Origin of the sequence: Variovorax sp. W1I1 (assembly GCF_030815625.1) — a bacterium.
Classification (GTDB): Bacteria; Pseudomonadota; Gammaproteobacteria; order Burkholderiales; family Burkholderiaceae_C; genus Variovorax; species Variovorax paradoxus_C.
Genome location: NZ_JAUSWZ010000001.1, coordinates 1576495 through 1688557 on the forward strand (window position 1 = coordinate 1576495; position 112063 = coordinate 1688557).

At 66.7% G+C, this 112063-nt stretch carries 107 protein-coding genes, 1 tRNA gene, 1 pseudogene and 1 riboswitch (2 of these 110 running past the window's edge); of the genes and pseudogenes, 55 read left to right on the forward strand and 54 right to left on the reverse strand.

From position 1 onward, the window contains the following. The 5 genes from QFZ83_RS07395 to QFZ83_RS07415 all read left to right on the forward strand — a co-directional run. Positions 1–32, forward strand: the end of a protein-coding gene (locus QFZ83_RS07395; RefSeq protein WP_013542390.1) for an ABC transporter ATP-binding protein. 676 nt of this gene lie to the left of the window's left edge; 32 of the gene's 708 nt are visible here — the last part of the coding sequence; its start codon lies beyond the left edge, outside the window; the stop codon is at positions 30–32. Positions 33–127: 95 nt separating this feature from the next. Then, the gene (locus QFZ83_RS07400) at positions 128–1276 is read left to right on the forward strand and encodes an ABC transporter substrate-binding protein (RefSeq protein WP_306879042.1); all 1149 of its coding nucleotides are present in this window, start codon (positions 128–130) and stop codon (positions 1274–1276) included. Positions 1277–1335: 59 nt separating this feature from the next. Beyond that, positions 1336–2532, forward strand: a complete 1197-nt coding sequence (locus QFZ83_RS07405) for an ABC transporter substrate-binding protein (RefSeq protein ID WP_307504441.1) — start codon at positions 1336–1338, stop codon at positions 2530–2532. 45 nt (positions 2533–2577) lie between these two features. Next, positions 2578–3453, forward strand: a complete 876-nt coding sequence (locus QFZ83_RS07410; RefSeq protein ID WP_042581796.1) for a branched-chain amino acid ABC transporter permease — start codon at positions 2578–2580, stop codon at positions 3451–3453. 10 nt (positions 3454–3463) lie between these two features. Continuing rightward, a complete protein-coding gene (locus tag QFZ83_RS07415) occupies positions 3464–4450 on the forward strand; it encodes a branched-chain amino acid ABC transporter permease (protein WP_306878818.1) in 987 nt (328 codons plus the stop codon). Between the two features lie 54 nt (positions 4451–4504). Here QFZ83_RS07415 and QFZ83_RS07420 read toward each other — a convergent pair. The 4 genes from QFZ83_RS07420 to QFZ83_RS07435 all read right to left on the reverse strand — a co-directional run bounded on the left by QFZ83_RS07420 (position 4505) and on the right by QFZ83_RS07435 (position 8567). After that, positions 4505–5730 (reverse strand): IS3 family transposase gene (locus tag QFZ83_RS07420; RefSeq protein ID WP_373457494.1). Its coding sequence is split into 2 segments (ribosomal slippage): positions 4505–5388 and positions 5388–5730, totalling 1227 coding nucleotides; the frame shifts between segments, so codons are not numbered across the junction. 103 nt (positions 5731–5833) lie between these two features. After that, the gene (locus QFZ83_RS07425) at positions 5834–6301 is read right to left on the reverse strand and encodes a hypothetical protein (protein WP_307504450.1); all 468 of its coding nucleotides are present in this window, start codon (positions 6299–6301) and stop codon (positions 5834–5836) included. A gap of 110 nt (positions 6302–6411) precedes the next feature. After that, positions 6412–7491 carry a carotenoid 1,2-hydratase gene (locus QFZ83_RS07430; protein ID WP_307504453.1) on the reverse strand — a complete coding sequence of 360 codons (1080 nt, stop codon included), beginning with the start codon at positions 7489–7491 and terminating at the stop codon, positions 6412–6414. After that, positions 7491–8567 carry a PLP-dependent cysteine synthase family protein gene (locus tag QFZ83_RS07435; RefSeq protein ID WP_307504456.1) on the reverse strand — a complete coding sequence of 359 codons (1077 nt, stop codon included), beginning with the start codon at positions 8565–8567 and terminating at the stop codon, positions 7491–7493. Before QFZ83_RS07435 ends, QFZ83_RS07430 begins: the two co-directional genes overlap by 1 nt. 94 nt (positions 8568–8661) lie before the next feature. On the opposite strand from QFZ83_RS07435, the gene QFZ83_RS07440 reads away from it, so the two are divergent. Further along, a complete protein-coding gene (locus tag QFZ83_RS07440) occupies positions 8662–11208 on the forward strand; it encodes a penicillin acylase family protein (protein WP_307504459.1) in 2547 nt (848 codons plus the stop codon). Between the two features lie 5 nt (positions 11209–11213). Further along, positions 11214–11933, forward strand: a complete 720-nt coding sequence (locus tag QFZ83_RS07445; RefSeq protein ID WP_307504462.1) for an O-methyltransferase — start codon at positions 11214–11216, stop codon at positions 11931–11933. 18 nt (positions 11934–11951) lie between these two features. On the opposite strand, the gene QFZ83_RS07450 is transcribed toward QFZ83_RS07445, so the two are convergent. After that, entirely contained in the window at positions 11952–14561 is a 2610-nt protein-coding gene (locus QFZ83_RS07450) for an FtsX-like permease family protein (protein ID WP_307504465.1), read from the reverse strand. Between the two features lie 85 nt (positions 14562–14646). Here QFZ83_RS07450 and QFZ83_RS07455 point away from each other — a divergent pair, with 85 nt between their 5' ends. From QFZ83_RS07455 to QFZ83_RS07470, 4 genes are all read left to right on the forward strand, one after another. Continuing rightward, positions 14647–16116 (forward strand): serine hydrolase, encoded by a 1470-nt coding sequence (locus QFZ83_RS07455; protein ID WP_307504467.1) that lies wholly within the window; start codon positions 14647–14649, stop codon positions 16114–16116. 344 nt (positions 16117–16460) lie between these two features. Beyond that, on the forward strand, positions 16461–17267 hold the full coding sequence (locus QFZ83_RS07460; RefSeq protein ID WP_307504469.1) for an AraC family transcriptional regulator: 807 nt from the start codon (positions 16461–16463) through the stop codon (positions 17265–17267). 147 nt (positions 17268–17414) lie between these two features. Then, a complete protein-coding gene (locus tag QFZ83_RS07465) occupies positions 17415–18161 on the forward strand; it encodes a hypothetical protein (protein WP_307504472.1) in 747 nt (248 codons plus the stop codon). 47 nt (positions 18162–18208) lie between these two features. Then, positions 18209–19912: a hypothetical protein gene (locus QFZ83_RS07470; protein ID WP_307504475.1), complete on the forward strand. Its 1704-nt coding sequence runs from the start codon at positions 18209–18211 to the stop codon at positions 19910–19912. A gap of 36 nt (positions 19913–19948) precedes the next feature. Here the strand turns inward: QFZ83_RS07470 and QFZ83_RS07475 are convergent, their stop codons facing one another. The 5 genes from QFZ83_RS07475 to QFZ83_RS07495 form a co-directional block, all read right to left on the reverse strand. Then, positions 19949–21181 (reverse strand): RNA polymerase sigma factor, encoded by a 1233-nt coding sequence (locus tag QFZ83_RS07475; RefSeq protein WP_307504477.1) that lies wholly within the window; start codon positions 21179–21181, stop codon positions 19949–19951. Further along, positions 21178–21540, reverse strand: coding sequence for a YciI family protein (locus QFZ83_RS07480; RefSeq protein WP_206174314.1), 363 nt, complete (start codon positions 21538–21540; stop codon positions 21178–21180). Before QFZ83_RS07480 ends, QFZ83_RS07475 begins: the two co-directional genes overlap by 4 nt. 167 nt (positions 21541–21707) lie before the next feature. Next, on the reverse strand, positions 21708–23069 hold the full coding sequence (locus QFZ83_RS07485; RefSeq protein ID WP_307504480.1) for an NAD(P)H-dependent oxidoreductase: 1362 nt from the start codon (positions 23067–23069) through the stop codon (positions 21708–21710). A 4-nt stretch (positions 23070–23073) separates the two neighbouring features. Beyond that, positions 23074–23949 (reverse strand): phytanoyl-CoA dioxygenase family protein, encoded by an 876-nt coding sequence (locus tag QFZ83_RS07490; protein ID WP_307504483.1) that lies wholly within the window; start codon positions 23947–23949, stop codon positions 23074–23076. After that, positions 23946–24659: a GntR family transcriptional regulator gene (locus QFZ83_RS07495; protein WP_307504486.1), complete on the reverse strand. Its 714-nt coding sequence runs from the start codon at positions 24657–24659 to the stop codon at positions 23946–23948. The genes QFZ83_RS07490 and QFZ83_RS07495 overlap by 4 nt, the downstream gene beginning before the upstream one ends. Before the next feature lie 115 nt (positions 24660–24774). On the opposite strand from QFZ83_RS07495, the gene QFZ83_RS07500 reads away from it, so the two are divergent. Beyond that, positions 24775–25731 (forward strand): threo-3-hydroxy-L-aspartate ammonia-lyase, encoded by a 957-nt coding sequence (locus QFZ83_RS07500; RefSeq protein ID WP_307504488.1) that lies wholly within the window; start codon positions 24775–24777, stop codon positions 25729–25731. Positions 25732–25737: 6 nt separating this feature from the next. On the opposite strand, the gene QFZ83_RS07505 is transcribed toward QFZ83_RS07500, so the two are convergent. The 3 genes from QFZ83_RS07505 to QFZ83_RS07515 are packed head-to-tail and all read right to left on the reverse strand — an operon-like array spanning position 25738 to position 28388. After that, positions 25738–26391: an ABC transporter ATP-binding protein gene (locus tag QFZ83_RS07505; protein WP_307504491.1), complete on the reverse strand. Its 654-nt coding sequence runs from the start codon at positions 26389–26391 to the stop codon at positions 25738–25740. Then, a complete protein-coding gene (gene miaA / locus QFZ83_RS07510; RefSeq protein WP_307504494.1) occupies positions 26388–27413 on the reverse strand; it encodes a tRNA (adenosine(37)-N6)-dimethylallyltransferase MiaA in 1026 nt (341 codons plus the stop codon). The genes QFZ83_RS07505 and miaA overlap by 4 nt, the downstream gene beginning before the upstream one ends. Before the next feature lie 57 nt (positions 27414–27470). Next, on the reverse strand, positions 27471–28388 hold the full coding sequence (locus tag QFZ83_RS07515; protein WP_307504497.1) for an AraC family transcriptional regulator: 918 nt from the start codon (positions 28386–28388) through the stop codon (positions 27471–27473). A gap of 225 nt (positions 28389–28613) precedes the next feature. Here QFZ83_RS07515 and QFZ83_RS07520 point away from each other — a divergent pair, with 225 nt between their 5' ends. The 3 genes from QFZ83_RS07520 to QFZ83_RS07530 are packed head-to-tail and all read left to right on the forward strand — an operon-like array spanning position 28614 to position 31749. Continuing rightward, positions 28614–28976, forward strand: a complete 363-nt coding sequence (locus QFZ83_RS07520; protein ID WP_307504500.1) for a c-type cytochrome — start codon at positions 28614–28616, stop codon at positions 28974–28976. A gap of 40 nt (positions 28977–29016) precedes the next feature. Next, positions 29017–29490 carry a (2Fe-2S)-binding protein gene (locus tag QFZ83_RS07525; RefSeq protein ID WP_307504502.1) on the forward strand — a complete coding sequence of 158 codons (474 nt, stop codon included), beginning with the start codon at positions 29017–29019 and terminating at the stop codon, positions 29488–29490. Positions 29491–29502: 12 nt separating this feature from the next. Further along, positions 29503–31749, forward strand: coding sequence for a xanthine dehydrogenase family protein molybdopterin-binding subunit (locus QFZ83_RS07530; protein WP_307504505.1), 2247 nt, complete (start codon positions 29503–29505; stop codon positions 31747–31749). A gap of 173 nt (positions 31750–31922) precedes the next feature. Here the strand turns inward: QFZ83_RS07530 and QFZ83_RS07535 are convergent, their stop codons facing one another. The 3 genes from QFZ83_RS07535 to QFZ83_RS07545 form a co-directional block, all read right to left on the reverse strand. Then, on the reverse strand, positions 31923–32900 hold the full coding sequence (locus QFZ83_RS07535) for an alpha/beta hydrolase (protein WP_307504508.1): 978 nt from the start codon (positions 32898–32900) through the stop codon (positions 31923–31925). Positions 32901–33087: 187 nt separating this feature from the next. Beyond that, on the reverse strand, positions 33088–34983 hold the full coding sequence (mutL, locus tag QFZ83_RS07540; RefSeq protein WP_307504511.1) for a DNA mismatch repair endonuclease MutL: 1896 nt from the start codon (positions 34981–34983) through the stop codon (positions 33088–33090). A gap of 113 nt (positions 34984–35096) precedes the next feature. After that, positions 35097–35588 carry a GNAT family N-acetyltransferase gene (locus QFZ83_RS07545; protein WP_307504514.1) on the reverse strand — a complete coding sequence of 164 codons (492 nt, stop codon included), beginning with the start codon at positions 35586–35588 and terminating at the stop codon, positions 35097–35099. Positions 35589–35637: 49 nt separating this feature from the next. On the opposite strand from QFZ83_RS07545, the gene QFZ83_RS07550 reads away from it, so the two are divergent. Continuing rightward, complete coding sequence (locus QFZ83_RS07550) at positions 35638–36300, forward strand: DedA family protein (protein ID WP_307504517.1); 663 nt, start codon at positions 35638–35640, stop codon at positions 36298–36300. A gap of 125 nt (positions 36301–36425) precedes the next feature. On the opposite strand, the gene QFZ83_RS07555 is transcribed toward QFZ83_RS07550, so the two are convergent. The 4 genes from QFZ83_RS07555 to tsaE form a co-directional block, all read right to left on the reverse strand. Next, positions 36426–37871 carry an IS1182 family transposase gene (locus QFZ83_RS07555; RefSeq protein WP_307503597.1) on the reverse strand — a complete coding sequence of 482 codons (1446 nt, stop codon included), beginning with the start codon at positions 37869–37871 and terminating at the stop codon, positions 36426–36428. A 127-nt stretch (positions 37872–37998) separates the two neighbouring features. Beyond that, on the reverse strand, positions 37999–38283 hold the full coding sequence (locus tag QFZ83_RS07560) for a glycine zipper domain-containing protein (protein WP_306878786.1): 285 nt from the start codon (positions 38281–38283) through the stop codon (positions 37999–38001). 155 nt (positions 38284–38438) lie between these two features. Beyond that, positions 38439–39944 (reverse strand): N-acetylmuramoyl-L-alanine amidase, encoded by a 1506-nt coding sequence (locus tag QFZ83_RS07565; RefSeq protein WP_307504519.1) that lies wholly within the window; start codon positions 39942–39944, stop codon positions 38439–38441. After that, complete coding sequence (gene tsaE, locus QFZ83_RS07570) at positions 39941–40456, reverse strand: tRNA (adenosine(37)-N6)-threonylcarbamoyltransferase complex ATPase subunit type 1 TsaE (RefSeq protein WP_041942966.1); 516 nt, start codon at positions 40454–40456, stop codon at positions 39941–39943. Before tsaE ends, QFZ83_RS07565 begins: the two co-directional genes overlap by 4 nt. Positions 40457–40471: 15 nt before the next feature. Here tsaE and queG point away from each other — a divergent pair, with 15 nt between their 5' ends. Continuing rightward, entirely contained in the window at positions 40472–41524 is a 1053-nt protein-coding gene (gene queG / locus QFZ83_RS07575; protein ID WP_373457527.1) for a tRNA epoxyqueuosine(34) reductase QueG, read from the forward strand. Here queG and arsC read toward each other — a convergent pair. The 14 genes from arsC to QFZ83_RS07645 all read right to left on the reverse strand — a co-directional run bounded on the left by arsC (position 41521) and on the right by QFZ83_RS07645 (position 56377). Next, the gene (arsC, locus tag QFZ83_RS07580; RefSeq protein ID WP_307504526.1) at positions 41521–41901 is read right to left on the reverse strand and encodes an arsenate reductase (glutaredoxin); all 381 of its coding nucleotides are present in this window, start codon (positions 41899–41901) and stop codon (positions 41521–41523) included. The two genes, queG and arsC, sit on opposite strands and share 4 nt — an antisense overlap. A 26-nt stretch (positions 41902–41927) precedes the next feature. Next, positions 41928–42614: a glutathione S-transferase family protein gene (locus tag QFZ83_RS07585; protein ID WP_307504530.1), complete on the reverse strand. Its 687-nt coding sequence runs from the start codon at positions 42612–42614 to the stop codon at positions 41928–41930. Positions 42615–42646: 32 nt separating this feature from the next. Continuing rightward, positions 42647–43159 carry a 6,7-dimethyl-8-ribityllumazine synthase gene (locus QFZ83_RS07590; RefSeq protein ID WP_307504532.1) on the reverse strand — a complete coding sequence of 171 codons (513 nt, stop codon included), beginning with the start codon at positions 43157–43159 and terminating at the stop codon, positions 42647–42649. Positions 43160–43259: 100 nt separating this feature from the next. Beyond that, positions 43260–43423: riboswitch (FMN riboswitch) on the reverse strand. A gap of 99 nt (positions 43424–43522) precedes the next feature. Then, entirely contained in the window at positions 43523–45721 is a 2199-nt protein-coding gene (locus QFZ83_RS07595; RefSeq protein ID WP_307504535.1) for a TonB-dependent siderophore receptor, read from the reverse strand. A gap of 310 nt (positions 45722–46031) precedes the next feature. Beyond that, positions 46032–47123: a DNA glycosylase AlkZ-like family protein gene (locus QFZ83_RS07600; RefSeq protein ID WP_307504538.1), complete on the reverse strand. Its 1092-nt coding sequence runs from the start codon at positions 47121–47123 to the stop codon at positions 46032–46034. Positions 47124–47171: 48 nt separating this feature from the next. Next, entirely contained in the window at positions 47172–48050 is an 879-nt protein-coding gene (locus tag QFZ83_RS07605; protein ID WP_307512653.1) for a sugar phosphate isomerase/epimerase, read from the reverse strand. An 8-nt stretch (positions 48051–48058) separates the two neighbouring features. Continuing rightward, positions 48059–49246 (reverse strand): dihydrodipicolinate synthase family protein, encoded by a 1188-nt coding sequence (locus QFZ83_RS07610; RefSeq protein WP_307504541.1) that lies wholly within the window; start codon positions 49244–49246, stop codon positions 48059–48061. A 13-nt stretch (positions 49247–49259) separates the two neighbouring features. Next, complete coding sequence (locus tag QFZ83_RS07615) at positions 49260–50423, reverse strand: Gfo/Idh/MocA family protein (protein ID WP_206174280.1); 1164 nt, start codon at positions 50421–50423, stop codon at positions 49260–49262. Positions 50424–50454: 31 nt separating this feature from the next. Then, complete coding sequence (locus QFZ83_RS07620; RefSeq protein WP_307504544.1) at positions 50455–51885, reverse strand: enolase C-terminal domain-like protein; 1431 nt, start codon at positions 51883–51885, stop codon at positions 50455–50457. 9 nt (positions 51886–51894) lie between these two features. Further along, positions 51895–52674 carry an ABC transporter ATP-binding protein gene (locus QFZ83_RS07625; protein ID WP_153283118.1) on the reverse strand — a complete coding sequence of 260 codons (780 nt, stop codon included), beginning with the start codon at positions 52672–52674 and terminating at the stop codon, positions 51895–51897. A 41-nt stretch (positions 52675–52715) separates the two neighbouring features. Then, positions 52716–53726 carry an ABC transporter substrate-binding protein gene (locus QFZ83_RS07630; protein WP_307504548.1) on the reverse strand — a complete coding sequence of 337 codons (1011 nt, stop codon included), beginning with the start codon at positions 53724–53726 and terminating at the stop codon, positions 52716–52718. Between the two features lie 40 nt (positions 53727–53766). Further along, on the reverse strand, positions 53767–54540 hold the full coding sequence (locus tag QFZ83_RS07635; protein ID WP_307504550.1) for an ABC transporter permease: 774 nt from the start codon (positions 54538–54540) through the stop codon (positions 53767–53769). A gap of 37 nt (positions 54541–54577) precedes the next feature. Further along, positions 54578–55573, reverse strand: a complete 996-nt coding sequence (locus tag QFZ83_RS07640; protein WP_307504552.1) for a tripartite tricarboxylate transporter substrate binding protein — start codon at positions 55571–55573, stop codon at positions 54578–54580. Positions 55574–55720: 147 nt separating this feature from the next. Further along, on the reverse strand, positions 55721–56377 hold the full coding sequence (locus QFZ83_RS07645; RefSeq protein WP_307504555.1) for a TetR/AcrR family transcriptional regulator: 657 nt from the start codon (positions 56375–56377) through the stop codon (positions 55721–55723). Between the two features lie 93 nt (positions 56378–56470). On the opposite strand from QFZ83_RS07645, the gene QFZ83_RS07650 reads away from it, so the two are divergent. Continuing rightward, complete coding sequence (locus QFZ83_RS07650) at positions 56471–58195, forward strand: thiamine pyrophosphate-binding protein (protein ID WP_307504558.1); 1725 nt, start codon at positions 56471–56473, stop codon at positions 58193–58195. Here the strand turns inward: QFZ83_RS07650 and QFZ83_RS07655 are convergent. After that, on the reverse strand, positions 58161–58457 hold the full coding sequence (locus QFZ83_RS07655; RefSeq protein WP_307504562.1) for a hypothetical protein: 297 nt from the start codon (positions 58455–58457) through the stop codon (positions 58161–58163). The two genes, QFZ83_RS07650 and QFZ83_RS07655, sit on opposite strands and share 35 nt — an antisense overlap. Positions 58458–58560: 103 nt before the next feature. Here QFZ83_RS07655 and QFZ83_RS07660 point away from each other — a divergent pair, with 103 nt between their 5' ends. Then, positions 58561–59340 carry a helix-turn-helix domain-containing protein gene (locus QFZ83_RS07660; RefSeq protein WP_307504564.1) on the forward strand — a complete coding sequence of 260 codons (780 nt, stop codon included), beginning with the start codon at positions 58561–58563 and terminating at the stop codon, positions 59338–59340. A 39-nt stretch (positions 59341–59379) separates the two neighbouring features. On the opposite strand, the gene QFZ83_RS07665 is transcribed toward QFZ83_RS07660, so the two are convergent. Further along, positions 59380–59826 carry an SWIB/MDM2 domain-containing protein gene (locus QFZ83_RS07665; RefSeq protein WP_013542341.1) on the reverse strand — a complete coding sequence of 149 codons (447 nt, stop codon included), beginning with the start codon at positions 59824–59826 and terminating at the stop codon, positions 59380–59382. A 155-nt stretch (positions 59827–59981) separates the two neighbouring features. Continuing rightward, positions 59982–60905, reverse strand: coding sequence for a DMT family transporter (locus tag QFZ83_RS07670; protein ID WP_307504567.1), 924 nt, complete (start codon positions 60903–60905; stop codon positions 59982–59984). 39 nt (positions 60906–60944) lie between these two features. Between QFZ83_RS07670 and QFZ83_RS07675 the strand changes: the two genes are divergently transcribed. From QFZ83_RS07675 to QFZ83_RS07725, 11 genes are all read left to right on the forward strand, one after another. Further along, positions 60945–61358: a gamma-glutamylcyclotransferase gene (locus tag QFZ83_RS07675; RefSeq protein ID WP_307504570.1), complete on the forward strand. Its 414-nt coding sequence runs from the start codon at positions 60945–60947 to the stop codon at positions 61356–61358. Positions 61359–61574: 216 nt separating this feature from the next. Next, positions 61575–62894, forward strand: a complete 1320-nt coding sequence (aceA, locus tag QFZ83_RS07680) for an isocitrate lyase (RefSeq protein WP_307504573.1) — start codon at positions 61575–61577, stop codon at positions 62892–62894. 334 nt (positions 62895–63228) lie between these two features. Then, a complete protein-coding gene (gene thrS, locus QFZ83_RS07685; protein WP_307504576.1) occupies positions 63229–65136 on the forward strand; it encodes a threonine--tRNA ligase in 1908 nt (635 codons plus the stop codon). Positions 65137–65237: 101 nt separating this feature from the next. Next, on the forward strand, positions 65238–65861 hold the full coding sequence (infC, locus tag QFZ83_RS07690) for a translation initiation factor IF-3 (protein ID WP_080559403.1): 624 nt from the start codon (positions 65238–65240) through the stop codon (positions 65859–65861). A gap of 154 nt (positions 65862–66015) precedes the next feature. Further along, positions 66016–66219 (forward strand): 50S ribosomal protein L35, encoded by a 204-nt coding sequence (gene rpmI, locus QFZ83_RS07695; RefSeq protein WP_007832497.1) that lies wholly within the window; start codon positions 66016–66018, stop codon positions 66217–66219. A gap of 24 nt (positions 66220–66243) precedes the next feature. Then, a complete protein-coding gene (rplT, locus tag QFZ83_RS07700) occupies positions 66244–66603 on the forward strand; it encodes a 50S ribosomal protein L20 (protein WP_007832499.1) in 360 nt (119 codons plus the stop codon). Between the two features lie 114 nt (positions 66604–66717). Next, positions 66718–67794, forward strand: a complete 1077-nt coding sequence (pheS, locus tag QFZ83_RS07705; protein WP_307504579.1) for a phenylalanine--tRNA ligase subunit alpha — start codon at positions 66718–66720, stop codon at positions 67792–67794. Positions 67795–67831: 37 nt separating this feature from the next. Beyond that, entirely contained in the window at positions 67832–70273 is a 2442-nt protein-coding gene (gene pheT / locus QFZ83_RS07710; protein ID WP_307504582.1) for a phenylalanine--tRNA ligase subunit beta, read from the forward strand. A 2-nt stretch (positions 70274–70275) separates the two neighbouring features. Next, positions 70276–70647 (forward strand): integration host factor subunit alpha, encoded by a 372-nt coding sequence (locus QFZ83_RS07715; RefSeq protein ID WP_013542333.1) that lies wholly within the window; start codon positions 70276–70278, stop codon positions 70645–70647. 64 nt (positions 70648–70711) lie between these two features. Further along, a complete protein-coding gene (locus tag QFZ83_RS07720; RefSeq protein ID WP_013542332.1) occupies positions 70712–71170 on the forward strand; it encodes a MerR family transcriptional regulator in 459 nt (152 codons plus the stop codon). A gap of 26 nt (positions 71171–71196) precedes the next feature. Next, positions 71197–71273 (forward strand) — tRNA-Pro (locus tag QFZ83_RS07725). A gap of 171 nt (positions 71274–71444) precedes the next feature. Here QFZ83_RS07725 and QFZ83_RS07730 read toward each other — a convergent pair. After that, the gene (locus tag QFZ83_RS07730) at positions 71445–71663 is read right to left on the reverse strand and encodes a hypothetical protein (RefSeq protein ID WP_307504585.1); all 219 of its coding nucleotides are present in this window, start codon (positions 71661–71663) and stop codon (positions 71445–71447) included. Between the two features lie 135 nt (positions 71664–71798). After that, complete coding sequence (locus tag QFZ83_RS07735) at positions 71799–72155, reverse strand: STN domain-containing protein (protein WP_307504589.1); 357 nt, start codon at positions 72153–72155, stop codon at positions 71799–71801. 322 nt (positions 72156–72477) lie between these two features. Between QFZ83_RS07735 and QFZ83_RS07740 the strand changes: the two genes are divergently transcribed. The 11 genes from QFZ83_RS07740 to QFZ83_RS07790 all read left to right on the forward strand — a co-directional run bounded on the left by QFZ83_RS07740 (position 72478) and on the right by QFZ83_RS07790 (position 85787). Beyond that, on the forward strand, positions 72478–73050 hold the full coding sequence (locus tag QFZ83_RS07740; protein ID WP_307504592.1) for an RNA polymerase sigma factor: 573 nt from the start codon (positions 72478–72480) through the stop codon (positions 73048–73050). Then, the gene (locus tag QFZ83_RS07745; protein ID WP_307504595.1) at positions 73047–74048 is read left to right on the forward strand and encodes a FecR domain-containing protein; all 1002 of its coding nucleotides are present in this window, start codon (positions 73047–73049) and stop codon (positions 74046–74048) included. The genes QFZ83_RS07740 and QFZ83_RS07745 overlap by 4 nt, the downstream gene beginning before the upstream one ends. A 75-nt stretch (positions 74049–74123) precedes the next feature. Beyond that, positions 74124–76640, forward strand: a complete 2517-nt coding sequence (locus tag QFZ83_RS07750; RefSeq protein ID WP_307504598.1) for a TonB-dependent receptor — start codon at positions 74124–74126, stop codon at positions 76638–76640. Between the two features lies 1 nt (position 76641). After that, positions 76642–78027: an MFS transporter gene (locus tag QFZ83_RS07755; protein WP_307504602.1), complete on the forward strand. Its 1386-nt coding sequence runs from the start codon at positions 76642–76644 to the stop codon at positions 78025–78027. Positions 78028–78117: 90 nt separating this feature from the next. After that, entirely contained in the window at positions 78118–79743 is a 1626-nt protein-coding gene (locus tag QFZ83_RS07760; protein WP_307504605.1) for a serine hydrolase, read from the forward strand. Then, the gene (locus QFZ83_RS07765; protein ID WP_307504608.1) at positions 79740–82106 is read left to right on the forward strand and encodes an alpha/beta fold hydrolase; all 2367 of its coding nucleotides are present in this window, start codon (positions 79740–79742) and stop codon (positions 82104–82106) included. The genes QFZ83_RS07760 and QFZ83_RS07765 overlap by 4 nt, the downstream gene beginning before the upstream one ends. Next, entirely contained in the window at positions 82103–83269 is a 1167-nt protein-coding gene (locus QFZ83_RS07770) for an alanine racemase (RefSeq protein ID WP_307504612.1), read from the forward strand. The genes QFZ83_RS07765 and QFZ83_RS07770 overlap by 4 nt, the downstream gene beginning before the upstream one ends. Before the next feature lie 30 nt (positions 83270–83299). After that, complete coding sequence (locus QFZ83_RS07775; RefSeq protein ID WP_307504615.1) at positions 83300–84184, forward strand: MotA/TolQ/ExbB proton channel family protein; 885 nt, start codon at positions 83300–83302, stop codon at positions 84182–84184. A 46-nt stretch (positions 84185–84230) separates the two neighbouring features. Next, on the forward strand, positions 84231–84659 hold the full coding sequence (locus QFZ83_RS07780) for a biopolymer transporter ExbD (protein ID WP_307504618.1): 429 nt from the start codon (positions 84231–84233) through the stop codon (positions 84657–84659). A 25-nt stretch (positions 84660–84684) separates the two neighbouring features. After that, the gene (locus QFZ83_RS07785) at positions 84685–85122 is read left to right on the forward strand and encodes a biopolymer transporter ExbD (protein WP_307504621.1); all 438 of its coding nucleotides are present in this window, start codon (positions 84685–84687) and stop codon (positions 85120–85122) included. Further along, the gene (locus QFZ83_RS07790) at positions 85119–85787 is read left to right on the forward strand and encodes an energy transducer TonB (protein ID WP_307504624.1); all 669 of its coding nucleotides are present in this window, start codon (positions 85119–85121) and stop codon (positions 85785–85787) included. Before QFZ83_RS07785 ends, QFZ83_RS07790 begins: the two co-directional genes overlap by 4 nt. A 46-nt stretch (positions 85788–85833) precedes the next feature. On the opposite strand, the gene QFZ83_RS07795 is transcribed toward QFZ83_RS07790, so the two are convergent. Continuing rightward, the gene (locus tag QFZ83_RS07795) at positions 85834–86544 is read right to left on the reverse strand and encodes an HD domain-containing protein (RefSeq protein WP_307504627.1); all 711 of its coding nucleotides are present in this window, start codon (positions 86542–86544) and stop codon (positions 85834–85836) included. Between the two features lie 394 nt (positions 86545–86938). Between QFZ83_RS07795 and QFZ83_RS07800 the strand changes: the two genes are divergently transcribed. The 5 genes and pseudogenes from QFZ83_RS07800 (at position 86939) to QFZ83_RS07820 (ending at position 90590) form a co-directional block, all read left to right on the forward strand. Next, the gene (locus QFZ83_RS07800) at positions 86939–87658 is read left to right on the forward strand and encodes a hypothetical protein (RefSeq protein ID WP_307504630.1); all 720 of its coding nucleotides are present in this window, start codon (positions 86939–86941) and stop codon (positions 87656–87658) included. Positions 87659–87715: 57 nt separating this feature from the next. Further along, entirely contained in the window at positions 87716–88189 is a 474-nt protein-coding gene (locus QFZ83_RS07805) for a hypothetical protein (RefSeq protein ID WP_306882269.1), read from the forward strand. 71 nt (positions 88190–88260) lie between these two features. Next, positions 88261–88905 (forward strand): SMI1/KNR4 family protein, encoded by a 645-nt coding sequence (locus QFZ83_RS07810; protein ID WP_307512655.1) that lies wholly within the window; start codon positions 88261–88263, stop codon positions 88903–88905. Between the two features lie 526 nt (positions 88906–89431). Next, positions 89432–89800: pseudogene (locus tag QFZ83_RS07815) on the forward strand (DUF1579 family protein); the annotation flags it as partial. 112 nt (positions 89801–89912) lie between these two features. Next, complete coding sequence (locus QFZ83_RS07820; protein WP_307504632.1) at positions 89913–90590, forward strand: glutathione S-transferase family protein; 678 nt, start codon at positions 89913–89915, stop codon at positions 90588–90590. A gap of 408 nt (positions 90591–90998) precedes the next feature. Here QFZ83_RS07820 and QFZ83_RS07825 read toward each other — a convergent pair whose 3' ends face one another. The 6 genes from QFZ83_RS07825 to QFZ83_RS07850 all read right to left on the reverse strand — a co-directional run bounded on the left by QFZ83_RS07825 (position 90999) and on the right by QFZ83_RS07850 (position 95594). Next, entirely contained in the window at positions 90999–92003 is a 1005-nt protein-coding gene (locus tag QFZ83_RS07825; RefSeq protein WP_307504636.1) for a lipopolysaccharide assembly protein LapB, read from the reverse strand. Next, positions 91988–92338: a hypothetical protein gene (locus tag QFZ83_RS07830; protein ID WP_307504639.1), complete on the reverse strand. Its 351-nt coding sequence runs from the start codon at positions 92336–92338 to the stop codon at positions 91988–91990. Before QFZ83_RS07830 ends, QFZ83_RS07825 begins: the two co-directional genes overlap by 16 nt. Continuing rightward, a complete protein-coding gene (locus tag QFZ83_RS07835; protein WP_307504642.1) occupies positions 92335–92736 on the reverse strand; it encodes a cyclophilin-like fold protein in 402 nt (133 codons plus the stop codon). The genes QFZ83_RS07830 and QFZ83_RS07835 overlap by 4 nt, the downstream gene beginning before the upstream one ends. Before the next feature lie 82 nt (positions 92737–92818). Continuing rightward, positions 92819–93268 (reverse strand): cyclophilin-like fold protein, encoded by a 450-nt coding sequence (locus tag QFZ83_RS07840; RefSeq protein WP_307504646.1) that lies wholly within the window; start codon positions 93266–93268, stop codon positions 92819–92821. Next, a complete protein-coding gene (locus QFZ83_RS07845) occupies positions 93265–94488 on the reverse strand; it encodes an MFS transporter (RefSeq protein WP_373457495.1) in 1224 nt (407 codons plus the stop codon). Before QFZ83_RS07845 ends, QFZ83_RS07840 begins: the two co-directional genes overlap by 4 nt. Further along, on the reverse strand, positions 94488–95594 hold the full coding sequence (locus tag QFZ83_RS07850) for an alpha/beta hydrolase (protein WP_307504648.1): 1107 nt from the start codon (positions 95592–95594) through the stop codon (positions 94488–94490). Before QFZ83_RS07850 ends, QFZ83_RS07845 begins: the two co-directional genes overlap by 1 nt. A 114-nt stretch (positions 95595–95708) precedes the next feature. Between QFZ83_RS07850 and QFZ83_RS07855 the strand changes: the two genes are divergently transcribed. The 4 genes from QFZ83_RS07855 (at position 95709) to QFZ83_RS07870 (ending at position 100328) form a co-directional block, all read left to right on the forward strand. Further along, positions 95709–96608, forward strand: coding sequence for a LysR family transcriptional regulator (locus tag QFZ83_RS07855; protein ID WP_307504651.1), 900 nt, complete (start codon positions 95709–95711; stop codon positions 96606–96608). A gap of 128 nt (positions 96609–96736) precedes the next feature. Then, complete coding sequence (locus QFZ83_RS07860; protein WP_307504655.1) at positions 96737–99157, forward strand: catalase; 2421 nt, start codon at positions 96737–96739, stop codon at positions 99155–99157. 210 nt (positions 99158–99367) lie between these two features. Further along, positions 99368–99691 carry a proteophosphoglycan ppg4 gene (locus QFZ83_RS07865; protein WP_307504659.1) on the forward strand — a complete coding sequence of 108 codons (324 nt, stop codon included), beginning with the start codon at positions 99368–99370 and terminating at the stop codon, positions 99689–99691. A 4-nt stretch (positions 99692–99695) separates the two neighbouring features. Further along, positions 99696–100328, forward strand: a complete 633-nt coding sequence (locus QFZ83_RS07870) for a L,D-transpeptidase (protein WP_373457496.1) — start codon at positions 99696–99698, stop codon at positions 100326–100328. Here the strand turns inward: QFZ83_RS07870 and QFZ83_RS07875 are convergent. Further along, positions 100312–101517, reverse strand: coding sequence for a zinc-dependent alcohol dehydrogenase (locus QFZ83_RS07875; protein WP_307504663.1), 1206 nt, complete (start codon positions 101515–101517; stop codon positions 100312–100314). The two genes, QFZ83_RS07870 and QFZ83_RS07875, sit on opposite strands and share 17 nt — an antisense overlap. 266 nt (positions 101518–101783) lie before the next feature. On the opposite strand from QFZ83_RS07875, the gene QFZ83_RS07880 reads away from it, so the two are divergent. The 3 genes from QFZ83_RS07880 to QFZ83_RS07890 are packed head-to-tail and all read left to right on the forward strand — an operon-like array spanning position 101784 to position 103047. Then, positions 101784–102119, forward strand: coding sequence for a hypothetical protein (locus QFZ83_RS07880; RefSeq protein WP_013541441.1), 336 nt, complete (start codon positions 101784–101786; stop codon positions 102117–102119). 51 nt (positions 102120–102170) lie between these two features. Further along, a complete protein-coding gene (locus tag QFZ83_RS07885) occupies positions 102171–102608 on the forward strand; it encodes an Hsp20/alpha crystallin family protein (protein ID WP_306878669.1) in 438 nt (145 codons plus the stop codon). Between the two features lie 19 nt (positions 102609–102627). Then, a complete protein-coding gene (locus tag QFZ83_RS07890; RefSeq protein WP_013541443.1) occupies positions 102628–103047 on the forward strand; it encodes an Hsp20/alpha crystallin family protein in 420 nt (139 codons plus the stop codon). Positions 103048–103145: 98 nt separating this feature from the next. Here the strand turns inward: QFZ83_RS07890 and QFZ83_RS07895 are convergent, their stop codons facing one another. From QFZ83_RS07895 to rpoN, 7 genes are all read right to left on the reverse strand, one after another. Continuing rightward, positions 103146–103304 (reverse strand): DUF2474 family protein, encoded by a 159-nt coding sequence (locus tag QFZ83_RS07895; RefSeq protein ID WP_307504670.1) that lies wholly within the window; start codon positions 103302–103304, stop codon positions 103146–103148. Beyond that, a complete protein-coding gene (gene cydB / locus QFZ83_RS07900) occupies positions 103285–104292 on the reverse strand; it encodes a cytochrome d ubiquinol oxidase subunit II (protein ID WP_307504673.1) in 1008 nt (335 codons plus the stop codon). The genes QFZ83_RS07895 and cydB overlap by 20 nt, the downstream gene beginning before the upstream one ends. After that, complete coding sequence (locus QFZ83_RS07905) at positions 104282–105736, reverse strand: cytochrome ubiquinol oxidase subunit I (protein ID WP_306878667.1); 1455 nt, start codon at positions 105734–105736, stop codon at positions 104282–104284. Before QFZ83_RS07905 ends, cydB begins: the two co-directional genes overlap by 11 nt. Positions 105737–105881: 145 nt before the next feature. Next, on the reverse strand, positions 105882–106583 hold the full coding sequence (locus QFZ83_RS07910; RefSeq protein WP_307504676.1) for an alpha/beta hydrolase: 702 nt from the start codon (positions 106581–106583) through the stop codon (positions 105882–105884). Positions 106584–106590: 7 nt separating this feature from the next. Beyond that, complete coding sequence (locus QFZ83_RS07915; RefSeq protein ID WP_307504679.1) at positions 106591–106779, reverse strand: hypothetical protein; 189 nt, start codon at positions 106777–106779, stop codon at positions 106591–106593. Positions 106780–106914: 135 nt separating this feature from the next. Next, the gene (locus QFZ83_RS07920) at positions 106915–109035 is read right to left on the reverse strand and encodes an ATP-binding protein (protein ID WP_307504682.1); all 2121 of its coding nucleotides are present in this window, start codon (positions 109033–109035) and stop codon (positions 106915–106917) included. 223 nt (positions 109036–109258) lie between these two features. Beyond that, positions 109259–110683, reverse strand: a complete 1425-nt coding sequence (gene rpoN / locus QFZ83_RS07925) for an RNA polymerase factor sigma-54 (protein WP_307504684.1) — start codon at positions 110681–110683, stop codon at positions 109259–109261. 171 nt (positions 110684–110854) lie between these two features. On the opposite strand from rpoN, the gene QFZ83_RS07930 reads away from it, so the two are divergent. Next, on the forward strand, positions 110855–111235 hold the full coding sequence (locus tag QFZ83_RS07930; protein ID WP_307504687.1) for a histidine kinase dimerization/phospho-acceptor domain-containing protein: 381 nt from the start codon (positions 110855–110857) through the stop codon (positions 111233–111235). Positions 111236–111353: 118 nt separating this feature from the next. Further along, positions 111354–112063, forward strand: partial view of a sigma-54 dependent transcriptional regulator gene (locus QFZ83_RS07935; RefSeq protein ID WP_307504689.1) — the 5' end (the start) only. 745 nt of this gene lie beyond the right edge of the window; 710 of the gene's 1455 nt are visible here — the first part of the coding sequence; its start codon is at positions 111354–111356; its stop codon lies beyond the right edge, outside the window.

Below are 112063 nucleotides of genomic sequence, written 5' to 3' on the forward strand. Positions count from 1 at the left end.
TGCCGGTGCTCACCGAGCTGCTCGGCGTCTGACCCCCATTCGAACAAACACCCCCCAGATTTTTCAGGAGACAAACATCATGAACAAGAAACTCGGCCTCATCGCCACCGCCGTCGCTGTACTCGCCATGGGCGCGGGCGCCGCACAAGCTCAAGAAAAAGTGAAGATCGGTTTCGTCACCGACCTGTCGAGCCTGTACGCCGACCTCGAAGGCAAGGGCGGCGCCACCGCCATCCAGATGGCCATCGACGACTTCGGCGGCAAGGTGCTGGGCCAACCCATCGAACTGCTGGTTGCAGACCACCAGAACAAGGCCGACATCGCCGCCTCCAAGGCCCGCGAGTGGGTCGACACGGCCGGCGTGACCATGATCTTCGGCGGCACCAACTCGGGCACCGCGCTCGCGACCGCCAAGGTGGCCGAAGAGAAGAAGCGCGTGTACTTCAACAACGGCGCCGGCAGCTCGGTGCTCACCAACGAGCAGTGCTCGCCCTACACCGTGCACTACGCCTACGACACCGTGGCGCTGGCCAAGGGCACCGGCGCGGCGGTCGTGGACCGTGGCGGCAAGAGCTGGTTCTTCCTGACGGCCGACTACGCCTTCGGCCACGCGCTGGAAGCTGACACCACCAAGGTGGTGAAGGAAAAGGGCGGCACGGTGGTGGGCGCGGTGCGCCATCCGCTGAACGCATCGGACTTCTCCTCTTTCCTGCTGCAGGCGCAGAACTCCAAGGCGCAGATCCTGGGCCTGGCGAACGCGGGCGGCGACACCATCAACGCGATCAAGGCGTCGAAGGAATTCGGCATCAACAAGACCATGAAGACCGCGGGCCTGCTGGTCTTTTTGAGCGACATCCACAGCCTGGGCCTGAAGAACACCGAGGGCCTGCTGCACACCACCAGCTGGTACTGGGACCTGAACGACGACACGCGCAAGTTCGCCAACCGCTTCTTCGAGAAGACCAAGCGCATGCCCACCGACGTGCAGGCCGCCGACTACTCGGCCACGACCACCTACCTGAAGGCCGTGGCCGCCGCCAAGACCACCGATTCCGACAAGGTCATGGCGCAGCTCAAGAGCATGAAGATCGACGACTTCTACGGCAAGGGCCAGATCCGCGCCGACGGCAGCTTCATCCACGACATGTACCTGGTCGAAGCGAAGTCGCCCGCTGAATCGAAGAAGCCGTGGGACTACCTGAAGGTGCTGAAGGTGCTGCCGGGTGACCAGGTCTTCACCACGAAGGCCGAAACGAAATGCGCCGCCTGGAAATAACGCAGTAGCGCGCTGACGCCTTTCGCGATTCACCCACCGAAGTCAACGAGGACCCTCCCATGAAACGCACGCTCATCGCTTCCGCCTGCCTGCTGGCCACCTGTCTCGTGGCCGCGGGCGCTGCCCAGGCGCAGGACAAGGTCAAGATCGGTTTCATCACCGACATGTCGAGCCTCTATGCGGACGTGGAGGGCAAGAACGGCGCGCTCGCGATCCAGATGGCCATCGACGACTTCGGCGGCAAGGTCAACGGCATGCCGATCGAGCTCTTGTCGGCCGACCACCAGAACAAGGCCGACATCGCCGCATCGAAGGCGCGCGAGTGGATCGACACGCAGGGCCTGACGATGCTGTTCGGCGGCACGAGTTCGGGCACCGGTCTCGCGATGGCGAAGGTGGCGCAGGAGAAGAAGCGCGTCTTCATCGTGAACGGCGCGGGCAGCTCGGCGCTCACCAACGAGCAGTGCTCGCCCTACACCGTGCACTACGCCTACGACACCGTGGCGCTCGCCAAGGGCACCGGCAGCGCGGTGATCGCGCGCGGCGACAAGAGCTGGTATTTTCTCACCGCCGACTACGCCTTCGGCCAGGCCCTGGAAGCCGATGCCTCCAAGGTCGTGAAGGAAAAGGGCGGCACCGTGGTGGGCAGCGTGAAGCATCCGCTCAACACATCGGACTTCTCTTCGTTCCTGCTGCAGGCGCAGAACTCCAAGGCGCAGGTGCTCGCGCTCGCCAATGCCGGCGGCGACACCATCAATTCGATCAAGGCGGCCAAGGAATTCGGCATCACCAAGTCGATGAAGATGGTGGGCCTGCTGGTGTTCGTGACCGACGTGCACAGCCTGGGCCTGAAGAACACCGAAGGCCTCCTGCTCACCACCAGCTGGGACTGGAATCTCGACGACAAGACGCGCGCCTTCGGCAAGCGCTTCTTCGAGAAGACCAAGCGCATGCCCACCGACATCCAGGCGGCCGACTACTCGGCCACCATGACGTATCTCAAGGCCGTGCAGGCCGCCAAGACGGTCGATGCCGACAAGGTGATGGAGACGCTCAAGTCCACGCCCATCGACGACTTCTATGCCAAGGGCAACATCCGCGCCGACGGCCGCTTCGTGCACGACATGTACCTGGTGCAGGTGAAGTCGCCGGCCGAATCCAAGCAGCCTTGGGATTACTACAAGGTGGTCCAGAAGCTCAAGGGCGAAGAAGTCTTCACGACCAAGGCCGAGAGCAAGTGCGCCCTCTGGAAGTGATCTCCCGCGGGCGCCTTTGCGGCGCCCGGGTTCGTTGAAACGCTTATGAACATTTCCCTCCCCGCCTTGTTGAGCCAGCTCCTTCTGGGGCTGGTCAACGGCTCGTTCTACGCCATCCTGAGTCTCGGGCTGGCGGTGATCTTCGGTTTGCTCAACGTCATCAACTTCGCGCACGGCGCGCTGTTCATGCTGGGGGCCGTCCTGACCTGGATGGCCATGGAGTATTTCGGCATCAACTACTGGGTGATGCTGATCGCGGCGCCCATCCTCATCGGCCTCTTCGGCGTGGTGATCGAGCGGTTGCTGCTGCGCTGGATCTACAAGCTCGACCATCTCTACGGCCTGCTGCTCACGCTGGGCCTCACGCTCTTGATCGAAGGCGTGTTCCGCTCGGTCTACGGCGTCTCGGGCCTGCCGTACGACGCACCCGACGCGCTCTCGAGCGCCACCGACCTCGGCTTCATGGTGCTGCCCAACTACCGCGCCTGGGTGGTCGTCGCCTCGCTGGTGATCTGCTTTGCGACCTGGTACGTGATCGAGAAGACGCGCCTGGGTGCGTATCTGCGCGCCGGCACCGAGAACCCGCGCCTGGTGGAAGCCTTCGGCGTCAACGTGCCGCTGATGATCACGCTGACCTACGCCTTCGGCTGCGCGCTCGCGGCCTTCGCGGGCGTGCTGGCCGCACCGGTGATGCAGGTCTCACCGCTGATGGGGCAGAACCTCATCATCGTGGTGTTCGCGGTGGTCGTGATCGGCGGCATGGGCTCGATCATGGGCGCCATCCTCACGGGCCTGGGCCTCGGCGTGATCGAAGGGCTCACCAAGGTTTTCTATCCGGAAGCATCGTCTACGGTTGTGTTCGTGATCATGGTCATCGTGCTGCTCATCCGCCCCGCCGGCCTGTTCGGCAAAGAGAAATAAGGCGGACGGCATGAACATGAAAAAGATATCCACCGTCGTCTACGCGCTGCTGCTGGTTGCGCTCATCGCCGCGCCGTTCTTCGGCGCCTACCCGGTGTTCGTGATGAAGCTCATGTGCTTCGCGCTGTTCGCCGCGGCCTTCAACCTGCTCCTGGGTTTCACGGGTCTGCTGTCCTTCGGGCATGCGGCCTTCCTGGGCGGCTCCGCGTATGTGGCGGGCCATGCGATCAAGGTCTGGGGGCTCACCCCGGAACTCGGCCTCATCGCCGGCACCTTGAGCGGCGCCTTCCTCGGCTGGATCTTCGGCATCCTGGCCATCCGCCGGCAGGGCATCTACTTCGCGATGATCACGCTGGCGCTCGCGCAGATGATGTTCTTCGTTGCGCTGCAGGCCAAGTTCACCGGCGGCGAGGACGGCCTGCAGGGTGTGCCGCGCGGCAAGCTCTTCGGCGTCATCGATCTGTCGAACGACCTCACGATGTACTACGTCGCGCTGGTTGTGGTGGTGCTGGCCTTCCTCTTGATCGTGCGCACCATCCACTCGCCATTCGGGCAGGTGCTGAAGGGCATCAAGGAGAACGAGCCGCGCGCGCTCTCGCTGGGCTACGACGTGAGCCGCTTCAAGCTGCTGGCGTTCGTGATCTCGGCCGCGCTCTCGGGTTTGGCCGGCTCGCTCAAGACACTGGTGCTGGGCTTCGCCACGCTGTCGGACGTGCACTGGACCGCGTCGGGCCAGGTCATCCTGATGACGCTCGTCGGCGGCCTGGGCACGCTCTCGGGTCCGCTGGTCGGCTCGGCCGTGGTGGTGCTGCTGGAGAACAAGATCGGCGAACTCGGCAACTTCCTCGCACGCATCACGACGGTGGACTGGTTCAACACGCTGGGCGAGTCGGTGACCATGGTCACGGGCCTGATCTTCGTGATCTGCGTGCTGGCGTTCCGCAAGGGGATCATGGGCGAGATCATTGCGTTCATCGACCGGCGACGCGCGAAGTAGCGGCACCGGGCAACTGACCCGTCCTGAATTGCGTTGACACCCAAATAGCCGGCCTCAGCCGACCACGGACGCCCGATGCACAGCATCGGGCGTTTGCATTTTGAGCGACAGATGGGGCCGCTCGTGGTTGTAGATATGCACGGACTCGGCCACCAGTCGTCTGGCCTGAGCCAGGTCAGCTGGCTGGCTCAGCAGGAATTCGGTCTTGAGGATGCCATTGATGCGCTCGGCCAGTGCGTTCTGGTAGCAGTCGTAGCCGTCGGTCATCGAGCACTTCAGGCCATGGCGGCGATGCAGCGCCTGATAGTAGTTCGAGCAGTATTGGATGCCGCGATCAGAGTGATGCACGAGTTGCTCGCGCGTCTTTCGCTCGCGCAGCGCCATCTTCAGGGCCCGCGCCACCTCCTCCGTCTGCAGGCTGGCATGGACGTGCCAGCCCACGATCTTGCGGGAATGCGCGTCGGTGACCAAGCTGAGGTAGACCACCTTGTCGACCGTGGGCAGGTACGTGATGTCGGCCACCCACAGCTGCTCGCTGCGCGTGACGCGAATCTGCGTAGGCCCCGCTTTGACCAGGTTCGGGTGGCGGCGAAAGCGATGATGGCTGTCCGTCGTCTTGTGGTACGCCCGGCGGTTCGCCACAAGCAGGCGCGCGTTGCGCAGCACGTCGAACATCGCATCACGCCCCAATTCGATGCCTTGGCGCTGCAACGGCTCACGCAGCAGGTAGTGCAGCTTGCGCGTACCCAGTCTCGGCTGGCGCATGCGCTGTTCCTTGACCAACTGCACCACCGCTTCGGCGCGTTCGTGGCGCCGGGTGGCCCTGTGCTGGCCCTGGTAGTACGCCTGACGGCTGATGCCCATGTGGTGGCAGGCCCGCGTCACGCTCAGCCCTTGGACGAGGCCTTGCGCGAGGACTTGCCCGAAGGCTTTTTTACGACACGCACGCCGTGATCCTTCTTCAGGACCTCCAGCACCGCTTCGAACAACCGGGCCTTCTCCTGCGCCATGGCCAGTTGCGTTTCCAATTCCTTGATCCGCTGTTCTGGCGTCCGTGCAATGGCTGTCTTGTCGATCGGCATAGCCGCCGATGATGCCGCACGACCCCACCCCTGGCGACCGTGCTTGCGCAGCCAGTTCAACACTGTCGAGTTGCCCTGGATCCCATAGCGACTCTGCGCTTGGCCCCAGGTCAGCTCCCCTTTTTCCACTTGCTCGACGACAGCCAATTTGAAGGCCATCGTGTAGTCACGCTGAGTTCTCTTGACGCCTGTGCCCATTGCGCTTTTTCCTTTCACTGATGAAAGGTGTCAACGCTGGGCAGGACGGGTCAAACGCCAAAAAAAGGGAGCTTTTCGAAGCTCCCTTTTTTATTGCCATTGATCAGCAGTTGCCTTTTTTCGCCTGGCCGGGCGGGCAGAAATCGCCCCGGTCGCGGTCATGCCCGCGATGGCCATGGCCGCGGTCGTCGCGATCGTGCCGCCGAGGGCCGTCGTCCCAGTCGCGGCGGGCCTCGCGACGGGCCTCGCGGCGCCGCCAATCGCCTTCGGTCCAGCGCCAGCCGCCACGGTCTTCGACCCAGCGGCCCGGGGCGTAGGCATAGCCTGCCCGCGCGGGCCGCCAGTCGCCGCGTCGCCACGCATACGCGCGGCCGTCCCAGGCCCAGCGGCCCGGCACCCAGACATAGCCGCCGCGCGGTGGCGGTGGTGCCTCGTAGCGTGGAGGTGGCGGCGCCACCATGACCAACCCGGGAACGTTGATGTTCACCGAGACCTGTGCGTTCGCGCCAAGAGGCGCGGCCAGCAATGCAAAAGCGCTGGCCAGGCCGAGCGCGGCGAATCGAATCTTCATGGATCCTCCAGTTTTCGTGGGTGTGCAAACCGCCAACGCATGCGGGGCACCGCCGGTTGTCAGGCCTTGTGCCAGTACCCGGTGGCCTGCGCATGCACATGGAACAGAAACTACAGTCGCAGCGGCGCAGCGTATCCCGTCATCTCCAGATAGCCCCGACCCACGCGCTTCCCCTGTGCATCGAGCAGATCGCTGAGCCCTTCCCAGTACACGCCGCCGGTCGAACCCCGGCTGTCCAGCTCCTGGTCGTCGAGCAGGGCGCGCACCTCGAAGTTGCCAGAGGGCGTCTGCACGCGCCATTGCGTCGGGTACTTCGCCTGCGTGCGCGGACTGCTCCAGGCGTTGAGGCTCTCGAAACGCACTTCGTCGTTCCTGAAGACGCGCAGCGCTCCGTCGCGCGTGCGGAACGAGCCGCCACCCCACAGAGCGCTGCCGTCCTTCCGTCGCAAATGAAAGGCGGTGAGCGCGCTGCCGTCGTCGAGGTTCATGCCGATCCAGTCCCAGCCCACGGCCTCGGGGTGCATCAGCGCCTCGCTCCATTCGTGGTCGAGCCATGCAGTCCCGGCAACTTCGAAGGCCTGGCCCTTGAGCGTGAGCTTGCCTTGCGTTTGGAGCTGCGGCTCGCTGTAGTAGTAGCTCGCCTGGGCTTCGTCGGGCCCCTTGCGCGAGAGACCTGCGTTGCCTTGCAGCAGCACCGGCTGCGTCGGCACGAAGCGCAGGTCGAGTGCGAACTCGCCGGCCGGAATGCGCGCCGAATAACCGCCGTCCTTGCGCACCAGCGACCAGTCGCGCAGCCGCACCTCGGTGTCGGCCTCGCTGGCCGATGCGACGCCGAAGCCCGCGCGGGCGATGCGCTGGTCATGCAGCAGCACGCGGCCTTCGAGGTCGGTGACGGCCGCATGCGCGAACACCAGGTTCTTCGCGGCAAAGGCCGAGCGCATGTTCTGCGTCGCGTCGATGCGCGAGCGGAAGAAGGTCACCTGAAAGCCGAACTCGCGCCCCGCTGCGTTCTTCGCGTGGCCGGTGATGTACCACCACTCGGTTTGCAGGTCGGGATGGCTGCCGAAGTCGCGCGGGAACTCCAGCGTGCGCAGAGGCAATGCCCAGCTCGCAGCAGGCGCCGCGGCCAGCACGGCAAGCAGCAGGCTGCGCCGCGAGAGCCCGAAAGAACCGAAGGAAGAGGGAGGCATCACCCCGCCACCAGCGCATCGATGCGCTGCTGCGCAGGCCCGATGTCGCCGAACGCGTTCTTCACCCAGGCCGCATCGTGGTAGCTGGGCAGGTAGCGCTCGCCCGAATCGCACAGCAGCGACAGGATCGAGCCTTGCCGCCCGGCCGCGCGCATTTCATCGGCCACGGCCAGCATGCCGATGAAGTTGGTGCCCGTCGACGGACCCACCTTGCGCCCGAGCAGCGCCGAGAGCGCATGCATCGCCGCCACCGAATCGAGATTGCGCACTTCGATCATGCGATCGACCAGCGTGCGGATGAAGCTCGGCTCCACGCGCGGCCGCCCGATGCCTTCGATGCGCGAGCCGACAGCCGTCAGCGTGGCGTCGCCCGTGCGGTGATAGGCCGAGAACACCGAGCCCTCGGGGTCGGGCACGCACACCTGCGTGTCGTGGCAGCGGTAGCGCAGGTACCGGCCGATGGTGGCGCTGGTGCCGCCGGTGCCCGCGCCCACCACGATCCATTCCGGTATCGGATGCCGCTCGCGCGCCATCTGCTGGAACATGCTCTCGGCGATGTTGTTGTTGCCGCGCCAGTCGGTCGCGCGCTCGGCGTAGGTGAACTGGTCCATGTAGTGGCCGCCGGTGCGCTCGGCCAGCGCGCGGGCTTCCTCGTACACCTGTGCCGCATGGTCGACGAAGTGGCAGCTTGCGCCGTAGAAGGCGATCTGCGCGACCTTCTCGGGCGAGGTGCTGCGCGGCATCACCGCAATGAAGGGCAGGCCCAGCAGCCGCGCGAAGTAGGCCTCGCTCACCGCCGTCGAACCGCTGGAAGCCTCCACGATGGTCGTGCCCTCGCGCACCCAGCCGTTGCACAGCGCGTAGAGAAAGAGCGAACGCGCGAGCCGGTGTTTCAGGCTGCCGGTCGGGTGGGTGGATTCGTCCTTCAGGTACAGGTCGATGCCCGCTGCCGCGAGGGCGGGCAGGGGGAGCGGGATGAGGTGCGTGTCGGCGCTGCGCTGGTAGTCGGCTTCGATGCGGCGGATGGCACTGCCGAGCCAGCCGCTGCAGGAAGGAGATGTGGGGGTGGGCTGCATAGCGCGCCAGTCTACAAGTCATGCCTTGTAACCGGGCCACCGGTGGAAATCGGGATACTGTGCGTTGCCATCCACAAGGCAGGAGACGAGACACATGAAAAGAACGAGCCCGCGCCTCGCCGCGCGACGCATGCCCAACCATCGGCTTTCCCTCATCGGCGCACTTGCCGCCATCGCACTCGCAGGTTGTGCGTCCGGTCCTTCGGTCAGCGACACACCAGACCGCCCCTCTTCATCCTTCGCCGTCCCCGGCCTCGAGAAACCCGCCGAGGTGCTGGTCGACCGCTGGGGCGTGCCACACCTGTACGCCGGCACGCTCTACGACGCCTTCGTGGCGCAGGGCTTCATCGCCGCGCGCGACCGGCTCTGGCAGATGGACCTGTGGCGCAAGCGCGGCCTCGGTGAAATGGCGAAAGACTTTGGCCCCGCCTGGGTCGAGAGCGACCGCGCCGCGCGCGCCGTGCTCTACCGCGGCGACATGTACCGAGAGTGGCTTGCCTACGGATCGGATGCCAAGCGCGTGGCCGAAGCCTTCACCGCCGGCGTCAACGCCTACGTCGCGCAGGTGCGCGCACAGCCCGCGCTGCTGCCGACCGAGTTCGCGCTGCTGGGCTACCAGCCGGCGACGTGGTCGCCCGAGGACGTGGTGCGCATCCGCCACCACGGGCTCACGCTCAATTTCACTTCCGAGGTCGACCGCGCACGCGCCTTCTGCGCCGGCGGCCCGGGCGTCAAGGCCGACTGGCTGCGCCGCGAACTCGATCCGCCGGTCACGCCCAAGGTGCCCGTGGGGTTCGATCCCTGCACGATCCCCGCAGCGGAACTGCGCGCGGCGTACCTGCGGGCGACCGATTCGCCGCGCTTCACCAAGGAGAACACGCGGGTCGGCTTGAACACGGGCGCGGCCGCCGCGCCGGTGGCGCTGTTGCCCGGCAGCGCCGAGTCCATCGCCGCAAAGGCCGAGCAGGACGAGGCGCAACAACAAGCCCTGCAGGGCGACCCCACGGGCGCCTACGGCAGCAACAACTGGGTCATCTCGCCGAAGCTCACGTCCACGGGCCGGCCGATCCTCGCGAACGATCCGCACCGCTCGCACGGCGCGCCGAGCCTGCGCTACATGACGCACCTGAGCGCGCCCGGCATGGACGCCATCGGCGCGGGCGAGCCCTTTCTGCCGGGCCTGTCGATCGGCCACAACGGCACCATCGCCTTCGGCCTCACGCGCTTCTACATGGACCAGGAAGACCTGTACGTGTACCAGCTCAACCCGAAGAACCCCAACGAGTACCGCTACCAGGGCCGATGGGAGCCGATGATGCGCGTGACCGAGCGCATCGCGGTACGCGGCGAGAGTTCGCCGCGCGAGGTGGTCAACACCTTCACGCGCCACGGGCCTGTGCTGCTTTCCGAGCCCGGCAAGCGGCGCGCGTATGCATTGCGCGCTGCCTGGCTGGAGCCCGGCATGGCGCCGTACTTCGGTTCGATGGACTACATGCGCGCGCGCAACTGGGACCAGTTCCGCGCCGCGATGAACCGCTGGGGCGCGCCGGGCGAAAACCAGGTGTACGCCGACAGCAGCGGCAACGTCGGCTGGATTCCGGGCGGGCTCACGCCGATCAGGCCCAACTGGGATGGCCTCATGCCCGTGCCGGGCGACGGCCGCTACGAGTGGTCGGGCTTTCGCAATGGCGACGAACTGCCTTCGGAGTTCAACCCCGCGCGCGGCTACGTGGTGACCGCGAACGAGAACAACATCCCGCCCGATCATCCGGCCGCGAAGAAAGGCATCGGCTACGAGTGGAGCGATGCGGCCCGCGCGCTTCGTTTGAAAGAGCTGTTCGCCGCGAAGGTGGCGGCGGGTTCGCGCTTCACCATCGAGGACTCCGAGCGCATGCAGAACGACATCGTCGCGACGCCCGCGCAGCGCCTCTTGAAGCTGCTGGCGGGCCTGCGCAGCGACGACGCGCAAACGGCCGCCGGCCTGCGCCTGCTGCAAAACTGGGACGGCACGATGGACCGCGACAGCGCCGCGGCCGCGCTCTACGAGGTGTGGAGCGGCAAGACCCTGCGCGCGGCCGTGCTCAAGGCCGGCGCGGGCGAGGTGGGGGCCACGTTGGCTGCGCCCGGTGACAACACGCGCATGGTGCTGCTGCTCGAAAACCCGTTCGGCTGGGTCTCCGATGCGCAGCGCGACGCCTTGCTGCTGCAGACGCTGCCGCCCGCGATGCAGGAGCTCACCGCCAAGCTCGGACCCGACATGACGGCCTGGAAGTGGGGCACGCTGCACCGCGCGGAGTTCCGCCATCCGCTGGCCGGCGTGGTCGATGCCGCCACGCGCAAGAAGCTCGACGTGGGTGACTGGCCGATGTCGGGCTCCAGCTTCACGCCGATGGCCGCGACCTACCGGACCAGCGACTACAAGCTGACCTCGGGCGCGTCGTTCCGCATGGTGCTCGACGTCGGCAATTGGGACGCCTCGCGCGTCATCAACACGCCGGGCCAGTCGGGCAACCCGGACAGCCCGAACTACCGCGACCTTGCGCCGCTGTGGCTCGAAGGCAAGTACGTGCCGCTGGTCTACAGCCGCGGGGCGGTGGAGAAGGAAACGGTCGAACGCATCCAGCTCACGCCCGCAAAATAAGCGGCATGACCCTCGACGAACTCAACCGGAAATTTGCCGAAGTCCCCGCGCGCCACAAGGAGGTCTCGATCATCGCGAGCATGGATGACGAGCCCGCCCGGCCCAGCCGGCGTCTGATGGACATCGCTCTCAAGGCGGTTTCGGTGGCGATCGATGTGGCACTGCCCATCTACGAAGGTCGCGCGTCGAGGGAGCCGCATTGGTTCGACACCTGGCCTGGCGAGCACTACCGCCTACTCGCCGCGCTGGTGCGCACGCTGAAGCCGAAGACGGTGATCGAGATCGGCACCTTCACCGGCATGGGCACGCTGGCGCTCGCACAGGAACTGCAGCCGTCGGGCACGCTGACCACCTTCGATCTGCTGGCGTGGAACAGCTTCGCCGACACCTGGCTCGCACCTGCGGATTTCTCAGAAGGCCGCGTGCGTCAGGTGCTGCATGACATCTCCACGCCCGGCGGCATCGAGCCGCATCGCGCGCTGTTCGAGTCGGCCGACTTGATCTTTGTCGATGGGCCGAAGGACGGGCGGACCGAAGCGGACATCCTCGTCAACCTGAGCACGTTGAATCTGTCGCGCGATGCCGTGGTCGTGTTCGACGACATTCGAGTGGTGAACATGATCGACATCTGGCGCCGCGTCGCGCAGCCCAAGATGGACCTCACTTCCTTCGGCCACTGGAGCGGCACCGGCCTGATCGACTGGAACGGAACGTCCGATCTCTGAGCCGTGAAAGAGGAGGGGCTACCAGTCCTCTTTCACCGCCAGCACCACATCCTTGCCCGCGGCAGCCCGCCCCGCGAGCCACGCGGTGACGGTGCCGGCCACGACCACCGCGCCGCAGAGCGCGATCAACCGCGCCCACGGCACGAGCAGATCCATCGTCCAGTGGAAACTCTGCGGGTTCACCACCTTCACGAGCACCACCGACACCGCGAGGCCGAGCACCAGCCCGGCCACGGCGCCGATGGCGGTCCACGCCGCGCCTTCGCCCGCCACCACCGCCAGCACCTGCCGCCGCGTGAAGCCGAGGTGCGCGAGCAGCCCGAATTCCTTTCGCCGCGCAAGCACCTGCGCGCTGAAGCTTGCGGCGATGCCGAAGAGGCCGATGGCGATGGCCACGGCCTGCAGCCAATAAGTCACCGCGAAGCTGCGGTCGAAGATGCGCAGCGATGTCGCTCTGATCTGCCCGACCGAGGCGATCTCGACCGAATCGGGTGACCCGTCTGCCTGGCGCGCCGCAAGCGCGCGCACGGCGGTCTGCGTTTCGCCTTCTGATGCGCCCGGTGCGAGCCACAGCGAGATGTCGCTCACGTCGCGCTGGCCGGTGATGCGCTCGTAGTCGCGCGCATCCATCGTGATCGCGCCGAACTGCCGCGCGTAGTCGCGCCACACGCCGGCCACGAAATAGGTGTGCGTGGCTTTCGTCGGGAGCGCGCTGGCCGACAGCGCGACGGCCAGCGGCGCGAAGGCCGTGCCCGGCCTCGCGCCGTAGAGCTCAACCATCGGCTCGCTCACGTAGATGCCGATCTGCCCCGAGGGCACGGGCAATGCCGATCCCAGCAGCGGCAGCGATTGCGACGCGCTGCCTTCCAGGCTGCGCGCGATCAGCGTCACGGCCGGCTGCGACGGATCGAGCTGCAGCGACTGCGTGCGCAGCGTGCCGGTGCGCGCGACGCCGGGCAGTTGCGCCAGCGCCTGCACGAACGCGGGCGGAAAGGTCGCGGTGTCGGTGCTGTTCGTGCCGCCGCTGTTGCCGCCGCGGCCGCCCGAGGTGGCGCGCACGTACAGGTCGGCCGGCAGCACCACGTCGAGCCAGTGCGTCACCGAATCGCGAAAGCTCGCGACCATCACCGTGAGCGCGACCGCGAGGCTCAGGCTCGCGACCACGCCGCTCACCGCTACGGCCGCCGTGCCGCGCATGCGCCGCGCGCGCTCGATGGCGAGCATCGGCAGCACGCGCTCGGCGAACGCGGGCGCGATGCGGTCGTACAGCAATGCGATCAGCCAGGGCAGGGCGGTGATGCCGCCCACCAGCAGACACGCAACCGAGAGATACGCCGCCACCGGAATGCCGCCGATGGCCGGAATGTTCGCCAGCGCCGCGCTGAGCGCGATCAGCCCGAGCGCGAGCCAATGGCTGCGGCTCTGCGTGGGCGCGGCGCCCAGGCCCTTGAGCGTCTGCGCCTCGGGCAGCGCCTGTGCGGCGCGCGCGGGCCACCAGCCGCCCACCAGCGCGGCCGCCACGCCGAGTCCGCCGTACAGCAACGCCGCGCCGCCGCTCCAATGCAGCTTGGGCGCGACGCCTTCGAAGTACCCACCGCCCAGGTCGCCGCCCAGCACCCGCAGCGCGAAGGCCGCGAGCGCGGTGCCGAGCGCCAGGCCCGCGCCGCTGCCGATCACGCCCAGCACTAGCGATTCGGCCAGCACCAGCCGCAGCCGTTCGCGCGGCGTGAGGCCGAGCACGCCGAGCAGCGCGAACTGCTGAGCCCGCTTGGCGACGCTGAGCGCGAGCACCGAGAACACCAGAAACGCCCCTGTGAACAGCGCCACCAGCGCCAGCACCGTGAGGTTGACGCGGTAGGCGCGCGACAGGTTGCTCACGCGCTCGGCCGCATCGCCGGGCTCCGCGAACTGCACGCCCGCGGGCCAGCCAGGGGACTTCTGCAGCGCATCGATGAAGGCTGCGCGGTCGGTGCCTGGCGCGAGCCGCAGGTCGATGCGGCTCAGGCGCCCGACCTGGTCGAACAGGTCCTGCGCGGCCGCGATGTCCATCACCGCGAGCGCCGTGCCGCTGGCGGCGACGTGGCCTGCCACGCCGAGGCGGTGCCATGTGGCGCCGCTGCGCAATTGCACCGTCTCGGTGGTGTCGCCGCCGGCTTGCGCGGGCAGGCCGAGCACGCTGCGCGCTGCGGCGTTGAGGAAGACATGACCCGGCGCGAAGAGCGCGAAGCGGTCCGCTCCGGCCGCGGGCTGCGGCATCAGCGCGGGCGCGATGGTCGGGAGCACCAATGCATCGACGCCGATCACGCGCATCGGCACTTGCCGTTCGCCGCTGGCGAGGGCCAGGCCCTGAAATTCGAGCACCGGGCTCGCGAGCGTCACCTGCGGATGCTGCGCCAGTTGCGCGAACACGGCTTCGTCGAAGCCGCCTTGCACCGCGCGCACTTCGAGATCCGGCTGGCCGTTGACAGATCGCACCGCGCTGGAGAACTCATCGAGCGCCGAGGCGTTGATGAGCTGCACCGAAAACGCAAGCGCCACGCCCAGCATCACGGCCAGCACGGCCGCCGCGTTGCGCCAGGGGTGGTGGCGCAGTTCCTGCCAGGAGAAGGTGGTGAGCAATGCACGCATTCAGCGATTGTGGCCGCGGGATGCCTTTGTTACATCGGCGTGGCACGATGGCGCCTCTTTCGATGACGCCCCGAGGAATTCGACGATGCGGCTCCTGCCCTCAGCCTTGTCCATAGACATGTTCCCGGTGGTGCGCCGCCGCTGGTTCGCGGCCTGGCTTCTTGCCCCGCTGCTGGCCGGCAGCGCCGCTGCCCAGCTCCAGCCGCCGCAGCAACAACAGCAGCAACCGCTGTCCCTCGCGAGCGACCCGGCCGTGCTGGCCAAGGCGGCGCTCGGGGCCGAACGCGGAACGCTGGTCATCGGCCTCTTGCGCAACGGCAAGGCCTCGTATGGCGCGGCCTACAACCCCGAGCCGCTTTCGCCCCCGCGCCCCATCGAGGCCAACAGCGCGGAGCAGCCGATGTTCGAGATCGGCTCTGTCACCAAGGTCTTTACGGGCTTGCTGCTCGCACAGGCGGTGGAGCGCGGCGACCTGAAGCTGGACGACACCGTGGGCAAGGTGCTCGCAGGCAAGGTCCAGGGCGTGCCGCCCGCGGCCGCCGCGGTGACGCTGAAGCAGCTCGTCACCCACACGGGCTGCATGCCCGTGATGGCCGATGGCGTGACAGGCGGTGCGCCGCTGGCCGAGCAGTTGCGCACTTTCGACAGGCCGATGTTCTGGGCCGCGCTCTCGCGCATCAAGCTCACCGCGCCCGCGGCGCCGTGCGAAGCCGCGTACAGCAACTTCGGCATGGCGCTGCTCGGGCAAATTCTGGCCGAGCGCTACAACACCTCGTGGGGCGAGCTGGTGCGCGCGCGCATCACCGAGCCGCTGGGCATGAACGACACCGTGATCCCGCTCGGCGACAAGGCCTCGCGCATGGCCCCGGCCTTCGCCGGCGACCGCCGCCAGCCCCTGCTGGACATGATCGCCTACGCGCCGGCCAGCGCGCTGCGCTCGACGGCGGCCGACATGATGACCTTCAGCCGCGCCGTCCTCGCCGGTGCGAGCGGCCCGCTGGGCCCGGCCGCCGCACGCATGCTCACGCCGCTCGCGCACTACGAGGGCGCCGAGATCGGCTATGCGGTGATGGTGCGCGGCCCCGAGGGCGGACGCCGCACTTATTGGCACGCGGGCCTCACCGAGGGCTACCGCACGCTGTGGCTGATCGCGCCGGACACCGGCGAAGCGCTCATCGTGCTCAGCAGCAACGCGCGCGCGCCGCTGCAGCCGGTGATGCTGGCGATCGGCAAGAGCCGCTATCCGGTGTCGACGACCGAAGTGCCGGTCGATCCGAAGCGGCTGGAGGACTACAAGGGCGAGTACCGCATCAGCAAGACGAAGGCGCTGGGCTTCACGGTGCGCAACGGGCGGCTGCTGGTGCGGGAGACGGGGCGGGGCTACAACGCGCTCGTGCCTACAGGCCCCGATCGTTTCGCGGTGGCGACGATCGGTGCGCAGATCGTGTTCCAGCGCGGTGAAGGCAATGTGGTGGTGGGGGTGACGCTGGCGCAGGGGGGCAGCCAGCTTGAGGGGCGGCGCGTAGGAGCGGCGGTCGACGCACCTCAGGAGTGATGCATGCGCGCTTGAGTCAGGCTGGCGCGGAGCTTGTTCACGATCGGACCGAAACCGAAACCGAAACCGAAACCGAAACCGCGACCGGCATTCACCACGAGTGGCGGGAGCCCGCTTCCAAGGCCTGCAAAAGCATCGGGCGACTCTTTCTGCTTAGGCACTAACCCCACACGGCCCCAGCCTCGTGCTGCCTACACTGCGGGGCGTTTCCGGAAGGTGCCATGCGGTCGTCGCATGGCAGACAACAAAGCAGAAGACAAAAAGGCAGGTCTGCCCATGAATGGCGATTGCAGGGGATCTTCGGGTCGTCAGATCCACAGCGGGCCGTGCGAGGCGTTCATGCGATGAGCGAACAGACCCTGCTGCACTTGTGGGATGACGGCTTCATCTACATCACGCCGGCCATCCAGTCGGGCTTGACCGCCCGTCCGGCGTTGACATTGCTCGCATCGATCAGCGGGCATCCATTCACCCTGGAAGCGCGCGACGGTACGCGCGCGCATTGCGCTGCGGCGGTGGTGGCGCCGGACGTTCCGCGGCGGCTCGACGCCGATGGCTGCGGACTCATCTCGATCAATCTCGATCCGGCATCGAGCACCTACCGCATGTTTTCAGCGTGGATGGGCGGACGTGGCATCGTGCCGCTCGACGCGCGTGTGTTCGGTGTCTTGCGAGAGGGCTTCGAGCCGGCACTGCACGGCGTGCTCTGCGATGCGCAGCTGCGGTCGCTCAGCCATTGCATGGTGGACGCGGTCACCGGATCGACCGCTCTTTCGAAGCAGATGGATCCGCGCATCGAACGCCTGCTGCAGCTGATCCGCACGAATCCGAGCTTGCTGCAGCGCGAAGACCTGTCCGCGATGGCCTGTCTGTCGCGCGGGCGCCTGAGTCATCTGTTTCGCGAGCAAGTCGGCTTGTCGGTCAAGCGCTACCTGCTGTGGAGCAAGCTGCGGCGTTCCAGCGTGCAACTGGCCGACGGCCAGCCGCTGACGCACATCGCGCTGGCCAGCGGCTTTTCGGATGCGGCGCACATGAGCCGCACATTCCGCGATTCATTCGGCCTGCAGCCTTCGTTCCTGGTGCGGCAGGTGAAGGTGGTGACGGACGGCCACACGCCCGACGCCTGGCGTTCACTGGCCGGCGCGGCCTAGCGCCCAGAGGCCGCCCCCCGGGTTCAGGCGGGGGTGACCGGACCTGAATTCAGCACCTTCGTTCAAGTCAGCAAGGACCTTGCTGACTAGTCTCCACGCGTGCCCAGAGAGGCATCCAAGCGCAACTGGAGACAAGTGAGAACTCGCATGAAATTTCGTTTTCCGACTGGCGGCATGTTGATCGCGGGTGTCGGCATCGTCACCGCCGTCCTGGTGCTCTGGCTGCTGTTTGCCGACCAGGGCAATGCAGAGGCAAGCACCGCGGCACAGCACAACGGCCCCGCATCGACCAGCGCGCAAACGGCGGCACAGGCAGGCGTCGTGCTTGCGCAGCGGTCTGCCGGGTACAAGCCGTTCGCACCGGGCGCCTCGCCCTATCTCTTGTCGGCCGGTCCTCTGGAACGTGGCCTCGACATCGACCAGCTCAAGCGCGACCTTGCCGGCAGTGGCAAGGACCTCGAAGAAGAGCTCGATCGCCTCGTCAAGCTGGCGCGCTTTCGCGACCGGATGAACGTTCTCGCCGAAGTGCTTCCCAGCCTGAGCGACGAAGAGCGGCGGCAGGAGTCCTACGAGGTTCTGCACCAATTGCCCGAGCATGTGGCCAAGGGCGAGATTCTTCCGCGCGAAGCCCTGGTCACCACCACGGCGCTGCTCCAGATCGGAGAGTCGGACCCGGTGGTGCGCGACGAACTCACCAAGCGCCTGACGGCTTCGCTGCAGGCGCATGCCAGGCAGCTCGTGGGACCCGAGCCCATCACTGAATCCCGCTTCCAGAGCTATGCACAGGAGCGCGACCGAATGGTCAGCGAAGTGCAGTCCTCGGTTGCCGACCCCGAGGCGCGGCAAGCGGCGATGGCGCAGCGCGAGTTCGAGATCCGCCAGCGCCACTACTGATCGACCGATCGATTCGACCCCATCCACAACGAAGGAGACACGCAACCATGCACCGAACAAGAACACTCTGGAGGTTGGCGGCCGCGCTGGCCTTCATGCTTTCGATGGCCACCATCGCCACCACCACCGGCGCCGCGCCGGCCGCAGCCCCGACGGCCCAGAAGAGCAGGGCCGAGGCGCAAGCGTTCATCGACGAGTCGACGGCCAAGTACAACGATGCGCTCAAGTCCAGCTACAAGCCGGGGCAGGCCGTCGTGCCCGCGTCCGGTCCGGTGTGGACCGCCGACCTGGACACCTGGGTGGAGTACACGTTTCCAGCCAGCTCGGGCGCGTCCTGCCTGAACGGAACGCCCTATCGGATGTACTACAAGATCGCCTCCGAGGCGAGCATGCGCGACAAGGTGCTGGTCGACTTCGAAGGCGGCGGCGCGTGCTGGGATTTCGAGTCGTGCAAGCCGGGCGCCAAGCTCGGCGCATCCAATCCGGATGGCCTGCCGTCGGGCTACATCCAGGGCGACGGCATTCTGACCAAGACGGCAACCGCTCTCACCTCGCCGGTGCTGGACGGCAATACATTCCTGGCCGATGCGGCCGCGTATTTCATCTTCGGGCGAGGCTCGGGCACGCTGGACGGCCGAAGCTGGACGAATTTTCTGAAGCTCACTTCGCAGCCGCAGACGCAGCGATGGACCAAGCTGGTGTTTCCGTACTGCACCGGCGACGTCAACGCGGGTGCGAGCTTCAGGGTGCTCGAGGACCCGAGCAATCCGCAGAACAGCAAGAAGGTCAACTTCAACGGCCTGAACAACGTGCGGGCTGCGATGGAGTTCCTGCGCAAGAACAAATTTGCCGAGAGCCTGTCGGGCAAGAAATCGATCCAGCAACTGCTGGTCTATGGCGTCAGCGCAGGCGGCTATTCGTCGTTGGCCAACTACCCGATGATCCGGGAGGCCCTGGCGGGCGAAAAGACGCGGGCCGCGATGTTCAGCGATGCCAGCCCGATCCTTCCGGGGGCGGTCTACCAACCCGATGAAGAAATCCTGGCGAGCGATCTCGACAAGACGCCCGCGGTGAAGTTCTGGCAGAAGGTCACCCACGCGTGGGGATGGTTCCAGAAGCCCACGGCCGCCGATGCCAATACGCCCGGCCACCCGGAATACGCAGGGCAAGCCGAGGGATTGATCGCGCGCTGGGAGAAGGCCACCGGTGAGAAGGTCGAGCTCTTGAAGAGCCGTGGCGGCGACACCGGCAACCTCAACAAGGTGCTTTCCAGACGGTATGCCGAAGACCGCTTCGGCCTGAGCAGTTTCCAGCAGGACCTGGTCATCCCCGGTTTCGCCTTCGGCGGTGGGCAGAACGCCGAAGTCGCCGGACTGACAGGCAGCGCCTTGCGCGATGCGAACCTGAAGCTCTTCACCAAGGAAATGGATCTGGTGCGCGCCAACCTCGGCCCGCTTCCCAACTATGGGTACTACATGCCGTGGTCTCGCTATCTGGTCCTCGGCAGCCATGGGGTGACACCACTCACGTTCGCGGGCACGGATATCTCGCGTGCAGGGAACCTGCGCGACGACGGTGGACGAATCGCACCCGAGTTCAACGGCGACGTAGGTTTCTTCCTGAGCAACCTCATCAGCGCACAGAGCCCCCAGAGCTTTCCGGTGTTGAAGGAAGTCGGGGCTCCCGGGGAGTCGTTCAGCGGCGGCAGCTTGCTGGGCACGGTCCTGAGCTGGTTCCACGCCTTCGGTTGAGTCCAGTGCGATGAGCCGGGCTCGGGCGCTTTCGCATCAAAGCCGGTCGGCCATCGCACCCAGATAGCTGCGCACCGCGGCATTCGAGCTCAGCCCGATCGCGCGGTCGTAGGCCTGCCGCGCCGCCCCTCGCGCGCCCCCTGCCGCCAGCAGGTGCGCGCGCGCCGCCCAGAACGGTTGATAGCTCGCCACCTCGTCCGAGGGAATCGCTTCGAGCGCTCGCAGTCCAATATCCGGCCCGCGCGCATTCGCAAGCGCGCAGGCGCGGCTCACCTGCGCGCCGATGCTGGGCCGCAAGGCCAGCAGGCCTTCGTACAGCGACACCAGCACCTCGGGCGCCACTGGCGCGCCCACGCGCCGTTCGCAATGGGCGGACTGGATGGCCGCCTCCAACTGGTACGCCCCGAGGGACTTCATCTCCGATGCCAGCCGCAGGCACCGCTCGGCCTCGGCGAGCAGGTCGGGGTCCCAGCGCAAGGTGTCCTGCTGGTCGAGCGGCACATACGCCCCGGCCTCGCTGCGCCGGGCGGCGGCGCGGCTTTCGCAGAAGAGCATCAGCGCGCGAAGGCCCAGCGGCTCGGGTTCGTCGGGCATCAGGTGGCAGAGGATGCGGCCCAGGTCGATGGCTTCGGACGTGAGGCCGCGCGGCAGCGCATCGGCGCCGTCGACGTCGTCCCAGCCGGTGCCATAAGCGGCGTAGATGCCGTCGAGCACGTCCTGCAGGCGCTGCGGCAGGTCGCGCGCTTCGGGGTACTCGAAGGGAATGCCCGCCGCGCGGATGCGCGCCTTGGCCCGCACCAGCCGTTGGCCGAGCGTGGAGGGCGCGGTCAGAAAGGCGCCGGCCATGCGCGCCGCGTCCAGGCCGAGCACGGTCTGCAGCATCAGCGGCGCGCGGGCCGCGGCGTCGATGGCCGGGTGCGCGCAGACGAAGAGCAGGCGCAGCCGCTCGTCGGGCACGGCGGTGCCTTCGGCGCTGGCCTCGTCCATTTCGCCGGCCAGGAGCAGCAGGGTCTGGGTGGCCTGGTCCTGCACGCGGGTGTGGCGCCAGGCGTCGAGCTTGCGGTGCCGCGCCACGCTCAGCAGCCACGCATCGGGTTGGTCCGGAATGCCGTCGGCCGGCCAGCGTTCGAGCGCGCGCGCGAACGCGTCGGCAAGCGCGTCTTCGGAGGCGGCGATGTCGTGCGTGCGCGCCGACAAGATCGCCAGCAGTCGGCCGTACGACTCGCGCGCCGCCTTTTCGGCGGCCTGATGAGCCGCCGGGTCGTTCACGATGTGGCTGCCGTGGCCGTGAAGACCGGCCGTACCTCCACGCCCCCGCTGCTGGCGCAGGGCGCGCGCGCGGCCCATTCGAGCGCGGCATCGAGGTCGGGCACATCGACCACGAAGTAGCCGCCGAGCTGCTCCTTGGTGTCGGCAAAAGGGCCGTCCTGCACCTGGCGCTTGTCGCCGCGCACGCGCAGGGTGGTGCCGGTCATGGGTGGAAAGAGGCCGTGGCCGCCGAGCGCGACGCCCGATTGGCGCACCGCATCGGCATACGCGATCCAGCTGGACCGGTAGGCCTGGGACGACGCGTCGTCGCGCTGTTCGAATTCGGCCGCGGGCTGATAGAACATCAACATGTACTGCATGGTGTCTCTCCGTGAAGGAAAAGCTTGCTGAGCAAGAGCGCTCACCACAATGACGGCCCGCCGCCGGTCATTTCGACACGGAAGCTCCGTGTCGTGCAGATTATTTTTTACGCGAAATTCGTTTGGCGCAACGGTTGCGCTACCTACTTCTTTCGGCTGGTACGCCTTTAGGCTGCCTGGGTCTGGACAGCCGCCGAGAACATGCTTTCCATTTCGCTGCGCAGCTTGTAGGCGGCGGTCGAGGTGTCGATTGCCACGTCGGCCCAGCTCAGGCTCTGGCCCTTTTTCACCGGTCGAACGAGCTTGACGTTGTGGGCCAACCCGAGCGGCAGGCCGCCCAGTCGCAGCGACCGCTCGGCCGGCAGCAGCTTGCCCCAGACGGTGTAGCCGCCTTCGCCGTCGAGCATTTCACCCGCCGCGAGGTCGCGCTTGGCGGTGGCGACCACGTCGGCATTCCAGCAGGTGGCCACGCCGGTCGCTTCGCCGCGCAGCGCCACGCTCGCGACCGACATGCCGACCTCCAGGCCGATGAGGTGCCAGCGCTTGTAGAGCGTGAAGTAGCGCCCGCTCGGGTCGGTGTGGGCGTTGTATTCCTCGAAGCAGTTCTTGATGTAGTCGGTCTCGGCCTCGACCGTGACCCACACGCCCATGCGGATGTCGTAGGGGATCTTTCTGCCATCGGCTTCGAGCGAGGAGATCACCTCGACCATGCCCTTGCGCTCCAGCACGCCACCTTCGCTCTTCGGGCGGGTGACGAAGGGAATGTCTTCCACGCTCGCGGGCGGGTAGAGCAGGCCGTCCGACGGCACGCCGAGGCCGGTGGCATTGGCCACCGCCGAGCTTTCTATGGAGGGCTTGGAGCCATCGAGAAAGCTGTTGAACATCTTCGGGTTGAGCCCGCCGCGCAGCGCCTGCTCGGGCGTGAGGCCGTAGTTGCCCCACACGGTCTCGGGCGTCGATTCGGTGAAGTGCGGCAGCCACTTGTGGCCGCGCCCGGCCGCCACCACGGGAAAGCCGCAGGTGCGCGCCCAGTCGACCAGGTCGCAGATGAGCGCCGGCTGGTCGCCGAAGGCCAGCGAATAGATCACGCCCGCCTGTTGCGCCCTGTGCGCGAGCAGCGGGCCGCAGAAGGCGTCGGCCTCCACCGTCACATTGACCACGTGCTTGCCGTGCGCGAATGCATCGAGGCAGTGATCGACGGCGGCGATGGGGTGGCCGGTGCACTCGACCACGATGTCGATGGAGGGCTCGCGCGTCACGGCCTGCCAGTCGTCGGTGATCCAGGTGTTGCCGGTCTTGATGGCTTCCTGTACCGAGCCTGCGGCGGTGCGTTCGGGCTTCCAGCCGACGCGCGCAAGGTTCACGCGCGCCGCATCGGGCGACAGGTCGGCAATCGCGACGAGCTGCACGCCGGGCGTGCGCGGGATCTGCGCGAGGTACATCGAACCGAACTTGCCGGCGCCGATCAGGCCGATGCGGATGGGGCGGCCTTCGGCGGCGCGCTGCTGCAGGCGGTTGTAAAGGCTCATGGGGTCAGGCCTCCGCGGTGTCGAGGACTTCGAGCGAGGTCTGCAGGGCGCTCTCGGGCAGACCGTTCTTCCAGGGCACATCGACGGGGTAGGGCTTCAGCAGGCAGTCGTCGGGCAGCATCTCGATGGGCGTGAAGTCGCGATGCGCGATGTACTCGGGGCGCTTGTGGCGACGGATGTGGTTGCTGACGGCGCACAGGCTCAGGTACACCGCCACGCGGTTGAAGGGCGAGAGGTTGCTGCCCGAGGCATGCACGAGGCAGCTGTGGAAGAGGATCATCGAACCGGCCGGGCCCTTGGGCGAGACGATGCCGCCTTCCTTGCCGCCGGCTCGATCCACGAGTTGCGCGATCAGGTCGTTGTCCACGGTCCAGAGCGGATAGCTCGTCGTCGTGAGGTCATGCTTCGCATCGACCACGCCCTTGCGGTGGCTGCCCGGAATGAACACCAGCGGTCCGTTGTGCTCGTTCACGTCGTCCAGAAAAATCGCGACGTTCATCGCGCGTTCGGTCGGCATCAGGTCGTCGTTGAGCCAGGTGCCGTAGTCCTGGTGCCACTGCCACACCTGGCCTTCGAAGGCCATCTTTCCGTTGATCTTGAACTGGTGCATGTAGACCTCTTCCTCGAAGAGGTCCATCACCGGCCCGACCATGCGCGGATGGCGCGCGAGCCTGGCGAAGGGCTCGCTGATGAGGTGCGCGGCGAAGTTCGTGCGCACGGCGTCGGAGCCTTTCTCGCGCACGTTGAAGGCCTCGCGCTTGCTGTAGAGATCGGGCACCGCATCGGTCAGCGTCTTCGTCTCTTCGGGCGAGAAATGGCCGGGGAAGAACAGGTAGCCGTCGCGCTCGAACTGCGCGCGTTGCTCGGGGGTCAGCTTCATGCCTTGTCTCCTTTGTGGGCTTTGTGGGTGGGGGTGTCGGTTGCGTTGCGGGCTTGCTGTTGCGTCAGGCGCCGGGCCAATGCCTCACTGGCCTGCGCGACGTGCTCTTCGCTCAGGCGCGCGGCGCGGTCTGCGTTCCCTGCCGCGATGGCGTCGGCGATGGCTTCGTGCTCGTCCCACAGCGATTCGCGCTGGGGCTCGGCCTGCAGCACTGCGCCCATCGCACGGCGGAGGTGCCGCCAGTGCGGATCGGCGCTCTGGCCGATCAGCGGGTTGCCCGAGGCGTCGTAGATCGCGCGGTGAAAGGCCACGTCGGCATCGATCATGGCTTCGACGTTTCGCCCGCGTGCGGCACGGCGGCCGCGCTCGATGAGCTTGGAGTCGATGCGAAAACGCTGCTGCGCCGCGAGCCGCGCGGCCAACACGTCGAGCACGCCGCGCACTTGGTAGATGTGGCGCATGCCCTCGGCATCGAGCGGGGCCACGAGCACGCCGCGGCCGGGCGCGTCGTGCACGAAGCCGTCTTTCTTCAGGAGGCGCAGCGCCTGCAGCACCGGCTGGCGCGACACCGAGAGGCGCTGCGCGATGTCTTCCTGCGTGATGCGCTCGCCCGGCGCCAGCGAGCCGCTGCTGATGGCGCCGAGCAGGGCGCGATAGACCTGGTCGACAAGGTCGGGCGCGACTTCGATGCTGACGAGCTGGGCGGGCATGGGGTGGCTTTCTTTGAACTCTGTATACAGAGTACGAACTTCTGTGCCGCCGCACCAACCGGGTTTTTACCCATGGGGGCTGCAAAAAAACGTAAGCCACCGCTAAGCTCGAACCATGCAACTCCCTACCTACAACGACGTCACCGCCGCGGCCGCGCGGCTCGAAGGCCATGCCCACCGCACGCCGGTGCTGCAATCGACCACAGCGAACGAACGCTGGGGCGCGCAGTTCTTCTTCAAGTGCGAGAACTTCCAGCGCATGGGCGCATTCAAGTTCCGCGGTGCGTTCAACGCGCTCTCCAAATTCGATGCGGCACAGCGCAAGGGCGGTGTGATCGCTTTCTCATCGGGCAACCATGCGCAGGCCATCGCGCTGTCGGCGCGGCTCCTGTCGATGCCCGCCGTGATCGTGATGCCCAAGGACGCGCCCGCCGCCAAGGTCGCAGCCACGCAGGGCTACGGTGCCGAAGTGGTGCTGTACGACCGCTTCACCGAAGACCGCGAGGCGCTGACGAAGCGGCTCGCGCAGGAGCGCGGCATGACGATGATTCCGCCGTACGACCACCCCGATGTGCTCTCGGGGCAGGGCACGGCGGTGAAGGAACTGATCGAGGAGACGGGGCCGCTCGACCATCTGTTCGTGTGCCTGGGCGGCGGCGGGCTGCTGTCTGGCTCGGCGCTGTCGGCGCGTGCGCTGTCGCCGGATTGCAGGATCTACGGTGTGGAGCCCGAGGCGGGCAACGACGGGCAGCAGTCGTTCCGCACGGGGAAGATCGTGCACATCGAAACGCCCAAGACCATCGCCGATGGCGCGCAGACGCAGCACCTGGGCCAGTACACGTTCGGGATCATCCAGCGCGATGTGAACGACATCTTCACGGTGACCGACGATCAGCTCGTCGAGGCGATGCGCTTCTTCGCCGAGCGCATGAAGATGGTGGTGGAGCCGACGGGGTGCCTTGCCTTCGCGGGTGCCATCGCGGCGGGCAAGGCGATCGCGGGTCAGCGCGTGGGCATCGTGATCAGCGGCGGCAACGTCGACCTGTCGCGCTACGCGGCGCTGCTCGCGTAAGCCGGTTCAGGCGCGGATGCCTGCTGCCGTCAGGTGCAGCAGGCGGTCCGCACGGGCGGCGGCGCTTTCGGAGTGCGTCACCAGCACGAGCGAGGCGCCGTGCTCGCGCGTCTGGCCGATCAGCAGTTCCATCACTTTTGCCGCCGTGGTCGGATCGAGGTTGCCCGTGGGTTCGTCGGCGAGCAGCAGCGCAGGTCGATGCACCAGCGCACGCGCGATCGCCACGCGCTGCAGCTGGCCACCCGAGAGCGTCTGCGGCAGCCGCGCGCCCATGCCGGGCAGGCCGACCGCATCGAGCATGTGCGCGACGCGGCCGTCGTCTTTTTTCTTCTCGCCGAGCAGCATCAGCGGCAGCGATATGTTCTGCGCCACATCGAGATGCGGCAGCACATGGAAGGCCTGGAACACGAAGCCCACGTGCTTGCGCCGCCAGAGCGCGCAGGCTTCGCCGTCGAGCGCGCCGATGTCGGTGCCGTCGTGCGTCACCGTGCCCTGGTCCCAGCTGTCGAGGCCGGCCATGCAGTTGAGCAACGTTGATTTGCCCACGCCCGATTCGCCCACGATGGCGACGAACTCGCCGGGCTGGACATCCAGCGTCACGTTCTCGAAGACGGGCACTTCGCCGTAGTGCTTGCCGAGGTTGGAAATGCGCAGCGTCATCCGGGTTGGGTGGTCTTTGAAATCAGTTGAACGGCGGTCTGCACCGCGTCGGGCGCGTCGCAGGCGATCACGGTGCGCTGCGGCATGCTGCGCAGCCAGGTGATCTGCCGCTTGGCGAGTTGGCGCGTGGCGGCGATGCCGCGTTCGCGCAGGTCTTGCATGGCCCTGGCATCGGGAGCGGAGGTGCCGCAGGCGTCGAGCATTTCCCACGCCTGCCGGTAGCCGACGCAGCGCATCGAGGGCAGGTCGGTCGAAAGATCGCCGCGCGCGCGCAGCGCCTTCACCTCGTCGAGGAAGCCCGCGGCGAGCATCGCGTCGAAGCGGTCGGCAATGCGCGCATGCAGCCAGGCGCGGTCGGTGGGCTCGAGCGAGAAGAGCACGCCGCCGTCCACGGCTTTCGCCGTCTTGTTGCCGCTCGCGTGAAAGCTTGAGAGCGGCTGGCCGCTGCTTTCCCACACCTCGAGCGCGCGCTGGATGCGCTGGCTGTCCTGCGGGGCGAGGCGCGCGGCCGTCACGGGGTCGACCTCGGCGAGTCGTGCGTGCATCGCGGGCCAGCCCAGCTCGGCGGCTTGTGCGTCGATGCGCGCGCGCACCGCGGCATCGGCGGCGGGCATCGCGTCGATGCCGTCGAACAGCGCCTTGAAATACAGCATCGTGCCGCCCACCAGCAATGGCAATGCGCCGCGCGAGCGGATCTCGTCGATGAGCCGCGTCGCATCGGCCACGAAGGCGGCGGCGCTGTAGCTCTCGCGTGCATCGAGGATGTCGATCAGGTGGTGCGGCACGGCAGCCTGCTCGGCCGCAGTGGGCTTGGCCGTGCCGATGTCCATGCCGCGGTAGACGAGCGCGGAATCGACCGAGATGATTTCGACCGGCTGGCGCTGTGCAAGGGCCAATGCTGCGGCTGTCTTGCCCGAGGCCGTAGGGCCGGCGAGCGCCACATAGCGCGGCAAGCCGGAAGGCGCAGCGGCAAGCGATGCCGGAGGTGCGGCCTCGGCGGCCGGTGCGTAGCGGGGAAACATGGTGCGCCGAGGGTAGCAAATGGCGCGCGCCCGCCGGCAGTAAGGGCGCGGATGACCCTAGGTCGTTTCGCGCATCCGCCGTATATCGCGCAGCGGCGGCGCGCCGAACAGGCGCGCGTATTCGCGGCTGAACTGCGAGGCGCTCTCATAGCCCACGCGCACGCCCGCGGTGCCGGCGTCGATGCCCTGGTTCAGCATCAACTGCCGCGCTTCTTGCAGGCGCAACTGCTTCAGGTACTGCATCGGGCTCATGCCCGCCACGGCGCGGAAGTGCTGCCTGAACGTCGAGGGGCTCATGTGCACGGACGCGGCCAGGTCGTCCGCGAGCACCGGCTGCGTGAAGTTCACCTTCAGCCAAGCCATGCTCTGCACCACCTGCTGGCTCGGCGAGCCGACCGCCACGAGGCGCTGCAGTTGCGGGCCATGGCGCCCGGCCAGCAGCCGCACGAGGATTTCGCGCTGCAAGAGCGGCGCGAGCTGCGGCAGCAGCCGGGGCTCGTCGATCAGCTCGACGAGCCGCGTCACCGCGCCCAGCAGCGTCGCATCGAGGGCGCCGAGCGACATGGCGCGGTAGCTGGAGTCCTTGCCCGGCTGGGGCAAGGCCATCTCGGCGGCCGCCTGCACCACGGTGCGCGGATCGAGCCGGAGCATGAGGCCCATGAAGGGCTGCGTGGGGCTCGCATGGGTGATGTGCGTCACCACGGGCAGATCGGCGGTCGTCAGCAGCGACTGGCCCGCCGAATAGTCGAACACCTCCTCGCCGAGCGCGACGCGCTTCTGCCCGCTCACCGTGATGCCCACGCCGAAGCCGTAGAGGCAATGCATCGGTTCGGTCGTGGCGCTGCGGCGGTGCAGCGAGAGCTCGGGAATGGCGGTGAGGTAGTCGCCGTCGCTTTGCGCAATGCGCTCGACCGCCCGCGCCAGATTGCTCAGGACGCCCGACTCTTCCTGCCTCGCCGGCTGTGCCGCTTCCATCTGAATCCTTTCGAATGACGCCAGCGAAAAAGTCTAGCTGGCGCATCTCGTGCGCCACGCGTTTTCGGCGCAGTCTCGTTGTTTCAGGCAAGAACACGCGCGGATTGGGCAAACGGCGGACGGGCCTTCGCCCGACACTGGCCCGCGATGTGCCGGCATGCGTGCGGTGTCATGCGCCGAGAGCCATCCGTCGATTCAGACAACTCTCTTTTCCACGAGGCCACGATGAAAACAGAAACGACCCACTCCCCGCGAAAGCAGCCGCGCGCGCTCGTCGCCTCCCTGGCCATGGTCCTGGGGCTCGGCGCCAGCGCCATGTGGCCCCTGCACGCCGGCGCGAGCCTGGCGCTGGCGCAGAAGTATTCATGCGTCGCATGCCACCAGCCCGCCACCAAGGTGGTGGGCCCGTCGTGGAAGGACATCGGCGCGAAGTACGGCGACGGCAAGGGCACGGCCGCGCAACTCGCCGCCAGCATCAAGGCCGGCAGTTCGGGCAAATGGGGCGCGATGCCGATGCCGCCGCAGGCCCAGGTCCCCGATGCCGACCTGCAGGCGCTCGCACAGTGGCTGCTCGACGGCGCCAAGTGAACCGGATCATTTCAACAAACCACCCACGGAGAAAAAGAACATGACTGCGCTCCACATCAATGGCCGTGACCACACGGTCGATGCCGATCCCGGCACCCCCATCCTCTGGGCCCTGCGCGACACGCTGGGCATGACCGGCACCAAGTTCGGCTGCGGCGCCGCGCTGTGCGGTGCCTGCACCGTGCACCTGGACGGCCAGGCGATCCGCTCGTGCATCACGCCGATCTCCGCCGCAGAGGGCAAGAAGATCACCACGATCGAAGCCGCCACCGATGGCAGCGACCCCGTCGGCGCATCCGTGCACGCCGCCTGGGTCAAGCACGACGTTGCGCAGTGCGGCTACTGCCAGAGCGGCCAGATCATGAGCGCGACCGCGTTCCTGAAGTCGCTGCCCAAGGGCAAGCAGCCCAGCGTGGACGAGATCGATTCGGCCATGGCCGGCAACATCTGCCGCTGCGGCACCTATGTGCGCATCCGCGCCGCCGTGGCCGATGCGGCCCGCGCCCTCGCTTAAGGAGTTGCCACCATGTTGCCCAACATCGACTACAACGACCTGCCGCGCGCGCTGCAGCGCCTGATGGTCCAACCCTCGGCTGACGAGGCCGCCACGCTGCCTCGCCGCAGCTTCCTGAAGATGGCTGGCGCCGGCGGCCTCGTGCTCGGCGCCTTCCCTCATCTCGCCATGGCGCAGGCCGACGGCGCGAAGCCGGCGGCCGGCGGCTTGAAGCCGACGCAGCAGCCTTCGGCCTTCGTGCAGATCGCGCCCAACGGCGAAGTCATGGTGACCATCAACCGCCTCGAGTTCGGCCAGGGCGTGCAGACCGGCCTGCCGATGATCCTGGCAGAGGAGTTGGACGCCGACTGGTCCCTGGTGCGCAGCCGCAGCGGCACCAACGATGCCGCGTATGCCGATCCGCTCTTCGGCATCCACCTGACCGGCGGCTCGAACACGATCAAGAACAGCTTCACGCAGTACCGCGAACTGGGCGCCCGCGCCCGGGCCATGCTGATGTCGGCCGCGGCGGCGCGCTGGAAGGTCGACGTGTCCACGCTGCGCACGCAAGCCGGCACGGTGATCGGCCCTGGCGGGCGCAAGCTGAGCTACGGCGAGCTGGCCGAAGCGGCCATGGCCCTGCCGGTGCCCGAGAAGGTCGTGCTGAAAGACCCGAAGGACTTCCGCATCATCGGCCGCGCCACCACACGCCTGGACGCCCGCGCCAAGAGCAGCGGGCGGCAGGACTTCGGCATCGACGTGAAGCATCCCGGCCAGCTCACGGCCGTGGTCGCGCACCCACCGGTGTTCGGTGCGCGTCTGAGTTCGGTGGACGACAGCGCGGCGCGTGCCGTCAAGGGCGTGAAGGCCGTGGTGCGCATTCCGCTGGACCGCGGCGCCGAAGGCGTGGCCGTGGTGGCCGATGGCTACTGGCCGGCCAAGCTGGGTCGCGACGCGCTGAAGCTGGAATGGAACACCTCCGCCGTGGAAAAGGTCGACAGCGACAAGCAACTGGCCCAGTACCGCGAGCTGGCCGGCCGCCCCGGCAACCGCAAGTTCGACGCCGACATGGCGCCGCTGGCCACCGCGCCCCGCAAGATCGAAGCCGAGTTCGTGTTCCCGTATCTGGCGCACGCGCCGATGGAGCCGCTGAACTGCACCGTGAAGCTGTCGGACGGCCGCGCCGAGCTGTGGGTCGGCACCCAGTCCGCGGACCTCGACGGCCAGGCTGCGGCGCGCACGCTGAAGCTCAAGCCCGAGCAGGTGAAGGTGAACGTGCAGATGGCGGGCGGGGGCTTCGGCCGGCGCTTCGTGGGATCGAGCGATTTCGTGGTCGAGGCCTGCGAGATCGCCAAGGCCACGCGCGCCGCCGGCCTCGATGCACCCGTGCGCCTCCTGTGGAGCCGCGAGGACGACATGAAGGGCGGCTACTACCGCCCGATGCACCTGCACCGCGCGAGCATCGGCTTCGACGAGCGCGGCAAGATCCTCGCCTGGGACCACGTCATCGTGGGCCAATCCATCCTCGCCGGCACGGTGTTCGCCGGCATGATGATCAAGGACGGCATCGACGCCACGGCGGTCGAGGGCATGCGCGAGCCGTACCCCGTGCCGATGCGCCTGACGGTGCACCACCCGCAGGTCAACGTGCCGGTGCTGTGGTGGCGCAGCGTGGGCTCGACCCACACCGCCTTCGTGATGGAGACCTTGATCGACGAGATCGCCCGCAGCACGAAGCAGGACCCGGTGGCCTATCGCATGCAGCTCTTCGGCGACAAGCACCCGCGCCATCGCGCCGCGCTGCAACTGGCCGTGGACAAGAGCGGCTACGGCAAGAAGAAGCTCGCGGACGGCCGCGCCTGGGGCGTGGCGGTGCACGAGTCCTTCGAGTCGGTGGTGGCCTATGTCGTGGAAGCTTCAGTGAAGGACGGCCAGCCGGTGCTGCACCGAGTGACCAGCGGCGTGCATTGCAACCTGGCCGTCAACCCGCGCAGCGTGGAAGCGCAGGTGCAGGGCGCGGCGGTGATGGGCTTGTCGACCTGCCTGCAAGGCAGCGCGATCACGTTGAAGGACGGTGTCGTGCAGCAGGGCAACTTCGGCGATTTCACGGTGGCCCGCATCACCCAGGTGCCGGAGTTCGACATCCACATCGTGCCCAGCGCCGACGCGCCCAAGGGGATGGGGGAGCCGGGGTTGCCGCCGCTGGCGCCTGCGTTTGCGAATGCCATCGCGCATTTGACGGGCAAGCCTTTGCGGCAGTTGCCTTTCAATCTGGCTTGACGCGCGCTATTGGGTTCGGTGGTCTGAAAAAACCAGAGCCGGAGCCATGGCCGTTCGGGCTGAGCTTGTCGAAGCCTCGCGCGGCGCTTCGACAGGCTCAGCGTGAACGGATTGGAGCTCCGCGTTAACGGAACGGGGCTCTGCGTTAACGGAGCGGGCTGGCGGATTGGGCTTCAGATCGCCGCGGGCACGCTGCTCGCGCGCGCCTCGCCGCGCACGTCCTGCGGTGCCACCGCAGGCGGCAGCGGCAGTGCCACCGCGGGCGGCGACAGCTTCGGCTGGTTGCGCGCCACCATGTTGTCGGGCTTCATGCGGAACAGCTGCGTCAGCGCCGCGCGGTACTGCGCCTCGCCCACCGAATTGGTGTTGTGGTGCGAGCCGCCCTCGACCAGCACGAACAGCTTGGGCACCGTGGCCGCGTTATAGAGCTTGCGGCCCAGCGTCGGGTTGATCAGGCTGTCCGCCGTGCCATGCACTACCAAGAGCGGCGCGCCGATGTCCTTGACGGTGTTGATGGCCTCGAAGCGCTGCGTGATGAAGGGTCCCAGCGGCAGCCAGCCCCACTTGAAGCTGCTGACCACATCGGCGATGGAGCTGAAGGTGCTCTCCACGATGGTGCCGCTCTCGTCGTTCACATGCGCCGCCAGGTCGATGCCGATGGCGCCGCCCAGCGAGTGGCCGAAGATGTAGCGGTGCTGCTTGGGGTGGCGCGCGGCCAGCCAGGTCCAGGCAGCGCGGGCGTCTTCGCGTGCCGATTCTTCCGAGGGCAGGCCCTTGGAGCTCTTGCCGAAGCCGCGATAGTCGATGGCCAGCACCGAGAAACCCAGCTCGTGCATGCGCTGGATGCGCGGCGCAGAGCCGGCCACGTTGTAGCGCGCGCCGTGCAGGTACAGCAGCACGGGGGTTTCGGTGGTTTCAGGGGCGCCGCCCAGCCACAGGCCGTGCAGCCGCGCGGGTTCGCCGGTGATCGACGACTGGAAATCGATCCAGACGTCCTCCATGCCCTGGGTCATGGTGGCGGTGTTGCCCCAGCTGCGGTCGCTGGGCTGAAAGATCCATTCGCGCTGTTGTTCGTCGAACGTGGAGCAACCGGCAGCGAGCAGGGCGCACAGCGAGAGGACAGACGCGAGGAGGGTCCAGCGTTTCATCATGGGGTTGAGGGACAGCGATACCGGCCGAAAGTTTCATCCGCTTTCACCACGGCGCGCCGGTGTTGCGCCTTGGTAACCCCCCGAAACAGCGCTCAACGGCGCTTTGCTGAGACCATGCAACGTGCGTGCCCGGTCCCTGGATGACCATCCAAAACCCTCGAAAACCCTGAAAAAACCGCCGATTCGGCTATCTGCCGCGCATGAACAGCGTGTCGAGCTCGCGGATCGACAGCTGGCGCCAAGTCGGCCGGCCGTGGTTGCACTGGTCCGAACGCTCGGTCGCTTCCATCTGGCGTAACAGTGCGTTCATCTCGTCGATGGTGAGCTTGCGGTTGGCCCGCACCGCGCCGTGGCAGGCCAAGGTGGACAGCAATTCGTTCTGGGCGCGCTGCACCACGGTGCTGGCGTCGTGCTGGCCTAGTTCGGCCAGAACGCTGCGCGCGAGCTCGACCGGGTCGCCGTCCGCCAGCGTGCCGGGCACGGCGCGCACCGCGAGCGTGCGTGCCGAAAACGCGGTGATTTCCAGTCCCAGCGTCGGCAGCACCTCGGCACAGGCCTCGGCCGTGGCCACTTCCTGCGGCGTGGCCGCGAAGGTCGCGGGAATCAGCAGCGGCTGGCTGGTGATGGCGGCGCCGTCGAGCTGCGTCTTGAGCCGCTCGTAGACGATGCGCTCGTGCGCCGCGTGCATGTCGACCACCACCAGGCCCTGGGTGTTCTCGGCCAGGATGTAGATGCCCTGCAACTGGGCCAGCGCGCGGCCGAGGGGCCAGGCCTCATCGTTGGTGGCGGCGGGTGCTGCGGCGTCTTCCGCGGGGCTCGGTGGCAGCCCGACGGGCGCCCTGAAGGCCAGCGGTGCCGCGCCCGTCAGGGGCCATTGCGAAGACGTGGCATCGGGCGCGTGCCCGAGTTCGTCGGTGCGGCGCGGCCACATGGCCTCGAAATCGCCGGCACCGCGCTCCCGCGCCACGAAATTCATGGCCGGCTGCGACCAGCTCGCGCTCTCGGGCAGCTTGGTCTCCTTGAAAAAGGGTTCCGGGGGACCGGACGGCGCCACGGCATCCCCGGCGCGCGGCGCGGCCAGCGCGTCCTCGATGGCGTGGCGCACCGCCTGGTGCACCTCGCGGCCATCGCGAAAACGCACCTCGATCTTGGTCGGGTGCACGTTCACGTCGACGCGCGACGGATCGATTTCCAGGTACAGCGCATAGATCGGCTGGCGCTGCCCGTGCAGCACGTCTTCATAGGCGCTGCGCACCGCGTGCGAGAGCACCTTGTCGCGCACGAAGCGGCCGTTGACGTAGAAGAACTGCTGGTCGCCGCGAGAGCGCGCCGCATCGGGAATGCCGGCACGGCCGACCACGCGCACCACGCCGCCCAGATGTTCGACGGCCACGCTCTTGGCCACGAAGTCATCGCTCAGCGCATCGGCCAGCCGCTGCTCGCGCGCGTCTGCGGCACGCCATTGCTCGACCAGCTTGCCGTCGTGCCACACCGAAAAGCCGACCTCGGGCCGCGCCAGCGCATGGCGGCGCACGGCCTCGATGCAGTGGGCCAGTTCGGTGGCATCGGTCTTGAGGAATTTGCGGCGTGCGGGCGTTGCGAAGAAGAGTTCGCGCACTTCGACGGTGGTGCCGACCGAGCGCGCCACCGGGCGCAGCTCGCCGGTGCGGCCGTCGAGCGCGAAGGCGCTGTCGGCACCGGTGAAGCGCGAGAGGATGCTGAGTTCGGCAATCGCATTGATCGCCGCGAGCGCCTCGCCGCGAAAGCCCATGGTGCCGACCGTCTCCAGGTCGTCCAGGCTCGCGATCTTGCTGGTGGCATGGCGGCGCAGCGCCACCGTGAGTTCTTCGCGCGGAATACCCAGCCCGTCGTCTTCCACCGAGATCAACCGCACGCCGCCCGAGGCGAGCCGCACCGTGACCTGGCTCGCGCCCGCGTCCAGGGCGTTGTCGAGCAGTTCGCGCACCACCGAGGCCGGCCGCTCGACCACTTCGCCGGCGGCAATCTGGCTGATCAGCTCGTCGGGGAGCTCGCGGATCGGGCGGCGGGGGGGGAGGGGAATGGAGGAGGGTAGTGCGCTCACCGGGGCATTTTAGAAGTGCAAACAATCCTGGCCCGGGCCTGATCGGAAGAACCCTTGCCGGCCCGCTCGGTGCGGCATCGGCGGGCTTGACGGCAGCTGTACCGGCGTGTTCTCTATGACAACTGCTTGTACATGACGAAGGCATCCACGAAGCCATGCTGCGGATGCCGGAACGCACCGGGCAGGGTGCCGACGATGTCGAAGCCCATCTTCTGCCAGAGCCGCACCGCGCGCTCGTTCGTGGACACGACGAAGTTGAACTGCATCGCCAGAAAGCCCATGCGCCGTGCCTGCTGCTGCGAGTGCTCGCACAGCGCCGACGCGACGCCCAGGCCGCGCGCCGTCTCGGACACCACATAGCCGCAGTTGCTCACATGCGCGCCCTGGCCGGGCTGATTGGGCTTGATGACGTAGGTGCCAAGCACCGCGCCCTGCGCGTCGCATGCAATGAAAGTGGCAGTGGGAACTTTCGTCCACGAATGACGCGCCTCCTCTTCGGTCACGTCTGCGGCGAAGGTGTAGGTGTCGCCACGGCGAAAGGTCGGCTCGAGCACGGCCCAGATGGCGGGCCAGTCCGCATCGAGGGCTTCACGTATGTGGATCATGGGGGGATTCGAAAAGGAGGCGGGACCTCAACAAGGATAATCCGCGGCCATGGAAATCATCAGCTTTCTCGTCGACTTCATCCTTCACGTCGACAAACATCTCGAGGCCTTCGTCATCGCCTACGGCCCCTGGGTCTATGCGCTGCTCTTTCTGATCGTGTTCGTGGAAACCGGCGCGGTGGTGATGCCGTTCCTGCCGGGCGATTCATTGCTCTTCATCGTCGGCGCGCTGTGCGGCGCGGGGCTCATGAACTTCCCGCTGGCGTGCGGCATCCTGATCGCGGCGGCCATCCTCGGGGACCAGACCAACTATTCGATCGGCCGCTACTTCGGGCCGAAGGTCTTTCAGTGGGAGAACTCGCGCTTCTTCAACCGCAAGGCCTTCGACCAGGCTCACGGCTTCTACGAGCGCTATGGCGGCATCACCATCATCCTTGCGCGCTTCATGCCGTTCATTCGCACGTTTGCGCCGTTCGTGGCGGGCGTGGCGGAGATGGGCCGCGCGAAGTTCACCATGTTCAACGTGGTAGGCGCGCTGATCTGGGTGCTGGGCATCGCGACCGCCGGCTACTTCTTCGGCAACCTGCCGTTCGTGCGGCAGCACCTGGACAAGATCATCTGGGCGCTGATCTTCGTGCCGGGTCTCCTGGCCATCTTCGGTGCGTGGCGCGCGTCGAAGGCCGAAAAGGCACGGGCCGCCGCCCAGGCCTGAGGCGTTTCAGCGGACAGGAAAAAGCGCGCCGAGCAGGCTGTGTAAATAGTCTGCTGGCCGCTTGAGTCGAGATGCCCCGCGATAGCGGGGCATTTTTCATTGGGCGAGCAAATGCGCGAAGGGCCTCAGCCCCGCAGCGCCTGGTGCATCCAGGCGGCGCCCTTCATGTTGAACACCCGCTTGAGGTTGTAGGCCATCACTGCCAGGCTGAACTCGGCGCGCGCTCCGCTCGTGTGCCTCATCAGCAGCCGGGCATTGCCCAGAATCAGGTGCTTGATGCTGGCGAAGGGGTGTTCCACCGTCTGGCGCCTGAGCGCCATCATCCAGGGCTGCGCGGCCAATCTGCTCGCATTGGCCTGCAATGCCTCTTCGTACAGGTGGCGCGAGACGAAGCGCTGCTTGGCCGTGGTGCACTGGGCCTTGCGCTGGCAGTCGGCGCAGTCGCTTTGCTGCGCGGCATAGATCACCATCTTGTTTTTGCGCGAGAGCTGCTTGCGTTGGAGCAACTGGCCCGCCGGGCAGGTGAAGCTGTCGCTGGTTGCGTCGTAGACGAAGGCACTTGGCTGGTACAGGCTTCCATCGCCTTGGTTGTTCACCGAACGGTTGACCGCCACGTAACTGGTGATGCCTTGGGCCTGCAGCGCCGCGATCTGCTGCCCATTGGCATAGCCCGCGTCGGCCACCACCGTGCAGGGCTGCTCCAGGACCCTGCTGGCCGCCTCGGCCATGGGCTGCAACTGGCGCTGATCGCTCACCTCGCAGACCACCTCATGGGCCACGATCAGGTGGCTTTGCGTCTCCACCGCCGTTTGCAGGTTGTAGCCCGGCTGGCTGTTCAGACTGCGCATCGGACGTGCCTCGGGCTCGCCACGCACCACGGTGCTCGCGCCGCTGCGCATGAGCTGCTGCGCCTCGTTGGCAATGGCTCGGCCCTGGGCCTTCAGGCGCTTGAGGGCGGCGCGCACTTCATCTGGCGCGCCAGGGCCGCCGCCAGGCCCTTCGCCGCCTTGGTCATCGTCGCTGTCCTGGCTGTCCAGCAGCCGCAGGTAGGCGGCAATCTCCTGCGCGTTGCGCTGCGCCTGGGCCGCCAGCTCGCGCTGGCCCACCACCGCCTTGCGCGAGGCCGCCGCCTGCACCTTCGTGCCATCGATGGCCACCGTGCTGCCCCGGATCAGCCGGCTCTGGCGCGCGAACTGCACGAACGCCGCGCAGCTGGCCACCAAGGCAGCCGTGTTCTGGCGCCTGAACTCGGCGATCGTCTTGTGATCCGGTGCCAGGCGCCCCAGCAGCCACATGCACTCCACGTTGCGATGGCACTCGCGCTCCAGTGCCCGCGAGGAGCGGATCGCGCTCAGGTAGCCCCAGATGTACAGCCGCAGCAGATCGCCCGGGTCGTAGGGCGGTGTACCCAGGCGCTGCGTTTGCGCCTTGGCAAAGCCCAGTGCCTTCAAATCCAGCGCCTGCACCCAAGCGTCCACCACTCGAACCAACGCGTCCCGCCCCACCAGTTCATCGAGCATCAGAGGAAACAGCATTGCTTGCCCTCGGTGCTGCCCGTGTCGATGTCCCATTGGTCAGCCTCCAATGAAAAATGCCCCTCAGACAAACGCCTGAGGGGCATATCTCGCGGACTCAATGCAGACTATTTACACAGCCTGCGAGGGGCCTTTTTTCATTCAGCCGACCGCTGGGGCCCGCTCAATAACGCGGACCGTTGCTCGGGTAGTAGTTGCTGCCCTGCGGATAACGCTGCTGGTTGTAGTTCCGCTCGTCGGCATTGCGGCCGACCTGGTTCCCGATGATGCCGCCGATGGCCGCACCACCCACCGTGCTAGCCGTGTTGCCGCCGATGGCATTGCCCACCAGCGCGCCGCCGACCGCACCGACACCAGTACCGAGGTTCTGGTTGGGGCCGCTCGCGCAGCCCGCAATAGCCATGACAGAAGTGGCTGCAGCTGCAGCGATCCAGAGACGTGTCTTCATGATGTCCACCTTTCGAGGAGTGATGGATTCATCATCCGCAAAAGTGCCGCCTGCCCCGTGTAGGAGCCTGCCGCGCCTGCCTGTGCGGTGTGATGGGCCGGTCTGCGTGGGACAAAAAGCGTGCTTTGGCTTTACAAAGCGCGGCACCCGAGGGATCAGAGTTGCCGGCTGCGCGCCAAAGGCGGGTTCTGCGCAAAGTAGCGCTGGATGCCGCGCATCAGCGCATCGGCCAGGCTTTCCTGGTAGTCGACGCGGCGCAGGTTGGCTTCTTCCTCGGGGTTGCTGATGAAGGCCGTTTCCACCAGCACGCTCGGAATGTCCGGCGCCTTCAGCACCGCGAAGCCGGCCTGCTCGACCTGGCCCTTGTGCAGCCGCGCACCGATGCCCTTGATCTCGCCAAGCATCGCGCCGCCGAGCTTCAGGCTGTCGTTGATCTGCGCCGTCGTGCTCATGTCGAGCAGCGCGCGCTGCACCTGCGCCTCGTGATTGCCGACGTTCACGCCGCCGACCTTGTCGGCGTCGTTCTCCTTGTTGGCGAGCCAGCGCGCAGCGCTGCTCGATGCGCCGCTCTGGCTCAGCGCGAACACGCTGGCGCCGCGCGCGGCGGGCGTGGTGAATGCATCGGCATGGATGCTCACGAACAGGTCGGCCTGCACGCGTCGAGCCTTCTGCACGCGCACGCCCAGCGGCACGAAGAAGTCGGCATCGCGCGTGAGAAAGGCGCGCATCGGATTGCCGTTGACGCTGCCCGCGTTGATGCGGTCGCGCAGGCGAAAGGCGACCTGCAGCACGATGTCTTTTTCGCGCGTGCCGCTGGGACCGGTGGCGCCGGGGTCTTCGCCGCCGTGCCCGGGGTCGAGCGCCACGATGATGATGCGGTCGGTGCGGCTCGCGGTGGCGCCGCCGCGTGCGACCGCGGCGGGCGGCGGCACGGGCTTCACCGGCGCGGTGCCCACCACGGGCGGCAGCGGTGCCGGCGCCACGAGCACGGGCGGTGCTGAAGGGCGGTCAGCGCCTGCGACCACTGGCGGCGCGGGCGCCGCTGGGCCGGGACGCATCGACTGCTGTGCCATGAGATCGCCCAGCGGATCGCCCGCGGGCATCGCGGGGCGTACAGGCGCCGCGGGTGCGGAGGGCGCAATGCCGGCCACCGACGAGCCATTGTTGATGCCGCTGCCCGGCTTGGGCGCATCGCGCAGCCGCTCGGCAATCAGCGCCTCCATTGGATCGATGGCCTGCTCGGGATACAGGTCGAGCACCAGCCGGTGCTTGTAGGCGGCCACGGGCGCAAGGGAGAACACCTGGGGGCGCACCGTCTGCTTCAGGTCGAACACGATGCGCACGACCGTCGGTGCGTTCTGCCCGACGCGCAGGCCGTTGATGTACGGATCGCCCGGCTTGATCTTGCCGACCAGTTCGCGCAGTTCGCTGTTGAGCTCGATGCCTTCGATGTCTACCGCCAGCCGCGGCGGACTGCCCACCACGAGTTGCTGCGAGGTGAGGCGCGCATCGGACTCGATGGTCACGCGGGTGTAGTCGGCGGCGGGCCAGACGCGGACCGCGAGGATGGTGGCGCCGCGTGCGATCTGGTGCACGCCGAGCATCAGCGCGATGCTGCCGCCCTGCAGCAGCACGCGCCGTTTCAGTCCACCCGCCTTCATGCGGCGATGCGCGCCAGCAGATCGCTGCCGCGAGGGGTGTTCGCGAGGAGGGTCACGCTGCGTGTGTCGTCGGTCATTGCTTCTATTTTAATAGCGAGGTCCGCAATCGGTGTGCGGCCCGCGGCGTTTTCCGGCCATTCGGCCAGCTTGAGGCCCGGCCCCGCGAAGATGTCGCGGAAGCCGGCGTCGTCCCACTCGCGCGGATCGGCGAAGCGGTAGAAATCGAAATGGAAAATCTGCAGGCCGTCGGGCGCCTCATGGGGCTCGACCACCGCATAGGTGGGGCTCTTGATGCGGCCCTCGATGCCCAGGGCGCGCAGCAGGTGGCGAACGAAGGTGGTCTTGCCGGCGCCCAGGTCGCCTTCGAGGGCGATGAAGGCATCGCGCAATGCGGGCGAGGCGGCGAGCGATTGCGCGAAGGCGTCGGTGTCGGCTTCGCTGCCCCAGCGCAGGACGCGGGTGCGTGGGGTGCCCTTGGGCGTTTCTACAATCGGCAAGTGATCGTCAGCCATCCACTCGTTGTTCGTATTCAGGCTTTGGCCCGGGAACTCGGATTCTCCCAAATCGGAATCGCGGGCGTCGATTTATCGAGCGCCGAGGACGGTCTGATGCAATGGCTGGCCCATGGGTTCCATGGCGAAATGCAATACATGGAAACGCACGGCACGCGCCGCGCGCGCCCTGCCGAGCTGGTGCCGGGCACCGTGAGCGTGATCACCGCGCGCATGGACTACCTGCCGCGCGACACGCCCGCCGACTGGCAGGCCGTCGAGTTCGACCGCCTCACGCGGCCCGGCGAGGCCATCGTGTCGGTCTATGCGCGGGGCCGCGACTATCACAAGGTGCTGCGCAATCGCCTCGCGAAACTCGCCGAGAAGATCGCCGAGGAGGTCGGCCCGTTCGGCCACCGCGCCTTCACCGATTCGGCGCCGGTGCTCGAAGCCGAACTTGCCTCGCGCAGCGGCCAGGGTTGGCGCGGCAAACACACGCTGGTGCTCGATCGTGACGCGGGCTCGATGTTCTTTCTCGGCGAGATCTATGTCGACATGGCGCTGCCCGAGAGCGAGCCCGTCACGGCGCACTGCGGCAGCTGCAGCGCCTGCATCGACGTGTGCCCGACGCAGGCCATCGTCGCGCCGCAACGGCTCGACGCGCGGCGCTGCATCTCGTACCTCACCATCGAACACGGTGGGCCGATCCCGGAGGAACTGCGGCCGCTGATGGCCAACCGCATCTACGGCTGTGACGATTGCCAGCTGATCTGCCCCTGGAACAAGTTCGCCAAGAAGAGCGCGTTGCCGGATTTCGACGCGCGCGAAGGGCTCACGGGCCGCACGCTGGCCGAGCTCTTCGCGTGGACCGAGGACGATTTTCTTCGCCGCACCGAGGGCAGCCCGATACGCCGCATCGGCCATGAGCGGTGGCTGCGCAACATCGCGGTGGCGCTGGGCAATGCGGTGCGCTCGGGGGAGAGCGGAGCGAAAGAGGCGCTGGCGACCCGCGCCGCGCACGCGAGCGAATTGGTGCGCGAGCATGTCGCCTGGGGCCTGGCGCAGCAGGCCGCGGACGCACCGCTCTAAGCGGGAAGGATCTCGCGCACGCGTTCCCAGGGCCGGCACATCAACGTGCCGCGCGGCGAGACCACGATGGGGCGCTGCAAGAGGATCGGGTTCTCCACGATCGCGTCGAACAACTGGTCGTCGCTCCACTTCGAATCGGCGAGACTGAGTTCTTCGTACGGCGCTTCCTTCGTGCGCAGAAGATCGCGCGCCGTCATGCCCATGGCCTTGGCGAGCTCGCGCAGTTTCTTTTTCGAAGGCGGCGTTTCCAGGTACAGGACGATCGTCGGCTCCACGCCGCTTTCGCGGATCAAGCCCAGCACGTTGCGCGACGTGCTGCAGTTGGGCTTGTGATAGATCGTCATCGGGTAATCGGTGGTGGGAGTGCGTGCGGTCATGGGGTCGATTATCGGAAGAGCGCGCGTCAGTTCTTCTTGGCTTCCTCGTCCATCGAGAACGGAAATCGCGCGGCCCAGAACTCGGCCAGCCTGGGGTCGGCATCCACGCGCCGCACCACGCGCGCCATGCGCGGCGCCACGCGGTAGAAGCGCCGGCGCTGTGGCGTCCAGCGCGACAGCACCGTCACGTACAAATCAAGCATGCTGATCTTTTCGCCGAGCAGGTAGGGCGCGGGCTCGTCGATCTGCGTGTCCATCAGCTGCCAGCATTGCGCGATGCGTTCGGCCGTGCGCTCGAGCATCACGGCCTGCGCCGCGGGCTCGGGCGTGAGGCGCGTGGGTTCGTCGCGCACCCAGAAGAGCGAATAGATGGCCGCGGGCAGGTAGACCATCCAGCGCAGATAGCGCGCACGCAATGGGTCGCCCGGCGCGGGGCAGAGCCCGGCTTCGGGATAGTGGTCGCCGAGCCAGAGGAGGATGGCCGCGCTCTCGGTCATCACTTCGCCCGAGGGCAGCACCAGCGCGGGCACTTGCCGCATCGGGTTGATCTTGGACACGCGCTCGCGCTCGGCATCGCTCTCCCAGGTGGCGACGTCGACGGTCTCGACCTGTGCGCCGATCAGCGTCAGCGCCGCATGGACCGGCGTAGCGCCCGAGCCGGGCGCGCCGTAGAGGATGTAGCGGTCTTCGGAGGCAGGTGAAGAAGAAGCCATCCGCACAGATTACTGCGGACGGCCCCCGGTTGTCACGCAGCCAGCGCCGCGTCCACCTTCTTCAGTGCCTCGAGCGTCTTGAAGCAGGCCTCGGCCACTTCGGTGCCCTTGATCGCGAAATGGCGATGGAAGTACTTGCGGTGCTCCACATGCTCGTGGAAATGGTGCGGCGTGAGCACCGCCGAGAAGATCGGCACGTCGGTCTCGAGCTGAAGCGACATCAGCGTGCTCACCACCGTGTTCGCGACGAACTCATGGCGGTAGATGCCGCCATCGACCACCAGCGCGCAGCCGATGATGGCCGCGTACTTGCCCGAGTTCGCGAGGCGCTTGGCATGCAGCGGAATCTCGAAAGCACCGGGCACATCTAAGATGTCGATGAGCTCGCGTGCGACGCCCAGGCGCGCCATCTCTTCGAGAAAAGCGTCGCGTGCCTGGTGGACGATGTCGGAATGCCACTGCGCTTCGACGAATGCGATGCGCTCGCCGCGCGACGAATTCGACGCGGTGATGGCGGAGAGGGGAAGGTCGTTGATCTGACTCATGGTGTGCCTCTGAAAAGCAGGTTTCCTGAATCAGGGCGCACGAAACCGCAAGGCATGCCGCGCGCTCGTGCATGGCAGAGCGCGCGGGCGTGCCCGCATTTCGCGCTCTCTTTCATCCGGACTGTGACCGTCGGCTTCGGAATCGCACCGAAATCTGCTGACCCCTCGGCCTGCTTGCGCAGGCCTTGGGCGCTCGCGGGCTTGTGCAACTTTTCAGCTGCCATCACCGCCGGTGGGGAATTGCACCCCGCCCTGAGAACGCTTGCCGCCCGGCGAACCGGACGACGGCCGCGATTCTAGAAGCCCGCTGCGGCGAAGGGTTGTCGCCCGCGCGCCAGACCTTCCGCTGCGCGGGGGCTTGCGTCAGAAGCGGTACGTCGCATTCGCCGTCACGGTACGGCGCTGGCCGTAGAAGCAGTCGCCGCGCGCCAGGCACGTGGTGATCTGCACCTTGTCCGCGAGGTTGGCCACGTTGAGCGACAGGCGCAGCGGTCCGTTGTCCCAGGCCAGCATCGCATCGACCAAGGTGGCTGAAGGCGTGCGGATGCCGTCCATGCCATCCCACGATTCGCCCAGATAGCGGACGCCGCCGCCGACCGTGAAGCCCGGCACGCCGCCGATGGAGAAGCGCCGCATCACCCAGGCCGAGCCCGTGTGCTTCGGCACGCCAGAGATGCGCTTGCCGAGGTCGGAGCCGTTGCTGCGCGAGACGCGTGCGTCGGTGTAGGCGTACGAGGCGATCCAGTCCCAGTCGCGCGCGATGCTGCCCTTGTATTCGAGCTCCAGTCCCTTCACGTGCACTTCGCCCAACTGCACGCTGTTGAGTGGATTTGCCGGGTCGGTGGTCTTGCGGTTGGTGTCGCGCAGGTCGTACACAGCCGCCATGAACGAAGTGCGCTGGCCCACGGGCTCCCACTTCACGCCGGCCTCCCATTGCTTGCCGCGCTGCGGCTTGAAAGGGTTGTTCGACGTGTCCACGCCGCCCAGCGGCAGGAACGATTCGGCATAGCTCAGGTACGGTGCCCAGCCGCCATCGGCCAGGTAGACGAGGCCGGCGCGCTTGGTAGTGGCCTTGTCGTCGGCAGCCGCGGCGGGGCGACCCTCGGTGTCGGTGGTCGCCTTGTCGTGGCGCAGGCCCAGGAGGCCGATCCAGCGGCCGTACTTGACCTGGTCCTGCACGTAGATACCCGCCTGCTTCTGCACCACTTCGGGCGCGCGCGTGAAGCTGGTCGGCGGCGTGTAGTTGCCGTAGACGGGCGCGTAGATGTCGAGTGCGCCCACGCGGCCGCGCCCCGAGAGCTTGGAGGTGGTGTTGCGCTGGAAGTCGGCGCCGACCAGCAGCGTGTGCTCGACCGCACCGGTCTTGAAACGCGCCTCGGCCTGGTTGTCGATGAGCAGCATCTTGCCGCCGTTGATGTCGGCGCTCATGTCGCGCTCGATGGTGCGCGCATCGGCGTTGAACACGGGACGCGCGGGCCGGCCGGTCGCGCGGTTGGCGGTAAAGCTGGTGTACGAAGTGAAGTAGTCCACCTTGGTCTCGGTCGAGCGCAGGTTCTGGCGAAAGGTCCAGGTGTCGTTCAAGCGATGGCTGAACAGGTAGCCGAGCGAGGTGTTGCGCGAATCGAAGCGATCGAAGCCCGGTTCGCCTGTGAAGGTCGAGGTCGGAATCTGCCCGTACAGCGACGGCAGCAGGATGCCCTGCCACGGGAAGAAGCCGATGAGCGAGCCGCTCTTGTCCTTCTGGTAGAGCGCCTGCAGCGTGAGCGAGGTGTCGGCGTTCGGGCGCCAGGTGAGCGAGGGCGCGATGAGGATGCGGTCATCGGGCACCTGGTCGACCTGCGTGCCGCTGTCGCGGTTGACGGTCACGAGGCGGTACATCCACTTGCTCTCGGGATCGAGCGAACCGGTGAAGTCGGCGGCGATCTGCTTGCGGTTGAAGCTGCCGTATTGCAGTTGCACCTCGCGCTGCGTCTCGGCCTGCGGGCGCTTGGAGACGAGATTGAGAACGCCGCCGACACCGCCCTGGCCGTACAGCACCGACGACGGGCCGCGCAGCAGTTCGACGCGCTCGAGCGTGTACGGGTCGGGCTTGGTGCTGTTGTAGGTGCCATAGGTGCGCTGCAGGCCGTCGAGGTACTGGACGGCATTGCCGCCGCGCACGCTGAACGAGTCGACGCGGCTGTCGAAGTAGCTCGACACCACGCCGGCCGTGTAGTTGGTGGCCTCGCGCAGCGTGAGCGCGCCCTGCGCCTCGATCTGGTCGCGCGTGATGACCGAGATGGCCTGCGGCGTCTCGATCAACGGCGTGTCGGTCTTGGTGGCGGTGGCGCCGCGTTTGGCGACGAAGCCGGTCACCGGGCCGGTCGCGCTTTCCTCGGCGTCGCTGGTGACGGTCACGGTGGGCAGGGCCTTGCCGCGCTCCGCGGCTTCGTCCTTTTCTTCCGCATAGACGGGGGCTGTCGCACCCAATGCCACGGCGGCAGCGGCGATGGCGATGCGGCGGCGGTGGTGGTGCGCGTGGCGCGGCAAATGCGGGTGATGGCGGTTCTTCGAAAGGGTCATGTGCAGCTTCTCCGGTGTCCTGCTGTCAAGCGATGGGGAGTGGCTGCGGCACGCGGCGGGCGTGCCATGGCTTCTCAGGTCAGTGTGTGTGGAATACGAACGCAACCGGCCGTGCGCCCATGGCAGGCGACCGGCTGGTGTTGTGTGTGTTCTGGCGTCGCAGGGGTGGCAACCGACGGTTCCGACGGCGTGGCGTCGGTCCGGGGTGGTTGCCGTCTCCGTTCCTTCGGAGACAGCTGGCAGGCCCTTGTCGGGCGGCTGGCTGAGGAGCGAAATTATAGAAGCGGCTTTTGGGGAAAGCCGACGCGGATCATCGGCCCGAGAGGAAGAGCGTCATGCGCTGCAACTCTTCGTCGAGCGCCGCGCGAAACGCCGCATCGCGCGGCTTCTTGCCGGCGTAGCCGAAGGCGGGTTGCAGCCGGCCTTCGGGTGCTGTCACGTTGGCCCAGCCGATCACCTGGTCATGCCACAGCAGCGGCAGCGCGTAGTAGCCGAACTGGCGCTTCGGCGCGGGCGTGTAGGCCTCGAACTTGTACGTCCAGCCCCACAGCAGCTCGAAGCGCCGGCGGTCCCACACGACCGGATCGAAGGGCGCGAGCAGGCGCACCGCGTCGTCGGGCGCATGGCGCTTCGAGGCCGGGTTCTCGTCGGCGGGCCAGTACCAGGTGGTGCCGTCGATGCGGCAACTCGCGAGTTCTTCGCGTGCCAGGCGCAGCGCCGCCTGTGTCTGCGCAGAAAGATGCGGCGCACCATAGCCGAGCAGGCGCACGAGGTAGGTGAGGCTCGCAGCGGGCAGCGGCGCGTACTTGCGCACGATCAGTTCGATGAGCGCGGCGGCGCGTTGCGCGCGGCCGGCGGGGCTGTCGTCGGCGGGCATGTGCGTCACGGCTTCATAGACGCGTGTGCCGCTGTCGCGCCGCACCACGCGCAGCATGCCGCGGTAATGCATGCCGTCGAGCAGGTGCGTGGTCGCATTGCTCGAGCCACCCCAGTAGTTCTTGACGCGGCCATGCGCGAAGTGCTGCTCGACCTGGCGCGGATGCACCGGGCCGTGCTCGCGCACGTAGGCGAGCACGTCGGCGGCCTTGCGCCGCGTGTCGGCGTCCCAGGCTTGTTTGGCTTCGCGCGGATGCATCAGCGCCAGGTGCTCTCGCGGCAGGAACCCGTAGTTCACGAGGCAGTCTTCCTCGATGGCGAGGCGCGTGTAGCGGCTTTCGAGATCGCCCGCGCGGTAGTCCTTCACGCGGTGGCGCAAAGTCAGGTCTTGCGCGCGTGCCGGGGCGCGGATCGGGTCGGCCTGCACGAAGCCAAGCTGGCGGATCGCGCCGGGCAACGTGGTCGGTTTGAAGAGGGTGCGTGCGACGGCGTAGCGGCGCAGGTCGTCGAGGGTCGGGTCAGCCATGAAGCGAATTGCAGCACAGGCGGCTGCACTTCGCTTTGGTGCAATGCGTCAGACCGCGCTGCGGTGTCGCTCGATGCAAACGTCGAGCGTCTCGGCCCCGGGCCGCTGCCACCAGTCCAGGTTCGAGAAGATCTCGACTTCGCTGAAGCCTGCGAAGCCCGCGTCCTCGACCCAGCCGCGGATCTTCTTCAGTTCGACCACGCCGTCGCCCATCATCCCGCGATCGGAGAGCAGGTCGCGTGTGGGCGTGAGCCAGTCGCAGACGTGGTAGGCCAGCAGCCTCTCGCAGCCGGCGCGGGCGATCTGCTGTTGCAGCTTCGGGTCCCACCACACGTGGTAGATGTCGAGCGCCACGCCGAGCATGCCGCTCTTGCCCGCGTCGAGTTCGTCGCAGAGGTCGAGTGCGTGTTCGAGCGTGTTGATGCAGGCGCGGTCGGCTGCTTGCATGGGGTGCAAGGGCTCGATGGCGAGCGGCATGCCGACTTCGCGGGCGTACTCCAGTGACGCGGCGATGCCGTCGCGCACCTCGTTGCGGGCGCGGGCGATGTCCTTGTACGCCGCCTTGCCGTCGAGCGCGCCGGGGAGGGCGCCGACGACCAGCACGAGGCAGGGTGCATTGAGCGTCTTCGCCTCGTCGATGGCGCGGCGGTTGTCGTTGAGCGCGGCCTTCAGGCCCGCCGCATCGGGCGCTGGGAAGAAGCCGCCGCGGCAGTAGCCCGAGAGGCCGATGCCATGCGCCTTCAACCGCTTCGCCACCTTGTCGAGACCGACGGCCGCGACCTGGTCGCGCCAGGGGCTGATCGCGCGGATGCCGCGTTCGGCGCACTGGTCGATGATGCGGTCCAGCGGCACCTCGGCGCCCGATTGCTTGCGCACGGTCGCGGTGTTGATCGACAGCCAGTCGTGGTTCTGCGAGAAATCGCGCATGAGCTCGCTCAACCTTCCACGCCGTGCAGGGCGAGCAGCGTCTTCATGCGCCGCACTGCCAACTCCGGTTGCTCCAGCAGGTTCGCCGCATCCGCGAGACGGAACAGTTCGGCAAAGTGCGGCAACGAGCGCGTGCTTTGCTGGCCGCCCACCATCGTGAAGTGCTTCTGGTGACCGTTGAGCCAGGCCATGAACACCACGCCGGTCTTGTAGAAGCGCGTGGGCGCCGCAAAGATGTGGCGCGACAGCGATACCGTGGGGCCGAGGATCGCGTGGAACTTCTCGGTGTTGCCTTGGGCCAGTGCGCCCAGTGCAGCGCTCGCGGCCGGCGCGATGGCGTCGAAGATGCCCAGCAGCGCATCGCTCTTGCCGTGCGTTGGCTCGTCGCCGAAGCCGTCGCCGGCGATCAGCTCGGCGTAGTTGAAGTCGTCGCCCGTGTACATGCGCACGCCCTTGGGCAGGCGGCGGCGCATCGCGATTTCCTTGTCCTTGTCGAGCAGCGAGATCTTGATGCCGTCGACCTTCTCCGGATGCGCCGCGATGATGCCCACGGCGGTGTCCATCGCCGCATCGACGTCCTTTGTGCCCCAGTAGCCTGCGAGTGCCGGGTCGAACATGTCGCCCAGCCAATGCAGCACGACGGGTTGCTTCGCCTGGCTCAGGATGCGGTCGTACACGCGTTCGTAGTCGGCGGGGCTCTTCGCCACGCGGGCGAGCGCGCGGCTGGCCATCACGATCAGCTTGCCGCCGAGCGCCTCGATGGCGGCCATTTGCTCCTCGTAGCCGCGGATCACGTCGTCAACGCTCTTCACGTCGTCGATGTTCAGGTGGTCGGTGCCGCAACCCGAGGCAACGAGCGCGCCCGGAACATCTTTCGCCGCATCGAGCGAGCGGCGGATCAGTTCGAGCGACGTGGGCCAGTCCAGGCCCATGCCGCGCTGCGCGGTGTCCATCGCCTCGGCCACGCCGAGGCCCAGCGAGAACAGGTGGCGGCGGTAGGCGATGGTGGTGTCCCAATCGACCGCCGCCTGCAGCCACGGGTCGACGGCCGCGAGCGGATCGGCCACGACGTGCGCGGCCGAGTAGGCGATGCGGTTGAACTTCACGCCCGCATCGGGCTTGACGGGCGCGGTGCCGCAGAGGGCGTAGGGCGCGAGCGCGCCGCTCGCGGTGGGGAGGGTCAGCGACAGTGCCATGGCAGCTTCTTCCTCAGACCTTCAGCGCAGGCACATCGACCCAGCGGCGGTCCTTCCACGATTCGAGCGCGGCTTCCACCAGCTGCACGCCCTTGGCGCCTTCGGGCAGCGTCCACTTGTAGGGCTCGTTCTCGACCACGTGGCGAATGAAGTGCTCCCACTGGATCTTGAAACCGTTGTCGTAGACCTGCGAATCCGGAATCTCCTGCCACTGGTCGAAGAAATTCATCATCTGCTTCTCGTCGGGGTTCCACACTGGGCGCGGCGTGGCGACGCGCGATTGGGCGCGGCAGCTCGACAAGCCCGCTACGGCCGAGCCGTCGGTGCCGTCGACATGGAAGGTCACCAAGTCGTCGCGGCGTACGCGCGTGACCCAGCTCATGTTGATCTGCGCGATCACCGGCTCGCCGTTGTGGCCGGTCAGCTCGCAGGTGGCGTAGGCCGCGTCGTCGGCGGTGGCTTCGTACGGCTTGCCGGCTTCGTCCCAACGCTTGGGGATGTGCGTGGCGCCGATGCACGACACCGACTTCACCTCGCCGAACAGGTTGTCCAGCACGTAGCGCCAGTGGCACATCATGTCCAGGATCATCCCGCCGCCGTCTTCCTTGCGGTAGTTCCAGCTCGGGCGCTGGATGGGCTGCAGGTCGCCCTCGAACACCCAGTAGCCGAACTCCAGGCGCACGCTGAGCATGCGGCCGAAGAAGCCGGCGCGGCGCAGCATGTCGAGCTTGCGGAGACCCGGCAGGAACAGCTTGTCCTGCACCGCGCCGTGCTTGAGGCCCGAGCCTTCGGCCAGGCGCGCGATTTCGACGGCTTCGTTCAGGTTGGTTGCGATCGGCTTCTCGCAGTAAACGTGCTTGCCGGCACGGATCGCCTTGGCCAGCAGCGTGGGGCGCATCTGCGTGGTGCCGGCGTCGAAGAAGATGGTGTCGTCCTTGTTCTCCAGCGCCTTGTCGAGGTCGGTGCCCCAGCGCGCGATGTTGTGGGCCTTGGCGAGCGCTTCCATCTTCTCGGCGTTGCGGCCGATGAGGATGGGGTCGGGCATGACCTTGTCGCCATTCGACAGCGTGACGCCGCCTTGCGCGCGGATCGCGCAGATGGAGCGGATCAGGTGCTGGTTCATGCCCATGCGGCCGGTGACGCCGTGCATGATGATTCCTAGACGTTGGGTGGCCATGGTTTTCTTCCTTGGGATGCGAGAGGATGCTTCAGTAGACGGAACGCATGGCGTCCCACGAGATGCCGGCGCCGGGCTTGCCGGTGGCAAAGCCGGGCGCGGTGGCGAGCGAGGACAGGTCGAGCTGTCCGCCGCGGATGGCGAGGCGCGTGGCGCCGTCGCTGGTTTCATAGAGGCCGGGGTGCAGCTTCAGCAGGGCTTGCTGCTCCGTCTCGGGCACGGCCGCGAGGCCGTTGACGTAGTGGTGTCCGTTGCGCTCGACGTGCGAGAGGCCGAGCCAGCCGACGAGCGCGAGGTCTTGCTGCACGCCGATGCCGGCCTGCATGGTGAGGTCTTCGCCGGAGAGGAAATAGCGCTGCTTGTGTTCCGACGCATTCCAGTGCGCGCAGCGCGCCGCATTGACGACCGACTTGTAGAAGCCCTTGCAGCTCTTGCTCGAAACGCCGGTGTAACCCAGCGCGCGGGCCTGCACGAACGCGTCGAGCGTGGCGTCGGATTCATCGATCAGCAGCGGGATGCGCTTGCCCAACGCCGACACGCTGCGTTCCAGGGCGGCATCGCGGCGGATCGGTTGCTCGACGAAGACGGTCTTCTGTGCGAGCTTCCACAGCACGGGCGTGGACAGCATGCGGTCGAGGAAGACGGCGAAGTCATCGGCGTCGGCGTACTGCTCGTTGCCGTCGAGTGTCACGAGCTGCGCTTGGCCGTCGATCACGCGGGTGATGCGCTGGAGCCGGTCGATGTCTTGCGTGGTGTTGCCGCAGAGCTTGAGCTTGAAATGCGTGAGGCCGTAGCGCTTCACCGCAGCGGCGAGCGTGGTGGGCAGGCCGTCGGCGGGCGCATCGGGGAGGGCGTCGCTGTCGTCGATGGCATCTGCCAGGCCGACGGTGTGGCGTGCCGCGATGCTTGCGCGCGGCGAATGGCCGGCCAGGAAAGCCGGCATGTCGAAGCCTGCGAGATCGTCGGCGAGCCCGCTGCCTGCGATGTCGATGCCGCAGAGGTTGGCGCTCATGGCCGTCGCGAAGCTCGTTCCGGTGTGCAGGCACAGCGCGTCCATCACCGCGCGGTCGATCAGCGCGGGGCCGTAGCTGGCCACAAGTGCCTGCAGGCCCTTGGCTTTTGCGCGGGCCTGCAGTCCAGCGTAGTTCGAGGCGAAATGCGTCCACGCGGTTTGCGCATCGTCTTCTGCGACGTAGGCGTCACGTGCATCGCGCAGCGCAAAGCGCAGTTGCTCGAAATTCTGTTCGTTGTTGAGGGCCGGGTTCTTGTCGAACCACTTAGGCACCATCATCTCGGCCGCGCAGCCTTCGGCCGTGCCGCCGTTCTCGAAGCGGATGCGCGTTCGCACGTAAACCTGCGGGCAGGCGGTGACTGTGGCGGCGCCGAAACGAAACGGCAGCCGGAGCGCGACGTCGCGCTCGGCGAAGCGAATCTCTTCGATGTGGAAACGGGGCGCGTCCATGGCTCGCGTTCAGTGGTCCAGGATGCCCTGCGAGAAGAAATGCGCGCGCACCAGCTTCGTGTACTGGCCGAACTCGGGCGAGGCCATCATGTCGAGCGTGCGGGGGCGCGGCAGGTCGATGTCGTACACGGCGGCGATCGAGCCGGGGCGCTCGCTCATCACGATCACACGGTCCGACAGAAAGATCGCCTCGGGGATGCTGTGGGTGATGAGCATCACCGTCTTCTTCGAAGCCATCCAGATGCGCTGCAACTCCAGGTTCATCTTCTCGCGCGTCATCGCGTCGAGCGCGCCGAAGGGCTCGTCCATCAAGAGCACCGAGGGGTCGTGCAGCAGCGCACGGCAGATCGACGCGCGTTGCTGCATGCCGCCCGAAAGCTGCCACGGGTACTTGCCCTCGAAGCCCTTGAGGCCGGCCATCTCCATCAGCTCGCGCGCCCGGGCCTGCGAGGCCGCCTTGGGCAGGTGGCGCATCTCGGCCTGCAGCAGGATGTTGTCTTCCACGCTGCGCCAGGGCAGCAGCACCGCGCTCTGGAACACGATGCCCACGTCCTTCTGCGGACCCTTGATCGGCTTGCCGGCCAGGGTGAGTTCACCGCCGCTGATGGGGAGCAGGCCCGCGACCATCTTGAGCAGCGTGCTCTTGCCGCAGCCCGAAGGGCCGACGACGGAGACGAACTCGCCTTCCTCGATGGCGAAGTCCAGCGGCTTGAGCGATTCGACCGGGCCGTCCTTGCTCTGGTAGGTCTTCGAGACGCCGCGCGCTTCGATCAGGTTGACTTGGGACATGGAGTGCGTGAGAGGTGACAACAGCGAGCGCGGAAGAAAGATCAGTTCGGCAGGAAATCGAGCGTCACGTAGTCTTCAGGCTTGCCGCGCGTCGATGCGTCCATGCCGCCGTACTGCACCAGCAGGTCGAGCGAGTCGTTCACGTTCTTCATCGCCACGCGGAACGGCCGTTGGTTCGCCGTTTCCTTCGTGTGATAGAGCGCCACGCTCTGCTTCATGCCGACGATCAGCGTGTCGCGCACGCCGGCCTTCGGGTTGGCCTTGAGCATCGCGTCGACCGCAGACTCGGGGCTCTTCTCGGCGGCTTCGGCGGCCTTGGTGGAGGCGCGCATGAAGCGCTTCACCAGGTCGGGATTCTCGGTCAGCAGGTTCTTGTTGGTGATGATTCCGGAGCTGATCTGGTTCACGCCCGAGTCGGCGAAGCGGATCGGCGTCACGGGCTTGCCGGTGGCGTCCTGCAGCTTGATGGCCTGGTCCATCACGTAGCCCAGCAGGAGGTCGGCCTGGCCGTTGGTCACCGCATTGAGCTTGGTCTGGCCGTCGCCCGAGACGATCTTCACCTGGTCGGGCTTGATGTCGTTCACCTTGAGGAAGAGCGGCCACATCTGCGACATCGAATCGCCGGGCGTCACCGCCACGGTCTTGCCGATGATGTCCTTGGGCGTCTTGATGTTCTTCTCGCTGAAGCCCATGACCGACATCGGGCTCACCTGGAACAGCACGCCGGTCGACTTGAGCGGCGCGCCCTTGGCGGCGGCCTTGATCATGGTGGTGACGTCGATGTAGCCGAAGGTCGCCGACTTGGCGGCCACCGCCTGCGCGGTGACGGCGGAGCCGCGGCCCTCCTGGATGTCGAGCTCGATGCCTTCCTCGGCGTAGAAGCCCTTTTCCTTGCCGAGGAAGAAGGGCGCGTGCTCGCTGTAGAGATACCAGTTGAGCATCAGCGTGACCTTGTCCTTGGGCTTTTCAGCCTGGGCATGGGCGGGTGCGATGGCGAAGGTTGCGAGGGCCGTGACGGCGACGGCGAGCATCGAGGGAAGCAGTTTCTTCATGGCGTTGTCTCCGGGAGTTTTATGGGTATGGCGAAGGAACTCAGTTCGCGTGGCGCTGCGATGCGTGCCACGGAATCATCACGCGCTCGACGAGATCGACGGCGACGAAAAGGACCACGCCGATGCTCGATAAAACCGCCAGCGCGGCGAACATCAAGGGCAGGTCGAAGTTGCCGTTGGCCACTTGCAGCACGTAGCCGATGCCCGAGTTGGAGCCGACGAATTCGCCGACCACCGCGCCGACCACGGCCAGCGTGACCGACACCTTCAGGCCACTGAAGATCGCGGGCAGCGCCTGCGGCAGGCTGATCTTGAAGAAGGTCTGCAGGCGGCTCGCGCCCATCGAACGAGCGAGATCGAGCATGTCGGGCTCGACCGACTTGAAACCCATCACCGTGGACACCACCACCGGGAAGAAACCCAGCAGGAAGGCGCTGATCACCTTGGGCAGGATGCCGAAGCCGAACCACACCACGAAGAGCGGCGCGATCGCCACCTTGGGAATGCTCTGCGAGAACACCAGCAGCGGATACACGTACGACTCGACCAGCCGCGAGTAGGCGATGACCATCGCGATCGGAATGCCGATGACGATCGTGAGGCCGAAGCCGCCGAGCGTTGCGAGCGTCGTCTTCCAGCTTTCGCTGAGCAGGCGCGGCCATTCGGCAACCAGTTGCTTGACCACCTCCCACGGCGGCGGGATCAGGTAGGCCGGGATCTTGAAGAGCCGGATCACGAGGTCCCACAGCACCAGCAGCAACAGGATCAGCAGGAACGGCCGCACGGCCGGGGAGAGCAGGAGCTTGCGGAGCATGGAGGCGACTCGGGTCTTTCTCGGCGCGGGCGGGCTTTTACTGCTGGACCTGCAGGCCCGCGGCCTTCACGAGCTGCGCGTTGCTTGCGATCTCTTCCTTGATGTAGGCGTCGAACTGCTCGGGCTTGAGCGTCCAGGCGTCGGCGCCCAGCTTGAGGAAGCGCTCCTTCACCTCGGGCGTGGCGAGGGCCTTGGCCACTTCGTCGTGCAGGCGGTTGACGATGTCGCGCGGCGTCTTGGCGGGCGCCATCATCCCGATCCAGAAGTTGAACTCGGAGCCGGGCACGCCGGCCTCGGTGGTGGTGGGCACGTCGGGGAGAGCCGCCGCGCGCTTGGGCGAACCGACGGCGAGTGCGAGCAGCTGGCCTTCCTTGATCTGGCCGATCACTGGGGCGATGGGCGAGAAGTAGTAGTCGACGCGGCCCGAGAGCACCTCGGTCACGGCCTCGCCCGATCCCTTGAAGGGGATGTTGGTCGCGTCGATCTTCGCGGCCATCTTGAACTTCTCGGCGTTCAGGTGTGTGGCGCTGCCCTGGCCGGCCGAGGCGAAGTTCATGCTGCCGGGCTTGGCGCGTGCCGCGGCCAGCAGTTGCGGCAGCGTCTTGATGTTCTTGGTGGGCGAGATGACCAGCGCGTTGGGCAGCGAGGAGATCGGCGTGATGCCGGCGAAGTCGCCCACCGTGTCGAACGGCAGCTTGGCGAAGGTCGACGGGCTCACCGTGTGCGACGACGAATGGATCATGACCGTGTAGCCGTCCGGCGCGGCCGTGGCCACGGCCTGCTGGCCGATGGTGCCGCTCGCGCCGCCGCGGTTGTCGATGACCAGTGTCTGGCCCATGCTCTGACTCATCTTGTCGGCGATGGCGCGAGCAATGATGTCGGTGGTGCTGCCGGCCGCGAAGGGAACGATCACGCGGATCGGCTTGGTCGGGTAGCCGTTCTGCGCGGATGCAACACCTGGCATCAGTGCGGCCAGGCCGGTGAGCGCGGCGAATGCGGTGAGGGTGGCGGTGGTGCGTGCGAGTCGCTTCATGGTTCTTTGTCTCCGCGCGGTCGGGCCGCTGTCTTGAATCGGTTCAATTCACCAATAAGTGAATTAGCGATTTTAGGAACGGCTACGCCGCAGCGTCAACCGACGCCGCCTAGTGAATACCCGGAGGAGGTTTTGGAGCGTCCGCGCTCAGCGCAGAACGTAGCCCAGGACCAGGTCGGTCATGTGCGAGAGGCGTTGCGCCATCGCCTTGGGCGCACGCAGGTCACGGCCGAATATGGCCGAGAGCGTGTGGTTGTTCGAGAGGTAGAAGTAGCACAGAGACGCGATCGAGATGTAGAGCTGCACCGGGTCCACGCCCGCGTGGAACAGGTTCTCGCGGCGGCCGCGCTCCAGCACCGCGTCGAGCAGTTGCACCAGCGGCGAGTTCATTTCCTGGATGCGCTCGGAACGCTTCAGGTGCGCGGCGCGGTGCAGGTTCTCGCTGTTGAGCAGCGTGATGAACTCGGGGTGTTCGAGGTAGTAGTGCCAGGTGAACGACACGAGCTGGCGGATCGCCTCGACCGGCTCGATCTCGTCCAGGTGCAGCCGCTGCTCGGCTTCGCGGATGTCGGCATAGGTGCGTTCGAGCACCGCGAGGAAGAGGTCGTCCTTGCTGCCGAAGTAGTAGTAGATGAGGCGCTTGTTCAGGCCCGCGCGCGTCGCGATGCTGTCCATGCGCGCGCCCGCCAGGCCCAGCTGCGAGAACTCCTCGCGGGCCGCGGCGAGGATGGCGAGCTGCGAGCGGTCGGCATCGCGCGAGCGCGGCTCTAGCGTCTCGATCGGGGAATCCTTCGGTGCCTTCATGGCGCGAATTTAACCATTTGGGGAATTAACGCAAGGCATGAGGAGCAGACGCACATAATTGCCGGAGACATTGCAGCTGAGGTTCGACTTCTCATGAGTACATCACAACCCGCAGGCCACCTGATCGTCGAGTGCCTGATCGCGCAAGGCATGGAGATCGCATTCGGCGTGCCGGGGGAAAGCTTCCTCGCCGTGCTCGACGGCTTTCATGCGTATGGCGACCGCGCGCGCTTCATCGTGAACCGGCAGGAGGGCGGCGCGGCCTTCATGGCCGAGGCGCACGGCAAGCTGACGGGGCGGCCGGGCGTGTGCTTCGTCACCCGCGGGCCGGGCGCCACCAACGCATCGATCGGCGTGCACAACGCGTTCCAGGACTCGACGCCGATGGTGCTGTTCGTGGGCGACGTCGGCAGCGACTTCCGCGACCGCGAGGCTTTCCAGGAAGTGGACTACGGCAGCTTCTTCGGGCCGAGCACGAAGGGCTTCGCCAAGCGCGTGGAGCGCATCGACGATGCGGACCGCATTCCCGAATACGTGGCGCGCGCCTTTGCCACGGCGATGAACGGGCGGCCGGGGCCGGTCGTGCTGGTGCTGCCCGAGGACATGCTGCGTTCGGAGACTTCGGCGCGGCCGTTGCCGCGCGTGGAGGCGGTGCAGCCGTGGAGCGATCCGGGTGCGCTGCGGACCTTGCGCCAACTGTTGTTGAAGTCCGAGCGGCCGCTGGTGATTGCCGGCGGCGGTGGCTGGACCACGCAGGCCGCGCAGGCGCTGCAGCGCTTTGCCGAAAACTGGCGCCTGCCTGTGGCGAACGCCTTCCGCTACCAGGACACCTTCGACAACCACCATCCGCTGTACGCGGGCGATGTCGGCATCGCGATCAACCCGAAGCTCGCGCAACGCGTGAAGGATGCGGACCTGATCCTCGCGATCGGCCCGCGTCTCGGCGAGATGACGACGGGCGGCTACACGCTGCTCGAAGCGCCGAAGGCGAAGCAGGTGCTGGTGCACATCCATGCGAGCGCCGAGGAGCTGAACCGCGTCTACCAGGCCGATCTGGCGATCAACGCCGGCATGAGCGCCGCGGCGCGCAGCCTCGAGGTGCTGAGCGCGCCGCCGACCTTGCCGTGGGAGGAATGGACCGAACAGGCGCATGCGGACTACGAAGCCAACCTCGTGCCCCAGGCGCTGGCCGGCATGCCAGCCGAGACGCCGCGCGGCCCGGTCGACATGGCGGCGGTCGTCGCGCTGCTGCAGAAGCACCTGCCGCCGGATGCGGCCATCACCAACGGCGCCGGCAATTTCGCGAGCTGGGTGCATCGCTACTTCCGCTATCACGGGCTCGCCAAGGGCCACAAGACGCAGCTGGCGCCGACCAGTGGCGCGATGGGATACGGCGTGCCGGCCGGCATCGCCGCGAACCTCGCAACGGGGCGCGTGGCCTTCACGATCGCGGGCGATGGCGATTTCCTGATGACGGGGCAGGAACTGGCGACGGCTGCGCAGCATGGCGGCAAGAGCATCGTCGTGCTGCTCAACAACGGCATGTTCGGCACGATCCGCATGCACCAGGAGCGCGAGTATCCGGAGCGCACCAGCGGCACCGCGCTGCGCAACCCCGACTTCTGCGGTCTCGCTCGCGCCTACGGCTATGCGGCCGAGCGCGTGACGGAGACCGCGCAATTCGAAGCCGCGCTGCTGCGCGCACTGGCCGCCGACACGGGCACGCTGATCGAGATTCCGCTGGACCCCGAGGTGATCACCACGCGCGGGACGCTGGGCTCGATCAGGCGCGCGGCGCAGCAGCAGGCGCGGAACTGATGAGCGCCGCGCGATGACGGGCTACCTCATCGCGCAGCGCGGGCGAGCGCAGCTCGAACACATCGAACAGGCCGAGCGCTTCGAGCGCGGGCAGCAGCGCGATCAGGTCGCGCTCGGCGGCTTGCTTCGCTTCGGCGGTTGCGTTGGGGTCCTGCAGCAGCTGCGCGTTGGCGAGGAAGGCGGCGACCGATCCTTTGCGCAACTGGAGTCCATTCCTGAGGACGAAGTCTTGGTCGTCGGGCAATACGTCTTGGGCTTGCATGTGTGTTCCTTTGAAGGCGTTGTGAAGATGAGTTCGATGCTAGGCAGCAGGCCACTTCGCGGCTTGCGGCGCGGGGCCAATCGATACCTCCGGCGGGCCAGGCATGGCGGCTGAGGCGCCCGTCAGGCTCTGGATCAACGCGTACGAGGCGCCGCGCGTCACGGGCTTTCACGCGCACGAGACCGGCCAGTTGTTCGCCTTGCGCGAGGGGCTTCAGGTCATTGAGACGCCCTCGGGGCGCTGGGTGCAGCCGCCGGGATGGATCGGCTGGATTTCGCCGCGCTGCGCGCATGCGGCGCAGAGCTTCGGCGCGACGGCGGGCTGGAGCCTGCACATCGATGCGGCGATGGCAGTAGGCCTGCCCGACGGGCCGCATGTGTTTGCGACGACGCCGCTGATGCGGGCGGTGGTCGATCGGCTGACGTCGCTCGATGCATCGTCGGCGGTTTTAGAGCAGCGTCGCCTGCGGCTTGTCGGGGTGCTGCTCGACGAGCTTGCTGCGAGCGCGATGCCGTCGCTGCATCTGCCGATGCCGCAGGACAAACGCCTGGCCGCGATGGCCACTGCGCTGGCGAACAATCCCGCGATGCCCGACACGATCGACCAGTGGGCCGATCGCATCGGCATGGCGCGCCGCACGCTCACGCGTCGCTTCGCTGTCGAGACCGGATTGAGCTTCGCGCAATGGCGGCAGCAATCGCGCTTGCTGAAGGCCGTCGAACTGCTGAGCCTTGGCGCGTCCGTCACGGCTGTCGCGTTGACGGTGGGCTACAGCTCGGTGAGCGCGTTCATCGAGACCTTCCGCAAGAACTTCGGCTGCACGCCGGCGCGTTTTTTCGAAGAGGGGATGGCCTTGCCGCAGGCGAAAAAAAAGCCGGCATGAGCCGGCTTTTTGATTCAGGAGCGCGAGGCCCCTGAGCGCTTACTTGACGTGCTTGCCGATCAGGGCAGCCAGTTCGAACATCGACACTTGCGACTTGCCGAAGATTTCCTTCAGCTTGGCGTCGGCGTTGATGTTGCGCTTGTTGGCCTTGTCTTGAAGGTTGTTCTTCTTGATGTAGTCCCACAGCTTGCTCACGACAGCGGTGCGCGGCAGAGGCGTCGAGCCGACCACGGCGGCGAGTGCCGGGCTGGGGGTCAGTGCCTTCATGAACGCAGCGTTGGGCGTGCGCTTCTTGGCGGGAGCTGCCTTCTTTGCAGGAGCTGCCTTCTTCGCCGGTGCGGCCTTCTTCGCAGGAGCAGCAGCCTTCTTTGCGGGAGCTGCCTTCTTCGCCGGTGCAGCCTTCTTCGCAGGAGCAGCAGCCTTCTTTGCGGGAGCGGCCTTCTTTGCCGGAGCTTTCTTGGCCGGAGCCTTCTTTGCAGTTGCCATGGTTGATTTCCTTTTTTGGTTGAACATTCACCAATGAAAAACTTGCGTCTCCAGTGGCAATGCGGATGCTAAAGGAGAAAAAACGCGTTTCCAAGGGAAAAAACGGTTTTTTCATTGGGAGTTGTTGTTTTTTCAGAGGAGAGAAGCCTCGCTTTTCACCTTCGACGCCCAGGCCAGGTCGCGAGCACCACGCCTGCAAGTGCAAGCGCGAATGCGATCAGCTGCGGCCCGGAGAGGTTTTCGCCGAGCACGAGCACGCCCACGAGGGCCGCACTGACGGGCAGCAGCACTGCGAAAACACCGGCCTGTGCAGCGGGAACATGGCGCAGGCCCGTCATCCAGAGCCACACCGTCCAGATGCTCGCGGCGAGCGCGTAGGCCACGAGGAGCACCCACATGCCGCCGTGCACCGCGCCGAAATCGAACGACAGCGCGAACCAGATACCCAGGGGCGTCGAGAGCACGAAGCCCCAGAGGTTGATGAGCGACGCAATGCGCTTGGGTCCGACTCGTCCGGTGAGCGACTTGCCGATCACCACATACGCGGCCTCGCAGAGCACCGCGCAGAACACCAGCAGGTTGCCGAGCCACGGCATCGACGACTTCGCTGCGTCGGGCGAAGCCGGCGCATGCGCGGGGCTGAGCGCCAGCAGGCCGATGCCGAATGCGGCGCACGCGATGGCCAGACCGATGCGCACCGTGATGCGCTCGCGCAGAAAGAGCCAGCTCGCCAACGCAACCATCGCGGGGATCGACGCCATGATCACGCCCGCCGACACCGCGCTCGTCATGCTCACGCCGAACAGCATGCAGATCGAAAACAGGAAGTTGCCGAGAAATGATTCGAGGAAGACGAGTCCGCGGGTGCGCGCTGTCATCGGAGCTTCGTCCGCGCCGCGCTTGAGCCAGTGGGGCATCGCCAGCGCGGCGATGCCGAAGCGCAGCCATGCAAGCAGCAACACCGGAAAGGCAGCAACGAGAGGTTTCGAAAGGGCAACGTAGGCGCCAACGAGCGACATGCTCAGGGCGAGGCAGCCGTAGGCCACGAGACGGCCGGACGCGGGGGCAGCGGAGTTCAATAGACTGAAGTTTTTGTTGTTGCGGAAGAAAGCGGATCGATGATGCCCCACGTTTTTGTCTACGGCACGCTGCGTCGACATGGGCGCAATGACATCGCGTGCTATCGGCCTTCGCCCGTGTTCGTCGGCGAGGCGAGCATTGACGGGACGCTGTACGACCTTGGCGCCTATCCAGGCGCCGTGCTCGGCGGTGCGGGACTCGTGAAAGGAGAGGTCTATCGCGTAGAGCCCGAGGTCGAGGCGGCGCTCGATCTGCTGGAAGAAGTGGCCGAGGACAATTCGGGCGAATACATCAAGCGCAGGGTTCGCGTTGCGGTCGGCGCGCAGTGGCTCGATTGCTTGGTCTATGAGATCCATCCTTCGCGGATCGAAGGGCGTGCGGTGATCGGCGGCGGCGATTGGATTGCACATGCCGCGCAGAAATCGCCGGCGTTTTCACCACCGAGAGATTGATTGCACATCGTGGGATACATGGCTGCTGCGGCGCAATATTTTTTCTCGATATGAGAAAAATAATTTCGCATTGAGGGATATCTTTGTAAGTTATTGATTTTGTTGAGTGAAAAATATGTCTTCTATAAGACATAAGAGTCTGCGATCGAAGTACAGTTGATCCCAAGGCCGCAGCGCCCAACCGCTTTCAACCTCAATCAACCTCACGGAGTGACCATGCCCCAGACCCTCACAGAACAACTGAGCCGCGAACAACAAATTGCCGCCCTCGAAAAAGACTGGGCCACCAATCCGCGCTGGAAGGGCGTCAAGCGCGGCTACAGCGCGGCCGACGTCGTGCGCCTTCGCGGCTCCTTCCCCATCGAGCACACGCTGGCCCGCCGCGGCGCAGAGAAGCTCTGGGACCTGGTGAACAACGAGCCCTACGTCAACTGCCTCGGCGCCCTCACCGGCGGTCAGGCGATGCAGCAGGTCAAGGCCGGCGTGAAGGCCATCTACCTGTCGGGCTGGCAAGTCGCCGCCGACAACAACAGCTACGCCTCGATGTACCCCGACCAGTCGCTGTACCCGGTGGATTCGGTGCCCCAAGTGGTCGAGCGCATCAACAACACTTTCCGCCGCGCCGACGAAATCCAGTGGTCCAAGAACGTGAACCCCGGCGACAAGGGCTACACCGACTACTTCGCTCCTATCGTGGCTGACGCCGAAGCCGGCTTCGGCGGCGTGCTCAACGGCTTCGAACTGATGAAGGCCATGATCAAGGCCGGCGCTGGCGGCGTGCACTTTGAAGACCAGCTCGCGTCGGTCAAGAAGTGCGGCCACATGGGCGGCAAGGTGCTCGTTCCCACGACCGAAGCGGTGCAGAAGCTGATCGCCGCGCGCATGGCAGCCGACGTTTGCGGCACCCCGACGCTCGTGATTGCCCGTACCGATGCGGAAGCGGCCGACCTCATCACCAGCGACTACGACGAGAACGACAAGCCCTTCCTGACCGGTGAGCGCACCGCCGAGGGCTTCTACAAGACCAAGAAGGGCATGGACCAAGCCATCAGCCGCGCCGTTGCCTACGCCTACTACGCCGACTTGGTGTGGTGCGAAACTGGCACGCCCGACCTCGAGTTCGCACGCAAGTTCGCCGAGGCCGTGCACAAGGTGCACCCGGGCAAGATGCTGGCCTACAACTGCTCGCCGTCGTTCAACTGGAAGAAGAACCTCGACGACGCCACCATTGCCAAGTTCCAGAAGGAACTGGGCGCCATGGGCTACAAGTACCAGTTCATCACGCTGGCCGGCATCCATTCGATGTGGTTCAACATGTTCGACCTGGCGCAGGACTACGTGGCCCGCGGCATGTCGGCCTATGTCGAGAAGGTGCAGGAGCCCGAATTCGCAGCGCGCGACCGTGGCTACACCTTCGTGTCGCACCAGCAGGAAGTGGGCACGGGTTATTTCGACGAAGTGACCACTGTGATCCAGGGCGGCAAGTCCAGCGTCACCGCGCTGACCGGCTCGACCGAGGAAGAACAGTTCCACTGATCTGCCGACACCGATTTTTCGCTGTCACTTTCAAGCCCGGCCGTGTGCCGGGCTTTTTTGCGGGCGACCCGGTAAGGTGCGGGGACGAGAGAACGCGGGCTCACGGGTCGAGCGGGCAGAAGTTAGAATCGCCGCCTCTGCACTCAACAAGAGCGAGAAAGGCACCTTGGTTATGACACCGCGAACTACTCCGCAAGGATCGAGCGGCTTTTTCTTCTTCGAAGCGATCGAAGGAAAGGGCCGGTAGCCCGCGCTCGCTGGTTTTTCTTCCAGCTCCCAACCAAGCAAAGCGCGGCATCCACCGCGCTTTTTTGTTTTTCTCCCGAGGTTTCACATGATCCAGATCACGCTCCCAGACAACTCGCGCCGCGAGTTCCCAGGCCCGGTTTCGGTGGCCGAAGTGGCCCAGTCCATCGGCCCCGGTCTCGCCAAGATGACGGTGGCCGGCAAGGTCGACGGCCGGCTCGTCGATGCCAGCGACATCATCGACCACGACGCCAAGCTGCAGATCATCACGCCCAAGGACGACGAGGGCCTGGAGATCATTCGCCACTCGACGGCCCATTTGGTCGGGCATGCCGTCAAGCAGCTCTATCCGACGGCCAAGATGGTGATCGGCCCGGTGATCGACGAGGGTTTTTATTACGACATTTCCTATGAGCGTCCGTTCACGCCTGAGGACATGGCCGCCATCGAGGCGCGCATGCGCGAGCTGATTGCGCAGGACTACGACGTCGTGAAGAAGATGACGCCTCGTGCCGAGGTGATCGAGGTCTTCAAGTCGCGCGGCGAAGACTACAAGCTGCGCCTCGTCGAGGACATGCCCGACGAGCAGGCAATGGGCCTCTACTACCACCAGGAATACGTCGACATGTGCCGCGGCCCGCACGTGCCGAACACGCGCTTCCTGAAGGTCTTCAAGCTCACGAAGCTGGCCGGTGCCTACTGGCGCGGCGATGCCAAGAACGAGCAGCTGCAGCGCATCTACGGCACGGCCTGGGCCGACAAGAAGCAACTCGACCAATACATCCAGCGCATCGAGGAAGCCGAAAAGCGCGACCACCGCAAGCTTGGCAAAGAGCTCGACCTGTTCCACATCGACGAAGTGGCGCCGGGCGTGGTGTTCTGGCATCCCAAGGGGTGGGCGGTCTGGCAGGCGGTCGAACAGTACATGCGCGGCATCTATCGCGACACGGGCTACTGGGAAGTGAAGGGTCCGCAGATCCTCGACAAGAGCCTGTGGGAGAAAACGGGCCACTGGCAAAACTACCGCGACAACATGTTCACGACGGAGTCGGAAAAGCGCGAGTACGCGCTGAAGCCGATGAACTGCCCGGGCCACGTGCTGATCTTCAAGTCGGACCTGCGCAGCTATCGCGACCTGCCGCTGCGCTACGGCGAATTCGGCCAGTGCCACCGCAATGAACCCAGCGGCGCGCTGCACGGGATCATGCGCGTGCGCGGCTTCACGCAGGACGACGGGCACATCTTCTGCACGGAAGACCAGATCCTCGACGAATGCATCGCCTACACGGAGCAACTGCAGAAGGTCTACGCCGACTTCGGCTTCACGGACATCCTCTACAAGGTCGCGACGCGGCCGGAGAACCGTGTCGGTTCTGACGAGCTGTGGGACAAGGCCGAGCACGCGGTGATGGAGTCGCTGCGGCGCTCGGGCGTCGACTTCATCATCTCGCCGGGCGATGGCGCCTTCTACGGTCCGAAGATCGAATACACGCTGCGCGATGCCATCGGCCGCCAGTGGCAGTGCGGCACGATGCAGGTCGACTTCAACACGGCCGAGCGCCTGGGCGGCGAATACGTGACGGAATCGAGCGGCCGCGCGCACCCCGTGATGCTGCATCGCGCCATCGTGGGCAGCCTGGAGCGCTTCATCGGCATGCTGATCGAACACCACTCCGGCGCGCTGCCCGCATGGCTCGCTCCTGTGCAGGTGGCGGTGCTCAATATCAGCGAAGGGCAGGCCGACTACGCTGCGCAAGTTGCGAAAACGCTGCAAAATCAAGGGCTTAGGGTTCAGCTTGACCTGCACAACGAGAAGATTACGTATAAAATACGGAAGCATTCGTTGCAAAAGCTCCCTTACATCCTCGTCGTGGGCGACAAGGAAAAGGAAGCAGGTGCCGTCGCAGTGCGCGCCCGGGGCAATCAAGACCTCGGAGCAATGTCCCTCGAATCGTTCGTGCAACGGCTCGTTCAGGATGTTGCCGACAAGCGTTGATTTGCCTCTGAAACACCCCATATGTTTCTCAGCCAAATCGTGCCGCTTGTCCGCGAGGACTGACCGGCGTTCGCTACAGATTTTGTAGCAAATTTTGAAGGATCCTGACCATCGCTACTGCATTTCGCGACCGCCGCCACCGCGAGGAACGCCAACACCGCCTGAACCGGGAAATCATGGCCCCGGAAGTCCGCCTTGTAGGCCCGGAAAACGAGCCAATGGGTGTTATGAGTCTCTCGGAGGCCCTGCGCCTTGCTGGCGAGGCCGATGTGGATCTGGTGGAGGTCGTCGCGGCGGCCAACCCGCCGGTATGCCGCCTGATCGAGTACGGTAAGTTCAAGTACCACGAGCAGAAGAAAGCGGCCGAGGCGAAGTCGAAGCAGAAGGTCATCGAGGTCAAGGAAATCAAGTTCCGGCCCGGTACCGACGATGGCGACTACAACATCAAGATGCGCAATATCAAGCGCTTTCTTGAAGAGGGCGACAAATGCAAGATCACGCTGCGCTTCCGCGGCCGCGAGATCACGCACCAGGAACTCGGTCTGGCGCTCCTGCAGCGCATTCGCGATGAACTGGGCGACACGATCATGGTCGAGCAGTTCCCGAAGCTGGAAGGCCGACAGATGATCATGATGATCGCGCCGGGCCGCAAGAAGGCCGGTGGCGCTGCTCCCAAGCCGGCAGCAGACGCTGCGCCGGCACCGGCGCCCACGGCAACCGCCTGAGGCGTTTGCAGCAGACGAGGTTTTGAAGGGATTTCGCCGTTGCCGGCGCTTTGAAAGAAGCGCAGGCAAGGGCGAGATAAAGAAGTGTCTCGGGGCCAACAAGTTCATGGAGCATCCATGGCGCCTCACGAGCACAAACTAAAGGAGCATTCACATGCCCAAAATGAAGACCAAGAGCAGCGCGAAAAAACGTTTCCGCGTTCGTCCCGGTGGCACCGTCAAGCGCGGTCAAGCCTTCAAGCGTCACATCTTGACGAAGAAGACCACCAAGAACAAGCGTCACCTCCGTGGTGCAGTCGCAGTGCATGAGACCAACATGGTTTCTGTCGCCGCCATGCTGCCCGGCCGTGGCATTTAACTCAGACGAACAAGGAGTACACACATGCCTCGCGTCAAACGTGGTGTAACGGCTCGCGCCCGCCACAAGAAAGTTCTCGCACTCGCCAAGGGTTTCCGCGGTCGCCGCGGCAATGTCTTCCGCGTCGCCAAACAGGCGGTGATGAAGGCAGGCCAATACGCCTACCGTGACCGCCGTACCAAGAAGCGCGTTTTCCGTCAGTTGTGGATCGCGCGTATCAACGCCGCCTCGCGTGAACTGGGCCTGACCTACAGCCAGTTCGCCAACGGCATCCGCAAGGCCGGTATCGAGATCGACCGCAAGATGCTTGCGGACATCGCCGTGCACGACAAGGCCGCTTTTGCCGGCATCGTGGAGCAGGTCAAGGCCAAGCTGGCTGCTTGATTCTGCACAGCAGGGGTGCTGCCTTCGGGCAGCTTCCTGCGCCCACGGCTCAAGGGCTGGCGCTTGAAAAGGCTCCAGCTCTTTTTTATTTCCCCTCGAAGATTTTTTGTTGCCATGAACGAGTTGGACTCCCTTGCAGCCACCGCCCGCGCCGCCTTCGCCGAAGCGAAAACGCCCGCCGAGCTCGAAAACGCCAAGGCCCAGTTCCTCGGCAAATCGGGCCGCATCACCGAGCTGATGAAGGGCATGGCCGCGCTGAGTGTCGAAGAGAAGAAGTCCCGCGGCGCAGCGATCAACGTCGCCAAGCAGGCCATCGAGGCCGCGCTGACCGACCGCCGCCAGCAACTGGCCGACGAAGAACTCTCCCTGCAATTGCGTGCCGAAGCGCTCGACGTGAGCCTGCCCGGCCGCCGCCGCATCCCCGGCGGCCTGCACCCCGTGAGCCGCACCCTGGAGCGCATCGAGGAAATCTTCTCGAGCATGGGCTTCGACGTGGCTGACGGTCCGGAGATCGAGAGCGACTGGCACAGCTTCACCTCGCTCAACAACCCGCCGAACCATCCTGCGCGCTCGATGCAGGACACCTTCTACGTCGACCTCAACGGCGACGACGGCATCCCCTACAACCTGCGTCCGCACACCAGCCCGATGCAGGTGCGCTATGCGCATCAGCACATCAAGAAGTACGCGGCCGAATTCGCCGCGGCCGCAGCCGACACCACCGGCACCGTGAAAGCGCCCGAGATCCGCGTGATCGCCCCCGGCCGCACCTACCGCGTCGACAGCGATGCCACCCACTCGCCCATGTTCCACCAGTGCGAAGGTCTCTGGCTCGGCGAGAACGTGAGCTTCAAGGACTTGAAGGTCATCTTCACCGACTTCTGCCGCACCTTCTTCGAGCGCGATGACCTCGTGCTGCGCTTTCGCCCGAGCTTCTTTCCGTTCACCGAGCCCAGTGCAGAAATCGACATCCAGTTCGCAAGCGGACCGCTGGCCGGCCGCTGGCTCGAGGTGTCGGGCTCCGGCCAGGTGCATCCGAACGTGGTGCGCAACATGGGGCTCGACCCCGAGCGCTACATCGGCTTCGCCTTCGGCATGGGGCCCGACCGGCTCACGATGCTGCGCTACGGCGTGAACGACCTGCGCCTCTTCTTCGACGGCGACCTGCGTTTTCTCTCGCAGTTCCAGTAAGCACCCATCCCCAGAAAATCAGATCGAGATCGAAGAGATGCAATTCCCGGAATCCTGGCTGCGCGAGTTCTGCAACCCGCCCCTCGACAGCGCCACGTTGGCTGAAACGCTCACCATGGGCGGCTTCGAGGTCGAAGAGCGCCGACCGGTGGCGCCGCCTTTCACGCGCATCGTGGTCGGCGAAATCAAGGAAGCCGAGCAGCACCCGAATGCCGATCGCCTGCGCGTGTGCCAGGTCGACGTGGGGCAGGGCGCCTTGCTCAATATCGTGTGCGGCGCACCCAATGCGCGCGTCGGCATCAAGGTGCCTTGCGCGCTCGTCGGCGCCGAACTGCCGCCGGGTGAAGACGGCAAGCCGTTCCTCATCAAGCTGGGCAAGCTGCGCGGCGTCGAGAGCCAGGGCATGCTGTGCTCGGCGCGCGAACTGAAGCTGAGCGAAGACCACGGAGGCCTGCTCGAGCTCGACGCCGATGCGCCCATCGGCGCCGACGTGCGCGACGTGCTCAAGCTCGACGACGCGCTGCTGACCCTCAAGCTCACGCCCAATCTCGCGCATGGCCTCAGCGTCTACGGTGTCGCGCGCGAACTCGCAGCGCTCACCGGCGCACCGCTCAAGACGCCGGCGATCGCGCCCGTGGCCACTTCGTTCAACGACGTGCTGCCGGTCAAGGTTGAAGCGCCCGAACTCTGCGGCCGCTTCTCCGGCCGCATCGTGCGCGGCGTGAACACCACCGTCGCCACGCCCGCCTGGATGGTCGAGCGCCTCGCACGCTGCGGTCAGCGCAGCGTGACGCCGCTGGTCGACATCTCGAACTACGTGATGTTCGAGTACGGCCAACCGAGCCACATCTTCGACCTCGACAAGATCCACGGCGGCCTCACGGTGCGCTGGGGCAAGGCGGGCGAACAGCTCAAGCTGCTGAACGGCACGACGATCACCGTCGACGACAAGGTCGGCGTGATCGCCGACGACCGCGAGGTCGAATCGCTCGCCGGCATCATGGGCGGCGATGCGACCTCGGTCTCGGACGACACGCGCAACATCTACGTCGAGGCCGCGTTCTGGTGGCCAGAGGCTGTGCAGGGCCGTTCGCGCCGCTTCAACTTCTCGACCGATGCGGGTCATCGCTACGAGCGCGGTGTCGATCCGAGCCGCAGCGTCGAAATCATCGAGCGCATCACGCAACTGATCATCGAGATCTGCGGCGGCGAAGCCGGCAAGATGGACGACCAGACGCTGAACGTGCCCGCCGCTGTGCCCGTCACGCTGCGCGTGGCGCGCGCCGCGCGCGTGATCGGCATGCCGCTCACGCAGGCGCAATGCGCCGATGCGCTGAATCGCCTCGGCTTCGCCATCACGGAAGGCGAAGGCACGTTGACCGTGACCCCGCCGCCGCACCGCTTCGACCTGCTGATCGAGGAAGACCTGATCGAAGAAGTCGCGCGCCTGATCGGCTTCAACAACCTGCCGACCACCGCACCGCTCGCACCCATCACCGCCCGCGTGCGGCCCGAAGCGCAGCGCAGCCGCTTTGGCGTGCGCCGCAGCATCGCGGCACTGGGCTACCAGGAAACCATCAACTTCAGCTTCGTCGAAGCGCATTGGGAGCAAGATCTCGCCGGCAATGCCAACCTGGTCAAGCTGTTGAACCCCATCGCCAGCCAGATGAGCGTGATGCGCTCCTCGCTGATGGGTTCGCTGCTGCAGGTGCTGAAGTTCAATCTCGACCGCAAGGCACCGCGCGTGCGCGTTTTCGAACTGGGCCGCGTGTTCATGCGCGACGACAGCGTCGTCACGACCGACAGCACCGTGCGCGGCGTGAACCAGCCGATGCGCGTGGCAGGACTTGCATGGGGCGACGCCGACGAAGCGCGCTGGGACGGCAAGCCGCAGCGCATCGACTTCTACGACGTCAAGGGCGACGTCGAAGCACTGCTCGCGCCGCTGGTGCCGAGCTTCGAGCCGGCAGAGCATCCCGCGCTCCACCCCGGTCGTTCGGCCCGTGTGTCGATCGACGGCAAGGCCATCGGCTTCGTCGGCGAACTGCATCCGCGCTGGCGCCAGAAGTGGGACTTTGCACAAGCACCCGTGCTCTTCGAACTTGACCTCGATGCCGTCACTGCGCGCCCCGTGCCGGTGGCGCAGCCGGTGCCCAAGCACCAGGCCGTCGAGCGCGACATCGCGGTCGTGGTCGCCGAGGCCGTCACGCACGATGCGTTGATGCACGCGATCCGCACCACCACGGCCGCACAGGGCCTGCTGCGCGATGCGACGCTGTTCGACATCTACCGTCCGCAGCCACTGCAGGGCGGAGCCGTTGCAGCACCCAGCGCGCTGGCGCAGGGCGAGAAGAGCATGGCGGTGCGCCTGAGCTTCCAGAGCGACAGCGCGACCCTCACGGACGAGCAGGTCGAGCCCGCTGTCCGTGCCATCGTCGAACAACTGGGCGCCAAGGTCGGTGGCCGCTTGAGAGGATGAAGATGAACGCTGCCGAATTCACGCTCGAGGCCCTCGAAACGCCGGCGCTCACCAAGGCGCACCTGGCCGACCTGCTGTTCGAGCAGATCGGCTTGAACAAGCGCGAATCCAAGGACATGGTCGAGGCGTTCTTCGAGCTCGTGGCGAGCAGTCTGATCGAAGGCACGGACGTGAAGATCTCGGGCTTCGGCAATTTCCAGATCCGCGTGAAGGCGCCGCGGCCCGGTCGCAATCCGCGCACCGGCGAGGCCATTCCGATCGGCGAACGTCGCGTCGCCACGTTCCATGCGAGCGCCAAGCTCAAGGAACAGATTCACGGAAGCATTGAGCAGAGTGGCTCATCCGAAGTCGAGTGGAGCCTGGGCACCGAATAGTGCTTGGTGCTCGGCGGCGGCGTAGAGTAATCTCTCAGGTTTCCCGCGCACCGTCTTGATTTCAATGGAGAAAACACTCCCGCCGATTCCTGTCAAACGCTACTTCACCATCGGTGAAGTCGGCGAACTCTGCGGCGTCAAGCCGCACGTGCTGCGCTACTGGGAACAAGAGTTCACGCAACTGCGTCCCATGAAGCGCCGCGGCAACCGTCGCTACTACCAGCACCACGAGGTGCTCATGATCCGTCGCATCCGCGACCTGCTCTACGACCAGGGCTTCACGATCAGCGGCGCACGCAACAAGCTGCAAGAGCTTGTGCAAGGCGAACGTGATCGCCGCAAGGCCGGTGAGGTGCCGCTCGAAGGCATGGAAGCGATCGAGATCGACCAGGAAGAATTCGACGCCGCCGTGGTGCAGGACAGCCCCGACCAGACCGCGCCGCGCACCGTCGACCTGTCGCAGTTGTTGCACCTTCGCCGCGAGCTTTTTGAAATTCGTGAGCTCCTGACCGTCGGACGCTGATTTCGGCCGGCTATAATTGCAGGCTTCGGTGTGTGGCGCAGCCTGGTAGCGCACTTGCATGGGGTGCAAGGGGTCGAAGGTTCGAATCCTTTCACACCGACCAACGACAGTAAGAAAAAAGCCGGTTAGCGTTTGCTAGCCGGCTTTTTTTTTATGCGCCAGTTCAGCTCGGTTGCTCCTTCAAGCCGAGTTCGACTTCGTTTTTCATTACCTTAGGCAGCTCATCGCGGCATTGAGCGCTCGCGCTGCGCGACAGCGCAGTGGACTGCGCACCTCACTGTCCCTTCGAATCGCCCCGGGTACCAGCGGCAGGCGCATCCAACCCCATGCTGGAAACCAGCTGCAGATCCAGCGGCCCCGCGGCACGTTCGCGCTCAACCGCAAGGTGCAGGAGCGCAATGGTGGTGACCAGGACTGCAACCACGATCAGGAGCAGGAACTCGCCGCTGGGGCGTTGCGACGGCTGCCTGCTTTTGCAAGCGCTTTGATTCATCTCACCTCCGAGTTTTCTTGGGGATGCGGGAGTGTTGCGGCCGGCGGCCGGGCGCCTTGTCGGACGGCGCTGAACCGCGGTGTCTTCCAGCGCCGCGTTCTGCAGGCGCTGCGCGTGCGACTGTGGTCGATCGTCTTACTCGACGCGCACAGGCGCGTCCGATCGCGCGGCCGCGGGCGCGCGTGCCGGGGCGGGCGCGATGAGCACCATCGCGCCGTCCTGCCCGCGCCGCACCCGCAGGCGGGTGCCCTCGAGCAGGCGGTCCAGCGCCGCGTCAGCGGCGATCTTCCCCTTGAGACCCCGGGTCGAGAGGTCCTTGACGTCTTGCACCTTGTAGATGAGCTGCACGCCCGACTGCGCGATGTAGGCATCGAGCGCGGGCCGCAGCTCGCCGCCCTTCACATCGAACTCCATGGCATGGGCGAAAGCCGGGCCCGCCACCAACAGGCCGGCTGCGGCAGCGAAGGCCAAGCCCAGGTGGGAGCGCTTCAAGAAGGCGAAGAGGGTGGGGGGCTGCCTCCGGATTCGAATCATGTCGTTCTGTTTTTCCGCGAATTGGTTTTTCTTCTGCCCCGGTAAGACGAGTTCGAACGCACTTTCCGGTATCGGGCAAGGCGGAAAAGCCCTCCGCCCGGGCCTTCTAGAATTTCAGGAAGCATGGCCGGGCACCGGAATTCGCAGGAATTTCGGCAAATTCACCCGGCGTGCCTTCGCGCGTTACCGGAAATCCTCGGGCCGTTCGTCTCACTGTCTGTCGCCAATCCCGGCGGCTGCCGTCCTCTCGTTTCGGCCCTTCACTTTCCAGGAGCGCTTAGTGGTTCTCAGTGACTTGGACGCCTGGTTCGTCAGCGAAGTGCTGCCGATGGAAGCCGCGCTCACGCGTTTCCTTCGCCGCAACTGGCGCGACGATGCTGAAGTGCCGGACCTGCGGCAGGACGTTTACGTGCGCATCTACGAATCCGCCTCCAGATCCATGCCCGACCAGGTCAAGCCCTTCGTCTTCGCCACCGCGCGCAACCTCTTGATCGACCGCGCCCGGCGCGCGCAGATCGTTTCCATCGAGATCATTGCCGACCTCGACGCGCTCGATTTCTCGGCTGACGAGCTCACGCCCGAACGCCACGCCGCCGGCCGCGGCGAGCTGCGGCTGTTGCAATCGGCGCTCGAAGCGCTGCCGGCCAAGTGCCGCCGCGTGGTGGAGATGCGCAAGATCGACGGCCTCTCGCAGCGCGAGGTCGCCACGCAACTGGGCATCACCGAGGACACGGTCGAGCGGCAGGTCTCGCGCGGCGTGCGCGCCCTGGCCGACGCGCTGCTCTCGGGCGGCGTGCAGCTGGACACCAAGGCCTTCGGGCGAGCGCAGAACGAGCGGAGGCTCTCCACATGAGTGAAACCCAACGCATCGAAACCCTGGCCGCCGACTGGCTGGCCCGCCGCGACAGCGGCGCATGGACCGACACCGATCAGCAGCAGCTGGACGCCTGGATCGCCGCGTCGATCGCCCACCGCGTGGCGTGGCTCCGGCTGTCCAGCGCCTGGGAGCGCGGCGACCGGCTGGGCGCACTGCGCACACCAGCGATCCCGATTCCCACCCCCACGCCGGCTCCGTCACCGCAGCCGCAGGCGGCACGCCCGGCCCCACGCCTGTCGCGCTTCTCGCTGCAACGCATTGCCGCCGGCGTGCTGGTGGCCGTGGCGGGCACTGCCTGGTTCGGCTGGCAGTACATGCAGGAAGAACAGGGCCAGCAGTACGCCACCGCCGTCGGCGCGCGCCAGTCGGTGGCGCTGGCCGACGGCTCGAAGCTCACGCTGAACACCGCCACGCAGGTGCGCACCGCGGTGAACGACAGCGGTCGCAAGGTCTGGCTCGATGCGGGCGAGGCGTACTTCGACATCGCCCACGACAAGAAGCGGCCCTTCGTCGTGATCGCGGGCGACCGCCGCATCACCGTGCTGGGCACGCGCTTTCTCGTGCGGCGCCAGGGCGAGCAGGTGAACGTGACGGTGGAAGAAGGGCGCGTGCAGATCGCATCGGCCCAGCCGGACGCCAAGAGTGCGGAGCCCACCGTGCTCACGCGCAACCAGGCGGCCGTCACGCACGCGGACAACGTGCTGGTGATGTCGAAGGCGCCCAAGCAGGTCGACGACGAACTGAGCTGGCGCGAAGGCAAGCTGGTGTTCGACCAGACCACGCTGGCCGACGCGGCCGCGCAGTTCAACCGCTACAACACGCGCCAGCTCGTGATCGCCGATCCGGTGGTCGCGCAGGTGCGCATCGGCGGCAGCTTCGATGCCAACAACATGAGCGGCTTCGTGGCGTTGCTGAAGCAAGGCTTCGGCCTTGCGGCGCATGAACGCGGCAACGAAATCAGAATTTCGAATTAACAAATTACCGGAATGTGACGGGGCGTTCGTCTCAGTGGGTATCCCAAACAAATAACCACGTTGGAGAAGACACCCATGAATCGCATCGCGCCCCGCACCGGTCTGCCGTCCAGGAAGAAGCGAACGTACGCGGCTGCCGCGCTGCGCCCATGGGTCATCGGCGGCGCGTGGGTGCTGGCGAGCGGCATGTCCGCACACGCGCAGACGCAGGCGCAGACGCAGATGCCGGCGCATGGCTTCGACGTGAGCGGCGGCGATCTCAAGACCGCGCTCGATGCCTACATCGCGCAGGGCGGCGTGCAACTGCTCTACAAGGTCGACGACGTGAAGGGCGTGGCCACGCGTGGCGTGAAGGGCGCGCTGTCGCCGCAGGATGCGCTGGCGCAGTTGCTCGAAGGCACGCAACTGCGCACGCGCCGCGGTGACGACGGCGCCATCGTGATCTACACCGCCGCTGCGGCTGCCAAGCCGCTGGCAGACGAGGCACCGCAGTCGCTCGACAGCGTCACCATCACGGCCACGCGCCGCCGCGAGCCGGTGCGCGAGATCCCGATGCAGGTCAACGTGATGAAGGCACAGGCGCTGGAACGCGCCGGCGCGAAGAACCTGGCTGACTACGTGGCCGAACAACCGGGCGTGAACCTCACCAGCACCGGCAGCGTGGGCGGCACGCTCACCATGCGCGGACTGACCATGGGCCCGGTGCAGGGCATCGCGACCGTGGGCGTGTACGTGGACGACGTGGCCACGGGCCTGAGCTCGGCCGGCGCGAACGGCGGCAACACGCCGCTGGACATGGGCATGCTCGACCTCAGCCACATCGAGGTGCTGCGCGGCCCGCAGGGCACGCTGTATGGCGCCGGCGCCATGAGCGGCGTGCTCAAGTACGTGACCAACCAGCCCGACACCATGGAGTTCGCGGGCTCGGTGAAGTTCGGCACCTCGTGGACGCAGGGCGGCGGCCCCGGCTTCACGACCGGCGCGGTGCTCAACGTGCCGCTCAAGGAAGACGTGGCGGCCATCCGCTTCGCCGCCTTCACCGATCAGATCGGCGGCAGCTACGACGCCACGGGTCTCGCGCGCGGCCGCAACATCGACCGCGGCCACACCGACGGCGGCCGTGTCTCGCTGCTGCTCACGCCCACGCGCGAACTCACGGTACGGCTCACGGGCACGGTGCAGGACGTGCACCGCAAGGGCCTGGGCTTCGAAGAGATGGACAAGCGCACGCTGCGCCCCTGGAGCCGGGAGCGCACGCGCCAGCTGTCGGCCAACGAATCGGTTCGCAACCTCACGCAGCTGTTCGGGCTGGATGTGGAGTACGACTTCGGTTGGGCCCGGCTGAACTCGATCACCTCCGCGCAGGACGTGAAGATCAACACCACTGCCGACGTCACCGGCCTGTACGGGCCGCTGCTGGGCGCGCTGCGCGTGCCGGTGGCCTCGGTGCCGATCAACAGCGCCGTGGAGCAGCACCGCGTCAGCCAGGAATTTCGTCTGACCTCGCGCTCGGGCACCACCATCGAGTGGCTGGCAGGCCTGTACCTGAACCGCGAGCGCGGCAGCAACAACGGCGCCATGGAGGCCAACCTGATCGGGGGCCGGAGCAGCCTCGGCCTGCTGACGTCTACGCAGTCGTCGCGCTATCGCGAGGAAGCGGTGTATGGCGACGTCACCTGGAACGTGACGCCCGCGTTCTCGCTCACCGGCGGCGTACGCCTGGCGCGCAACAACCAGAAGTACGCCAGTCGCCAGACCGGCCAACTGGTCGGTGCTGCCGGCGCAGAGGCCGCCGGCACCTCGTCGGAAAGCTCGACCACCTACCTGGCCGCGGCCAAGTACACGCTGTCGGACACGAGCACCGTGTACTTCCGCGCGGCCAGTGGCTACCGTCCCGGCGGTCCCAATGTGTTGAAGGCCAACACCGACCGCAACGTGGTGCAGCCGACCTACAACTCCGACTCGTTGTGGAGCTACGAGCTGGGCTACAAGGCCGACCTGCTCGACCGCACGCTGTCGCTGGAAGCGGCGCTGTACGACATCGAGTGGAGCGGCGTGCAGCAGCCCACGCGCAGCGGCGGCTTCGTGTTCATCACCAACGCGGGTGCGGCCCGCATCAAGGGCAGCGAACTCACGCTCAACTGGAAGCCCAGCAAGGAATGGCGCTTCACAGCCAACGCCGCCGCCATCGACGCGCGCCTGACCGAGGACGCCAAGGGCATAGGCGCCACGGCCGGCACGCGCCTGCCGCACACGCCGCGCTTCGCCACCACACTGGGCGTGACGCGCAACTTCAGCATCGCCGATCACCCGGCCTATGTCGGCATCAGCGCGCGCTACACCGGCAAGCGCGACGCGGGCTACCGCGGCAGCACGGCCCTGCCGAGCATCGCGATGCCGGCCTACACGCTGGTCGACCTGCAGGCGGGCATTGACTTCAAGCGCTTCAGCGTCTCGGCCTACGTGCGCAACCTGGCGAACAAGCGCGGCATCGTGTCGATCGAAACCGGACTCAACGCGAACCCGAACCTGGTGACCGCGGCGCTCGTGCCCGCGCGCACCATCGGCTTCAACGTCAACGTCCCGTTCTGACATGGCGGGCCTCCCACCGTTCGCGGCACCGATGCCGCTGGATGCGGCCGCCCCTGCGGCCCTGGAAACGACCCGCAAGGCGCCCACCAGCGCCTGGTATGCACTGGCGGTGCTCATCATCGCCACCGTGCTGGGGTCGATCGACAAGGTCATCCTCACGCTGCTGACGGAGCCGATCCGCCAGACGCTGTCGCTGTCCGACACGCAGATCGGGCTGCTGCAGGGCGCGGGCATCGTGCTGTTCACCGGCATCGCCACCTTGCCGCTGGGCTGGCTCAGCGACCGCTACGACCGGCGCGTGGTGCTCGCGGCCTGCGTGGTGCTGTGGAGCGCCGCCACCGCCATGCGCGGCACGGCCATGGACTACGGCGTGCTGTTCGTCGCCTCCGTCGGCCTGGGCGTGGGCGAGGCGGGCCTCACGCCCATCACCAATAGCATGATCCCCGACCTGTTCCCGCGGGCGCAGCGGGTGCTGGCCAATGCGGTGTTCGCGCTGTCGGCCATCTTCGGCAGTGCGCTGGGCGCGCTGCTGGGCGGCACCATCGTGCACCTCACCGACGACCTGCGGCCGTGGCTGCCCGTCGCGATGCAGCAGCTCGAAGCCTGGCGCCTGACCTTCTTCGTGCTGGCCTCCGCCGGCATTCCGGTGACGCTGCTGGTGCTGTCGATACGGCGCACGCCGCGCGGCGGTGCGCAGGCAGCGAAGCCCGGTGCAAAGGCCGCCGAAGCCTTGGGCGCCACGACCCTGCGCGAACACCTGCGCCTGCACTGGCGCACCTTCGCGGGCCTGGTGACCGGCGTGGGCCTCACCAGCGTGGGCCTGAGCTCGCTGGGCACCTGGCTGCCGATCGTCACCGCGCGCACCTACGGCGTCACGCCGGTGCAGATGGGGCAGGGCATGGGCCTGGCATTCCTGTGCGGCACGGTGGCCGGCGGCCTGCTGGGCGTGCTGTCGATGCGCTATGTGCAGCCGCGCATGGGACCGGCCGCGGCGCTGCGCCTGATCATGCTGGGCAACCTCTCGGCGGCGCTGATGTCGACGCTGCTGCTGTTCACGAGTTCGGCCAACCACAACTTCATGCTGCTGGGGCTGCTGGTGGTGCCGCTCATCGGCAGCGCGGTGCTGCTGCCCAACGTGCTGCAGGACGCGGCGCCGCCGCACCTGCGCGCCCGCACCATCGCGATGCTCACGCTGGCCAGCCTGCCCTTCGGCGTGGTGGGGCCGCTGATGGTCGGCATGTTGTCGGACGCCCTCAAGTCGATGCCCAACGGGCTGGCCGTGTCCATCGTCGCGACCACGCTGGTCGGCGGCTGCCTGGGCGCCATGGTGCTGCGCGCCACCGAAGGCCCGTTCGTGCGCCTGATGCGCGAAGCGCAGCCGACCTGAGCTTTCTTCCCGCCCCGATCTTTCATCGCCTGTCGTCCTTCCATGTCACAACCCGAATCCTCCGCTTCCCTTCCTGACTCCGCTTCCGCATTGGCCGCCATCGACGCGCTGGTGGCACCCCTCAACCGCGGCGACGCACCCGGCCTGGTGCTGGGTATCGCAAAGCATGGCCGCGTGCTGTACCGCCGCGCCGTCGGCATGGCCAGCCTGGAGATGGGCGTGGCCCTCACGCCGACCTCGCGCATGCGCATCGCCTCCACCAGCAAGCACTTCACTGCGATGGCCGTACTGCTGCTGGCCGAAGACGGCCTGCTCGACGTGGAAGACCCGGTGCAGAAATACCTGCCCGAACTGCCGCAGCTGAGCGCCAACGGCCCCACGCTGCGCCACCTGCTCACCCACACCAGCGGCTGGCGCGGCCACGACGAGCTGTGGGCGATTGCGCACGGCCTCACGTTCACCTTGCCCGGCCCGGGCCTGCCCGCGATGGCGCGCCAGAGCGAGCTGAACTTCGAGCCCGGCACGCACATGGTCTACAGCAACGGTGGCTACTTCCTGCTGGCGAAGATCGTCGAGCGCGTGAGCGGCCAGAGCTTCAACGATTTCTTGAAGGCGCGCCTGTTCGGCCCGCTGGGCATGGCCGACACGTCGTCGGTGCAGACCGACCTCGACGTGGTGCCGCACATGGCCGGCCTCTACATGCCCGCGCCCGGCGGCGGCTGGCGCCGCGGCGTGTACCCGTGCGAACTCGACGGCGGTGGCTCGCTGGTGTCGACGGTGGACGACATGCTGCGCTGGCTCGCGCACATGCACGGCAGCGAAAAGATCGTGGGCAGCGCGAAGAGCTGGGCCCTGCTGTCCGAACCCACCACGCTGTCGTCGGGCGCGAAGGTGACCTACGGCTTCGGCCTCGCGCGCCACCTGTACCGCGGCGTCGAGATCGTCCACCACGCGGGCGCGGTGCTCGGCGCGCAGTCGCAGATGCTCAGCGTGCCCAGCCATGGGCTGGACGTCATCGCCATGGTGAACGGCGCGCCGGTGTCGCCGGCCTCGCTGGTCCTGAAGGTGGTCGAGCTGCTGCTGGGTGACGCGCTCGCGCCGCCGGAAGTGCGGCCGCTGGCCAGCGACTTTCCCGCGCTGGTCGGCCAGCGCTACCACGCGGCGTCCACGGGCAGCGTGCTGGGCTTTGCGGATGTCGGCGGCAAGCTGGGCATGTCGTGGCAGGCCGGCGGCGCGCACGCGATGCACCAGGGCGAAGGCAAGCTCTGGCTGGGTCTGCAGGACATTCCGGTGAACGACCTCGTGATCGACGCGGGCGACATCGATCCGCAACGCGCACCCGACGCGCTGGTGCTGCACGAAGGCGGCCAGCCGCGCCGCTTCGAGCGCCTGCCCGAGAGCGCACCCGATGCCGTGTCGCTGGCCGACCAGCTGTGCGGCGACTACACCAGCCCCGACCTCGACGCCACCGCGCAGATGGCGCTGGTCGACGGCAGGTTGCTGCTCACGGTGCAGGGCCGCCACGGCCAGCATGTGTGCGCGCTGACGCCGCTGTCGGCCGATGTGATGGTGCTCGCCTCGGCCGATCCGGTGCTGGCGCAACTGGGCAAATCGATTCTCAACGTGGAGCGCAAGGCCGGCCGGGTCGTGGGACTGCGGCTGGACACGATGCGCACCCGAAACATCCACCTCGCCCGCCAGGAGCGCCGCGCATGAAGTTCTTCACCACCCTGTTCGCCACCGAGACCAACACCTTCGTCTCGGCCCCCACCGGCCTGGGCAGCTACGAGGAATACGGCATCTTTCGCGGCGACGCGAGCACCCGTGACGCGGCGGGCTACGGCATGTACGCGGTCGAGGTGCGGAGACAACTGGCCGCCGAAGGCCACGAAACGGTCGAGAGCCTGCTGGCCTTCGCGCAGCCGCTCGGGCGCACCGTGCGCAGCGTGTACGAACGCCTGCGCGACGAGATCCTGGACGACCTGCGCAAGGCCGGACCGGTCGACGGCGTGATCCTCGTGCTGCACGGCGCGATGGTGGCCGACGGCTACGACGACTGCGAAGGCGACGTGATCTCGCGCGTGCGCGACATCGTCGGGCCGAACGTGCCCATCGGCGTGTCGCTCGACCTGCACTGCCACTTCACGCAGAAGATGCTCAATGCGGCGGACACGATCATTTGCTACAAGGAATATCCGCACACCGATGCGTTCGATCGCCTCCGCGAACTGGTCCGCATCGTCGTCGACACCGCGGAGGGCCGCGTGCGGCCCGTGACGGCCGTGCACGACTGCCGCATGGTCGGCAAGTGGCACACCACGCGAGAACCGATGGCCGGCTTCGTGCGCCGCATGCAGGCCGCCGAGCAACTGCCGGGCGTGCTCTCGGTGTCGCTCGGCCATGGCTTCCCGTGGGCCGACGTGCCCGAGTCGGGCGCCAAGATGTGGGTCGTGACCGACAACGACCCGGCGCTCGCCGCCAGGCTCGCCGAAGAACTGGGCCGCGCCTTCTGGGACCTGCGCCACGAGACCGGCGTGCCCTCGCTCTCGATCGAAGAAACGCTCGCCCGCGCCATGGCCGTGCCGGACGGCCCCGTGGTCATCGCCGACACCGCCGACAACCCCGGCGGCGGCGCCACCAGCGACAGCACCTTCATGCTGCGCGCCGTGGTCGAGCGCGGCATCGGCGACGTGGCCTTCGGCGGCGTGTGGGACCTGGGTGCGGTGCAACTGTGCCGCGACGCCGGCGTGGGCGCGAGCTTCGAGCTGCGCCTGGGCGGCAAGTGCGGCCCGGCTTCGGGCGACCCGATCGACCTGCACGTGACCGTGATGAACGTGGTGGAGGCGCATTCGCAGGGCGGCCTCTCGGGCGTGCGCACGCCCATGGGGCCGTGCGTGTGGGTGCAGGCGGCCGACGGCGTGGACATCGTGCTCATCAGCAAGCGCAACCAGGTCATCGGCGCCGATCTCTTCACGGGCCTGGGCATCGACCTGGCGGCCAAGAAGCTGGTCATCGTGAAGTCGGCGCAGCACTTCCATGCGGAGTTCGGACCGATCGCCAAGTCGGTGCTGTACGTGTCGACGCCGGCCTCGCTGAGCACCGACTTCGCCAACCTGCCATACCGCGTGCGCGACCTCGACTACTGGCCGCGCGTGGAGCAACCCGGCCGCCCGCATCACATGGCCGCGCCCGGCGAGCTCTACACCATCGACGGCCGTGCGATGCACCTGCAGCGCAGCGGCCCCGCGCCAGCCAGTGCGGCGCAGCCCACGATCGTGATCGAAGCCGGCGGCGGCTGTGCCTCGACGACCTACGCGAGGCTGCAGCAGGCGCTGGCCGCGAAGCACCCGGTGATCAGCTACGACCGCGCCGGTATGGGCTGGAGCGAGGCCGACGATGCACCCTTCGATGGCGAGCGCACCGCGCACCGCCTGCATGCGCTGCTCGCAGCGGCTGGGGTGACGGGCCCGATCGTGCTGGTCGGCCATTCGCTGGGCGGCCTGCTGAACCGGGTCTATGCGGGCCTGTATCCACAGCAGGTGGCCGGCGTCGTGATGCTCGATGCGAGCCATCCCGAGCAGTTCGCGATGTACGAGCACCCGCCCGAATCGCAGTTCGCGGCCGAGCGCGAGAAGCGTGCGAATTTCCAGGCCGGCGGCCCGCCGCCGCCGGAGCAGGCACCCATCGAGGCCTTGTTCGCCGACATGCCGCAGGTGCTGCGCCAGATGAAAGCTACCTACACGCCCGAAGCGCTCGACACGATGCTGACCGAAGTGCGCGGCCTGCCGCACGTCGCGCGTCAGGCCGCTGCCTCGCCCGATTTCGGTTCGCGTCCGCTCGCCGTGCTGTGGGCCAAGCAACAGCCATTGCCGGCCGGCGCCGACCCAGCGATCGCCGCGGTGCAGCAGCGCTGGCCCGAGTTCCAGGAATCGAATGCGGCCCTGTCGACGCAGCGCCGCCTCGCGTGCATCGAAGGCGCCGCGCACATGACGCTGGTGCTGCTGCCGCCGCTGGTGCAGCGCGTGGCTGAAGAAATCGACGGCGTGATGGCGCAGGTCGTGTCCGGAACCGGCCGATGACGCCGCTGGCCGAACTCATCACGCCCGCGCTGCTGCTCGATGTTGGCGTGCTCGAACGCAACTGCGAGGCGATGGCGCAGCGCGCGGCGCGCCATGGCGTGGCGCTGCGTCCGCACCTGAAGACCGCCAAGTCGGCCGAGGTGGCGCGGCGGGCCACGCGAGGGCAGGGCGGCGGGCTCACCGTGTCGACCGTGGCCGAGGCCGCCTACTTCGCGCGCCGCGGCTTCACGGACCTGACCTACGCCGTGGGCATCGACGCGAACAAGATCGAGGCGCTGCACGGCATCCAGCGCGCGAGCGGTGCACGCGTGACCCTGCTGGCCGATCGCATCGACGCCGTGCAGGCCGCCGACTCACGCGCGCGGGTGCTGGGCGCCACGTTCCGCCTGCTCCTCGAAATCGACACGGGCGGCGGCCGCGGCGGCGTCGACCCGAACGACGATGAGCTGCTGTCGCTCGCGCACGAAGTGCAGCGCAGTGAATCCTTGTCGCTGGCCGGCGTGCTCACGCATGCGGGCCACAGCTACCACGTGCAGGGCGGCACGGCGATCCGCGCCGTCGCCGAGGCCGAGCGCGCCGGCGCCGTGCAAGCGGCCGGGCGGCTGCGCGCGGCGGGCATGCCGGTCGATGTGGTGAGCGTGGGTTCCACGCCCACGGCCGTGTGCGCACAGACGCTCGAAGGCGTCACCGAGATGCGCCCCGGCGTCTACACCTTCTTCGACCTGGACCAGGCGGCGCGCGGCATCTGCGGCGTCGAAGACATCGCGCTGTCGGTGCTGGCCACCGTGATCGGCCACAACCCGCGTTCGCGCCGCGTGCTCATCGACGCCGGCGCGCTCGCGCTGTCGAAGGACCAGTCGGCGGCCGAGTTCCGCGGCGGCCTGGGCTTCGGCCTCGTGTGCCATGCCGGGGGCACCGTGCCGCTCCCCGGCCTGTGCGTGGCCGAGCTGCACCAGGAGCACGGGCTGATCTCTTGCGACGGCGACGACGACGGCGTGCAAGCCATGTTCCGCGCGTTGCCGGTGGGCAGCCGCGTGCGCGTGCTGCCGCACCACGCCTGCATGACCGCCGCGCCCTACGACCGCTACCACGTGGTCGAAGGCGCCGGCAGCGGCGTGCAGGCGGTCTGGGACAAGGCGCGCGGCTGGCAAGCCGGTGCCTGAAGCGAATCTATTTTTCTGGAGAAGACAACGATGACGAAGACATTCCTTGCGCGGCTGACAGCCGTGGCCGCGCCTTTCGTTCTGGCCTTCGGCCTCGGCAGCGCGCCGCAACCGGCGGGCGCCCAGACCCAGACCCAGACCCCAGCCGCACCGCAAGCCGCGGCCAGCGCCGCCGCTGCGCCAGCGCCCGTGGCCTTGCCCGAGAAGCCCGCCGCACCCGCAGCGGCCCCTGCAGGGTCTGCAGCCACGGCCAAGGTCGACAACCCTTACGGCATCGGCGCGCTCTGGTCGCAGAGCGATGCCGTGGCCAAGGCGGTGCTCGCCATCCTGGCGATCATGTCGATGGGCAGCTGGTACGTCATCGTCACCAAGCTGCTCGAGCAGATGCGCATGGGCCGCCAGGCGCGCGCGGTCGACAGCGAGTTCTGGAACGCGGGCACGGTGCAGGCCGGCACCGCACGGCTGGCCGAGGGCAGCCCGTTCCGCTTCATTGCCGATGCCGGCATGCAGGCCACGCAGAAGCACGACGGCCTGCGCGGCAAGGTCGACTTCGCCGACTTCGTCGACCTGTGCATTCACCGCGCCACCGAGCGCGTGCAGCGGCGCCTGGGCAACGGCATGTCACTGCTGGCCACCGTGGGTTCGACGGCACCGTTCGTCGGGCTGTTCGGCACGGTATGGGGCATCTACCACGCGCTCACCGCCATCGGCGTCGCGGGCCAAGCTTCGATCGACAAGGTGGCGGGCCCGGTGGGCGAGGCGCTCATCATGACCGCCATCGGCCTGGCCGTGGCCGTGCCCGCGGTGCTGGGCTACAACTGGCTCCTGCGCCGCAACATCACCGTGATGGACGACGTGCGCGAGTTCAGTGGCGAGCTGCACTCGGTGATCCTCGCCGGCAGCGCCTCGGCCTGACGCGCGCGCACGCAAACAAGCAAGCAACAAGCGAGCGAACCGCGCCATGGCGATGAACATCCCGGCCGCCGGGGGAGACGAGGAACAGGCCATCGCGGCCATCAACACCACGCCGCTGGTCGACGTGATGCTGGTGCTGCTGATCATCTTCCTCATCACCATCCCGGTGGTCAATTACTCGGTGCCCGTCGCGGTGCCGAAGGAACGCAACGAGGTGCGCGAGAGCAAGCCCGAGACCGTCGTGATCTCGGTGGATGCCGCCGGCCGCACCTACTGGTACGACACACCGGTGCGCGATACGCCCGCGCTGATCGCCCGGCTCACCAAGGTGGCGGCGATGAACCCGCAGCCCGAGGTGCACATCCGCGGCGACTGGCATGCCGACTACGAGCCGGTGGGCCGGATCGTCTACGCCTGCCAGGCGGCCGGCATCGCCAAGGTGGGCTTCATCACCGAGCCGCCCGCGCGGAACTAGGCCGAGCACACAGCGAGACAAAGCCATGTCAAGAAAAGAAAAGCAGGGACGGCGCAGCAGCGCACCCTCGGACGAGCCCCTGATGGACATCAACACCACGCCGCTCATCGACGTGATGCTGGTGCTGCTGATCATGCTGATCATCACCATCCCGATCCAGCTGCACGCGGTCAACCTGAACATGCCCACGGGCAACCCGCCGCCCAGCGACATCAAGCCCGAGGTGCTGCGCATCGACATCGACGCGCTCGGCGTCGTGCAATGGAACGGCGAGCCGCTGGCCGACCGCGGCGAGATCGAGCGGCGCTTCGAACAGGTCGCTGCAGAGGCCGTGCAGCCCGAGGTGCACTTGCGCCCCGACCGGCGCGCCAAATACGAAGTGGTGGCCGGCGTGATGGCCTCGGCGCAGCGCACGGGCGTGAGCAAGCTGGGCATCGTCGGTGCGGAGCAGTTCGTCCCATGAAGCGCAACCGCCAGGACTTCAACCCAAAGTCGCGCTTCGGGCCCGTCGGCATCGCGGTGATGGTGCTGTTCCATGTCGGCGTGGGCTATGCGCTCGTGTCGGGGCTCGCGCGCCAGACGGTCGAGGCGATCAAGAAGCCGATGGAGGCGACCATCATCAGCGAGATCAAGCCACCACCGCCGCCTCCGCCACCACCGCCCCCGCCGCCGAAGAAGATCGTGCGGCAGGAGGCGCCCAAGCCACCGCCGCCACCGCGCCCGGCCTACGTGCCGCCGCCTGCGGTGACGCCGCCGGCCACGTCCGCCCCCGCGATCACCGCCGTGCAGAACACCGAGCCCGTGCCACCGCCGCCGGCCGCACCGCCAGCGCCGCCCGCGCCGCCGGCCCCGCCCGCACCGCCGAAGGCGATCACCACCGACATCGCCGTGGCCTGTCCGCGGCAGGTCAAGCCCGAGATGCCGCGCAAGGCGCTGGACGAAGGCATCGGCGGCGTGGTGAAGGCCGAGGTGCGCATCAAGGGCGGCCATGTGCAGGAGGTGCGCATCCTGTCGGGGCCGCGTGTCTATCACTCGACCGTGCGTGCGGCGGTGATGCGATACGAATGCCAGAGCACGGGCGATGTGGAGGTGCTTGCGACGCAGGAGTTCGTATTCCGCATCGAATAGGCCGCATGCGATGGCCGCTTCGTTCGAGCGCGCAGGCCGCGGCGATTCATTCGTGCCTGTGTCCCGCGTCGTGGTGGCCATGATGCGCACAGCCGCCCACGGGATCGCAGCCGGCCCGGCGGTTCCAGCTCGAAGCCAGAATGACCGTGCACATGTCGATCCGTTGAAAACCCGGGTCCTTGAACGCCAGCACGTCGTCGTTGAAGGTGCCGAAGGTGCTGTCCGGTCGGTGCTTCATGCCCTGGTGGAAGGCATCGATGATTCCGTGCGCAAAGTCGGTCTCCCGGGGAAACGCGGCGACGACGGCCTCGCGCTGCGCATCGGTGAACTGGTCGTAGCCGCGGCCCGCCACGTCCATGCCGGCGCCCGCCTGCACCAGCGCAATTTCGGGACGCATGAATTGCGGGATGCCGGGCGTCGTGTGAAGCGCCACGGCGTTCCAGACCGTCTCGATGTCGCGCTCCGAGATGCCATGTCCCCGAAGAAAATCGCGCGCGGCGTTCGCGCCGTCCACCTCGAAGCGAAGTTGGCTCTGTTCATAGCGCGCAGTGAGGCCGACGTCGTGGAACATGGACGCCGCGTACAGCAGCTCGGGATCGAACGTCGATCCGGTGCGTGCGCCGGTCAATGCGCCCCAGCAATAGACGCGGGCGGAGTGGTGAAAGAGCAGGTCGCTTTCGGTGTCGCGGATGAACTCGGTCATCTCGCGGGCGAGCTGGCTGTCGGGGAGGCGTATGCCGGCGATTTCGTTCTGCATGATGAATGCTCCGTGGGTCAGTCGAAAAGACGGCTCGCGATCCTGGCTTCGGTGCGTGCACTGGGCTGTCCGCTTGGACACGATCATGGGCAGACGTCGAGTCGAATGGAACTGATGTGTCTGCAACTCCACAATGCAGCGCATTCATCGGGCGCCCCGATTTGCGGGCATCGACACGGCGGACTTGTGGACCTTGCCGCTGTGCTGCGATGCCGTTCGGCCGTCGGGGGAAAGGGAAGTTAAACCTTTCGTATGGCGTCCATTTTTTTACTCTCAGAATGAGACACCCACAGTCGCGTTGCGGGTCAAAAAACGCACGTTGCGCTGCTATGGTGCGCGGGCTGTTTCCATTGCCCGCACTGCCCGTCGTCCCTGCGCCGGATGCGACATCCCCATGAGCCACGCCAAAGTCTTTCCCCGTCATTCCTTCTATTGCGTGCTCGCCGGCATTGCGGCCCTCTACGTCTTCAGCGCCATGATGCTGGTGCCGGCCAAGGTCTACATCCTTCCGTACCTCATCACGCCGGACTTCATTCATCACAGGGGCGCGATCGTCGTTCTCTTCCTGGCCGTTCCCGCCGCGATCTACTTGATCTGCTGGCAGGGCAGCGACTTCTTCGCATGGCTGCGCGCGCCGGGGCAACTGTCTGTTGGCGGGCAAGGCCTTCGGCTCGGCGACCGCACGCTCGCCTTCGCGGACGTCACGCGCTTTCGCCACCGCCACAACCGCAACCATGTGCTGCTCGGCACCCGCGACGGCAGGACGCTGCGCCTGCGCCTGAACCTGTGGGACGCACCGGATGCCTTGCTCGCCGAAGTGGAAGAGGCCGTCGGCGCCACGATGGCGCACGATGTCGAGCGCCGCCTGCATGCCGGCGAGACGGTGAAGTTCGGCGCGCTCGGCTTGCAGGCCGAAGGCCTGGTGCACAAGGGCCAGCTGATTGCGTGGTCGAGCATCGACACCATCCGCACGCAGTCCGACGAGGAAGGCATGGAGGTGGACGAACACCTGGTCATCGTCGCGCACGGCAAGTCCCGAAAGATCGACCGCTCCAAGATCGACAACGAGCCCGTGCTGATGGCCTGCCTGATGCAGCGCCTGCCCGCGCACTGAGCTTTCTCCCCCTCGCTTTTTTTTCACTCCAACACGCGCACAGCGCATCAGACAAAAATGGAAATCTACAGCTCCGCCGCCCAGCAAGAGAAGACCCGCCAGGACCGCCCCGTGTTCTATTCCCGCACGCGCCTCGTCGCCGGCACCGCGCTCTGGGCGGTCGTGACCGTGGTGCTGGCGGTGCTGTGCATCCGCGCGCAGGACAAGAACATCGGCATCCTCATCGCTGCCTGCTTCGGGTTGCTCACGGCATGGCTCACGTTCAAGTGCCTCAACACGCTGCGCAACATCGACCAGCCCGCGTTCGTCATCGGCCACCAGGGCCTGACCTTCGAGAACGGCATGCTGCTGCCGTGGGACAACATCGTCGAGAACACCTGGGTCAACCAGAACTACATGGGCATTCCCATCGGCAAGCAGATCCAGATCAAGACCGACCTGCCCAAGCCGCGGGCACGCGTGCTGCGCCGGGCCATGGGGCTGGAGATTTCGGGCGACGAGTATCTGGCGCTGTGCGACGCCTATCGGTGAGGCGGCACGCAGAACGATGAATGCCATGTCTCGCCACGCATGGATGCCGGGCGAACGGTTCAAGCTTGACGATGATGATTGAGTCAACCGAACCATCCGCTCCATGGCCGCCCGACGGCTGTCCGCCGCTGATGTGGCCGGAACTGTCCGATCCGATGGCTCGCGGCCGCTGGTACGCCGACGTGATCGGTGCATATGCCGCCCTGTGGCAAGGCCATGTGAGCCAGGCATCGATCAACCCCTCGAGCGATGCCGATCTGGATGCGCTGGAAGCACGTCTGGGCTGCCGCTTGCCCGCGCCACTGCGCGAATACCATCGCCAGTTCGGCGCGCTGTCGCTGGCCGAGACCCTGTGCAGCGTCGAGATGGGCGACACGCCGATTCAGGCCTTGCGCGAGGCCTACCCCGGCATCGTCGACATTGCCGAAGATCTGCCCGATGGCGATGTCCTTCTCGCGCTGGCCGACGAGATGGTGGCCTTCGGCGACTATCTCGGCAACGGCAACATGTTCTGCTTTCACCGGCAGAGAGGCGAGGTCTACTACTTCGATCACGACGATGGCGAGCCGTTGACGCGGTTCTTCCCTTCGGTCTCAGACTACCTCGACGCTTTGATGATTCGCTGCCTGGCGGAAATTCACGATGACGAGGAGGGCGGGGAAGCGCTGCTGGCAGATCGTTTCGGCGAGTCTCTTGTGCGGAAGTGGCTGTATTGAGTCGGAGCGCAAACGCGGGGTCCGTCTCTGGCGGAAGCCTTCAGGTTGTGAGTTCACTCACGCAAGCGCCAGACCGCAGTCAGGTCTGAGGCCGGCTACTTGCGCCGATTCAGCCAATAGCGGATCAGCCCAAGCACGCACAAGCCGACAAGCCAGCCCAGAACGGTCGGATTGATGAAATCGAGGTTCAAGTGAATTCCTTATTCCGCGTCGATGCGTTTGAATTTATGTGAGGCAACCGGGCATTTGGATTGCCTGGCGCGGCGGCGTCGAAGAGCAGCCACGCTGAGGAATCGAGCTTGACACAAGGCAAGGCGAGATGAATCCAATGACCTACGCCATGCAGGCTCACCCCGGATAGAAGCTTGGATCCGCTCTGTTTCGCAGTGGTGTTCCGAGTTGACGAGTTCTCTCTGCGTGGCAGAGTTCATCCCTTCGCAAACGCCACTGCCCTGAAGGAGAACGCATGGGTCGCAAGGAATTCGAAGCATCGCTGGCCAACGGCGTGCACGCGCAGTTGGCGCGCATGGCGGGGCAGTGGGAGGGCCGCTTCCGCCTCTGGTTCGAGCCCGGCACGCTGGCCGAAGAATCGGTGCAGCGGGGCAGCATCCGCGTGCTGTTGGGTGGCCGGGTGCTGCTGCACGAATACGCCGGTAGCTGTGCTGGCGAGCCGATGGAAGGTGTCGCACTGATCGCTCACCACCTGAACGAGCGCCGGTACGAATCGGCCTGGGCCGAGAGTTTCGGCACTGGCACTTCCATCATGTTCAGCACGGGTGACGGTGGCGATCCGCGCCTGTCGATGCTGGGCAGCTACGCCGATGGACAATGCGGTTCGCGCTGGGGCTGGCGCACGGTCATCGAGCAGCCTGACGACGACACGCTCGACCTGCGCATGTACAACATCACCCCAGCCGGCGGCGAGGCTCTGGCGGTCGAAGTTAACTACCGCCGCATGCAACCCCGCACAACTGGACCCGACGCTGCGGCATACCAGACCCCAACACATGATCACCCTTCATCACTGCGTCAGCGCACGCTCGTTCCGTCCTCTCTGGATGCTCGAAGAGATCGGGCTTTCGTACGACCTCAAGATGCTGCCCTTTCCGCCGCGCGTGCTGTCCCGGTCGTATCTGGAGATCAATGCGCTCGGCACGGTACCGATGCTGGCCGACGGCGCCATGCGAATGACCGAATCGGCGGCGATCTGCCAATACTTGGCCGCGCGATTCTCGGCGGGGCAACTGGATGTGGGTTGCGACGAACCGGACTACGGGCCTTACCTCAACTACCTCCATTTCGGCGAGGCGACCTTGACCTTTCCGCAGACGCTCGTGTTGCGGTATGCGCACTTCGAGATCGCGGAGCGAAAGCAGCCACAGGTCGCCGACGACTACACCAAGTGGTTCCTGGCGCGCCTTCGGACGCTGGAGCCGCTGCTCGCCGAGCACGAGTACCTTTGCGCGGGCCGCTTCACTGCGGCAGACGTGTCGGTCGGCTATGCATTGCTGCTGGCTGAGCATCTGGGCCTGGCCGAGCGCTTCACGCCATCGGTGTCGGCTTACTGGGCGCGTCTGCAGGCGCGGCCTGGCTTCAAGGCCGCGATGGCTGCGCAGGCGGGCGCTGCCAAAGCTCAGAGGGTTTCCTCGACGCCCGCACCGGATATCAGGCCCGATCGTCCTTGAAGATCACCCAGCGCGGCGATTCGTAAACCAAACCCATGTGCCTCGGTGACGCAAGACATGCCAAAGAATGACACAACAGGCTAGCAGCTGTATGGAGACAAGGATGCGTGCGGCTGCCGTATATGGCCCATAGAACTTCGGCTCTGGAAAGAAGCTGCAATCGATTGCCAATGCCACGATGCTCATCCACTGCATCCAAGGCCACGTCCATTGGTTTCGACGCATGAAGAGCATCGCAATCACGGCGAAAGAACCTAACAATATGGGCGATGTAACCTGATAAATTCCTGATTCATAGAGAGGAGCGAGAACAGCTCTTCCACAAAATGTGAAAACGAAGAGGATGCATGCGACGCGGAGGTACTTGGGCATTGGGTGACAACCGTCTGTTCGTGGTCGGGTACGGTCTCAAGCCCTTGGCCCATGCGGCAGTTTGCCGCTGGCGGCAATTTGCGCAGCCACAAAGTCGGCCTTCACGAAACCTTGTCGCTCTTGAAAGGAGACCGTCTCGGCGTGCATCAGTTCCGCATAGGTTTGCATGAGCATGCTCGCCTCAACGTACCGCGAGGCATTTAGGTAGGCCTGGATGGCAGCGCGATAGATGGCGTAGTCACCGTTCTCCTTGGCTCCTCCGTAGGACAGCTTGAGTTCAGCGCGTGCTTGCCAAATCGGGTCGTGCTCCAAGGTCGGCGCCTCGCCCCGCTCCTGCAGCCATCTGAGCGATCTGGTCGCACGACTTCCAAATGATGGCGGAGCAATGATTGCTTTGACCGCGATGGCAAGAGCCTCATCCATGCGTCCTTGTCGAACATACTGCGCCCATAGCAGGCAAAGTGCTTCCGTGTACTCGGGCAAAACGTCCAGGGCTTTTTCCAACAGCGCAACAGCCTCCACCACAGCTTGCGCCTGCACCTTTCGCTTCGCGTCCTCGAGAAGCGCTCGCGGCGAGCGCGCGTCCTCCACGAGAGAGGGAGGTTCAGGGTATTCGTCGTCAGCCTTTGCGAGCGCGGCCAGAAATGAGGACAACGAAGCGTACGTTGGTTGAATCCGCCATGAGTCGTGCCATGTCTCGACCACGATAGGCTCCCGCTCTTCCAGCCCGATAGGCCAGTAGAGCCCGAACGTATCTCCGTTGCCGAGTGCCCCCTCCACCAGCGGGCAAAACCCTAAAGGAGGGTATGGCGTCTCGTAGCGCCAAACCTTGTCGACGGTAACCTCTGCAACTTGCGGGGGGAGGCGCATGAAATTGAACGGCGTTGGTTGAGAAGGGGCGTGTTGCGTGCAAATTTCAGGATCGAGCAGATCGACCGCGAGGCTGAATTTTGCCTTGAAGACGGGTGGTTGGTTGTGGCCACCGTCCGTCGATCGTTGACCGGCGCGGCTTCTCCTTTTCTCGCTCAGTCCCACCAGCAATAGAGCGGATTCCCGCTGACGCCATAGGCCCCAAGGCTGTCGGCATCTGATCCCCAGAAACAGTAATACTGGCCTTCATCGGGCTCGAAGACCAGCCAGTAACCTTCCGACCTCGCGAGCAGGTATCCAGTAATCCTTGTCCCGAGTTCGCGATGAGAAAACCCAGGCGCGACGACGATGGCGTACACCTTCTCGGCGGCGGTGGCGTGCGCTCGAATACTTGAGCGGAGCTTCTCGAAATACGTTGCCTCATCCTCACCCTGGGGCACGATGATCCCGGACGTGTCGGCCAGCGCGGCCTCAAGGCTTTCCAAGTAGGGATTGGCTTGGTTCATGACTTCCAATGTAGAACAGCGGCTTTTAGGCGGGACAGTTCCACCTTCACTTCGCTTGTACTGTCCTGCACAAGCTGCTCGAGCCCGGACGTAAACCCTCCAAGGCGCACAAGCCCTTCCGAAGGATTGCCGTCCTTGTAGAAGAACGCGAGGTTGCCCCACGGGGCGTAAAAGCAGATGTCACCCGCTGAAGGCGTGTAAGAGCCGGGCGCACCCTCTGTTGTCAGGTGCCGCGGTAGGTCGGCAATCTTTTCTGTCGCTTCATAGTCTTTCAGGCGCAAGGTCAGCGGGAGAAGGGTCGCGAAATCGTCGGCGCTGCGGGTGTTGTCAAGCGTCGCAGTTGCGATGACGGCTCCGTCAATGATCATCCTGAGTTTCATCTGGTTGGCCTGTTTCATTCGTTGGACTGGTGACTTCGGGCTCGATGCGAAGGATGCCAGCGTTGCGCGTCATGGGTTGCCCCCTTCCATGCCAAGGCCCTCAGTCCCTTGAGAACTGGACCCGTACGCCGCGCTGCCCGAGCGCTTGCGCCAGACCGTCCGGTTCATCCACCCGACCAATTCGCGTGTACGAATACGGAGAGTCGAAGGTCAGATAGAAGAGAACCACGGTATTCGCTCCATACAGCATGAGGTCGCCATTGCGGATCGTTCCCGGTCGACTGGGATTCGCAGGCAACGCCTTCGGCAAGTCGAACTTTTTTTCGTTGTCGTTGAGATCGGTCATGTCGAGCGTCAGCGGCAGTCGAGCAGCGAACGCGCGGGCGGCATCGGTATCGGCCAAGCTAACGGCCAGGCGGCGTTCGCCGACGGTCATCCACACGCGTGACTCGGCGTGGCTCCCACCGAGCACGAGCAGGCCGATGCACAAGCCCGCAAGGCGCAGAGGTTTGATGTTCTTCATTGCAAATGGACTGCGGCTTTGGGTCATGCTGATTTCGTGCGGTCTGCACGCGCTGTCAAGAAAACCAGGAAGGCGCCGACCAGCAACAGGCCGGCGCTGAAAGCGAAGGTGCTCTGGTAGCCGCTGCCGTCGAAAAGAAGGCCTCCGACCGTCGAGCCCAGCGCGATCGAGAGCTGGACCACCGCCACCATGAGACCGCCGCCGGCCTCGGCGTCTTGCGGGAGCGTTCGTGCGATCCACAGCCACCATCCCACCGGTGCAGCGGTGGCCACCAGGCCCCAGATGCCCAGCAGTACGGTGGTGGCGGGCACTGAAGCTCCGACGGCAATCAGCGCGACCGCGATCGCGGCCATCAGCATCGGGATGATCGTCAGCGTGCCGTAGAAACGAAACTTCAGAAACCGCCCGATGACCGTGGTGCCGATGAAGCCTGCGACCCCCAGCGTCAGCAGCACGAGCGACAACATCGACACGTCGACCCGCGTCACCGTTTCCAGGAACGGGCGGAGATAAGTGAACAGTGCGAACTGGCCCATGAAGAAGACGCCCACCGCCAGCATGCCGAGCACGACCCGCCGGTTCTTGAAGAGCCTGAAGACGTTGGTCGAGCCCTTTGCGCGTGGCTGTGCCTGTATCGACGGCAGACTGAACAACTGCCAGACGAACGCGATCACCGCGACCGGCACCAGGCAGAAGAATGCGCCGCGCCAACCGAAAACCGAGGCAAGGTAGCTGCCCAGCGGTGCCGCCACGACCGTGGCCAGCGCGTTGCCGCTGTTGAAGATCGCCAGTGCCCGCGGCACCTTGGAGGGCGGCACGAGCTGCATGGCCGTGGCCGCCGACATGGACCAGAAGCCACCGACAACGACGCCAATCACCGCGCGGCCGACCATGTACGTCACGTAGTTGGGCGCCATCGCGACGATGACTCCGGAGAGGCACATCATCGCGGTCAGCGACAGCAGCAGCGTCTTGCGGTCGACGCTGCCGGCGACCGCCGAAATCGACAGGCTCGTGAGCACCGCGAAGACACCGGAGATGGCGATGCCTTGCCCCGCCATGCCTTCGGTGACCTTGAGGTCGGACGCCAGTGGCGTCAGAAGGCTGACGGGCATGAACTCCGAAGCGATCAGCGCGAAGACGCACAGCGTCATCGCGAAGACACCGCCCCAGTGTGCGGGCCGCGCTTCAGCCCGGTCGTCGAGCAAGGCACCGCTTGCCGGTGCGCCGATGGCCTGCGCCGACATCAGGCGCCGGCTCCGACGAGGTGCTTGTTGAAGAACGACGTCAGCTTGTCGAACGGGATCAACGTCACGCGGTCGTACAGGTCCACGTGGCCGGCGCCCGGAACGATGAACAGTTCCTTCGGTTCGGCGGCGCGCTTGTAGGCGTCTTCGCTGAACTCCCTGGAATGCGCCTGGTCGCCGGTGATGAACAGCATTGGCCGCGGCGAAATCGTCTCGATGTCGTTGAACGGGTAGAAGTTCATGAACTTCACGTTGCTGCTCAACGTCGGCATGGTGGTGGTCCGCGCCGACGCACCCGTTGGCGTGAACTCACCGCGCGGTGTGCGATAGAAATCGAAGAACTCGCGCTGGATGGGATGCGTGTCGGCAGCCAGCGCGAGGACTGTTCCGCCCGTGTACCGGATGGCGCCGCCGTCGAACTCGGCCTGCCGTTGCTCGGCGGCGGCAGCGATGATCTGCTTTCGCTGCTCGAGCGTCTGCGAGTGGTTGAGCGCATTGCGGTTGGCCGCACCCATGTCGTACATGCTCACCGTGGCGATGGCCTTCATGCGGGGATCGATCTTCGCCGCACTGATGACAAAGCTGCCGCTCCCGCAGACGCCGATGGCCCCGATCTGCTGCCTGTCGACGAATGCCTGGCTGCCGAGGAAGTCGACCGCGGCGCTGAAGCTTTCGGCATACATGTCGGGCGAGACCGCATTGCGCGGCTGGCCGCCGCTGCCGCCCCAGAACGCAAGGTCCAGGGACAGGGTGACGAAGCCTTGCTCCGCCATCTTGGTCGCGTAGAGATTTGCGCTTTGCTCTTTCACCGCGCCCATCGGATGGCCGACCACGATGGCCGGCGTGCGCTTTTTTCGGTCGAGCGACTTGGGAACGAACAGGTTCCCCGCGACAGTCATCTGGTACTGGTTCTTGAAAGTGACCTTCTGCACGGCGACCTTGTCGCTCGTGTAGAAGTTGTCGGCACCGTTGGGCAACGGGGTGCTCTTCCTGGGTGTTGCCAATGCCGTGCCAGCCGTCGACAGCAAGCCGGCGGCCGCCACGCCGGTGCCGGCCAGCTTCAGAAATTCGCGACGGTCGGATGTCGTGTCTGCTTGAGTTTTCATGGTCGATGTTCCTTTGAATGGAAGTTTGCCGATCGACCGGAAGATTGACTAGGTAATGAATGCTTAATACATTTATTAACCGAGCTAATCAGTTCGCACCATGAAGAGTTCCACATGCCCAGACGCAACCTCAACGACCTGCTGGCCTTCGTGACCGTGGCCCGCGAGGGCAGCTTCACCCGGGCCGCCGGCACGCTCGGCGTGACCCAGTCGGCGCTCAGCCAGGCGATCCGAGGGTTGGAAGAGCGGCTGCAGATCCGCTTGTTGACGCGCACCACGCGCAGCGTCGCACCAACGTCCGCCGGCGAGCGGCTCATGAAAGCCATCGGCTACCGCTTCGACGAGATCGAGGCCGAACTCGAGGCGCTGACCGAGCTGCGCGACAAGCCTGCAGGAACCGTGCGGATCACCTGCGGCGATCACATCATGCATAGCGTGCTGCTGCCCAAGCTCACGCCGCTGCTGCGCGACTACCCCGACATCAAGCTGGAGTTCGACATGAACTACGGTTTTCGCGACATCGTTGCCGACCGCTTCGATGCGGGTGTCCGCATGGGCAACACGATCGACAACGACATGGTCGCCGTGCCCATCGGCCCGCCGCTGCAAATGGCGGTGGTCGCGTCACCCGAGTACTTCGCTGTCAACCCGATCCCCAAGACGCCGGCCGACCTGACCAGGCACCGGTGCATCAACCAACGCATGCCGACGTCGGGTGGGCTGTATGTGTGGGACTTCGAGAAGCGCGGCCGCAAGGTCAATGTGCGCGTGGATGGCCCGCTGATCTTCAACACCGCACCGCCGCAGCTGGACGCGGCTTTGGCCGGGCTCGGCATCTCGCTGCTGCCGGAAGATGAACTGATGTCGCACCTGGAATCGGGTCGACTCGTGCGCGTGTTGCAGGACTGGTGCCCGAAGTTCGCCGGCTACCACCTGTACTACCCGAGCAAGCGGCAGCCTTCGCCGGCTTTTTCTCTGGTGGTGAAGGCGTTGCGGTTCAGCGCGCCGCGATAGCAGCAAGGCGCGTGCGACCCGGATCGCTGCCGATCTTTCACGCCGAATTCGCTGCAGCGTCCTACAAAAAGCCCTGATTCGCCGCACTAGGTTGGAGGCTCCCTCGAACCCAACCGGACGACAAATACATGGCCAAACAACCCCGAGCGAGCGCGCCGCCTTCCGCCGCGCTCGACGCCGCCCGCTCCGCGGCACGCAACACCGACAGCGGTCCCGCCCATCCGGCGCCGCCTTCGGCAGGCAAGGGAGACATCCCCGCGCAGAAGGCGATCGATACGCAGGCGCTCGCCGCGTCGATGCCCGCCAACCTCAACAAGCCGCTGGAGCACACGCCGCAGGCGCCGGTGGGCCAAAGCGCCAAGCCGCCATCGCGGCTTCCCACCGGCAGCACGCCCTCTGAATTGAATGCCTCGGCCAAGACCGGCTCGGTGGCGCCCGAAGGCATCAACGCCACCATCGGCACGCTGGACCGGGTGCGCGTGGATTCCGGCGGCCAGCGGCTCACCACCAACCAGGGCGTGCCGATCGCGGACAACCAGAACTCGCTGAAGGCGGGCGCGCGCGGCCCGGTGCTGCTCGAAGACTTCATCCTGCGCGAGAAGATCACGCACTTCGACCACGAGCGCATTCCCGAGCGCATCGTCCACGCCCGGGGCTCCGGCGCGCACGGCTTCTTCGAGTGCTACGAGCCGCTCACCGAATACACGCGGGCCGCGCCGTTCCGCGAAGCCGGCAAGGTGACGCCGGTGTTCGTGCGCTTCTCGACGGTGGCCGGCGAGCGCGGCTCCAAGGACACGGCGCGCGACGTGCGCGGCTTCGCGGTCAAGTTCTACACCGACGAGGGCAACTGGGACCTGGTGGGCAACAACATGCCGGTGTTCTTCATCCAGGACGCGATGAAGTTCCCCGACCTCGTGCACGCCGTGAAGCCCGAGCCGCACCATGCGATGCCGCAGGCCGCCTCGGCGCACGACACCTTCTGGGACTTCGTCTCGCTCATGCCCGAATCCACCCACATGCTGATGTGGCAGATGAGCGACCGCGCCATTCCGCGCAGCTACCGGATGATGCAGGGCTTCGGCGTGCACACCTTCCGGCTCGTGAACGAGGCGGGCGAATCGGTGCTGGTGAAATTCCACTGGCAACCCAAGCTCGGCACGCACTCGCTGGTGTGGGACGAGGCCGTGAAGATCTCCGGCGCCGACCCCGACTACCACCGCCGCGATCTCTGGGAAGCCATCGACGCGGGCGAGTACCCCGAGTGGGAACTGGGCCTGCAGATCTTCACGGAAGAGCAGGCCGCGCAGTTCAGCTTCGACATTCTCGATGCCACCAAGATCGTGCCCGAGGAACTGGTGCCGATCCGCATCGTCGGGCGCATGGTGCTGAACCGCAACCCCGACAACTTCTTTGCCGAGACCGAACAGGTGGCTTTCTGCACTGCGCACGTGGTGCCGGGCATCGACTTCACCAACGATCCGCTGCTCGCGGGGCGCATTCATTCCTACGTCGACACGCAGATCACGCGCCTGGGCGGGCCGAACTTCCACGAGCTGCCGATCAACGCGCCCATTGCGCCGGTGCACAACAACCAGCGCGACGGCATGCACCGCCAGGCCATCCATCGCGGGCGCTCGGCCTACGAGCCCAATTCGCTGGGCGGCGGCTGCCCGTTCCAGGCCGGTGCGGCGCAGGGCTTCGAGAGCGTCGCGCGGCGGCTCGACGCGAAGGAGAGCAGCGACAAGGTGCGCGTCAAGCCCGAGAAATTTGCCGACCACTACACGCAGGCCACGCTCTTCTACGAAAGCCAGACGCCCGAGGAGCAGGCGCACATCGCCGCGGCCTTCCGCTTCGAACTCTCGAAGGTGACGGTGCCCGCGGTGCGCGAGCGCGTGGTGGCGAGCCTGTTGAATGCGTCGCCCGATCTCGCGGCGAAGGTGGCGAAAGGGCTCGGCATGGAACTGCCACAGCCGCTGCCCAAGGTGCTGGAAACGCCGGCCGCGCCCGAGGTCGACCAATCGCCCGCGCTCTCGCTCATGGCGCGGCCGGGCGATGGCGGCATCCGCACGCGCAAGATCGCGATCCTCGTGGCCGACGGCGCGGAAGGCACGTCCATCGGCAAGCTGGTCACGGCGCTGGTGCAGGCGGGCGCGGTGCCGCGGCTGGTCGGTCCGCGCCTGGGCACGTACCTCGGGATGGGCGGCGAGAAGATCGAGGCCGACGCCAGCATGGAGAACAGCCCCGGCTTCCTCTTCGATGCGCTGGTGCTGCCCGACGGCCTCGCGGCGGTGGAGGCGCTGGTCTCCGACGGCCACTCGATGGAGTTCGTGAAAGACCAGTACCGGCACTGCAAGACCATCCTTGCGCTCGGCGCATCGCAGGCGCTGCTCGCGGAGGCCGGCATTCCGATGAGCCTGCCCGACGGCTCGCACGACCCCGGCCTCATCCTTGCGGACGCCGCGCACGCCGACGACGCGGCCATCGATTTCATCGCCGCGGTGGGCATGCATCGCCATCTCGCGCGCGATTCCGATCCGCCGCGCGTTTAAGCACGGCCATCCGCACCGTTGACTGCATGCGCCCCGGCTTCTCACGGCCGGGGCGAGCGGACGCGTGCGGGGCCGACGAGGTCGGCCGCCGTGCCGTGTTGCTGTTTCCTACAGCCCCCCGCGCCGTCCACCGACCCGATGCAGTCCGCGAACTTCTAGGTTGAACAGCGTCGGGCAACCGCCCGGCACAACCATCCAAAGGAGATAACCATGAACCGCACCTCCAGCCTGCTTGCAGCCCTCGCACTCGGCGCCGCCGGCGTCGCTTTTGCCCAAGGCAATCCCCCCACCACCGCACCCGCGAATCCCGCAACGGCCGCAGGCCAGCAAAGCCCCGCGGGCGGCGCGATGGGGACCACCGGAACCACGCCGCAGAACACGTCGCCGTCGGGGTCCACATCCTCGGGCTCCATGTCATCGGGGTCGTCGTCCTCGTCTTCGGGCTCGACCATGTCGCAAGGAACGCAAGGGGGCAGCGGCTCCACGATGGGCACCGAACAGCCCATGCGCCAGGCCCGCGCCGACCGCAACTGACCGCATGCGCTTGCCTTCACCCCAAGCGGGCATCGCGAGCCACCGGCTCGCGATGCTTCTTGCCGGCACCCTTGCCGCGGCTTGCACCACCGCCGCGGCGGCGGAGCCCGATGCGCTCAGGCTCGCGAAGGCCGCCGTTGCAGCGGCCGACAACCAGGGCCAAGCCTTCGCAGTGGTCGACAAGAAGAACGCACGCGTCTTCGTCTTCGACGGCGCGGGAAAGCTGCGCGGCGATTCACCCGTGTTGCTGGGTCTGGCGCACGGCGACGATTCCGTGCCGGGCATCGGCGAACGCAAGATGTCCGAGATACGGCCCGACGAGCGCACCACGCCCGCGGGCCGCTTCGCGAGCGAGCCCGGCCGCAACCTCCAGGGCGAGGACATCGTGTGGATCGACTACGACGCCGCCGTCTCCATGCACCGTGTGCGCGCCACCAACAAGGCCGAGCGCCGCCTGGAGCGGCTTGCCACGCCCACCGTGGCCGACAACCGCATTTCCTATGGCTGCATCAACGTGCCGGCCGGCTTCTACGACACCCACATCCGGCCCGTGCTCGGCGACCGCAAGGGCGTGGTCTACGTGCTGCCGGAGACCACGCCGATGCAGGCGCGCTTCGGCTTCATGGGAGCGGGGTAGCGGCGGCGATTCGCTGCGCGGGGCCGGAAGGCGTTAGCACGACCTTGCGGCATTCCTCCTCGGCCTTCTCGAAGATCTCGTAGCCGCGCGCCGCGTCCTCGAGCGCCATGTGGTGCGTGATGATGACCTCGGGCTTCAACTGCCCGGCCTGGATGTGCTCGAGCAGCTTGGGCATGTGCTGCTGCGCATGCGTCTGGCCCATCTTGAAGGTGAGGCCCTTCTCGAACGCATCGCCGAACATGAAGCCGTGGATGAATCCCGCGTACACGCCGGGCACGCTCACCACGCCGCCGCGCCGCGTGGCCGCGATGGCCTGGCGCAGCGCCTTGCCGCTGGAGCCTTCGAGCTTCAGGTCGGTGAGCACCGTCTCGACCGCGCTGCCCTTGGCCTCGAAGCCGACCGCGTCGATCGAGGCATCGACACCTCGGAAATCGGTGCGCTCGACGATCGCGCCGGCGGGGTCGTCGATGTCCCTGAAGTTGATCGGATCGACGCCATAGGTGGCCTGCGCAAACGCGAGCCGGTACGGGTGCTCGTCGACCATGAAGATGCGTTCGGCACCCAGCAACCGCGCCGACGCTGCGGCCATCAGGCCCACGGGGCCGGCGCCGAAGATGGCCACGCTCGAGCCCGGCCCCACGTTGCCGTTCACCACCGCCTGGTAGCCGGTCGGCAGGATGTCCGAGAGAAACAGCACCTGCTCGTCGGCCAGTCCGGGCGGAATCACGAGCGGGCCGGTGTTCGCCTTGGGCACGCGCACGTATTCGGCCTGGCCGCCGGGATAGCCGCCATACAGGTGCGAGTAGCCGAAGAGGCCCGCGCCCGAGCGCAGGTTCTTCTTGTTGAGGATGGCGCCGCGCCCGGGGTTGGTGGTTTCGCAGGCGGCGAAGAGGGCCTTTGCACAGAAAAAGCACTGGCCGCAGGCGATGGTGAAGGGCACCACCACGCGGTCGCCTTTCTGCACGCGCGTCACGGCCTTGCCGGTGTCTTCCACGATGCCCATGAACTCGTGGCCGAGGATGTCGCCCGACTCCATGTCGGGAATCTTGCCGCGGTAGATGTGCAGGTCGGAGCCGCAGATCGCGGTGGCGGTCACGCGCAACACGATGTCCTCGTCCTCCTGGAGGATGGGGTCGGGCACCGTCTCCACGCGGACGTTTTTCGACGATTGGTAGGTGAGGGCTTTCATGCGGTTTCCTTTTTTCGGGGGTGGTGATGCGCGCACGATTTGCGCGTGCGCGCGCCGTGTGCGCGGGCACCGCGCCTGTCCACGGGTCGGACAATTTCCCGTTGTGGCGGCGTGGCGCTTGCGTCGCACCCGGGGCCACATTCCCGGCCGTCGCAGCTCGCTGGACGAGCGATGCGGGTGTCGAAAATTTCCCTCTTGAAATCCGCGATGGCCCGCCTATCTTTTCTTCCGTCGGAAATTGGTCGACCGAAAAAGGAGGTATTGAAATGACCATGAACTTGCTCAAGCAAATCGCCGGCTCTCGCCTGCCAGTCACGTTCTATCGCGACGAAGACATCGATGGCGTCAGGGTGCTTCGGGCCGCCGGCCTTGTCGTGGCGCTCGTGCCATCGCCCTCGAACCCGCTGTCGCTGTCGGGCTCTCCGTCGGCCGCCCAGGTGCTGGCGGTGACCCAGAAGGGACGCGAGGAACTGGCGAAATTCAGCTATCCGGAATCCCGACCGCCGCGCTGGCGGAACCGCTCCCCGCGGATCACCGCGTGGCGCCGCTCGAACGCCAGCGGCCCGCCGCGATCGGCCGATGCGCACACCTTGCCGCAATAGGCCCCGGCCCGAAACCCATCTTTCTGATTCCAGATATTTGGAGGTTCCAACATGTACCGATCTTTCTTTCCACGCGACATGCTCGCCGAGATGGATCGCCTGCAGCGGGACATGCAGCAGGCATTCGACCTGGCACCCACCATCCGCGGCTTCGGCAGCAACGGATTTCCCGCACTGAACGTCGGTGCGACGCCGCAGGCCGTCGAGATCTATGCGTTTGCGCCCGGCGTCGATCCGGCCACGCTCGAAGTCAACCTCGAGCGCGGTCTGCTGACCATCGCGGGCGAGCGCAAGGGCGTGCTGCCGGCAGCCGAGGCGAAGGCGGCGGTGCACATCAACGAGCGCTTCGAGGGCGCGTTCCGCCGGATGCTCACGCTGCCCGACGATGCCGACCCGGAGGCGGTCGACGCCAAGCTGCGCGACGGCGTGCTGCGCATCACCATCCGCCGCCGCGCGTCGGCCCAGCCGCGCCGCATTTCCGTCCAGTGAGATCAAGGAGATGAACACCATGAGCAACGACATCCAGACCCAACGCGCCGGCGCGCCCGGTGCGCCCGAACAGGCCGACCGCAAGCAGGCGGCGCCTCGCTATGGCAATGCGGCCTTGACGCCACCCGTGGACGTGGTCGAGGACGCGGGCGGCATCACCCTGTACGCGGACCTGCCCGGCGTCTCGCGCGAGAACCTGAACCTTCATGTGGAGGCCGAGACCCTGACCATCGAGGCGGAGTCGGCCTTGACCGTGCCCGATGGCTTGAAGACCAGCCATACCGAGGTCGGGCTCGGCCGCTTCCGTCGCGTGTTCACGCTCAGCAAGGAGCTGGACACGGAGAAGGTTTCGGCCGAACTCGCGCAAGGCGTGCTGACGCTGCGGATTCCCAAGGCCGAGCATGCCAAGCCGCGGAGGATCGAAGTCCAGGTCGCTTGAGCGGCCGGCAGGTCGAGAGCCCTCGACGGCGTTCGACGGCGGTGGTGCTTCCAGCCGCCGCCGTCATTTCACTTCGAGCTTGGCGTCATCGTTCGCCGCTATCGCGAGAGCCCGACCGCCGCCATCAGAAAGCGGAACACGACCGCAACCACGAACATCACGACAACGCTTGCGAGCCAGATGCCCGCGAGCCAGCCGAGGCGTCGGCGCCAAGTACGTGACGGGCGCGCCGCGCCTTCAGTGGTATCCGTCGCCATGCCGCACCTTGCCGCGAAAGACCCAGTAGCTCCAGGCCGTGTACATGAGGATGACCGGAATGATCAGCAGCGCACCCACGAGCGCGAAGCCCAGGCTCTGCGGCGGCCCGGCCGCCTGCCAGATCGAGATGTCGGGCGGAATCACGTTCGGCCAGAGGCTGATGCCCAGGCCCGTGTAGCCGAGGAAGAGCAGCGCGAGCGTCAGCACGAAGGGCGCGGCATGCCCGTTGCCGCGCAGCGTGTGCACCAGCCGCCAGGTGACCACGCCCACCAGCAGCGGCACCGGCAAGAAGTACAGCAGGTTCGGCAGCGTGAACCAGCGGCGCGAGATGGCCTCGTGCGCGAGCGGCGTCCACACGCTCAGCACGCCGATCACCGCGAGCATCGCCCACACCAGCGGGCGCGCAAGCGCGCGCATGCGCTGCTGCAGTTCGCCTTCTGTCTTCATCACGAGCCAGGTGGCACCGAGCAGTGCGTACGCGGCGACCAGCGCGAGGCCGGTGAAGATAGAGAAGGGCGAGACCCAGTCGAACGGACCGCCAGAGAAGTTGCCGTCGACCACCTTCAGCCCGTTGAGAAACGCGCCCAGCGTCACGCCCTGGAAGAAGGTGGCGGTGAACGAACCGCCGACGAACGCCGCGTCCCACCAGCGGCGCTTTCCGGCCCGCGCCTTGAAGCGGAACTCGAAGGCCACGCCGCGGAAAACGAGCCCGACCAGCATGAGGATGAGCGGCAGGTAGAACGCGCTCAAGATCACCGCATAGGCCAGCGGAAACGCCGCCAGCAGGCCCGCGCCGCCGAGCACCAGCCAGGTCTCGTTGCCGTCCCACACGGGTGCGACGGTGTTCATCATCACGTCGCGGTCTTCCTTGGCGGGCACGAACGGAAAGAGGATGCCGATGCCCAGGTCGAAGCCGTCCATCACCACGTACATCATGATCCCGAAGAGGATGATCACGGCCCAGATCAGGGGAAGGTCAATGCCCATGGCCAGCCTCCGGTGCGGCGAGGTCGCCTTCCGCATCCACGCCTTCGCGCGCGGCCGACAGCGGCCGCATCGGGTGGCGCGGCTCGCCCGGCCCGCCATGCACGGGCGCCTCGGGCGGTTCGTGGTCGTCGTCGGGCGGACCCTTGGCGATCAGCCGCAAACCATACGCAGTTCCGGCACCGAACACGGCGAGGTAGACCAGCACGAACAGCGCGAGCGTGAAGCCCACCTGCGACGCCGAATGCTGCGGCGAGACCGCGTCCGCGGTGCGCATGAGGCCGTACACCACCCAGGGCTGCCGGCCGATCTCGGTCGTGTACCAGCCAGCGAGGATGGCCACCAGCCCGGCCGGCGACAGCAACAGCGCGAAGCGCAGGAAGAGCCGGTTCGAAAAGACGCGCTCGCGCCTTCGCAGCCACAGGCCCCAGAACGCGAGCGCGATCATCAGCACGCCCAGGCCGACCATAAGGCGGAAGGTCCAGAACACGATGGTGGAGTTCGGCCGGTCCTCGGGCGGAAAGTCCTTCAAGGCCGGGATCTGTCCGTCCCAGCTGTGCGCGAGCAGCAGGCTGCCCGCGCGTGGAATCTCGATGGCGTAGCGCGTGACTTCGGCCGCCATGTCGGGCCAGCCGAACAGGATGAGCGGCACGCCTTCGCCCTCCGGCGTGCGTTCCCAGTGGCCTTCGATGGCAGCGAGCTTGGCCGGCTGGTGCTCCATGGTGTTCAGGCCGTGCTGGTCGCCGATGAGCGCCTGTATGGGCGCGGCCGCCAGCAGCATCCACAGCGCCATCGAGAGCATCGTGCGAACTCTCGTGTTGTCGCGCCCGCGCAGCAGGTGCCAGGCCGCCGCGCCGCCGACCATCAGCGCGGTGGCGATGTACGAAGCGACGACGGTGTGCGCAAGGCGGTAGGGGAACGACGGGTTGAAGATCACCCGCAGCCAGTCGACCGGCACCACCCGGCCGTCGATGATCTCGTGGCCCTGCGGCGTCTGCATCCAGCTGTTGGAGGCAAGGATCCAGGTGGCCGATATCAGCGTGCCGATCGCCACGGCCAGCGTCGAGACGAAATGCAGCCCCGGCCCGACGCGGTCGCGCCCGAAGAGCATCACGCCGAGGAAGCCGGCTTCGAGAAAGAACGCGGTGAGCACTTCGTAGGCGAGCAGCGGGCCGGTCACGCCGCCCGCGAAACGCGAGAAGTTGCTCCAGTTGGTGCCGAACTGGTAGGCCATGACGAGGCCCGACACCACGCCCATGCCGAAAGCGACCGCGAACACCTTGATCCAGAACTGGTAGAGGTCGATGTAGACCTTGCGCCCGGTGCGCAACCACAGGCCCTCCAGCACCGCGAGGTAGCTCGCGAGCCCGATCGTGAGCGCCGGAAAGACGATGTGGAACGAGATCGTGAAACCGAACTGGATGCGCGCCAGCGTGAGGGAGTCCATGGCTTGTGCGTTTTCGTTGGTTGCGGCGCATCGGTTCTGTGCCTGACGTCATTGGACGCCTGGCTGCGGCATTTGGGAATAGGACAGTTCGCCCTTGGACATTTCGTCCTGCCTGTTCTGTCCCCGCGCAGGCATCGCCAAGGAATCAGGCGGCGCGCGCGTCGTCGGCCCGCATGCCGCCGCGGCGTTCCGACCATCGTTCGGCGAGCCATGACACGGCGAGCGCGTGGTAGGCCGCGCGGTGTTGCTCCGCCGAGAGCTCATGGTCGGCGCCGGGCAGCACCCGACGGGTCAGCGACCTCGCATTGCCGAACGCCTCCGCGTAGTTCTCGATCACCTCGCGCGGAATGACCTCGTCGCATCCGGATTCGATCAGCAGCACGTCGCCGCGGAAGGCCGCGCAGCAGGCAAGCGCGCGGTTCTCGCCGGGGCGGATGCGCAGGCGCCGGTAGCGTTGCAGCGCATCGCTGTCGAGCTCTTCCTTCGGACGGGTCCAGTCTTCGTCGGGGTAAAGGGCCGGCGACCGGAGCGCGAGCCAGGCTGGAGCACGGCTGGCGGTGAGCATCGCGGCCTCGTAGGCGCCATAGCTGAAGCCGAGCACGCCGATGGCCTCGGCATCGGCGCCCGGCGTTTCGGCCAGCGCGTCGTAGTCCTTCAGCACTTGCGCAAGGCTGTCCGCGCGGCTCTCCGACTTGCGCTCGCCACGGTCCCAGTCGGCATCGGGAATGCCGGCCCTGCGGCAATGCCAGCCGCGCGGCTCCAGCACCGCGCGAAGCCGTTCGTACTGCGGCTTGCCGTGGTCGTTCCAACCGGGGCAGACGAGCAGCGACGGATGCGCGGGCGCCATGGCCGTGCTATCTCGTGCTTCCGGGCTTCAGGAAGCCGGGTGCGTTCTCGCCCTTGCCGGGTTGGGTTTCGGGGTCGTCGCTGCGGTCGGCGCCGTCCGGATCGGGCGAGGGCGTCTCGAGGTCTTCGGTCCGGACCTGGGCCTCGTCAGGGCGAACCGGGGAGGGCGAGGTGGCAGGCTTGGCATCGGTGGGCATGGCTTCTCCTTGTGGGGAAATCTAGAGGGCACGATGCACACGGCCACGACCGCCGGTTGTAGGCATCGGGCGCACGGCCCGGTGCGAAGCCGCCTTGTCGCCGCGCTTGCGGGAGGGCAAGACGGGCGCCGATCCTCAAGCCGCCGGCGCAGCCCCGCCGTCGCCATCGCGATCGCCGGCCTGCATCGTCACCTTGTTCTGGATGACGGCCAGCAGCTCTTCCGGATCGAAAGGCTTGATGAAATGCGCGTCGAAGCCCGCGGCCTTCGCGCGCTCCTTGTCGGCCTCCTGCCCCCAGCCCGTGGCGGCGAGCAGAAACGCCTGCTGCCCCCACGGCGTGCGGCGCACCGCCTGCGCCACTTCGTAGCCGGTGAGCTTGGGCATGCCGATGTCCAGGATCAGCACCGACGGCTGCACCGCATGCGCCACGGCCAGCGCCTGCGCGCCGTCGGTGGCGACATGCACGCGGTGGCCTTCCATGCGCAGCAGCTCGGCCAGCAGCGTGACCGCGCTCACGTTGTCGTCGGCCACCACGATGCTGAGCGAAGCGGTGGCCGCGCCGGTGGGCAGGGCATTGCCGGCCGCGGGAACGTCCGCGGCGTTCCCCATGGGCAGCCGCACCACGAAACGGCTGCCTTTTCCGAGGCCTTCGCTCTCGGCCACGATGGTTCCGCCGTGCGCCGTCACGATCGCCCGCGCCAGCGCGAGGCCGATGCCCAGGCCGCCCTCGGGCCGGTGCAGCACCGTGTCTTCCTGCGAGAACATCTCGAAGATGCGTTCGAGCGAGCCGGGCTTCAGGCCCATGCCGTTGTCGCTCACCACGAACTCGCAAGCCTCGCTGCCGGCGGCCGACGCGGTGGTGCCGATGAGCCCGCCCACCGGCGTGTACTTCGCGGCATTCGTCAGCAGGTTGGCGATGACCTGCGCGAGCCGCACCGGGTCGGCCTCGAGCGCGAGGTGCTCCTCGACCTGCACCGTCGTCTTGTGCTTGCGGCTGCGCAGGAGCGGCCCGGCGTTCTGCAGCGCGAGCTCGACCGCCGCGCGCGCCTGCACGCGCTCCTTCTTCATGTTCAGGCGGCCGCTCTTGATGCGGCTGGTGTCCAGCAGGTCGTCCAGCAGCCGCGACATCTGGTGCACCTGGGAACGGATCAGCTCGGCGGTGCGGTGGGTGGATGCGTCGGGCGCGCGCTTGAGCAATTGCGCCGCCAGGCCGATGGGCGCGAGCGGGTTGCGCAGCTCGTGCGCCAGCACCGCGAGAAATTCGTCCTTGCGGTGGTCGGCCTCCTGCAGTTCGAGCGCCTGCACGCGAAGCTCGTGCTCCATGCGCTTGCGCTCCGACGATTCCTGCAGCACGCCGAGGATGCCCACCACGCGCCCCGCGTCGTCGGTCTGCGGCGTGCCCCACACCGCCAGCCAGCGCTGCGGCGCCGTGCCGGCCAGCCGGTATTCCTCGCGATAGGTTTCGCCGCTCTGCAGGCTCGCCTCGACGGCCCGCACCGTGCGTTCGCGGTCGTCCTCGTGGATCAGCAGGGCCAGCTCGCGCCAGGTGATCGGCGCCGGCGAAATGCCGAAGAGCTCCGCCGCGCGCGGCGAGAGCGTCACCAGGTCGGTGGCCGAGCTCCAGCTCCAGTCGCCCATCTGCGCGGCGGCCAGGGCGATGCCCAGGCGCTCGTTGGTGAGCTGCAGCGCGTGCTGCGTGCGGGTGCGCAGCAGGCTCTCCCAGCAGCGGCTGCCCACCATCTGCACCAGTTCGATGTCGCTCTCGTGCCACTGTCGGGGCGTGCGCTGGTGCACCGCCATCGCCGCGACGAAGCGCCCGTCCTTGTGCAGCGGAATGCAGATGACGGCCTGGATCGCGGTGAGCCGGTAGGCGTCCAGGTCCATGCCGGCCGCGCGCGGATCGGTGTCGATGTCGTGCACCACGTAGGGCTCGTTGGCGCGCATGAGGCGAAGGCAATCGGCGCCGAACTGCGAGAAGCTGTAGCGGCCCACGATGGAATCCACGCCCTGGCTGTAGTCGCCGGTCAGGGTGAAGTGGTCCTCGTCGGTATCGACCTCGGCGTAGGCGCAGCGGTTCACGCCCATGTGCGCTCCGAGGAGGCGCGCGGTGAGCTGCATCACTTCGGCCGGGTCGCTCAGCGGCTGCGTGGCCTTCGCGAGGCTGTCCAGGAATTCGATCTGGAGGCCTTGACTGGGGCGTGCCGTGGCGGCGCCCCTTTCGGCAGACTGGCGTGGCGGGACTGCATCAAGGGTCACGGAATGGCCTCGGAAGCTCTTGAAAAGGAAAGCGCCGGGGACAGGCATTCCCATCGACGAGTCGAGACTGTCGCTGCCACGGACATCGCGTCCATGTAAGCGAACTCCGCTCGCCGGAGACGGCAAAACGCGTGTGACACCGTGCGATGGCGTGCGCGTCAGACCGGCACGGACCCGCCCCGATGCCGGCGCATCTCCGCCCGTCCGGATTCGGGCTTGGGCTTCAGGCCACGGCCGCAAGCCGGGCACCGCGCGCGCGGCGGCGCTCCACCGGGTCGATGTCCAGCGTCTGCCGGTACTTGGTGATGGTGCGGCGGGCGATGTGAAAGCCCTGCTGCGCGAGCTGCCGGGCGAGCGCGGCGTCGCTCAGCGGCGCGGTCGGCGGCTCGATCGCGATGAGCTCGCGGATCAGTTGCTGCACCGCCACCGGCGCGCTCGCGCCGCCGGCCGTGTGCTGCAGGCCGCGCGAGAAGAAGTACTGCAGCTCGAACACGCCCGCCGGCGTGGCGATGTACTTGTTGTTCACCGTGCGCGAGACGGTCGAGGCATGCACGCCCACCTCGTCGGCGATTTCCTTCAGGCCCAGCGGCTTCATCGCGAGCGGCCCGTGCTCCAGGAACATCTGCTGGCGCGCCACGATGGCGCGCGCCACATCCAGGATGGTCGAGGTGCGCTGCGCCACGGTGCCCACCATCCAGCGCGCCTGTTCGAGGTAGGCCTTGAGCGCGCCGGTGTGGGCGCCGCGCCGCGTGTCGAGCAGTTGCGCGCAGGCGGTGTTCAGCCGCACGCGCGGCACCGCGTGCGGGTTGAGCGTGGTGCGCCACGCGCCGCGCACCTTCTTCACGGTGACGTCGGCGACGACGAGGCGCGCGCCGGTCTCGCCATGGCCCCAGCCCGGGCGCGGGTTGAGCCGCCGGATGCCGGCGACCGCGCATTGCACCTCGGCGAGCGGGGCATCGGCCGCGCGCGCGATGCCGGCAAAGTCCTGTGCGGCGAGCAGATCGATGTGCCGCTCCAGGATGCGCTGCGCGAGCGTGCGCACCGGCACCGGCCCGATCGCATCGAGCTGCAGGCAGAGGCATTCGGGCACGCTGCGGGCACCCACGCCGGCCGGGTCGAGCGCCTGCACGCGGCGCAGCGCGGTGCGCATTTCGTCTTCGGTGTCGTCGGGGTTTTCGCCGAGGGCCAGCGCGATGTCGCCGAGCGGCATGCGCAGGTAGCCGTCGTCGTCCAGCGCCTCGACCACCGCATGGGCCAGCGCCGCATCGCGCTCGTCCAGGCGCAGCACGCCGAGCTGCGCATGCAGGTGCGCCGACAGCGACTCCGGCAGCGCCAGGCGCTGCATTGCATCCAGGCTCTCGTCGTGCGAGAGGTGGCGCGAGCCCGCGGGCGGCGCCGCGGTGATGCGGTCGAACGCGGCCTCGGCCTCGAAGCTCGCTTCAGACCGCACCGGCTCCACCAGCGCTTCGGGCGTGGCGCCCACCGAGGGTTCGTCGACTTCGAGAAAAGGGTTCAGCTCCGCCGCATCGCGCAGGGCCTCTGCATATTCCTGCGAAGAAAGCCGGAGCAGCCGCACGGCATGCTGCAGCCGGGGCGAGAAGATCGTGGCCTGCGCCTGGCGCGGCTGCATGGCAATGGATGAATTCATGGCCGTGGCCGCGCGCAATGGTCGTGCCAGAAAAAGACCCGGAAAGCGCGCGAAAAACGAAGTTGAAAGTGTGCAATTCGATGGGCGAGACACCGCACCCAGAACGCCTTGCAGCAATTTTTGCAACGCCGTCCGACTGACAGGGCCGCTTCGTTGGCCCACACTGGCGGTATGAAAAACCTTCGAAACGGCATGCGAAGGCCCGCGGGACGATGGACCGCAGGCGTGTTGGCCGGTGCGTTTGCGAGCATCGTCGGCGTGGCGCTCGGTTCGGGCCTGCGGCGGCAAGGCGGAGCGCACGGGCGCGTCTCCGTGGAGCAGCAACTGGCCGCGCTGCGCGAGCACACGGCGCGTCAGGCGCAGGCGGCGCGGCAACTGGACCACGACCTGCGCGCACCGGTGGGCGCGATGGCGGTGGCGCTCGAACTCATGAGCACCACCGACGATCCCTCGCTGAGGCAAGAGGCGATGCAGGTGCTCGAGCGGCAGATCGCGCGTATGAATACGCTGACACATCGAGTGCACGAATTCTCACGCGGCTTCAACGGTTGAACCGTCGGCTGCGTGCGCCGGGCTGGAGAACTATCGGCTGAGGGTTGGGAGCATCGCAAAGAGAGCGCGCAAAAAACTCGCAAGAAACACGCGCCTGTTTTTTGAATCTGGAGTTGGTTTGGCGCACGCATTGATCGTTGAGGACGACGAAGATTCGGCCCGCATGATGGCCGCGCTCGTCGCGCGGGAAGGCCATTCGGTGATGTGCGCGAATTCGCTTGCCGCCGCGCGCCGCCTGATGGCGATGCAGCGGCCCGGCCTGCTGCTGCTCGACCTGCACCTGCCCGACGGCGACGGCTTCGCGTTGCTCGACGAGAAGAACGAGGCCCTGAGCGACACCGTGCTGGTGCTCATGACCGGCCAGGCCAGCCTGGAGACATCGATCCGCGCCATGCGCCTGGGCGCGGCCGACTACCTCGTGAAGCCCATCAACCCGCAGCACCTCAAGGGCCTGCTCTCGCGCCTGATCGCGCCCTCGCAATTGCGTGCCGAGTTCGACGAGGTCGAGGAGCTCTGGCGCGAGACCGGGCGCTTCGGCCCGCTGATCGGCCGCTCGCAGGAAATGCAGCGCGTGTACCGGCAGATCTCGCGCGTGGCGCGCACCGCGGTCACCGTGTTCATCCACGGCGAGAGCGGCACCGGCAAGGAACTGGTGGCGCGCGCGGTGCACGACATGAGCCGCCGGCGCGAGCAGCCCTTCCTGGCGGTGAACTGCGGCGCGCTGTCGCCCAGCCTGATCGAGAGCGAAATCTTCGGCCACGAGCGCGGCAGCTTCACCGGCGCCGAACGCCAGCACCAGGGGTTTTTCGAACGCGCGCACGGCGGCAC

Bases quoted from the DNA above. Each gene is read 5' to 3' on its own strand.
- QFZ83_RS07400 (WP_306879042.1), top strand. From the start codon at position 128: ATGGGCGCGGGCGCCGCACAAGCTCAAGAAAAAGTGAAGATCGGTTTC.
- QFZ83_RS07405 (WP_307504441.1), top strand. From the start codon at position 1,336: ATGAAACGCACGCTCATCGCTTCCGCCTGCCTGCTGGCCACCTGTCTC.
- QFZ83_RS07410 (WP_042581796.1), top strand. From the start codon at position 2,578: ATGAACATTTCCCTCCCCGCCTTGTTGAGCCAGCTCCTTCTGGGGCTG.
- QFZ83_RS07415 (WP_306878818.1), top strand. From the start codon at position 3,464: ATGAACATGAAAAAGATATCCACCGTCGTCTACGCGCTGCTGCTGGTT.
- QFZ83_RS07425 (WP_307504450.1), bottom strand. From the start codon at position 6,301: ATGAAGATTCGATTCGCCGCGCTCGGCCTGGCCAGCGCTTTTGCATTG.
- QFZ83_RS07430 (WP_307504453.1), bottom strand. From the start codon at position 7,491: ATGCCTCCCTCTTCCTTCGGTTCTTTCGGGCTCTCGCGGCGCAGCCTG.
- QFZ83_RS07435 (WP_307504456.1), bottom strand. From the start codon at position 8,567: ATGCAGCCCACCCCCACATCTCCTTCCTGCAGCGGCTGGCTCGGCAGT.
- QFZ83_RS07440 (WP_307504459.1), top strand. From the start codon at position 8,662: ATGAAAAGAACGAGCCCGCGCCTCGCCGCGCGACGCATGCCCAACCAT.
- QFZ83_RS07445 (WP_307504462.1), top strand. From the start codon at position 11,214: ATGACCCTCGACGAACTCAACCGGAAATTTGCCGAAGTCCCCGCGCGC.
- QFZ83_RS07450 (WP_307504465.1), bottom strand. From the start codon at position 14,561: ATGCGTGCATTGCTCACCACCTTCTCCTGGCAGGAACTGCGCCACCAC.
- QFZ83_RS07455 (WP_307504467.1), top strand. From the start codon at position 14,647: ATGCGGCTCCTGCCCTCAGCCTTGTCCATAGACATGTTCCCGGTGGTG.
- QFZ83_RS07460 (WP_307504469.1), top strand. From the start codon at position 16,461: ATGAGCGAACAGACCCTGCTGCACTTGTGGGATGACGGCTTCATCTAC.
- QFZ83_RS07465 (WP_307504472.1), top strand. From the start codon at position 17,415: ATGAAATTTCGTTTTCCGACTGGCGGCATGTTGATCGCGGGTGTCGGC.
- QFZ83_RS07470 (WP_307504475.1), top strand. From the start codon at position 18,209: ATGCACCGAACAAGAACACTCTGGAGGTTGGCGGCCGCGCTGGCCTTC.
- QFZ83_RS07480 (WP_206174314.1), bottom strand. From the start codon at position 21,540: ATGCAGTACATGTTGATGTTCTATCAGCCCGCGGCCGAATTCGAACAG.
- QFZ83_RS07485 (WP_307504480.1), bottom strand. From the start codon at position 23,069: ATGAGCCTTTACAACCGCCTGCAGCAGCGCGCCGCCGAAGGCCGCCCC.
- QFZ83_RS07490 (WP_307504483.1), bottom strand. From the start codon at position 23,949: ATGAAGCTGACCCCCGAGCAACGCGCGCAGTTCGAGCGCGACGGCTAC.
- QFZ83_RS07495 (WP_307504486.1), bottom strand. From the start codon at position 24,659: ATGCCCGCCCAGCTCGTCAGCATCGAAGTCGCGCCCGACCTTGTCGAC.
- QFZ83_RS07500 (WP_307504488.1), top strand. From the start codon at position 24,775: ATGCAACTCCCTACCTACAACGACGTCACCGCCGCGGCCGCGCGGCTC.
- QFZ83_RS07505 (WP_307504491.1), bottom strand. From the start codon at position 26,391: ATGACGCTGCGCATTTCCAACCTCGGCAAGCACTACGGCGAAGTGCCC.
- miaA (WP_307504494.1), bottom strand. From the start codon at position 27,413: ATGTTTCCCCGCTACGCACCGGCCGCCGAGGCCGCACCTCCGGCATCG.
- QFZ83_RS07515 (WP_307504497.1), bottom strand. From the start codon at position 28,388: ATGGAAGCGGCACAGCCGGCGAGGCAGGAAGAGTCGGGCGTCCTGAGC.
- QFZ83_RS07520 (WP_307504500.1), top strand. From the start codon at position 28,614: ATGAAAACAGAAACGACCCACTCCCCGCGAAAGCAGCCGCGCGCGCTC.
- QFZ83_RS07525 (WP_307504502.1), top strand. From the start codon at position 29,017: ATGACTGCGCTCCACATCAATGGCCGTGACCACACGGTCGATGCCGAT.
- QFZ83_RS07530 (WP_307504505.1), top strand. From the start codon at position 29,503: ATGTTGCCCAACATCGACTACAACGACCTGCCGCGCGCGCTGCAGCGC.
- QFZ83_RS07535 (WP_307504508.1), bottom strand. From the start codon at position 32,900: ATGATGAAACGCTGGACCCTCCTCGCGTCTGTCCTCTCGCTGTGCGCC.
- QFZ83_RS07545 (WP_307504514.1), bottom strand. From the start codon at position 35,588: ATGATCCACATACGTGAAGCCCTCGATGCGGACTGGCCCGCCATCTGG.
- QFZ83_RS07550 (WP_307504517.1), top strand. From the start codon at position 35,638: ATGGAAATCATCAGCTTTCTCGTCGACTTCATCCTTCACGTCGACAAA.
- QFZ83_RS07555 (WP_307503597.1), bottom strand. From the start codon at position 37,871: ATGGGACATCGACACGGGCAGCACCGAGGGCAAGCAATGCTGTTTCCT.
- QFZ83_RS07560 (WP_306878786.1), bottom strand. From the start codon at position 38,283: ATGAAGACACGTCTCTGGATCGCTGCAGCTGCAGCCACTTCTGTCATG.
- QFZ83_RS07565 (WP_307504519.1), bottom strand. From the start codon at position 39,944: ATGAAGGCGGGTGGACTGAAACGGCGCGTGCTGCTGCAGGGCGGCAGC.
- tsaE (WP_041942966.1), bottom strand. From the start codon at position 40,456: ATGGCTGACGATCACTTGCCGATTGTAGAAACGCCCAAGGGCACCCCA.
- arsC (WP_307504526.1), bottom strand. From the start codon at position 41,901: ATGACCGCACGCACTCCCACCACCGATTACCCGATGACGATCTATCAC.
- QFZ83_RS07585 (WP_307504530.1), bottom strand. From the start codon at position 42,614: ATGGCTTCTTCTTCACCTGCCTCCGAAGACCGCTACATCCTCTACGGC.
- QFZ83_RS07590 (WP_307504532.1), bottom strand. From the start codon at position 43,159: ATGAGTCAGATCAACGACCTTCCCCTCTCCGCCATCACCGCGTCGAAT.
- QFZ83_RS07595 (WP_307504535.1), bottom strand. From the start codon at position 45,721: ATGACCCTTTCGAAGAACCGCCATCACCCGCATTTGCCGCGCCACGCG.
- QFZ83_RS07600 (WP_307504538.1), bottom strand. From the start codon at position 47,123: ATGGCTGACCCGACCCTCGACGACCTGCGCCGCTACGCCGTCGCACGC.
- QFZ83_RS07605 (WP_307512653.1), bottom strand. From the start codon at position 48,050: ATGCGCGATTTCTCGCAGAACCACGACTGGCTGTCGATCAACACCGCG.
- QFZ83_RS07610 (WP_307504541.1), bottom strand. From the start codon at position 49,246: ATGGCACTGTCGCTGACCCTCCCCACCGCGAGCGGCGCGCTCGCGCCC.
- QFZ83_RS07615 (WP_206174280.1), bottom strand. From the start codon at position 50,423: ATGGCCACCCAACGTCTAGGAATCATCATGCACGGCGTCACCGGCCGC.
- QFZ83_RS07620 (WP_307504544.1), bottom strand. From the start codon at position 51,885: ATGGACGCGCCCCGTTTCCACATCGAAGAGATTCGCTTCGCCGAGCGC.
- QFZ83_RS07625 (WP_153283118.1), bottom strand. From the start codon at position 52,674: ATGTCCCAAGTCAACCTGATCGAAGCGCGCGGCGTCTCGAAGACCTAC.
- QFZ83_RS07630 (WP_307504548.1), bottom strand. From the start codon at position 53,726: ATGAAGAAACTGCTTCCCTCGATGCTCGCCGTCGCCGTCACGGCCCTC.
- QFZ83_RS07635 (WP_307504550.1), bottom strand. From the start codon at position 54,540: ATGCTCCGCAAGCTCCTGCTCTCCCCGGCCGTGCGGCCGTTCCTGCTG.
- QFZ83_RS07640 (WP_307504552.1), bottom strand. From the start codon at position 55,573: ATGAAGCGACTCGCACGCACCACCGCCACCCTCACCGCATTCGCCGCG.
- QFZ83_RS07645 (WP_307504555.1), bottom strand. From the start codon at position 56,377: ATGAAGGCACCGAAGGATTCCCCGATCGAGACGCTAGAGCCGCGCTCG.
- QFZ83_RS07650 (WP_307504558.1), top strand. From the start codon at position 56,471: ATGAGTACATCACAACCCGCAGGCCACCTGATCGTCGAGTGCCTGATC.
- QFZ83_RS07655 (WP_307504562.1), bottom strand. From the start codon at position 58,457: ATGCAAGCCCAAGACGTATTGCCCGACGACCAAGACTTCGTCCTCAGG.
- QFZ83_RS07660 (WP_307504564.1), top strand. From the start codon at position 58,561: ATGGCGGCTGAGGCGCCCGTCAGGCTCTGGATCAACGCGTACGAGGCG.
- QFZ83_RS07665 (WP_013542341.1), bottom strand. From the start codon at position 59,826: ATGGCAACTGCAAAGAAGGCTCCGGCCAAGAAAGCTCCGGCAAAGAAG.
- QFZ83_RS07675 (WP_307504570.1), top strand. From the start codon at position 60,945: ATGATGCCCCACGTTTTTGTCTACGGCACGCTGCGTCGACATGGGCGC.
- aceA (WP_307504573.1), top strand. From the start codon at position 61,575: ATGCCCCAGACCCTCACAGAACAACTGAGCCGCGAACAACAAATTGCC.
- thrS (WP_307504576.1), top strand. From the start codon at position 63,229: ATGATCCAGATCACGCTCCCAGACAACTCGCGCCGCGAGTTCCCAGGC.
- rpmI (WP_007832497.1), top strand. From the start codon at position 66,016: ATGCCCAAAATGAAGACCAAGAGCAGCGCGAAAAAACGTTTCCGCGTT.
- rplT (WP_007832499.1), top strand. From the start codon at position 66,244: ATGCCTCGCGTCAAACGTGGTGTAACGGCTCGCGCCCGCCACAAGAAA.
- pheS (WP_307504579.1), top strand. From the start codon at position 66,718: ATGAACGAGTTGGACTCCCTTGCAGCCACCGCCCGCGCCGCCTTCGCC.
- pheT (WP_307504582.1), top strand. From the start codon at position 67,832: ATGCAATTCCCGGAATCCTGGCTGCGCGAGTTCTGCAACCCGCCCCTC.
- QFZ83_RS07715 (WP_013542333.1), top strand. From the start codon at position 70,276: ATGAACGCTGCCGAATTCACGCTCGAGGCCCTCGAAACGCCGGCGCTC.
- QFZ83_RS07720 (WP_013542332.1), top strand. From the start codon at position 70,712: ATGGAGAAAACACTCCCGCCGATTCCTGTCAAACGCTACTTCACCATC.
- QFZ83_RS07730 (WP_307504585.1), bottom strand. From the start codon at position 71,663: ATGAATCAAAGCGCTTGCAAAAGCAGGCAGCCGTCGCAACGCCCCAGC.
- QFZ83_RS07745 (WP_307504595.1), top strand. From the start codon at position 73,047: ATGAGTGAAACCCAACGCATCGAAACCCTGGCCGCCGACTGGCTGGCC.
- QFZ83_RS07750 (WP_307504598.1), top strand. From the start codon at position 74,124: ATGAATCGCATCGCGCCCCGCACCGGTCTGCCGTCCAGGAAGAAGCGA.
- QFZ83_RS07755 (WP_307504602.1), top strand. From the start codon at position 76,642: ATGGCGGGCCTCCCACCGTTCGCGGCACCGATGCCGCTGGATGCGGCC.
- QFZ83_RS07765 (WP_307504608.1), top strand. From the start codon at position 79,740: ATGAAGTTCTTCACCACCCTGTTCGCCACCGAGACCAACACCTTCGTC.
- QFZ83_RS07770 (WP_307504612.1), top strand. From the start codon at position 82,103: ATGACGCCGCTGGCCGAACTCATCACGCCCGCGCTGCTGCTCGATGTT.
- QFZ83_RS07775 (WP_307504615.1), top strand. From the start codon at position 83,300: ATGACGAAGACATTCCTTGCGCGGCTGACAGCCGTGGCCGCGCCTTTC.
- QFZ83_RS07780 (WP_307504618.1), top strand. From the start codon at position 84,231: ATGGCGATGAACATCCCGGCCGCCGGGGGAGACGAGGAACAGGCCATC.
- QFZ83_RS07785 (WP_307504621.1), top strand. From the start codon at position 84,685: ATGTCAAGAAAAGAAAAGCAGGGACGGCGCAGCAGCGCACCCTCGGAC.
- QFZ83_RS07790 (WP_307504624.1), top strand. From the start codon at position 85,119: ATGAAGCGCAACCGCCAGGACTTCAACCCAAAGTCGCGCTTCGGGCCC.
- QFZ83_RS07795 (WP_307504627.1), bottom strand. From the start codon at position 86,544: ATGCAGAACGAAATCGCCGGCATACGCCTCCCCGACAGCCAGCTCGCC.
- QFZ83_RS07800 (WP_307504630.1), top strand. From the start codon at position 86,939: ATGAGCCACGCCAAAGTCTTTCCCCGTCATTCCTTCTATTGCGTGCTC.
- QFZ83_RS07805 (WP_306882269.1), top strand. From the start codon at position 87,716: ATGGAAATCTACAGCTCCGCCGCCCAGCAAGAGAAGACCCGCCAGGAC.
- QFZ83_RS07810 (WP_307512655.1), top strand. From the start codon at position 88,261: ATGATGATTGAGTCAACCGAACCATCCGCTCCATGGCCGCCCGACGGC.
- QFZ83_RS07820 (WP_307504632.1), top strand. From the start codon at position 89,913: ATGATCACCCTTCATCACTGCGTCAGCGCACGCTCGTTCCGTCCTCTC.
- QFZ83_RS07830 (WP_307504639.1), bottom strand. From the start codon at position 92,338: ATGAACCAAGCCAATCCCTACTTGGAAAGCCTTGAGGCCGCGCTGGCC.
- QFZ83_RS07835 (WP_307504642.1), bottom strand. From the start codon at position 92,736: ATGAAACAGGCCAACCAGATGAAACTCAGGATGATCATTGACGGAGCC.
- QFZ83_RS07840 (WP_307504646.1), bottom strand. From the start codon at position 93,268: ATGACCCAAAGCCGCAGTCCATTTGCAATGAAGAACATCAAACCTCTG.
- QFZ83_RS07845 (WP_373457495.1), bottom strand. From the start codon at position 94,488: ATGTCGGCGCAGGCCATCGGCGCACCGGCAAGCGGTGCCTTGCTCGAC.
- QFZ83_RS07850 (WP_307504648.1), bottom strand. From the start codon at position 95,594: ATGAAAACTCAAGCAGACACGACATCCGACCGTCGCGAATTTCTGAAG.
- QFZ83_RS07855 (WP_307504651.1), top strand. From the start codon at position 95,709: ATGCCCAGACGCAACCTCAACGACCTGCTGGCCTTCGTGACCGTGGCC.
- QFZ83_RS07860 (WP_307504655.1), top strand. From the start codon at position 96,737: ATGGCCAAACAACCCCGAGCGAGCGCGCCGCCTTCCGCCGCGCTCGAC.
- QFZ83_RS07865 (WP_307504659.1), top strand. From the start codon at position 99,368: ATGAACCGCACCTCCAGCCTGCTTGCAGCCCTCGCACTCGGCGCCGCC.
- QFZ83_RS07870 (WP_373457496.1), top strand. From the start codon at position 99,696: ATGCGCTTGCCTTCACCCCAAGCGGGCATCGCGAGCCACCGGCTCGCG.
- QFZ83_RS07875 (WP_307504663.1), bottom strand. From the start codon at position 101,517: ATGAAAGCCCTCACCTACCAATCGTCGAAAAACGTCCGCGTGGAGACG.
- QFZ83_RS07880 (WP_013541441.1), top strand. From the start codon at position 101,784: ATGACCATGAACTTGCTCAAGCAAATCGCCGGCTCTCGCCTGCCAGTC.
- QFZ83_RS07885 (WP_306878669.1), top strand. From the start codon at position 102,171: ATGTACCGATCTTTCTTTCCACGCGACATGCTCGCCGAGATGGATCGC.
- QFZ83_RS07890 (WP_013541443.1), top strand. From the start codon at position 102,628: ATGAGCAACGACATCCAGACCCAACGCGCCGGCGCGCCCGGTGCGCCC.
- QFZ83_RS07895 (WP_307504670.1), bottom strand. From the start codon at position 103,304: ATGGCGACGGATACCACTGAAGGCGCGGCGCGCCCGTCACGTACTTGG.
- cydB (WP_307504673.1), bottom strand. From the start codon at position 104,292: ATGGGCATTGACCTTCCCCTGATCTGGGCCGTGATCATCCTCTTCGGG.
- QFZ83_RS07905 (WP_306878667.1), bottom strand. From the start codon at position 105,736: ATGGACTCCCTCACGCTGGCGCGCATCCAGTTCGGTTTCACGATCTCG.
- QFZ83_RS07910 (WP_307504676.1), bottom strand. From the start codon at position 106,583: ATGGCGCCCGCGCATCCGTCGCTGCTCGTCTGCCCCGGTTGGAACGAC.
- QFZ83_RS07915 (WP_307504679.1), bottom strand. From the start codon at position 106,779: ATGCCCACCGATGCCAAGCCTGCCACCTCGCCCTCCCCGGTTCGCCCT.
- rpoN (WP_307504684.1), bottom strand. From the start codon at position 110,683: ATGAATTCATCCATTGCCATGCAGCCGCGCCAGGCGCAGGCCACGATC.
- QFZ83_RS07930 (WP_307504687.1), top strand. From the start codon at position 110,855: ATGAAAAACCTTCGAAACGGCATGCGAAGGCCCGCGGGACGATGGACC.